Origin of the sequence: Corynebacterium pyruviciproducens ATCC BAA-1742 (assembly GCF_000411375.1) — a bacterium.
Classification (GTDB): Bacteria; Actinomycetota; Actinomycetes; order Mycobacteriales; family Mycobacteriaceae; genus Corynebacterium; species Corynebacterium pyruviciproducens.
This window is the reverse complement of sequence record NZ_KE150446.1, coordinates 1,291,343-1,402,150: the sequence shown is the minus strand read 5'-3', so window position 1 is coordinate 1,402,150 and position 110,808 is coordinate 1,291,343. Positions and strand designations below refer to the sequence as shown.

Genomic DNA, 110,808 nt, shown 5'->3' with positions numbered 1-110,808 from the left:
GTGGCGTAGGAGCCGTCGGCGGGGATGGCGATGAGGGCGACCCCGGAGCCGTCGGCAAGCACCCCCAGCTGCCTGGCCAGATACATGCCGGACTCGTCGGGCCCCCAGCCACCCTTGAACGCGCACCCGGGCAGTGTCCCGAGCCCGTAGCTCTGCTCGGGGGAGACTTCCCCCATGAGCTCAAGGACGGGGGCAGCACCCGCGAGCGAGGGTAGTGCAGCGGCAAACCGTGCTTGGGAATCCACCGACCACTGGGTTTGCCCGAAAACGGTGAATCCGGGGCGGGTGACCTGCGCCGGCACCGCGATGGCCTCGCCCGCCTCGGCGATGATCTGCTGGACTGCACCCGCGGCGGCCTCCCCGCCGCCGAGGGAATCTCACAGGGCCTGCGCGGCGTCGTTATCGGAGACGGTGATCGCCGCGGCTGCCGTGTCCGCCAGGCCGGGATTGGCACGCAGCGCCGCCACCGCCAGTGGCACCTTGGACGTGGACCAGGCAGGAGCCGGGGCAGTGAACCCGGCCGAGACGGTGGACCCGTTGCGTGCAACAGCAACACTGGCGCTGCCGCCACCGACTGCGAGGCCGGCGGCGACCGCCGCGGAAACCTGCTCCTGGGGATACGGGGGCGAGGCCACCGGAGCCGCCTGCGTTTCCGGCGGGTCAGTGGCCTTCGCTGTGGTCTGCGTGTGCGTCACCGTGAGGGTGACGGGATCGAGCTCATCGTGGGCCGTATTCGCGCCGGGTGAGCATGCGCTACACACCGCTCCCACCGCGATGCCCGTGGCGACGGTGGCCGTCACTGACATCCGACGGCGGCTACCACACATACACAATCGCACGGTTGCCACCGATGCAGGTCGCGATGTTATTCGAGACCGTGCACTTCATTGAGTATGTCTTTTTGGTGACGGGGGAGTACACGTGCAGCGATGTGGGCGGTTTCTTCGTCTTGTAGTACTCGTCGCGAAACGCCTCGCCCACGGCCCCCGCGAACGGGGAGCTCGTATGCTCCGAGCCGGTTGCCTGGCTGGTGAACTTGGTGTCGCCCCCGTTTCCCACAGGCGTTGCGTTACCTGGCAGATCGGCGAGCGAGGCCCGCTGGCCGGAGTCGGCGCCCTCGGATGTCGGCGAGGAGGCGCGAGACTTTGTGGATGGCTCCGCCGCCGTCCCCGCGTCCGAGGGAGGCACCACCACGGTCTCCACCACCGTCGGTCGGGTACTGGGAGTGGAGGAGCGGTGGAACACGCTGGAATCGTAGAGAAGCCAGCCGCCAATTGCCGCGAGGAGCACCACGATGGTGCTGAGCAGCGCGATAATTACCCCGTTGCCCCGTTGTCGCTGGGGTGGCTGAGGTTGCGGCTGGTAGTACTGCTGCTCGGGGGGAACGGGGACCGGTTGTGGCCGCCCGTACTGGGTGCCCGCAGCCTGCTGCTGCGACAGGTACTGCGTCTGCGCTTCCTGCAGGCCCTGTGGCTGGAAAGTGGCCGTCGGCGGGTAGGCCTCGTCCCCACGCACCGATTGGAACTGCGTCGTCTCAGGGTCGGGCGAGGAGGGGGTGGAGTGGAGGAGTGAGGAGGATTCGTGTCAGCCATGTCGGTTCCTTAACTAGCCGGTGGACACGTGGTAGAGCATTTTCTTACATCCTAGAACGTGCAGCACACCCCGGTGGGGAGTTCGTGCTAGCACAGGCCCGAGGAGACGGTGAGAGGCGTGGAATGGCTGCTACGTGCCGTCGACAAGCAAAGCTCACTACACTAGACACCATGACCAACCGTTTAGGAGGTGACCGCGCATGAGTATGCCCGCAGCGCCGTTGGCGACCCCCGATGTGGATGTCGAGGTGGAGGTAGCCCCCTCCGAGAACCTGCCGTGGATGTGCATCGTCTGGGATGACCCAGTCAACCTGATGAGCTACGTCACGCACGTGTTCATGACCATGCTGGGATACTCCCGCAAGCGCGCCACCGAACTCATGATGCAGGTGCACACGGAAGGCAAGGCAGTCGTCTCCTCCGGGGAACGCGACAAGGTCGAAGCCGACGTGAAAAAGATGCACACCGCCGGCCTGTGGGCCACCATGCAACAAGGGGGATAGATGGAAGCCTGGAGGAAGAAGAAGCCGCTGCTCAAGGCGGCGCACTACGAAACCGTTCTCGGCCCCATGGAGCGCGAAGTGCTGGGCAACCTCGCATCCGTCGTGGCAGAAAAGCTCATCGAGCGCACCCAATCCGCCCCCAAGGACCCCCTCGAGGAACTCACCGGCATGACCTCCGGCCACAAGGAGGCCCCCACCGACCCGGGGCTCGCCCGGCTGCTGCCCGATTTTCAGCGCGCCGAGGACGAGGAGTTCGAGGGCGATAACGCGCTCATGCGCAGCCTGTACGAGACGGACATTTGCCGCGCCAAACTGGAGAACCTGCAGCTTGTGGGGGAAAAGCTGGGGCCCGACGGCAACGTCGCCGTGCAACTGACCCCTGCTGAGGCCAACCAGTGGCTCGCCGCCGTCAACGATATCCGCCTCTACATCGCCTCCTCCGCGCCGATGAACGGCACGAGCGAGGAGGACCGTCAGCGCCTCGTCGAATGGCTCGCCTACCACCAGGATTCCCTCCTCGAGGCGATGGCATGATCCGCGTCGGCCACGCCACCTTGGGGGATACCGGCTGCACCGTCATCGCCTGCCCCGAAGGCGCGCTTGCCGCCGTCGACGTGCGCGGAGGCGGACCCGGCACCCGCGAGACGGACCTTTTGGAAAGCTACAACACGGTGGAATTGGTCCACGCCATCGTCCTGTCCGGTGGTTCCGCGTTTGGGTTGGCCGCCGCCGACGGCGTCATGCTCGGCCTCGAGGCCCGTGGCATCGGTTTCCCCGTGGTTGAGGGCGGTCCCGTGGTCCCCATTGTCCCCGCCGCCGTCATCTTCGACCTCTTTGTTGGCTCTCCCACCCACCGTCCCACGCTTGTCGACGGTCAATCCGCCCTCGACGCCGCACTCGCCTCCGGCGGATCGGTCGAAGTCGGATCTGTGGGTGCGGGAACCGCCGCCACCGCCGGGCGCATCTCCGGCGGGTTCGGCACAGCCACCGTCACCGCCGACGGCTACGAGGTCACCGCGTACATGGTGGCCAACCCCATGGGGGAGGTCATCGACCCCACCACCCACTGCCTGTGGGATACGGACCTCAAGGTGGACTACGAGCGTTTCCTGCAGCTCACGCCGCCGCGCCCGAAGCTCAACACGACCATCGGCTGTGTGACCACCACCGCGCCGGTCACCCACGGCCAGCTCAAGCGCCTGGCGATGGTTGCTCACGACGGCCTGGCCCGCGCCATCCGGCCCGCCCACTCGCCACTTGATGGCGATACGATCTTCGCGTTGGCGGACCCAGTCGCGGTGTCCGCTGAGGCCACGGCACCTTCACATGTCGAGGCCACGGCACCTTCACATGTCGAGGCCCCCGGCCTCGACATGGTTGCACTGTGCGCCGCGAGCGCGGAGGCGACGCAACAGGCCATCCAATGCGCGATCACTCATGCAGCGGGGACGCACGGCAGGCTATCGTTTTCTGATCTCGCCCTGTAACGAACCGTCGGGGCGGTGGATAGGCTATCGTGTACGGCGAAAGTCTTAACTTAAACGTCTCGTGTTGGAGGAGGACGTTTTCACGTGAACAGTGACCCGATGCCGCCAAATCGGCCGCGTAGCAGCGGACAATACCGCGGCTACACGGCACCTACCCCGCCTACCATGTCCCCGCAATTAGGGGGTGGCCTGAACGCGCCACAGGTGCCCGGCAACCGCGGGGTTACCCCCGCCCCGGCGTGGCGTGGCGGGTTGCGCGTGGGGTTGCGCATCGCCATCGGCTTCGTTGTGGTCATTTGGGCCGTGTTCGCAGCCGAGGTGGTCTCCGGAGGCCGGCTCGCCTACTTCGGCATTCACCCGCTCGATCCGTCGTCGCTGCCGTATATCTTCACCTCCCCGCTGTTGCACGCGGACCTTTCCCACATCATCTCCAACACCACCGTGGGCGCCGTGTTCGCCTTCCTCGTCGGCTGCTCCGGCAAGCGTGTGTTCTGGGAGGTCACGCTCATCTGCACTGTCATCGGCGGCTTTGGCACGTGGGTGTTCGGTGGCATCGGCACCAACCACATTGGTGCCTCCGGGATCATTTACGGCTGGCTTGCTTACCTCATCGTGCGCGGGATCTTTAATAAATCCGTGCGGGAAATCGTCCTCGGCCTGGTGCTTGCCTTCACATACTCCGGGCTCATGTGGGGAGTGTTCCCCACCTCCACGGCTGTGAGCTGGCAGGGGCACCTGTTCGGCGCGTTTGGCGGCATCCTCTGCGGCATCTTCCTCACCTCCGATGACCCGGTGCGGAGGCAGAAACGATGAGAACACGCGTGGCCGTGGGCCTCGCTTTTATTGTTAGCTGCGCCGCCTTCCTTACCTCGTGCCAGGAAACTGCCGGTGAGGTTCCCGCCGTTTCGTTTGCCCAGCTGCCCAACGCGGCCGAGGTGGCCGTCGCCGCGGCCAGGGAGGACGGCTACACAGGCGGGGTGGGAGCCGTGGTCATCGATGCCACGGGCACGTACACGGCCGGAGATCTCACCACCACCAACGCCTGGTCCACCATCAAGGTGCCGATCGTGCTCGCGGCCCTCAAAGAAGACCCGGACCTGGAAGACTCAGACCTTGTCGAGGCGACCCTGCGCTGGTCCGATAACGATACTTCCTGGACGCTATGGAAGCAGCTCGGCTCCACCGCCGCAGAGCGCGAGGCGAAAGTGGAGGCCGTGCTGCGAGCGGCCGGCGATACCCAGACCACCGTGGACGTGACCACCGGCGAGCAGTACGGCATCACCCAGTGGAGCCTCCGCAACCAGGCCACCCTTGCCTCCAACCTGCGCTGCCTGGATAATTCCGGGCCCGTCCTGGACTACATGGGCGATGTGATTGAGGAGCAGCACTGGGGCGTGGGCACCATCGACGGCGCCCTGTTCAAGGGCGGCTGGGGCCCCGACGACGAGGGCGCCTACCAGGCCCGGCAGATGGCGCTCATCCCCGTGAAGTCTGGCGGCGATGTCACCGTCGTGCTCGCCACCAACGTGGAGAGCGAGGAATACCGCGAGGATGCCGAGGATGCCCTCACCCGCGCCGCCGAATCGCTCAAGCCGTACCTGAAGACGGCGCAGGGTCGCGATTGCGCCCTCAACTTCAACCCCTAAGGTAAGCATGGTGAACCGGAAAATTGTAGCAGCTCTGTGCGCGGTGGCGTTGGGTCTTACCCCAGCCACCGCGCAGGCGGTGGAACAGTCAGAACTGGACCGCGTCGCCCGCGAGGTGACGGCCGAAACCGGCATCCCGGTGGGGATCGCCATCCACGATGCCACCGGCACCCGCGCGGCGGGGCAGATCACCGATTTCCCCGCCTACTCCACCGGCAAGGTGCCGCTGGCGATCGCCACACTCCGGGAATCCCCCGCCGCCCTTGCCGATGCCACCGCTGCCGTCACCGTCTCCGATAACGCCGCCGCCGACAGGCTGTGGGCGGGCCTCGGCGGCCGCGCCGCCACGGCGAAGGTGAACACAGTGCTTGCCCAGGGTGGCTCCACCACCACCAACCCCGGGTGGTGGGCCATGCCCTCGTGGAGTGTTGCCGATCAGGCCACCTTCTTCGCGCACATCCCCTGCGTGGACAAGGGCCCGGAGGTGGAAGAGCTTATGGGCAACGTCGTGGGTTACCAGCGCTGGGCGTTCGGGCAGCTTCCCGGCGCCAAGATCAAGGGCGGCTGGCTGCCAGACCACGGCTACTCCCTGCGCCAGGGCGCGATCATCCCCACCGGCGCCGGCTGGGTGGGGGCAGCTGTTGCCGTGCGCACCCCCACGGCGGATTTTTCCAAGGCTGCTGCGGCTGCGGACGTGGCGGCGGCTAAGCTGCGCCCCGTCCTCGAGTCCGCCCAGCCCATCACGTGCGCGGGCCCGGTCACCGAGGCCACGCCCGCGCCAACCGCCCCGGTGGCGTGGCCGATCCCGCACGTTGTTGCCCCAGCCCCGTGGGCGCAGCCGGCCGTGGACTGGCTCAACGGCGTGATCGACCAGGCCAACTTGCAACTGAGGAGGATTATGTAATGGATTCTCGTCCGATCGGCATCTTCGATTCCGGCGTGGGGGGACTCACAGTGGCGCGCGCCATCGCCGATCAGCTTCCCCACGAGTCCATCTACTACCTGGGCGATACCGCCCACGCCCCGTACGGCCCGCGCACCGCCGACGACGTGCGCCAGCTCAGTAAACAGGTGGCGGACCAGCTCGTCTCGCGCGGCATCAAGCTCCTCGTCATCGCCTGCAACACCGCCACGAGCGTGTTCCTGGAGGAGGCCCAGCGCCTCTACGCCGACTCGGTTGTGGGTGGGGTCGTCGGCGTCATCGAACCGGCGGTCAGCCGGGCGGTGCAGGTGACCAAGAACAGCAAGGTCGCGGTGCTGGGGACGGAGGGGACGATCCGTTCCGGCGAATATCAGCGGCAGCTCACGGCCCACGAGGGCATCGAGTGCTTTGCGGAGCCGGCGCCGCTGTTTGTGGAGTTCGCCGAGCGCGGCATCACCACGGGCCGCCAGATCCTCGGCGTGGCGGAGGCCTACGCGTCCCCGCTGCAGCAGGCGGGCGTGGATACCTGCATCCTCGGCTGCACCCACTACCCGCTGCTCACCGGCGTCATCCAGCTGGCGCTGGGCGACCCGGTCACGCTCATCAGCTCCTCGGAGGAGACGGCCAAGCGCGTGGTGCGGTTGCTCATCGAGCAGGACCTCGTAGCCCCCGAGGATAACGTCGCGCAGCGCCGCTACGAGACGACAGGAGACCCGCGCCTGTTCGCCCAGCTTGCCTCCCGGTTCGCGGGCGCGGAAATCAATTGGTTCGACATGTAGCGGTACACTAAACCCTATGAGGCTGACGATACTCGGGTGTACTGGTTCCGTTGGAAGCGCGGTGGGTCCGTCTTCCGGTTATCTCATCGAGGATGCAGACCGCGCGCCGGTGCTCATGGATATCGGCTCCGGCGTCATGGCCGAGCTCGAGCGCCGCATCAACCCGGCGGATGCCCACCTGCTGTTCAGCCACCTCCACTCCGATCACTGCGCCGATTTCCCTAGCCTCGTCGTGTGGCGCCGGTTCCACCCCACCCGCAAGGCTAAGGGCCGCCACCTCCTCTTTGGGCCACCGGAAACGCCGGAGCGCCTCGGCAGGTTCATCGCCGACGATCCGCACGGCGTGGATGACATCACCGATACGTTTGCCTTCGGCCCGTGGCAGGTGGGGGAGAAGGAGATCGTCGAGGGCTTTACCGTCGAGCCGTTCCGCGCCGTCCACCCCATCGATGCGTACGCGCTGCGGCTCACCCACCGCCACATGGGCACCGTCATCGCCTACTCCGGCGATTCCGCCGTCACCGATGACCTGGTGGAATGCGCCCGGGACGCGGACCTGTTCATCTGCGAGGCCACGTGGGGAGCCTCCAGCGAGGGGCAGCCGGCGGACATGCACATGTCGGGCGGGGAGGCCGGCAATATCGCGCGCCGGGCCGGCGTGAAGAAGCTGCTTATCACCCACATTCCGCCGTGGGGCGATGCCCACGCGTCTGTCAGTGCGGCGCAGGCGGAGTTCCCCGGGGAGGTACTCGTGGCTAAGCCCGGGTTAAGCTTGGAGCTATGAGTGAAACCTTTACGCGCGCGGACGGCCGCGCCACCGATGAGCTGAGAAAAGTAACGATCACCCGCAACTTCACCACCAACCCCGCAGGTAGCGTGCTGGTGGAGTTCGGTCGCACCCGCGTCATGTGCACCGCGAGCGTCCAGGAGGGCGTGCCCCGCTTCAAGAAGGATTCCGGCGAGGGCTGGCTCACCGCCGAGTACGCCATGCTGCCGGCCGCCACCAACGAGCGCAACCCGCGCGAGTCTGTGAAGGGCAAGGTGAAGGGCCGCACGCAGGAGATTTCGCGCCTCGTGGGCCGCAGCCTCCGCGCCGCGATCGACCTGACCAAGCTCGGCGAGTACACCATCGCGCTGGATTGCGATGTGCTCCAGGCCGACGGTGGCACCCGCACAGCCTCCATCACCGGTGCCTACGTCGCCCTCGCCGACGCCCTCGCCTCCATCAATAAGACCGATGCCCTCCTTCCGCCCGTCGCCGCTATCTCCGTCGGGCTTATCGACGGCCACCCGTGCCTCGACCTCCCGTACGAGGAGGACTCCCGCGCCGAGGTGGACATGAACGTGGTGATGAAGGAAAACGGCGCCTTCGTGGAGATCCAGGGCACCGGCGAGCACGGGGACTTCACCCGCGACCAGCTCGCCACGCTCCTCGACCTCGGTGAGAAGGGCTGCCGTCAGCTCGTCGAAAAGCAAAAAGAGGTCCTTGCGTGATCCTCCTCGCCAGCCACAACGCGGCTAAAGCCGCAGAATTGAAGAGACTCACCGGCCTCGAGGTGACCACCCCCACCTACCCCGAGCCCGTCGAAGACGGCCTCTCCTTCCGGGAGAACGCACTCATCAAGGCGCGGGCAGGTGCAAAGGCTACCGGGCTTATCGCCCTTGCCGATGATTCCGGCCTCACCGTCCGCGCCCTCAACGGCATGCCCGGCATCCTCTCCGCCCGCTGGTCCGGCACCCACGGCGACGACGAAGCCAACAACAGGCTCCTCCTCGCGCAGCTGACGGATCTCCCCCGCGACGCCGCGTTCGTGTGCTGCGTCGCGCTCGTCACCCCCAGCGGCGAGGAGTACGTGGAGGAGTGCTCGTGGGAGGGCACGATCGCCACCGAGCCACGTGGCGAGGGCGGGTTCGGCTACGACCCGATTTTTCTTCCCCACGACGCAGGCGGAAAAACCTCCGCCGAATTAACAGCGGAGGAAAAGGATGCGCTGTCCCACAGGGGACAGGCGATGCGCAAGATAGCTAAGCGTTTAGCTCAAATTTCTGCGTAACCTCCTTGCGGCGGAAGTGCTCCGCGACAAAGGAAAGGAACGGGATGGTGCCGGCCAGGGCCGTGATGAACGCCTTGGTCAGGTCCCATCGGGCCTGCGTGGTGAGGTTGACGGTGGCCACCAGGTAGAGGATGTAGAAGAAGCCGTGCAGCGGGCCGATCGCCGAGGCCCAGGCGGGAATCTCCATGCCCAGGATGTAGTCGCAGATCATGCGCGTGACAAGGACGAGCAGCCACACGCCGGTGACCCACGCGGCAATGGAGTACAACCGGAGCGCCTTGGCCACGCGTTTCTTGCGTGCCGGGTGGATCTTCGTTGGTGTGGTGTCAGTCATCTCTGCCCTTTCGTCTCCTCGGCGCAAACTCCTCGTTGTACGCCTCCACGTCTGTATTGACTGGGTTCGGCATCCACTCCTGGGATACCGTGGTCACTTTCTTCTTCTTGTCCTTCTTCTCCAGCTGTGCGAGCTCCTCGCCGAACTCGTCGGCGTCTAGTTTGTCGTTTTCGTAGCGCCGGATGCGGAGGTAGAAATAGACGAGGAAGCCGCCGAAAATCGGCCATTGGATGGCGTAGCCCAGGTTTTGGAACGAGCCATCCGGAGAGGTGTACCTCTGCCACTGCCAATACGCCGCCACCAGGGTGAATGCCACCCCGATGGTGAGAAGAACAATGTGGGAGAAGCGAACTTTAAACTTCTTTTTCCCAGTCATACTTTTGGATTATATCCGATTAGGTTTTTATCCCCTAGTCGCGTTACGATATTCAGGCTGATGCGCGCCCGTGGCGGAATTGGCAGACGCGCTGGATTTAGGTTCCAGTGCCTTATGGCGTGAGAGTTCAAGTCTCTCCGGGCGCACAGGTTGTAGAGGCCCCACCGATTCTGGTGGGGCCTTAGCTATACTTATCCGTATGGCACGAGATATTCACGATATTGAGCGGGACATCGCCCGCCACCGCCGCGACCTGGCTAAGACCCTGGATAAGCTTGCGGAGGAGGTTTCCCCCAAGAAGGCCGGCCAGCAGTTTGCCTCACTTGCCCAGGACAAGGTGCAGGAGGAAAGCTTCCAAAAGAAGGTGCTCGCGGGGCTTGCCGCCCTCGGCGTGGTTATCGCTGCCACCGTTATTACCAAGCGTCGCGATAAGAAGCAGGTGGAAAAGCTCAGGTCGCTTATCCGAGCGCGCCGTGAAGCGCTGCAGTGAAAAAGCTCGTTTCCGCTATCGTCATCGCCGCTGTGAGCGTGGCTGGGTGCACGCCGGTGATGCAGGGGCAGGGAAGTCCCTCGGAGGTCGCAGGATTCACCCGTAGTGGCTCTATGCCTGCGGAGGCCAACATGGTTGACGTGTTGTTCCTGGCGCTCATGGTGCCCCACCACCAGCAGGCGGTGGACATGTCGGACATGCTGCTTGCGGACCCGGCGATTAGCCCGGAGACCAAGGACCTTGCGCAACGCATCCGGACGACCCAGGCGGCGGAGATCGAGTACATGGATTCGCTTGCCGAGGACTGGGACCAGGAAGAGATCATGCGTTCCCACGCCGACCACCTGTCCATGGGCATGATCAGCCAGCAGCAGATGGAGGAGCTGAAGAACTCCACCGGTGCCGGTATGGAGAAGTTGTATCTCAGGCTCATGTACCGTCACCACGAGGGTGCCATCAAGGAGCTCGGCAACCTCGTCACTAACGGTGGCTACCAGCCGCTCAAGGATCTCGCCCAGCACATGACGGACCAACAGCTCGCCGAGATGGACGAGATGGTCGGTCTTTTGGGCGAGAAACCTGTGTAAAATAGTCGAACATACATCCCCGCGACGTTGAAGGATTGATAATTTATGGCCCGTTCCCTCGATGATATCCAGGCAGACATCGACCGCACTCGCGCTCACCTGGCCTCCACGCTCGACCAGCTTGCCTCCAAGACGAAGCCCGAGGCGCTTGTCGACGACACCAAGGCGCAACTCACCGCTCGTGTAAAAGACCCGCAGGTGCAAGCCATCCTCGGCGTCGCCGGGGCAGTTGTCGTCGTCGGGATCATCGCTTCGCTCGTGCGCGGTTCCCGCAAGCGCAGCGAGTTGAAACGCCTGACACAGTGGCTGGAAGATAAGTAAAAAATAACCCTCGGAGATGTACTCCGAGGGAATTTTTTTGAGCCTACCGCACGGCCTGGTAGGCCGCCTCCACGATGTCCTCCACCGGCTGGTCGATATCGATGAGCACGCTTGGCTCATCGTCGGCCAGCGGCTCGAGGGTGTCGAACTGGCTGTCTAGCAGGGAGGTGGGCATGAAGTGTCCTTCGCGTCCCTGTACCCGCTCGAGGTGCACCTCGTATGTGCCGTGGAGGTGCACGAAGAACGTGTTCGGCGCTTTCTTTCGGATGATGTCGCGGTAGCTGCGCTTGAGTGCGGAGCAGGCGATGACCCCGTCGTCACGCTCGCTGAGCCACTGGCCCGCGAGCCCCAGCCAGGGCTCGCGGTCCGCGTCCGTCAGGGGCGTGCCGGAGCGCATTTTGTCAATGTTTTCCTTGGGGTGCAGCTCGTCTCCGTCCTTGTACTCGATGCCGAGTCGCTTGGCGAGCTGGCATCCGACGGTGGACTTCCCGCAGCCGGACACACCCATGACGACGATATGCATTACCAGTTATGCACCGTGCCGTCGGCAAGCCTGTTGTAGGGCAGGTATGCCTGCTCGTAGGGGAACTTCTCGGCGATCTCCGGGTGGAATTCCACGCCGAGGCCGGGCTTGTCACCAGGGTGCAGGAACCCGTTCTCAAAGGTCATGGAGGTCTCAAACACCTCGAGGGTGTCCTTGGAGTGGGTCATGTACTCCTGCGCACCGTAGTTGTGGATGTTGATGTCCAGGTGCAGCTCGGCGGCGAAGCCGATGGGGGAGACATCCGTCGGGCCGTGGAAGCCGGACTTGATCTGGTACGGCTCGGCCTGTGCCATGACCTTCTTCAGCGGGGTGATGCCGCCGAAGTGGGTGGTGGCGCAGCGGACGTAATCGATGAGCTGGTCATCGATGAGGTCCTTGATGTCGTACACCGTGTTGAATACCTCGCCGATGGCGAGCGGGGTGGTGGACTGTTGGCGCACGTAGCGGAGGTTCTCTTGGTTTTCGCCCAGGGTGACGTCTTCGAGCCAGAACAGGTTGTACGGCTCGAGCGACTTGGCAAACTGGGCGGCCTCGCGCGGGGTGAGGCGGTTGTGGCCGTCGTGTAGCAGTGGCAGCTCGGGGCCGAACTCGTTGCGCACGGCCTCGAACACGGTGGGCACGTGGCGCATGTAGGCGGCGGAATCCCAGTCCTCCTCCACGGGCCAGTCGCCACGGTTGGCGGGTTCGAAGTCGTAGCGCATGCCGGAGGACTGGTCCTGGGCGGCGACGCCGTACAGCTTGTTGATGCCCGGCACAGAGGTTTGCACGCGGATCATGGTGTAGCCGAGATCCATCTCGTAGCGGATGGAGTCGAACAGGCTCTCCAGGTCGGTGCCGGAGGCGTGGCCGTAGGCGCGGGCGCCCTTGCGGCAGGCGCCGCCGAGCAGCTGGTAGACGGGCATGTTGGCCATCTTGCCCTTGATGTCCCACAGGGCCATGTCGACGGCGGCGATGGCGGCCATGGTCACCGGCCCACGGCGCCAGTACGCAGAGCGGTAGAGGAACTGCCAGGTATCCTCGATGTTGTGGGCATCGCGTCCGACGAGCAGCTGGCACACGTGATCCTTGAGGTAGTGTGCGACGGCGAGTTCACGGCCGTTGAGGGTGGCGTCGCCGACACCGACGACGCCGTCTTCGGTCTCGAGGCGGAGGGTGACAAAGTTGCGGGACGTGGAGAATACGTACACGTCGGCTTTCGTGATCTTCATGCCTCTAGTGTCTCCCGAACGCCCCACTTCCAGCTAGTTGTTGCCAGAAGTTGTTACAGGTCGAGATCGCGGCGGATGCGGTCAACGTGTCCCTTCGCCCGCACGTTGTACCAGGCGTGTTCGATTACGCCGTCAACCACGTAAAACGTGGAGCGGATAACACCCATGACGGTCTTGCCGTAGTTCTTCTTCTCCCCGTACGCCCCGTACGCCTCCGCCACCGCGTGGTCCGGATCCGATAGCAGCGTGAAGTTCAGCCCGTGGTCCGAAATGAACTTTTCCAACTTCTCCGGCTTGTCCGGCGAAATCCCCAGCACCGGCAGCCCCAACGACTCAATGTTGTCCCGGAAATCGCACGCCTCCGTGGTGCACCCCGGCGTGTTCGCCCGCGGGTAAAAGTACACGATAACCTTGCCCTCCTCCGGCAGGCTTACCGAATCCCCAGTTGCCGAAGTCAGCGTAAAACCGGGCGCCTTATCGCCCTTTTCCAAACGTTTCGTCATGCCCCCACTCTACGGCGGGGGTAGCAAGCCCGCACCCCCCCATATCCTGCGGGCCAGTGGAAAGGCTTTTACTGTGCTAGATATGAATCACGACCGGGGGGCTGATTTTCTCGCCCTGTACTCAGACGCGATGGGGAACATTCTGGGGGTTTACCACGGTTCCACCATCAGGCAACTCGTCGCCCGTGGTGCGGATACCACGCTGGCGAGGACGATCAAGAAGCTTTCGTCCATCTATTTTGGTTCGTCGACGGCAGCGAAGAAGCAGCGCGATTGCCGCGCGTCCGCCAGCGCCAACCGGCACACGCTGGGCACGCTCAAGGAGATTGAGACCCAGGTGGGCCACCTCAAGGACAAGCGCAAGGCGTGGCAGGTGCGTTGCGGGTTGACGGCGCTGCCGGCCGATCTTGCGACGATTCGGAAGCGTGGCGCGGAGATTGTCGCGGCTATTAACGGCACCGGGGTGGTAAACCCGTCCAAGGCGGCGTCGGCGCGCCGGGTGAATAACACCACGTACATGGATTTCCATATTCGCACCGAGAGCAACCTTGTCACCCAGGCGTTCACGGCTGCCAAGGCGTACGCGGAGAAGGAGGGCATCCCGGTGTCGGACGCGGCTTGTCTGCTGATGCTCGGCAACGCCACCGGCAAGGTTCCGTTGGTCACTCCGGTGGTTGTGCTTCCTTTGGACGAGCGCGTGCTGGGGGTCACCCCCGCTGAGCGCGCCCACGCCGTCCTCTCGCTGTCCAACGGTGCACGGATGACGGTTCAGGAGTTCACCCAGGCTGCGGTCACTGACCATGGTTTCGCTCTCACGGTTGATCACGTCACCGGTGAGGACCTTGGGCTGTTCACTCTCCGTCACGAGGACCCCGACGCTCGCTTTGCCGACGCTTACCAGAGGCTAGTGCTCAAGGCCAAGAATCCTGTGTGTGTTGCCGACGGGTGCGGTGTCGGCGCCGACTTCTGCCAACCGAACCACGTCAAGGCCTACAAGAACGGCGGTAAGACGGTGACCTCCAACCTGGCGATGCTGTGTGCATACGATAACGGCCGCAACGACGACGACCCGGAAAACCCCATGCATGGCCGGGTGGAAAAGATCGACGGCCTGGAAATGTGGGTTCCCGCCTTCGGCGGCGACCCGAAGCTGAACATGCACCCGACCGCGTTGGGGGGTGCGATTAGGTTGGCAAAGAAAATGGCGGAGCTGTAAAAAGCTCCGCCATAGCCTGGCGCGACTAGTCCCGTTTAGCCTGCGGGTACTTGTCGTAGTACACATCGGCGATGATGTCCACGATCTGATCGTAGGTCACACTCGATGTGTTGAGGACCAGGTCGTAGGACTCATCCGTATTGGGGTCCCACTGGTAGAGTGCGCGTGCCATTTCCGCACGAAGGCGGTCTTCTGCATGGCACTGTTCCTCGGCTTCGGCTGCGCCGAGCCCTGTCTTGAACATGACGCGCTCCACACGCTTGCCCAACGGGGCAACGAGCCGGACGTGAAGTGCGCCCACCACGTGGCGCAGCACGATCGCACCGTTGCGCCCGAGCAGCACGCCGCCGTTGTCCACGGCTTCTAGCACGTAGGCGGTGTTGTTGGCGGCAATCTCTCGGTCGGCGGCGATGCCTGCCGCATCGTTATCTACGGACACGGACCGCATCCAGCGGCTGAAGGCGCTGTCGCTGATGAGCGTGTTGCGGTCTACCTGGGACAGTGTCTTGGAGCTAAACCGCTGCTCCACGTACGGCACGCCGAGTTTCTCGGCGAGCGCCGGCGCGATCTCGGAGGCACCCGAGCCACGCTGCCCGAACACGGTGACGATCGGCGGGACGGCCTCGCCTTCCTTGCGGATCCGCATGGTGCGGCCGTCGCCCACGTTGCCGGTGACGATCCGGTCGGCGGGGACACCCGCGTGCTCTGCCACCGCTTCCTGCGTCCGCCGCTTGTTCAGCTCGGTGACAACCTGTGCGTGCCGGTCAGCGTCGAGCCTATAGAAGAACATAACCACGAGCGCCAGGGCGGCGAGGATGGCCGGCACAGCACCGGTGGCGATGCGGATGCCCTGCAGTGCCTCGGCGGACTGGGTGTCTGCCCTTGCCACGTATCCGAAGGCTGCGACGACGGCACCGCCGACCCAGCCGCCCAGGCCCTGCCCGCTCTTGCGGATGAACGAGAGGATGGAGTACGACCCGCCCTCGGCGCGGGTGTTGGAGACCCATTCGCCGTAGTCCACGGTGTCGGCCTGCATGGAGAACATGAGCGAGTTGGTGCCGCCGGTGCCCACGCCGAGCAGGAACCAGGCGATGATCCCGAGCAGCAGGGAGCCACCGGGCATGAAGAAGATGAGCAGGTATCCGGCGATAGCCACAAGCCCTGCAGCGATATAGCCATTTCGCTTGCCAAACCGGGCGGTGATCTGGGGCACGAAGCTGGCGATGAGGATGGTGCCGACGGTTTGGGCCAGCATGAGGAAGGTGAACCAGCCGGCGTTGCCGAGTACGTAGCGGGCGTAGTACATGCCCACGGCGTTCATGGTGAACATGGCGCCGAGCAGGAAGAACGCGCCGAGGCACAGGGTCAAAAGCGGCTTGTTCCGCTTGATCATTCCCAGCGTGGTGCGCAGGCTGACCTTGTTCTCACTGCGCGGCACGACCTCGCGGGCGTTGGCAAAGCAGATGAGGTACAAGATGATGGCGAGTACGCCGAGGCCCACGCAGGTGAGCGTGAACTTGAGGCGCACGCCGTCGGCGGCGGTGTCTTGGAACTGCGGCGCGATGACGGCGGACAGGGCCACGCCGGTGACGGCGGAGGCGATGGAGCGGGCGCCGGACAGCTTGGAGCGGTCGACGGGGTCCTGCGTCATGGCCGCGGACAGCGAGCCGTAGGGGATGTTGACCAGCGAGTAGCACAGCTGGAAGGCGGCGTCGAAGAGGAAGATCCAGGCGATCGTCGCGGTGGGCCCGAGTCCGGCGGGGACGCTGAACAGCAGGACGAAAACGATGGCTAGCGGCGTGGAGCCGAAGAGGATCCAGGGGCGGAGCCTGCCCCAGCGGGTGTCGAAGCGGTCGACCATTTGTCCGCTGAAGAGGTCGGTGATGCCGGCCCAGACTTTGGTCACGCCGTAGATGGTTCCGGCGACGCCGGCGGAGATACCGGCGATTTCCGTCATGAAGACCATGAGGAACATGGATGTCATCATGAAGGATAGGTTGTTTGCTACGTCGCCCAGCGCGTAGCTTATTACTTTGTTAGTTTTCACGGTGTGTCCACCTATCTCGTAGGTACCGGGCGGCGGCCTTGGGACGGCGGTCGCGTGTGAATGCGCCCTTCTTGTTGCCGTCGACGCGGGCGAAGCCTGGTTTGGTTTGGAAGTCGGCGAAGTTCCACATGTGTTCGCCGATGACGTTGTCGCATTCGTCGAATACCTCGGAGTTGGCTTCCAGGTAGGCCACTTGGTAGTCCTCGGTGAAGAGCGAGTTGTAGAGGGAGTGGAGTCCGGCGACGGTGTCGGCGCCGTATTCGGTGATGATGATGGGTTTGTCGCCGAAGCGGTTGATCCAGCCGTCGAGTTCTTCGCGGAAGTGGATCTTGGCTGTTGGGAGGTCGCCGGCGTCGACGTACCAGCCGTAGTAGCGGTTGATCATCATGACGTCGAATAGGTCGGTGATGTGGCACTTGTCGTACGGGGAGGTCATGACGTTGACGTAGCCGATGGGCCGGGTGGGGTCGCAGTCGCGGGCGAGTTTCGCCAGCGGTTCGAAGTAGGCCCTGGAATCGGGGTCGGTGGTGTCGGGTTCGTTGGCGATGGACCACAGGACCACGCTGGGCCGGTTCTTGTCGCGGGCGATGAGGTCGCGGATGGTGTCGGCGTGGTGGGTCTGGGTGTGCTCGTTGACGGAGTCGGGCCCGTAGGTCTTTTGGACGGCGCTGCCGAGGATGCCGCCGGCGACGGAGGTGTTGAGGCCGACGGCGGGGGTTTCGTCGATGACGACGATGCCGTGCCTATCGCAGTAGTCCATCCATTCCTCGGCGTAGGGGTAGTGGCTGGTGCGCAGCGAGTTGGCGCCGATCCAGTCGAGCAGTTCCATGTCGCGTTGCATGGAGACGTCGTTGTGGGCTTTGCCCAGCGTTTCGTGGTCTTCGTGCATGCCGAAGCCGGTGAAGTAGAAGGGCTTGCCGTTGATGAGGAAGTGGTGGCCTGAGATTTCGACGGTCCGGAAGCCGAACTGCTCGCGGTAGCAGTCGACCACCGAGTCGCCGTCGACAAGCTCAATGAGGAGGGTGTAGAGGTTACCGTCCCCGGGGGCCCACAGTCGTGGCTTGTCGACGCTCAGCGCCCCCTTCTCCCCGGTCCCACTGACCTCGCCCTCGACGACGGTGACACGCACCTCGCCCGGCTCGGACTGCCTGACCTCGTAGTGGCACACGCCATCCATCCCGGCGACGATCCTCACGTCACACACGTGCCGTCTGGGCTTATTTACCAGGTACATCGTGCGGTGAATGCCGGAATAGTTGTAAAAATCGTGCATGTACTCCTGGCGCAGCGTGCCATCCGGCGCCGTCACCACCTTGCCCGGCGGAATGCACGTCATGTCCAGGCGGTTATCCACCTCGACGATGACCTCACAACTCGTCCCGGGGGTGACAAGGTCCGTGATGTCGCACTCGAACGGCAGGTAACCGCCCTTGTGGCGGCCCACCTCCGTGCCGTTGACCTTCACCACCGCGTGGTGCGTCACCGACCCGAAACGCAACGACACAAGCCCCGTGTAGGACTGGGGCACGAACACGTCGCGCTTGTAGTAGTACACGCCCACGTGGTCGCGAACCTCGCAGTCAGCGAACACGTCGTTGACGGAACCGGGGACCGCCATCTCGCGGTCGTATGTCTCACCGTCGAGCGAAAACTGCCAGAAACCATCCAGGGGCTGCAGTTCGCGGGTCTCATTCAGCTGTGGCCTAAGCACTGCGAATCTCCTTTACTGTGGCGCGGATCTGATCATCCGCATCGATGCCCAGCACCCCGCACAGGGCCTGGACGGGGTCAGAATCTTGCTTCGCGGCCGCGATCTCCTCGGCGCGCGTGTCCTTAATCTCGTCAGTGGAAAGGCAATAAACGATCCAGGCTGCGATGGACCATGCCGCGCCGGGCCCGTGGGCGATGCCGTAGATCGGCACGGCCCGGTTCATCTGCTTCGTTGCCCCGTCGATGGCGATCTGGGCCAGGTTGTGGCGGATATTCGGATTCTCAAACCGCTCGATGAGGCTCGCCCGGTAGTCCGTCACGTCCATGGGCAAGCCTTGAGCCGCTTCGTTCCATAGGTTTTCTACTTTTTCGCGCACGGCGGGGTCGGCGATCGCGTCGGCGACGGTTTCGTGCCCCTTGAGCTGGCCGTAGTAGGCCATGAGCGAGTGGGAGCCGTTCAAGAGCCACAGTTTGCGGTGCTCGAAGGGTTCGATGTCATTCACGAACTCCACGCCGGCGTTTTCCCAGGCGGGGCGGCCGGCAGGGAATTCGCCCTCGATGACCCAGCTGGCGAACGGCTCGGTGACCACGGGGGCCTTGTCGGCGAACCCGGTTTCCTTTTCCACCAGCTCGATGAGTTCGTCGGTGGTGGCGGGGGTGATGCGGTCGATGGAGGTGGTGGGGAAGGTGACGTTGTCGTCCATCCAGGCGCGCAGGTCGGCGTCGGCGACGGCGTACACGGCGGCCTTGCACTTGGCGCCGTTGCCGGAGACGTTGTCGCAGCTCATGATTGCGATAGGTCCTGCACTGGCCCGCTGGCGGGCGGCCAAGCCTGTGGCGAGGCGGCGGGGTGCGGAGTTGTCGGAGGTGTCGTCGTAGCCGGCCTCGGTGATGGTGAGGGTAACCACCTTGACGTCGGGGGAGGCCATGAGTTCGGTGAGGCGTTCGACGTTGGAAGCGGGATGGGTTTCGGTGATGGTGTCGATGAGTTCGAAGGAGTCGCCGTCCTTGGAGCGGGTGACGAGGGTGTATTTGTTGCCCTGCGCGGTGAGGAGGTCGCTCATGCGGGCGGAGCGGCCGGTGAAGGAGACGTAGTTCCAGTCGGGGTCGGCGACGTGGGTGTACCAGACTTGGTGGGCGCGGTGGAAGGCGCCGAGTCCGAGGTGAACGAGTGTGCTCATAGGTTGAATACCCTCCTGGGGGAGTTGTCGATGAGGTCTACGATGATGTCTGCTGCGCGGTCCTCGGTGAGGCGGTGCTCGGCGACGAGGCGGGCGAGGTAGCTGGCCTCGACGCGGCGGGACGTGTCGTGGCGGGCGGGGATGGAGCAGTAGGCGCGGGTGTCGTCGATGAAGCCGGAGTAGCGGGAGAACCCGGTGGTGCCGGTGGTGGCTGCGCGGAAGCGCTTCATGGCATCGATTTCGTCGATGAACCACCAGGGGGCGCCCGCGTAGGCGGCGGGGTAGTAGCCGGCGATGGGGGCGATTTCGCGGGAGAAGACTGTTTCGTCCATGGTGAACATGACGAAGTGGAAGTCGGGGTTCTCGCCGAAGTCGGCCAGCAGGGGCTGCAGCCCGTTGATGTAGTCGAGCCCGAAGGGGATGTCGTGTCCGGTGTCGGGGCCGAATTTCTTCAGGGCGGTGGGGGAGCTGTTGCGGTAGACGCCGGGGTGAATGGTCATGACGAGCCCGTCGTCCTGGCTCATCTCTGCGAACCGGTAGGTCATGTTGGCCTCAAAAACGAGGGCTTCGGCGAAGGTGGCTTCGCCGCGCAGGCCCATGTCTAACAGCGCCTGGGCCTCGGCGGGCTCGAGCGGGGTGGTTTGGCAGTTGTGGATGCCGTGGTCGGTGCTCACGGCGCCGTGGTCGATGAAGTACTGGCGGCGGTTGCGCATGGCCTGGAGGTAGCCCTCGTAGCCGGTTTTCCCGTCGCCTGCGGTTTCAATGAGCTTGTCGACGTTCTCCGCGAAGCCTTCGTTGTACATCTTGGTGTAGGCGTCGGGGCGGAACGTGGGCAGGACCCTGGGCGCGAAGCTCGCGTCGGCGTGGAGCGCGGCGTGGGCGGCGAGGTCATCGAGCGGGTCGTCGGTGGTGGCGAGGACATCGAGCTTGAATTTCTCGGCGAGCTCGCGGGGCCGGAAGTCGGGCTGTGCCAGGACGTCAGACAGCGCGTCGTAAAGCGTATCGGCCTGCTCGGCGCAGATGCGGGAGGGGTCGATGCCGAAGACGTGGGCGAACTCCTGCTCCACCCAGTAACCGGTCGCGGTGCCGGCGAAGAGGTCCCAGTTTTCGCAGAACAGCCGCCAGGCGTGGCGGGGGCCCTGGCCCTCGTGGCCTCCGACCTGCAGTTCCTCCATGTCGATGCCGGCGGAGTGGAGGAGCCGGGTGAGGTAGTGGTCCGGGCTGATGAGCAGCTTGGTGGGGTTGGGGAACGGGGTGTTGTCCACGAACATCTGCGGATCGAGGTGGCCGTGCGGGCTCACGATGGGCAGATCCGCCACGTAGCCGTAGAGGCGACGGGCGATGTCGCGCGTCCCCGGATCGGCGGGGAAGAGGCGATCAGGATTGTAAGCGGGGTGGTTGTTCATGCCTTCAACATATCCCGAGGTGAGGCCGAAATAACCGCTGTTGCCAAAGGTTGCTTTGTGGCCCAGGTTACTTTTGAGTGCCGACCTGGGGATATGCACAAAGCGCTATTTTTGTTGTGGGAAAATTGCCCTTATGCCCGTGCATATCTGGGTGATTGCCACCATCGACCCAGGCTTTCTCGTGGTGACGACGGATGCTAGAAACCGGAACAAGCTCTTCGAAAGCTGGGGCCTGTCGCTGTTGGTCTAGCCCGTCGGGCCCGTCGATTCACGCACAATGAGGCGGGTGGGCAGCCGTCGCGGTTTGGACATGGGCACGTTCATGCCCTCGATGAGCGCGATCAAGTTGGCGGCGGCCACGCGCCCGACGGTGCGCAGCGGGCCCGCCACGGTGGTGAGCGTGGGGGAGCTGACCACGGTCATCTCGGTGTTGTCAAAGCCGATCACCTTGACATCGTCGGGAACGCGCATGCCATGCGCCTTGGCGCCCTGGATGAACCCGATGGCGACCAAATCGTTGTAGCAGATGACCGCGTCGGAGGGGCTATCTTTCCAGATCTCAAAGACGCGCCGCCCGCCGGTGACGGTGGGCGCATCCATGCGCAGCTGTCGCACCTGGATCTTGGCCAGCCGTTCCGTTTGGTCCCGGGTAGGTTGCAGGCCGCGGCCGTAGTCGCGGTCGGGGGCGTTGACGGAGTCGATGATGCCTCGCCAGCGCATGGAGTCCGCCCAGGCGCCCTCGGGGCCGGCGAGGTAGGTGACGGTTTTGCAGCCGTGGGCTTGGAGGTGCAGCATCGCCTTGAGGGCGCCGTCGTGGTTATCCACCAGCACGCTGGGCACGCCCTGGACGGGGCGGTTGCACACGACGGTGGGGATGCCGCGGGCGATTTTTTGGATGTCTGCGGCGGCGACGCGGGTGGAGGCGAGGAGGAGGCCGTCGACAAACGGGGTGAGGGCGGTGATGGAGCTGCGGCCGCGGACGTGGGATTCGTTGGTGTTGACGGTGGCCACGATCATTTTGTGGGTGGCGGCGGCATGGCCCGCGCCGCGGGCGAGCTCGAGGAAGAAGGGGTTGGCGATATCCGCCACGATGAGCCCGAGGATGCCCGTTCTACGATTGGTTCCGGCCCGTACTTCGAGGTCTTGGTGGTAGCCGAGTTCTATGGCGGCGCGCCTGATCTTCTCTGCTGTTTTGAAGCTCACCCGGTCCGGGCGGGAGAAGGCGCGGGACACAGTGGAGGCCGCAACTCCGGCGCGCTCTGCAACGTCGTAAATTGTAACGTCCATGTCTCTACTCTAGGCCTGTGGCGTTGTTTACGTTTGGTCTTTCATCCCCTACTCTAGTTAATAGAACTGTCACGATGATTCCTAGTTGAGGTGGGTATGGCGCACAAGAAGACCGTAGCAGTAGTGATGGCGGCGGCGTTGTCTGTCACGGGGGCTGTTTTTGTCCCCTCCCCGGCGTTGGCCGCGTACGCTACGCAGGGAACGGAGAAATCTGGCAAGGATGTGTTTTGGCTGGATTTCGCGGGTCTTCGTGGGCCCGACGGCAAGCTGATCCCCGGCAAAGAGGTCACCGTCCCGGGCCTGGATGGCTACACGGTAACGGTCAAGGTGGGCAAGGATAGCAAGACGGTGGGCGTCGATAAGCGTGCACTGGCCTTCGAGATTCCGGGCGAGCCGACGCTGGTGGGCTCGGACGCGAAAGTGGAGCTCACGGTGACGTTGACCAAGGACGGTAAGCCCGAGCCCCTCACCCTGGTGGTTCCGGATGTGTCCCAGGACGTCAAGGTGACTACGTCGGCCGGTGACTGGCGCGCTCACGCCCTCGACATCAGTGGCAAGCGTCTTGGCTCGAAGAGCTTTTCTGCACTCCCCCGCCCGGCCACCCCCGATACCCCCCTGGTCGCCACGGAGAACAAGGACAATTCCACCACCCTCACCCTCGAGCTGGGCAAGGATAACCAGAAGATGATGGTGGGTGTGCTCAAGGAACGTCCCGCCGATGCCGCCGCGCCGGTGGATCCCATCGCCGAGCTGGGACGTGGCTTCGCCGATCTGAACAAGGCCCTCGAGCCCCTCGTTGTGGCCCCCGCGTCGGTGCCGTCGGCGGTGTCGGCAGCGCCCTCCGCGGCGGCATCGTCCTCGGAGACGACCACGACCACTGCCCCGAGTAGCACGGAGACTACCACGAGCGAGCCGACTCCGACGGAGAGTTCCTCGGCCACCACGTCGTCGTCCGCGACCGTCACGTCGTCCGCCGAGCCGTCGCCCGCGCCCGCTGAGTCGTCGTCCGCGTCCGCTGCTACGCCCGTGCCCGATACGCCGATGAGCGAGGAAACCACCACCACCACCTCCACGACGACAACGACGACAACGACGAAGGAGGTGCCGAGCCCGGCGCCCACGTCAACGCCACGGCCAACGAAGCCCGCCAAGCCCGCGGGGTCGTCCGCCGCGTCCGATTCCGAGGCGATCATCGGCACCGTCGTGGGGCTTCTTGTCACCGGCGGCATGGTCGCAGGTCTTGCCGGAGGCACCCTCAACAAGGCGCTCGCGCCGTCGAAGCCGTCGGGAAATAACGACGGCACCTCGAAGACGGGGCCACAGCAGAAGAAGCCGAAGGTGACGGTGAAGCAGCCGGGTGGCGGCGATTCGCTCACGCTCGCGGAACTGAAGCAGCAGACCTCGGCCACGAAGCCGTTGACAAGCAACACAAAGAAGACGACGACGAAGACCAAGGTCTCCGCCAAGTCAGGGCAGAAGAAGCCGAAGATCTCCGTGGGGAAGTCCTCGTCCAAGAAGAAGTCCACCTCGAAGAAGAAGCTCGCTGATACCGGCGCGCCGGTGGGGCTGCCGGTGGGGATCGCCTCGCTGCTCATCATGAGCGGGCTGATTCTCCTTGGCGTGCGCCAGACCAGGAGGCAGATCTAGCAGCCGACGGGGGTCGGGGGGAACACAACAAAACCCGGTAAGACGAACTTACCGGGTTTTTCTGTGCGCCATCAGGGACTCGAACCCCGAACCCACTGATTAAGAGTCAGTTGCTCTGCCAGTTGAGCTAATGGCGCATGTCTTTAAGGCGTTGCCTTGCGACGAGACTTAAATATAATCTTTGGCCCAAGTATTGTAAAATCGTCTGGTCAAGGTGACATTCGAAGGAGCTTCAGTGAAGGTAAAACGGTATGTAGCAGTGCTTCTAGCTTGCGCAGGTGTGGTTTTTGCAAGCGGGTGCACCATTCCTACCGAGGATTCACACAGTGCGCCGCCGATCGAGAACACGATCGGGATTCCGCCGTCATTCACGGTGGGAGACGGGGCGGTCGTGTCCCCGAGCCAGACCATTGAGGTGCACACGTTCGGCACCGAACTCGTGGCAGCCAAGCTTGTGAACGATGCCGGCGAAGTCGTCGCAGAGCTGGGGGGACAAGGAAAGCTGGAGTCCCAGACGTCGACAAGCTCATGGAGAGTGACCGAACCGCTGGGCTACGGACGGGAGTACACCCTCACCGCCAGGGACTCCGAGGGACAGACCGTGGAATCCACGTTCGAGACGCTCACGCCGAGCTACAAGGCGGAGGTCTACCTCATGCCCAGCGACATGGAAGTGGGCGTGGGGCAGACCGTCAACGTCCAGTTCGACATCTCCATCCCCGATGCCTACAAAGAGGCCGCCGAGCAGACCGTCACGGTCACCGCCGACCCGCCCACCGAGGGCGCGTTTTACTGGGTCAACGAGTCGCAGCTGCGCTGGCGGCCGAAGGACCACTGGCAGCCCGGCACCAAGGTGCACGTGGAGGCCAAGCCGTTTGGCACGCAGCTGGGCAAGGCCACGTGGGGCGGCGACAACGTGGAGGCCGACTTCACCATCGGCGACGAGGTCATCGCCTACGTGGACAACAACACCAAGATCATGACGGTGACCAAGAACGGCGAAACCGTCAAGACGATGCCCGTGTCCATGGGGCGCGACGGTGGACGCTGGTCCACCCCGCCCGGCACGTACATCATCGGCGACAAAAACCCCTCGATGATCATGGATTCCGAAACCTTCGGCCTCTCCCACGAACAGGGCGGCTACCGCACCAAGGTGAACTACGCCACGCAGATGAGCTACTCGGGCATCTACGTGCACGCGGCACCGTGGTCGGTGTGGGCGCAGGGCAACACCAACACCTCACATGGCTGCATCAACGTGTCCACGGACAACGCCAAATGGTTCCAGGACTTTGTCAAACGCGGCGACCTCGTCGTGGTGACCAACACGACGGGCCCCGAGTTCAGCCCCTATGACGGGTTGGGCGACTGGAACTTCGACTGGGACACGATCTCCAAGGATTCCAGCAGCGAGGATTCGTCCGCGTCCTGAATTGAGAGCATGAGCTCGTCGGCGCGGGCGTGCTCGGCAAACTGGTCGAGGTAGGCCGCTACCTCCTCCGGGTTGCCCACGGCATTGTAGTGCAACATCTGGGTGACCTGGTGGCCCGCGAAGCTGTGCACCAGTTGGTCCAGCTGGTCGGTGGTGAGGTCGCGGCCACGCGCCACCATGGCGTGCACGCGGCGGCGGTAAATCTCCTGCAGCTTCGCCTGCGCCTCCTCGGTGGTCTTGGCCGCCGTCACGTTGACCGCCGCGATGACGTACGGCTCGGGGTGCTGCTCGCTCGGCTGGTACGTGCGCCTGTACGTGTCCACCGCCTCCTCGAGGTGCTCGGGCGCGAAGTGGCTAGCAAACGCGTAGGGGAGGCCGAGCTGCGCGGCAAGCGTCGCGCCGAACAGGGACGATCCGAGGATAATGATGGGCACGCGCGTGCCGGCGCCGGGCATGGCGTGCACGCCGGGGATGAGGGGCTGATCGTCGAAGTAACCACGTAGCTCCTCCACGTCCTGGGGGAAGCGGTCGGCGGCACCATGCGGCCGCCTGATGGCGCGCAGGGTGGTCGGGTCCGTGCCGGGGGCGCGCCCGAGCCCCAGCTCGATGCGCCCGGGGAACATCTCCGCGAGTGTTCCGAACTGTTCGGCGACGAGCAGCGGCGCATGGTTGGGTAGCATGACACCCCCGGCACCTAGGCTAATCGACGACGTATGGGCACCCACGTATGCAATGAGCACCGCCGGCTGCGACGACGCAATGGTGGCCATGTTGTGGTGCTCGGCGTACCAGATCCTGTCAAACCCGAGCTTCTCGGCGTGCTGGGCAAACCGCACGGAGCGCTCGAAGGCGGCGCCGGGCTTCTCGCCCGGGTAGATAGTGGCAAAGTCAATGAGTGAATACTTCATGGCTCCGAGCCTACCTATCAACTCCCAGTATCACACGCTCTACCGGCTCGCCGACGATCGGCTCCCACAAACTCGACTCCGCCCCCGACGTGTACACGATGATCCCCGCGCAGCGATCACGCCGGAACGATTCAAAACTCGACGCGTCCGCGTCATCCGGCGACAAGCTAAACTCCCGCAGTTCCAGGCCATCCGTACCGTCCTGCAGCACCTCGGCGAGGCTGCGGAACTCCACACGGAACGTCTGCGGCGTGGACAGCGTGAAGATGACATCCTCCGGGTTGACCGCCGTCGAACTGCTGGGCAGGGCGTAGGCCGTCTGCTTGTACCACGAGGTGGGGATGGTCACGCTCCACACCGGGTCCGTGCCCTGATAGTGGGCGAAGGTGGTGGGTCGCTCGGTGAACCGCTCCATCGCGCGGGCCTGCATCTGACCGAAGTTCGCAATAGTACCCACCCGCCCCGAGGCGTACATGCACGTGACATCCTGCGGGCGGAAATGGCCGGAAATGCCGAGATCGAGAAAGAACACGTCCTCAATCTCGGGGACCTCGAGGTCCACGCCGTCTCGCGGATCGAACCCCTCTGTGCAGTCGTTCAAACCCGCGATGTCATCATCGGGGGTCCTCACATACACGTATTGGGGGTCTACGGAAATCATGACATCAACCTTAGCCCATCGACCAGCGCAAAGTTACATCTTCGGCCGCTGCGGGGATAGTACGGGCATGAAACCGATAGCTTTGTTACTTGCCGGTGCCGTGGGGCTGACAACCGCGGTGTGCGCGACGCCCGCGGGGGCGGAGTCGAATGAGATTTCGGCGCTGCGTCTGGAGATGTGTGAAGTGAAGAACCCGCACTTTAATGGAAAATTCCTGCGCGACGCCATTGCGGATTATGGGTTCGCAAGCTGTGCCGAATACGCCGGCGTGAAGACGTCGACAAGCCTGGAAAGCCAGGCCCGGCGGGCCCTGGGTGGACAGGCGACGGCGGCGGGGACCACGGTGCTGGTGGCGCCGGGGGTGGCGCGGACGACGGCGTTTGGGACCACGTGGAACCTGGAGCAGCTGCCGTACCTGGAGCACGCCAAGGGGCATTCCACCTCGAACTCGGCGGAGCTGCACAACCTGTTGGATCCGGCGCTCACCACGTGGGGCGTGGCGAGCGATTCCCGGGGCACCGCCGCGGTGGCGCAGGGCACGGGGGCGACGCCGAAGCAGGAGAGCCCGCTGTGGGAGGTGCTGCTCGCCCTCCTCGGCCTGGCGGGCGTGCTGGGCACGCTGTTCTTTGTGCTCAAGCCGATTGTGGAGCCGTATTTGAAGTAGTGAAAAACCCCTCGGGAAATTTCCCGAGGGGTTTGCTAGGGGTGGATGACGGGGCTCGAACCCGCGACACCCAGGATCACAACCTGGTGCTCTACCAGCTGAACTACATCCACCATTGGTGCCTAATCGGCAGTGAGGGATATGTTACCCCACACCCTCGCGGAACATCAAAACGCCAGGTAATCCTTGTACCTCTCGTCGGCTTCGCGGGCCGCGGTGGCGGTGTCGCCGGCCTCGGGGCGCAGCATGCAGCGGCGGTAGTAGTCGAGCTCCTTGATGGATTCCACGATGTCTGCCAGCGCCCGGTGTGCGAGGCCCTTCTTGGGCTGGTGCGAGTAGACGGTGGGCATCCACTTGAGGGCGAGCACCTTGAGGGAGCTCACGTCGATCATGCGGTAGTGCAGGCGCGCGTCCAGGGCGGGCATGTATTCGCGGATGAAGCTGCGGTCGGTGGCGATGGAGTTGCCGGCAAGAATCGGCCGGTTTTCGCAGTGCTCGTCGATGTAGGCGATGATCTGCTTCTCCGCCTCGGCGCAGGTGAGGGTGGAGGCTGTGATCTCCTCGACGAGCCCGTTGGAGGTGTGCATCTTGGTCACCACGTCGTCCATCTCGGCGAGTTCCTCGGCGGTGGCGTGGATGACGAGGTCAAGGCCGTCGCCCACGATAGTGAGGTCGTTATCGGTGATGTGGACCGCCGCCTCGACGATGACGTGGCGCTTGGGGTCGAGCCCCGTCATCTCCAGGTCGATCCACACAATGTGATTGTCCTTGTTGCTCATGATTTTCAAGCCTAGGCCATCTTGGAGTAGAACCAACCCATGACCGGGGACAGAACCGAGGCGGGTGCCACCTGGCTGACGGCGTTCATCGCCTTGGATAGCGGGCCGGGCACCACGCGTCGCTTGTTGTGGGCCAGGGCTTCCAGGGATTCTGTGGCGCAGGATTCGTAGGTGGTCCACAGGAAGTCGGGCACCACCTTGTCCACGATGGACTGCTCTTCCTCGGGGATTGTTGCCTCCCGCACGGGGCCGGGGGCGAGCAGGGTGCAGGCCACGCCGGTGCCCTTGAGCTCGTAGTGGAGGGCCTCAGTGAACGTGTTGACCCCGGCCTTGGTGAACACGTACGTGGCGTTGTTGGGGATGGGCATGTTGCCGGCGGCCGATCCCACGTTGAGGATGGCACCCTCCCCGCGGCCGAGCATCCCCGGCAGCACCGCGCGGGTGAGTTCGAACACGGCGGTGGCGTTGAGCTCGAATTGCTTCGTCTCGTAGCCCCAATCCTGGTCCATGAACTTGCCAAAGCTGGCGATCCCCGCGGAGTTGACGATGATGTTGATCTCCCGCTCGCGGATCTCCTCGATGAGCTTTCCTCGCTGCTCAGCGTCGGCGAGGTCGACGGCCCGCACCTCGCACTCGGTGGGCAGCTCGCGGGCCAGTTCTTCAAGTACTGCTTGCCGACGCGCGACCAGGATCAGGTTGTACCCCCGAGCCGCGAGCTCGCGAGCGATGGCCCGGCCGATGCCCTGGCTCGCCCCGGTGACAAGGGCGCGGGCGGTGGGGCTGGGGGCGGGGAGGGAGTTGCGTGAATTCATGGTTACAGCTTAGCGTCTGGCGTTGTACGCTTAGTTGTATGACAACTACCGCCTTTCATGCCCCCTATCTTGTCGATGGCACCATCGGTGGAACGCTGAAGGATGCCTACCTTGTGGTCACCGATGCGACCGTGGCCGAGGTGACAACAACGCCGCCCACCGGGGCCGATGTAGTTGAATGCGGGGACGGGATCCTCGTTCCCGGGTACATCGATATTCACTGCCACGGCGCCAACGCCACCTCGTATGACGTCGGGTCAACGGAATTTGAGGCCGTCAAGCAGGGGCACCTGTCCCACGGCACCACCCGCGGGGTGATGAGTTTTGTCACCGCCTCCGTGCCGCGGCTGGTGGAGCTCATCCACGGGGCGCGCCAGATCGAGGACCCGTGGCTCCTCGGCGTCCACCCCGAGGGGCCGTTCCTCGCGGAATCGCGCAAGGGGGCCCACGATGCCGCCCTCCTCATTGACCCGGAGCCCGCGGTGGTTAACGCGCTTCTCGATGCCGCCGGGGGCTGCATTAAGCAGATCACCATCGCCCCGGAGCGCGCCCACGCCTTGGAAGCCATCGAGAAATTCGCCAACAACGGCGCGGTGCCCGCGGTGGGCCACACCGAGTGCGATTACGAGACGGCGCGGGAGGCCTTTGACCGGGGCGCCAGGATCCTCACGCACGCGTTCAACGCCATGCCGTCCATCCACCACCGCGCGCCGGGGCCGGTCATCGCGGCGCTGCGGGACCCGCGCGTGTGGATCGAGGTGATCAACGACGGCGTCCACGTCCACCCGGCGGTGGTGCGCAGCCTGTTTGAGGAGGCCGCCGACAGGATGGTGCTCGTCACCGACGCGATGGCGGCGACGAACTCGCCCGACGGCCACTACCTGCTCGGCGAGCTCGACGTCACCGTCAAAGACGGCGTGGCCCGGCTGGTGGACGGCGGAAACATCGCGGGCTCCACGCTCACGATGGATCGCGCCGTCGCCCGTGCGGTGACGGAGGTCGGCGTGGACGTGGATGTCGCCGTCGCCGCGGCCACATCCCACCCGGCAGAGGCAATCGGGGTGGAGGATAAGTTTGGCCGGCTAGCCCCTGGCTACCCGGCCGATTTCCTCATCCTTGATCCGCAGACCTACCTGCCGCGCGAGGTGCACACCGGGCGCTGCCAGTCCGGCTTGTTGGCGTAGGCGAACTTGTAGTAATCGGCGTAGGCGAGCCCTGAGGCGGCCGCCTCGTCGATGATCACCGTGGCCGTAGGGTGCATCTGTAGGATCGAGCCTGTGCAAATCGCCGAGACAGGGCCCTCCACCACGCCGCGGATGGCCTCGGCCTTGCCCTCGCCGGAGGCGAGCAGCACGAGGTGGCGGGCTTCCATGATGGTGCCCACGCCCTGCGTCACGCAGTGGTGGGGCACCGCATCGATGTCGCCGCCGAAGAAGCGGGCGTTGTCCTGGCGGGTCTGCTCCATGAGGGACTTGAGGCGGGTGCGGGAGGCAAGGGAGGAGCCGGGTTCGTTGAACGCGATGTGGCCATCGGTTCCTACGCCGAGGATCTGCAGGTCCACGCCTCCGGCATCGCGGATCGCCTGCTCGTAGGCGGCGCAGGCCTGCTCGATGTTGTCGGCGGCGCCGTCGGGGCCGTGGACGTTGTTCGTGGCGATGTCCGTGGCAGCGACAAAGTGGCGCTCGATGAAGGTGCGGTAGCGCTCGGGGTGGTCGGCGGGGAGGCCGACGTACTCATCGAGCATGAAGGCGCTGGCCTGAGAGAGTGAGAGCGTTCCCGCGTCGACGCGCCTGCCCAGCTCGGCGTAGAGGCTTAAGGGGCTGGACCCGGTGGCTACGCCGAGGACCGCGGCGGGCTTGGTGGAGATCAGATTTTCAACGTAGTCTGCGGCGATGGTTCCGATCTGTTGTAGCGATGAGGTGATAATGACTTCCATTTTTCCGTCCTTGTGGCTCGGTATCTGATACTCTTATGATGTCTGATGTTAGCTATTTTTACAAGTAAAAGGAACAAAATGGCAACAGTAATCAGCCTCGACATTGGCGGCACCAAAATCGCCGCCGCCCGCGTCACGGGCGGCACCGCCGAGCGCATCCTCACTATCCCCACCCCCGCCCACGACGGGCCCGAGGCGATCCTCGACGCGGCCGCCGGGCTGGTCTCCCAGCTGGGGACGGCACCCGTCGGTGTCTCGTCGGCGGGCCTCATCGACCCGTTCCGCGGCGTGGTGCAGTTCGCAACGAGCCAACTCACCGGCTGGAAGGGCACTGACGTCGCCGGGGGGCTTACGGCCCGGCTCGGGGTTCCGGTTAGTGTGCTTAACGACGTCCAGTCCCACGCCCTTGGTGAGTACCTCTACGGGGCAGGGAAGGGCCACCCCTCCATGCTGCTCGTCGCCCCCGGCACAGGCATCGGCGGCGGCGTCATCCTCGAGGGAAAACTGTTATTGGGTAAACACTTCGCCGCCGGGCACGTGGGCCACGTCGACGTCCACGGCGCCGAGGGAGTGGAGTGCACGTGTGGGCGCGCCGGGCACGTGGAGGCCATCGCCAGCGGCTACGGCATCGAGCACGAGTATGAGAAGGCGACCGGGGTGCACAAGATGGGGGCGGAGATCTCCACTGACCCCGCCGGGCGTGACGTCCTGGCCACCGCGGGCCACGCGTTCGGCCGGCTCATCGGTGGGCTTGTCAACGTCTTCGACCCGGGGCTCGTGGTCACCGCGGGCTCCGTGCTCAAGGCGGGCCCGGTGTGGGAGGACGCCTTCCACCGCGGGTTTGAGGAGTGCTGCATGGAACTGTTGAGTGACACGCCCATCGTCCACGGAACGTTAGAGAACGCGGCGCTCATCGGTGCTGCCGCGTGGGTTGAAGAAAGGAAACAATATGAAGCACGTTAATCTCGCAGATCTGAAGGGCAAGCTGGTGGTCTCCTGCCAGGCTTACCCCGGCGAGCCGATGCGCCACCCGGAGACGATGGCGCAGGTGGCGCAGGCCGTGGTTGAGGGCGGCGCGGCCGCCGTGCGGCTGCAGGGGCTGGAGGATATTAGGCAGACCTGCAAGGTTGTCGATGTCCCCATCATCGGGCTGGTGAAGGAGGGTCACGAGGGCGTGTACATTACGCCCACCCTGGAACTGTGTATCGCGGTTGCCGACGCCGGGGCGGATGTGGTGGCACTGGACGCGACGACGCGACCGCGACCTGACGGGCTGACCTTTGGGGAGACCGTCGACAAGCTAAAGAAGGAGCGCCCGGACGTGCTCATCATGGCGGACTGTGACTGCATGGAATCGGCGCAGCAGGCCGTGGAGGCGGGAGTGGACGTCATCTCCACCACGCTCGCGGGCTACACGGAGGTGCGGGAGAAGACAGAGGGGCCGGACCTCGAGCTACTGGCGCAGATGCATGAGACGTACCCCGAGGTGCCGCTCATCTGCGAGGGTCGGATTCACTCCGGTGCGGATGCCAAGGCCGCCCTCGACGCCGGCGCGGACACCATCGTGGTGGGCACGGCGATCACGCACCCCACCTCGATCACCTCGTGGTTTGTGGAGGCGATTAAGTAGTCTCCAGCCCGCGCGCCTTGTTCCGCGCCTCGTCGAGGTTGCGGAGCAGGGGAGCGTAGTGGCTGAACACTGCCTCTTTGTACTGCTCGAGGTTGCCGGCCTCGGCGGCGGCGAGGATATCGCCGTGGGCAGAGGCGGTGAGCAGGATGTCCTTGGCGGTGGCCACCTGAAGCATCGGTTGGATGGCGGTGTGCACATCCCAGAACGCCTCGGTGAGCTGCCGAAACAGCTGGTTATCCAGGGGGGAGAGCAGCTTGGTGTGGAAGTACTTGTCCTCCTCGGGGAAGGAATCGCCACGAGCAGCGATCTCCTCCATCTTCTCCACCACCTTGTGCAGGGCCTCGGAGTACTTGCCCTTCCACGCGTGCACAACGGCGGGGGCGAAGGCGAGGTCGAGGGCCTGGCGGACCTCGACAATCTCAATGAGGACGCGGTAATCGGAGCCCGGGTTGAGGAGGCCACGGAAGACAAGGAGTTCCACCATGGGGTCCATGGACGCGTTGGCCACGAACGTGCCGTAGCCGTGCCGGACCTCGACAATGTCCAAGGCGGTGAGGTTGGAGATGGCCTCGCGGACGGACGAGCGGGAGACCCCGAGATCCTCGCAGATGGAGGCCTCGGTGGGCAGCGGGTCGCCGGGCTGCAGGTTGTTTTGGAGGATGTAGTCCTTGATCGCGGCCATTGTTTCGTAGCTGCGCCCGTGCCTGCGGGTGGGGGAGTGGGTGAGCTTTTGCTCCGTGGCGGCGCTTACAGGGCGAAGTGTTGGTCTTCCGCTGGTGGTCTTTCCCTTTGAGGTCATTGCGTACTCCTATCTTCCAAAAGCTCGTTACATCTTACTATAGGACACCGCGTTATCTGATGTCGGGTATTGTGGTGAACTCCGTCATATCCGGGTGTGATGAAAAAAATACCCCCGAACCACAAAACTTCTTGAAGTTAGATGTCTGACATCATATTCTGGGTATAACCATTTCAACGAACTGGCAACAACCGGTTTGATTTAGAGAGGTAAGAATGAAGAATCTCAAGAAGGGCGTTGTGGCGATCGTCGCCTCCCTCGCCCTCACGTTGACCGCCTGCGGCGGTTCCTCTGAAACGTCCTCCTCCTCGGCAGCGGGTGGCGAAACCACCGCCAGCCAGGGTGGGGAGATCAACCTCGGTGTGGCCTACGAGACCACCAACTATGACCCGTCGAGCACGTCTTCGGCCCTGGCGATGGGCACCAACTGGCACGTGGTCGAGGGCCTGTACGAGCTCAACATGAGCGATTACACCACCCGCAACGCGCTGGCCAAGGATGCCCCCGTCAAGGTGAGCGACACCGAGTACGAGGTGACGCTGCGCGACGGCGCGAAGTTCTCCGACGGCACCGATGTTACCTCCGCCGACGTGGTGGAATCCTTCAATCGCGCGACGGCCAAGGGCAACATCTACGAGTCCTTCCTCACCTTCATCGATTCGGTGGAGGCCAAGGATGACACCACCGTCACCATCAAGCTCAAGGCACCGTTCTCCATGGTGGAGAAGCGCCTGGCCACGGTGAAGATCGTGCCCGCCGCATCCACCAAGGATGAGATGACCTCCATGCCGATCGGCTCCGGCCCGTGGAAGTACGAGTCCATCACCGACTCCAAGATCACGGCCGTGCCGAACGAGTACTACAACGGCGACGAGAAGTACGCCGCTAAGGCCGACAAGATGGTGTGGGACGTGATCAAGGACGACACCGCCCGCACCACCGCCGCCCAGTCCGGCACCATCGACATCATGGAGGCAGTCCCCGCGGACAACGCCAGCATGCTCGAGGCCGCCGGCATGGAGGTCAAGGAAGTGGACGGCTTCAACCTCCCGTTCCTCCTGTTCAACACCGCCAAGGCCCCGTTTGATAACGCCAAGGTGCGCCAGGCCTTCCTCTACGCGGTGAACACCGACATGCTTATCCAGAACAATATGAGCGGCAAGGCCAAGGAGGCCACGAGCTTCCTGCCGGAGAGCCACCCGAACTACCACAAGGCGGCCACCCAGTTCAGCTACGATCCCGAGAAGGCCAAGTCCCTCCTCGAGGAAGCTGGAGTGAAGGACCTCTCCGTCACCCTCCTCACCACCGATCACCCGTGGATTTCTGACCTCGCCCCGCAGATCAAGTCCGATCTCGAGGCCGTGGGCATCAAGACCTCCATCCAGTCTGAGGCCTCCGCGTCCCTCTACGCCAACAACCTCGACGTAGAGAACCCCACCTTCGACCTGGCGCTCGCGCCCGGCGATCCGTCCGTGTTCGGTAACGACCCGGCACTGCTCATCAACTGGTGGTACGGCGACAACGTGTGGACCAAGCAGCGCACGTTCTGGCAGAAGTCCGACCCGGCCAAGTTCGCAGAGCTCAAGGCACTCATGGACGAGTCCACGCAGCTCGAGGGCGACGCCCAGCAGGAGAAGTGGAACGAGGCAATGGACCTGATCTCCAACGAGGTCCCGCTCTACCCGCTCTTCCACCGCACCATGATCACCGGCTACAACGCTGACAAGCTCGAGGGCTTTGAGCCCATCGGCACCACGGGCCTGTGGGCCCTGGGAGTCTCCACTAAGTAGCCCACCTAAAAAGCGTCGCTTGTAACTGAACTCGCGGCGCTTTTGTTTTAAAGGAGAAATACAAGGTGAACACATTAATCCGCCTCATAGGTAGGCGACTTGTGGCCCTGCCGCTCATGATCTTGGGCGTCACCTTCCTCGTTTTCGTGCTGATGAGCTTGTCGCCCATTGATCCGGCGTATTCGGCACTGGGGGAGAACGCAACGCCCGCAGCGTTAGAGGCCTACCGTGAAAGCCACGGGCTCAATGATCCGTGGATCGTTCAGTTCGGCAGTTACGTTGCCGGCCTCCTGCAGGGCGACCTTGGCACCTACGGTGTCGGCGAGGATTCCGTCTCCGCCAAGGTCTTCACCGCCCTCCCGATTACGATGCAACTGACCTTCATCGGCCTGTTCATCGCCATCATCTTCTCGTTCCCGCTCGGCGTGCTCGCCGCTCTCTACCGCGACCGCTGGCCCGACCAGGTGATCCGCATCATCTCCATCGCGTGCCTGGCCACCCCCAGCTTCTGGCTGGCGATCCTGCTCATCCTCGTGTTCATGGGGAAGCTGCCCGTCGCCGGCGCGTTGCCCGCCTTTGGGGACGATCCATCCGGCTGGTTCCAGCGCATGCTGTTGCCCTCGTTCGCGCTGGCGGTGCCCGTCATCGGCCAGATGACGCGCATCGTGCGCACCTCGATGGTGGAGGAGCTGGATAACGATTACGTCCGCACGGCGCTCGGCGCGGGGATTCCCAAGCACATCGTCGTTTCCCGCAACGTCCTGCGCAACGCGCTTATCACCCCGGTGACGGTGCTCGGCCTGCGCGTCGGCTACCTCATGGGTGGCGCCGTGGTCATCGAGATCATCTTCAACCTGCCCGGCATGGGCCGCGTGCTCATCGACGGCATTACGCAGAACTGGGTCACCGTGGTCCAGGGCGCAACACTCGTGGTCGCCATCGCGTTCATCGTGGTGAACATCGTGGTTGACCTCCTCTACATCCTCATCAACCCGAGGATCAGGACGGTGTAACAAGAAATGACAAAGCTAGACAAAGTCACAGCCCCTGGCGTGAAGTTCCAGGGCCTCAAACGGATGAGCACGGGTTCCAAGATCGCGCTCGTGATCCTCGCGCTCATCGCCCTCTCGGCGATCTTCGCACCGCTCCTCGCGCCGCACGACCCCACGGCCATCGACCTCAAGGGCCAGCCGCCGTCGGGCGAATTCTGGTTCGGCACCGATAACCTCGGCCGCGACGTGTTCAGCCGCCTCCTCTACGGTGGCCGCTACTCGCTCACGGTGGGGCTCGCCGCCACCGGCCTGGCGCTCGTCGCCGGCGCCATCTTCGGCTCCATTGCCGCCGTCTCCGGCAAGGTGGTCTCCGAGATCATCATGCGCATCATGGACATCATCATGTCCATCCCCGGCATCGCCCTGGCGGCCGTGGCCGTCGTGGTGTTCAAGAACCCCGAGCACCCGGAAAAGATGCTCGGCGTCATCATCGCCGCCATCGGGTTCGTCTACATTCCGCAGCTCACCCGCATCGTTCGCGCCAACGTGCTGAGCGAGTACGGCGAGGATTACGTCAACGCTGTCGTCGTCTCCGGCGCCCGCGCGCCGTGGATCCTGGTCAAGCACGTCGCCCGCAACACTGCGGCACCCGTGCTCGTGTTCGCCACCGTGCTCGTGGCCGACGCTATCATCCTCGAGGCGTCGCTCACCTTCATCGGCGCCGGTCTGCAGGAGCCGACCCCCACGTGGGGCAACATTTTGAGCTCCGCGCAGCAGGGCGTGTTGCGCGGCGAGTGGTGGCAGGCGCTGTTCCCGGGACTGGCCATCATGATCACCGTGCTGTGCCTCAACATCCTCAGCGAGGGCATTACCGACGCCATGGTCGCGGCCCCCACCGGCCCCGTTGTGGCCGAGCACCGCGAAGAGGACCAGCTCCTCGCCGATCCCGTCAGGGCCTACAGCACCCAGCACGACGCCCTCGTGGCCAGGCTCGACCGCCTGCGCGAGGTGGAGCTCACCCGCACAGACCGCTACGCGCCCGCGCCGGGCACCACGCCGCTGCTCGAGGTGCGCGACCTGTGCATCAGGTTCCCCCGCCACGGCGAGGTGAACGTGGTGGACCACGTGAGCTTCTCCGTGGCCGCCGGCGAAACCATGGGGCTTGTGGGCGAGTCCGGTTGTGGCAAGTCCATCACGGCGTTTGCCATCATGGGGCTATTGGATCCCAAGGCCGAGATCAGCGGCGAGGTGTTCTACAAGGGCGAGGATCTGCTCAAGATGGATCCCGAGAAGCGCCGCGGGCTGCTCGGCCACGAGATGGCCATGATCTACCAGGATGCGCTGTCGGCCCTCAACCCGTCCATGCTCATCAAGTCCCAGATGGCGCAGCTGACCAAGCGCGGCGGCACCCGCTCCGCCGAGGAGCTGCTGGAACTTGTGGGGCTCGACCCCAAGCGGACGCTGGAGAGCTACCCGCACGAGCTGTCCGGTGGACAGCGCCAGCGCGTGCTCATCGCCATGGCGCTCACCCGCGACCCCAACCTCATCATCGCCGACGAGCCCACCACCGCCCTCGACGTGACGGTGCAGAAGCAGGTCATCGAGCTGATCAAGAACCTACAGGAGAAGCTCGGGTTCGCCATGGTGTTCGTCTCCCATGACCTGGCGCTCGTGGCGGAGGTGGCATACTCCATCACCGTCATGTACGCCGGCCAGGTCATCGAGCAGGCCTCCACGCGGGAGCTGCTCACCGACCCGCAGCACGAGTACACCCGCGGCCTCTTGGGCGCCGTCCTGTCCATCGAGGCGGGCTCGGGTCGCCTGCACCAGGTCCCCGGTACGGTTCCGAGCCCCCAGGACTTCCCGGTGGGCGACCGGTTCGCGCCGCGCTCGTCTCACCCGTCGGTGGGCCTTACCACCCCGCGGGTCATGCGGACGGTCCCCGGTACATACCACCTCTACGCTTCGCTTCCCGACGAGCTCCTGTGGGCCGCCGAGGAGGAGCGTGCCGGCAGGCTCACCCCGGGGCTTACCGACGATGATTATGCAGAGCTTGGAAAGAAACACGAGGCGACCAAATGAGTGTTCAACCCATCATTCAACTAGATGATATTAAGGTCCACTTCCGCAGCCGTACCGGCCCGCTCCTGCACCCCAACATTGTCAAGGCAGTCGACGGCGTGAGCCTCACACTCATGCCGGGCGAGACGATCGGCATCGTGGGCGAATCCGGCTGCGGCAAGTCCACCACCGCCAACGTCATGTGTGGCTTGCAAAAGCCCACGAGCGGCACGGTGTACTTCCGTGGCGAGGACGTGACCAAGCGGACGGCGGCGAACCGCAAGAAGATGGGCCGCGTCGTGTCCGTCGTGTTCCAGGATCCCTCCACTGCCCTCAACGCCCGCATGGTTGTGCGCGACCAGCTCAAAGACCCGCTCAACGTGCACAACGTGGGAGATAAGGAGGGGCGCGACGCCGAGGTGGAGGAACTCATCTCGCTGGTGGGGCTCCCGCACTCGGCGCTCGATGCCCTGCCGGGGCAGCTCTCCGGCGGCCAGCGCCAGCGCGTGGCTATCGCCCGCGCGCTGGCCTTGAGCCCGGACGCGATCATCGCCGACGAGCCCACCTCGGCACTCGATGTGTCGGTGCGCGCCCAGATCCTCAACCTGCTCACGGACCTGAAGAACAGGCTCGGCCTGGCGATGGTGTTCATCTCTCACGATATCCAAACCGTCCGGTACGTCTCGGACAAGATCGTGGTGATGAACCACGGCAAGATCATCGAGCAAGGCTCCGCCAAGGAGATCTTCTCCAACCCGAAGGATGACTACACGCGGAAGCTCCTGGGTGCCGCGCCGTCCCTTCTCCACCCCGACATGACAAAGATAGAAAGCTAGTACGCAGTCATGACTGAATTTCATGGAGTCATTCCCCCCGTCGTCATCGCCCGCCACGAGGACGGCACCTTTGACGAGGAATCCACCACCAAGAACCTGAACCGCCTGTTGGAAGCCGGGGTGGACGGCTTGTTCATCCTTGGCAGCTCCGGCGAGGGTGCGTTTGTCACCGACACCGAGCGCGACCAGGTGGTGAAAAACGCCATCGCCGTCGCCGGCGGCAAGGTGCCGGTGCTCGTCGGCTGCATCGATACGCAGACCAGTCGCGTGATCGAGCACATCAAGCACGCAGAGGCCGCCGGTGCCGATGGCATCGTGGCCACCGCACCGTTCTACGCTCTCGGCGGCCTGCCCCAGGTGGAGCGCCACTTCCGGCTCCTCCACGAGGCGACGAGCCTGCCCATCTTCGCCTACGACATCCCCGTGTGCGTCCACGTCAAGCTTCCCCCGGAGCTCCTCATCAAGCTGGGCAAGGACGGAGTCCTCGCCGGGGTGAAGGATTCCTCTGGCGACGATGTCTCCTTCCGTTTCCTCACCCAGCTCAACGAGGAGGCCGGCCACCCGCTGCGCCTGTTCACCGGCCACGAGGTGGTCGTGGATGGTGCCTACCTGTCCGGCGCGGACGGCTCCGTGCCGGGCCTAGGCAACGTGGACCCGTGGGGCTATGTCCGCCAGTGGCAGGCCTACCAGAAGGGCGATTGGGAGACAGTTCGCGCAGAGCAGGATCGCCTGGCCCGCCTCATGCGGATCACGAGTGTTGCCACGAGCATTACCGGTTTCGGCGGCGGCGTGGGTGCCTTCAAGCAGGCCCTCAAGTTGCAGGGCATCTTCGCCTCCGCCAGGATGCCGGAGCCGGTGGCGGAGCTCACCGAGGAAGAAGTGGCGAAGATCCGCGAGATCCTCTCCGCCGAGGGAGTCCTGTAACCTCCCATGTACGTTGACCCGGACATTTCCCGCTGGCTTTCCACCCTCACGCCCGTGGACATCGCCGACCTGCCCGCCGCGCGGGTGGCCTCGGCGCAGAACCAGGCTTGCACGCGAGGTGCGAACCGTGAGTACAGGGGCCACTCCGGTGGCCCGTGGAAGGTGATTGGCCACGGGAGCCGGGTCATTGTCAACATTCATGGGGGAGGGTTCGTGCTGGGGAGCACCTCCAGTGACGACCCGGAAAACGAGCTCCTCACCCGCGAGCTCGGCTGCACGGTGGTCTCGCCGGAGTACGGGCTCGCCCCCGAGAATCCGTACCCCGGGCCGCTCACGCAATGCTGTCAGGCACTCACCTGGGTGGTGGACAACCTCGACCCGCGCCCCGTGGTCATGGGCCACTCGGCGGGCGGGGGACTAGCAGCGATGGTGACCCAGTGGGCCGTGGACAAGCGGATGGAACTGGGCGCGCAAGTGCTCATCGAACCGGAAGTGGACCCCAGGTGCGCGTCGGCAAGCATGAAAACCTACGCCGAGGGGCCCGTGTGGACCAAAGCCAACGGCGAGCTCTCGTGGCAGTACCTGCTCCAGGGGGAGAGGGTGGAGGTGCCGGCCAGGCTGGCGCCGCCGACGTACGTCATCGTCAACCAGTCGGACCCGTTACGGGACGAAGGAATTGCCTACGCGCTGCGGCTGGCGGATGCGGGGACTCCCGTCACCCTGAAAATGTACCCGGGCACCGTCCACGGCTCAATGAGTTGCATGGATGCGGCGGTTACAAGGAAAGCATACGAGGAACTGTTAGCGTTTCTAAAAGCTGCCTTTTCGCGGCGCTGATTCCATTCGACCTGGGACAATGGGCGCAAAGATCTGTCCCACCTTAGCCTGCGGTGGTAAACCATGCCGCGCCAATCGGCGAAGCGCACAGTAGCACCCCTAGGGCCCCACGGTGGCTCATAGAGGAGGTGCCAAAGACTAACTAATGAGTGTCCTCCGTTGTGGGGGTCGTCACCGGAATCTCATCTTCGAACACAGGTTCGGAGTCCGATGCCTTGTCCAAGATGAACTTTGTGCCCGCAACAATGAGGCACACTGCGGTGATAGTAAACGCCGGAACGGAGAAGATGGCCTGTGTCAAATTCCACCCATATGCAGTGCAAATGGCAAGTATCCCGAATGTCCAGCAGCCGAAGATGGCCAGTGAACATAAGGACTCCGTTGACGATAGTTTCATATCTACTACCGTAAATGAGTTGCTTCTTATGTGGTGTATCCGTGCTCACTAAATCCCACTAATGGGGGTGGAATTGTGTGGGAAATGTGAAAAATAGGCGCCATTTACTTCCGTCATGGTCACATCGCCACGCTCTCACAGAGCAAACAACGGGGCCCGTCCGTACACTGGGCACCATGCGATCACCTCTGTTTGATGCAGCTAATTTGGAAAACCAGACCCGCGAGCGCTGGACCCTCCAATCCACCAAGATGTTGCGCGTGGTGGTGACGGAGAACGAGCCGGTCATCGCCACCGCCGGGGCGATGGTTGCCTACCAGGGGCAGGTGAAGTTCAACCACCAGTCCTCCGGATCCCTGGGGAAGTTCTTGAAAAAGCAGCTCACCGGCGAAAACACGCCCATGATGCGGGTGACCGGCAATGGCGAGGTGTTCTTCGCCCGCGATGCCGCCACCGTGTTTCTCATGGAGCTGGAAGGTGTCGCCGATGTTCTCTCCGTCAACTCCAGCTCACTGTTGGCCTACGATCCCGCGCTCGATAGCGACATTCGCCGCTTGCGCGGTGCCGGGTCGCTCCTCAGTGGCTCGGGACTGTTTAACGTCACGCTCTCGGGCGCAGGAACCGTCGCCCTGTGCTCCAAGGGAATGCCGCTCGTTCTTGATTGCTCGGAGCAGCCGACCTTTGTGGACCCGCAGGCCGCCGTGTGCTGGTCCGCCAACCTCACCCCGGAGATCACCACGGACATCAATATCAGTACGCTCATCGGCCGTGGCTCCGGCGAGGCGTTCCAGATGCGTTTCTTCGGCCCCGGTTTCGTCGTGGTGCAGCCGTCCGAGGGAATCGGCATTCCGGTGCTCAAAGCGGAGTAGGCCGGCACCGCTGCCACCCGTCGCGCCTAGCGGCGGGCCTCGTTTTCGGTGAGGGTAAAGCTTGCCGCGCCGGTGCCGCAGATGACGCGGTCGGGCTCCACCTTGCAGTAGTTGTCTCCCACCTGGACGCGCTTGCCCTCCGTGAGCCGCAGGTTGCCGCGGGCGGTGGCATCGAGGTGCGTCCAGCCGATGCCGGTCGCGGTGGAGGTCACCGCGTTGAGGCCCGCGTGATTCCCTGCTGCTAAGGGGTGCACCGGCTCCTTCACCGCGGCATCCGCCCTGCACGTTGCGCCCTCGGCCGTCACCTGGCACAGCGCCTGCGCGTGCGGCCCCACCTGGGCGAGGAACCCGGGGCCAAAGAGTGCGGCATCGACGTTGGCGTACCCATCTGCCTGCTGCGTTGCGAACGCCTCGGCGGGGAGGAAACCGGCAGCCGCCTCGTAGGCATCGCCGCACACGGGCGCGCCCGTGGCGATACACGCGGAGGTGAGTGCGGAAACAATGGTGGAGAGAATATTCATACTTTTAACCCTAGCGGCCGGCGATGAGGAAGACGGTGGAATGGGGTGATCTGAGGCGGAGAGCCTTCAATCAATTGTGTGTGTGCGGGATCACCCTGTCCAAGGCACGGCTTGGTTGACACCTGTGAAATGGGGTCAAGTTGGTAATCTCGCTAAATCGATAGCACAGACTCATGAACAGTTCTTCTTCTCCGCGTCCTCCCCAGGTTTACCTTCCACTTTCTGCAGAAGGCACCGTGCATTTCGTTGATGAGGCGGGGGAGCAAGGGAACATTAGGGAAACACTTCGTGGTGGCCGCAGTGCGGACAACCGACCCCGATAGGCTGTCTCCAGCGATTCAAGCTTGTCGAGATCGGAATAGATTTACAAAAGCGGATGAGATTAAGTTCTCCAAGGTCACGCGTAACTCCGAGCCAATCCTTGGCGGAGATCTTTTCTGAGGCGGTGGCCAGCGGATGTACTTTTGGCGCTTTCGTCCTTGATAAGCGGCATTTTGATCCCTGGTCTGGTAGAGATCAGCGGCAGGGACACCTTTTTGCAACGGATCGATTGCTTCGAGGGCTCATTGTCCGTCGCGAGGCGAGTGTGGTCATGATGGATCATATCGATGTTCCTCAGGGAGTTTCTTACGGCGATGAACTCGCTACGTCTCTCAATTCGCGTTTTGGGAACAAACGAGTTGTCGCAGCCGTGAGCCTGGATTCAAGAACGTGCTCCGCTTTGCAGATTGCGGACTTGTTAGCGAGCGCTGTTTTTCATGCTAGGAAAAAAATAGAAGACAATGGTCTTGAAAGTTTCCTGGAGGACAGAACGCCAAAGGCACGACTATCAAAGGATATCGCTGCCATACTAGGTGAAACCTACTTTGTTGATTGCCGGACTAACCTGCTAAAACTGCAGACAAGTCACGAGAAATCTTGGACAGAATTGGCAAGACAAAGTGGCCAAAAACCAGATGCCGAGCCGTAGTCACAGACTAGATTGCCGGCTTCTCACGGGCCGAGTCACAGACTCACAACCCGTGCTAAGCGGATCCCCATTCCGCGTTTGTACCGCACTTACCGCGACGCCCCACCAACATGGTGGGGCGTTTGCTTCTCTTACGAGTTTGAGTTGAAGCTGTTGTGCGTCATCACAAAGTTGACAGTCTGGTTCTGCGGGATTGTTAGTGATAGCTGGCAGGTCAGTCGAGACATCGCTGACACTTTGTATCACCGCCAGGCAGGCGGTGATAGGTGACAGATCAGTCGCGACATAGTCGGCACATTCCATGGCACCATAAGCCATGAACACCTCCACAAACCGCGCGATACGATGCCAGGGCATCACCGTGTCAGACGCATCCCGCTGGTTTCACCGATCCGGCAATGGGGCTACGCACAGCTGGCACGCTAAGGCACAAGTGGCAGCGAGGCTCCCACATGCGCCTCTGGTTTTCGCATTCCGCATCACCACATCCAAGCCGGTACGGCAGATGCTACCAACCCACCACAATCTGGAACACCGCCCCCCACCAACGCAGAAGCCCCACCAGCTGGGAACTGTGTTCTCAACCGATGGGGCCAACTGTCAACCATGTCGCGACTCAAACTGTCAAGTATGTCCGGACTGATCACAACCGCGCCCCAGACAGTGTCCTGTGTCAGTACTTAGTTGACACCTTGGCTCTGCGGTTTTGTACATGACAGTTGACACATCAGTCAGGACATCGTTGACACAATGAGCACCTGTGCAGCACACGGTGATAGTTGACACCTCAGTCGAGACATAGTTGACACCCTGAGCCCATAATTATTCATGAGCTACGACAACCCCAACCTCGCCATCGTCAAAGCAATCACCGAACAACACCTCACCGTCAGCGAAGCCTCCGTTCGATTCAAGAGATCCCGGCAATGGATCTACACCCTGCTAAGGCGATACGAAGAAGGCGGCCCAGAGGCTGTTAAACCGCGATCCACAGCACCGAAAACACACCCCACCAAGGTCAGCGAGGAGGTGATCAAACAGATCATCAAAATCCGCAGAGAACTCGCCTCCAAAGGTGCAGACAACGGACCTGAAACCATCGCCTGGGTACTCGAGCAACGAGGTTTTCATGCGCCTGCAGAATCAACCATCCGGCGAATCCTCACCAAAAACGGCATGGTCACACCACAACCCAAAAAACGCCCGAAAGCCTATCTACGACGCTTTGAAGCAACCCTGCCCAACGAATGCTGGCAAGCAGATGTCACCTCCACCAGACTGCTCAATGGACAGGTTGTGGAGATCCTCGACTTCCTCGATGACCACAGTCGCTTCCTGCTATACCTAGGCGCCTATAAGCGTGTAGCTGGCCCCACCGTGGTCACAGCCGCCGAAACCATCACCAAAAAATACGGCTTCCCCCAATCCACCCTCACCGATAACGGCCTTGTCTTCACCGCCCGACTAGCCGGTGCCAAGGGAGGTAAAAACGGTTTTGAAAAATTCCTTGAAAAACACAGCATCCTGCAGAAAAACGGACGCGCAGGACACCCCCAAACCCAAGGAAAAATTGAACGCTTCCACCAAACACTAAAAAAATGGCTCCGCGCACGACCACCCGCAAAACCGTCAAAGACATGCAAAAACTCCTCGACGAATTCCGCCACTGGTACAACCACGAACGACCCCACAGGGCACTCGGACGACAAACACCCCACCAGGCATACACAACACTACCCAAAGCCAGCCCACAACCACTGGTCACAGAAGACAACCGCGTCAGACACGACAAAGTAGACAAAGCAGGAAGAATCACCCTCCGATTCGCAGGCCACATGCGCTACCTAGGCATAGGACGCGCACACGAAGCAACCCCCACACTCACCGTCATCCACGGCACCCACGCCGTAACCTCCAACGCCGAAACCGGAGAAATCATCGCCGAACACCACATCGACACCGGCCGCCGCTACCAACCCAACCAAATCAAGAACACCCAACAACGAAAAAACAGAAAAAACAAGTAACGCCGCAAAGCGAGAAACTGTTCTCGCCTCACGGCGTCACCTGTCAACCATGTCGCGACTGATAGTGTCAACTATGTCCCGACTGATCACACCGCGCCCCAGACAGGATTCGAACCCGCGACCAGCCGGGTAGAAACCGGATGCTCTAATCCGCTGAGCTACTGGGGCAGCGCATAAGATCGTACCCTTAGTTATCTTAAAACCTGAAAACGGGATAGCCTGGTATGCATGAAAGCTCGGCGTTCGCTTCCCGTCTACATGGTATTTGTGGTGGTGGCTGGCATCATCGGAGTCATCGTCTCCACGGTGTTCCTTGCCCAGTCGCTGGCCGCCATGGGCATCCCGGATCCAGGCCCCGCAACTACGGCGGGTCTGCCATTCTTCCGCTCAGCCGGGCTCATGCTCGCCTGCCTCGGCGTGGGCAGCTACTTGCTGGCGGCGTTCTTCATCCACCCGCAGGACCGGACGCAGCTGTCCACCACGGATCTCACCGTCGACGGTGCCATTGCGGTCCGCACAGGCAGCTGGGCGATGCTCTCCTGGGCGCTCATCGCAGCGTTCATGATCCCTCTCTATCTTTCCGACGTCTCGGGGGAGCCCCTCACCAAAACACTGCAACCAGCCATGTGGCCTGTGGCCATCGACCAGGTGTCCACGTCGTTCGCCTTCGAATGGGTGGCCATTTTCGCGTTCATCACCGGCGCGGCGGGACTTCTGGTGCGCCGCTGGCTGCCCACACCGTTCCTCCTCGTCGGTGCCATCATGACGATCGTGCCACTGGGCCTCGAGGGGCACTCCGCCACCGGCGGCAACCACGATTACGGCACCAACTCCTACCTGTGGCACCTACTGTTCCTCGTGTTGTGGGTCGGCGGCCTCATGGCGCTCATCGCCCACGCCCGCAGGCGCGGCCCCGAGCTCGACCTGGCGGTCAAGCGGTTCTCGCCCATGGCGCTCGTCGCCATCATCGCGATGGCCGCCTCGGGCCTCATCAACGCGGGCATCCGCCTGCACTTTATGGATTGGTTCACCTCCGGCTACGGGCTCGTGCTCGTGGGCAAGACGCTGCTCATGCTCATGTGCGGCGTGCTCGGTTACATCCACCGCGAGCGCACCATGCCGTATCTGAAGGAGAAGCCACAGCTCTTCACCCGCGTAGCCATCGTTGAGGTGATCGTCATGGCAGCGATCACGGGACTCGCGGTGTCGCTGGGGCGCACCCCGCCACCGCCACCGCGCACCGTGGACATCAACTCCATGGACATCCTCATCGGCTACCGGCTTGAGGTGCAAACCACCTTCTGGAACGTGTGGACCATGTGGCGGTTTGACCTCATGTTTGGCACCATCGCCATCGTCCTGGCGGCGATCTACCTGTGGAACGTGCGCAAGCACTCGTACTGGCCGTGGCAGCGCACCATGTGGTACATGATCGGCTGCGCCATGCTACTCCTCACCATGTGCAGTGGCATTGGCATGTACATCCCGGCGAGCTTCTCCATGCACATGGTGGGGCACATGATCCTCTCCATGGGCGTGCCGGTGTTCTGGGTGCTCGGCGGGCCACTCACCCTTATCAAGGAGACCCACAAGGGCGAGGACATTGAGTACATCATTGATGCCCTGGTCAACTGCCGGATCATGAAGGTCATCATGCACCCGGGCTTTAACACCGTGCAGTTCGTTGTTGTGTACTACATCCTCTACCTCACGCCGCTGTACGAGTACCTCGTGTGGGAGCACGCCGGCCACCTCGGCATGAACGTGGTGTTCATTCTCTCCGGCACTTTCTACTACTGGCAACTCATCGGCGTGGACCAACACCCGCACGATCGCAAACCGATGACCAACCTGTGGTGGCTCATGATTTCCCTGCCGTTCCACATGTACTTTGGGGTCTACCTCATGCAGCTCGGTGACGTGTTGGCGCTCCAGTTCTACAACGCCCTCCAGCTGCCGTGGAAACCGGACTTCCTGTGGGATCAGCGCGTCGGCGGTGGCATCGCCTGGGCTGCAGGCCAGTTCCCGCTCATCATCGTCTTCGGTGCCCTGCTGTGGCGGTGGTTCACCGAGGACAAGCGTGAGCAGGCCGAGTACGAGGAGAAGGCGACCATGGACAACGACGCGGAGCTGCGCGCCTACAACGAGTACCTCGATCAGATGCGTCGTGGTCAAATGCCGGATGCGGAGTATTTTAACAAAGAAATAAAAAAGTAGCTGTGGAATTCGCCAGTTATCCACAGCTTTCGGAATAACCGTGCCGGCCCTCGTTGCGGGGGCCGACCTTTCGCTGTTTTCTGGTGGCGCACACCATCCATGCCAACCAGAAAGGCGCAAAAACAATGTCAACAACCATGGTGACCCTCGTGGGGAACCTCTGCTCCGAGCCGGTGAAAAAGGTAAACCCACCGGCGGGCAACAACAAGGAAGAATCCACTCTCGTTACGTTCCGCGTCGCCTGCGACCGGAAGATCTTCACCGGCCAAGAAGATCACGGCAAGCCCATCTTCGATTCCACCGACATTCTCTACATGCCGGTGGAATGCTGGGGCGCCCTTGCCGTCAACGCCGCCGAAACCCTGCACACGGGCTCCCCCGTGGTCATCACAGGCAAGCTCTACACCTCCATGTGGGAGGAGCAGGTGGAGGGGGTAAACCAGCCCGTCAAGCGGTCCATGATCCGCTGCCGGGCCTTCCACATCGGGCCGGACCTGCTCCGCGGCATGTTCATGCCCTACGCTAAGGTGTGTTCCATGGCCGATGAGATGGCCAAGGAAAAGGTGAAGGAGCTGCGGGCGGCCGATCGCGCACAGCGCGAGCAGCAGCCGCAACAGCAAGCGCTCGATCCTCGCATCCGCCGCGAGGAGGTGCGGTCGAACCCCTCAACCAACGCGGCTTAGTGCCACCGCCTGGGTCCCCGCCATAGAGGTGACGGGGGCACCTTGGTAGAGTGGCCCCATGCCAACCGCACTCCTGAGGAGGACACTCCTCATCATCGCCGCGCTGAATTTCGCCTACTTCTTTGTGGAATTCGGCGTGGCGATCGCTATTTCTTCCGTCTCTCTCATCGCCGATTCCGTCGACTTCCTCGAGGATGCGTTTGTCAACACCCTCATCGTTATCGCCCTGGGCTGGAGCCTCAAGTGGCGGGCGCGTGTGGGGAAGATTATGACGGCCATCATCTGCCTTCCGGCGCTGGTAGCGGGAATACAAGCCATCGCCAAAGCGTTGAACCCCATAGTTCCGGATCCGTGGGCGTTGGCACTCACCGCAGGAGGCGCGGCGGTGGTCAACCTCGCTTGCTCCCTCATCCTCATGCGGGTGCGGCACCACGGTGGCTCGATGACCAGGGGCGCGTTTCTCATCGCCCGCAATGACGTGGTGGTCAACGTGCTCATCATTGCCTGCGGTTTCCTCACGTACTGGACGGCCTCCGGCTGGCCAGACATTATCCTCGGCGTGGTCATCATCGTGCTCAATGTGAGTGCGGCGAAGGAAGTGTGGGAGGCTGCCACGGAGGAGGAGCTGGCGGCGAAGGCGAAGGCCGGCGAGTTCGATGAAGATTAACTATCTCGCCGGTTTGCGGTAGCCTAAGCGGAGATATACGAGGGTTAAACGAGAAAGGTTGAAAACCCAGTGGGTGAATTTATTTACACGATGAAGAACGTGCGCAAGGCGCACGGCGACAAGGTGATCTTGGACAACGTCACCATGGCGTTTTACCCCGGGGCGAAGATCGGTGTGGTCGGCCCCAACGGCGCGGGTAAGTCCTCCATCTTGAAGATTATGGCCGGGCTTGACCACCCGTCCAACGGTGAGGCCTTCCTCGATCCGGGTGCCACCGTCGGCATCCTCCTGCAGGAGCCGCCGCTCAACGAGGAGAAGACCGTCCGCGGAAACGTGGAAGAGGGCCTCGGCGAGATTTACGAGAAGCTGCAGCGCTACGAGAAGATCGCCGAGGAAATGGCGACGAATTACACCGACGAGCTCATGGAGGAAATGGGCACGCTGCAGACGGAGCTGGATGCGGCCGACGCGTGGGAGATCGATTCCAAGATCGACCAGGCTATGGATGCGCTGCGCTGTCCGCCCGGCGATGCCCCTGTCACCAACCTTTCCGGTGGTGAGCGCCGCCGCGTGGCACTTGCCAAGCTCCTGCTCTCCGAGCCGGATCTTCTGCTTCTCGACGAGCCCACCAACCACCTCGACGCCGAGAGCGTTCTCTGGTTGGAGCAGCACCTGCAGAAGTACCCGGGTGCCGTCCTTGCCGTCACCCACGACCGCTACTTCCTCGACCACGTAGCCGAGTGGATCTGTGAGGTCGACCGCGGCCAGCTCTACCCCTACAAGGGCAACTACTCCACCTACCTGGAGACGAAGGCCGAGCGCCTCGAGGTCGCCGGCAAGAAGGATGCCAAGCTGCAGAAGCGCCTGAAGGACGAGTTGAAGTGGGTGCGCTCCGGTGCGAAGGCCCGCCAGGCCAAGAACAAGGCTCGTCTGGAGCGCTACGAGGAAATGGCGGCCGAGGCCGAGAAGTACAAGAAGCTCGACTTCGAGGAAATCCAGATCCCGACCCCGCCACGTCTGGGCAACCAGGTTGTGGAGGTCAAGAACCTGTACAAGGGCTTCGACGGTCGCACGCTCATCAAGGACCTCTCCTTCACCCTGCCGCGTAACGGCATCGTCGGTGTTATCGGCCCGAACGGCGTGGGCAAGACCACCCTGTTCAAGACGATCGTCGGCTTGGAGGAGCCGGATTCCGGTGAGGTCAAGGTTGGTCAGACGGTGAAGCTCAGCTACGTCGACCAGAACCGTGAGAACATCGACCCGGAGAAGACGGTGTGGGAGGTTGTGTCCGACGGCCTCGATTACATCCACGTCGGCCAAAACGAGATGCCGTCCCGCGCCTACATTTCCGCCTTCGGTTTCAAGGGTCCGGACCAGCAGAAGCCTGCCGGCGTCCTCTCCGGTGGTGAGCGTAACCGCCTCAACCTCGCGCTGACGCTGAAGAAGGGCGGCAACTTGATCCTCCTGGACGAGCCGACCAACGACCTCGATGTCGAGACCCTGTCCAGCCTGGAAAACGCCCTCACCAAGTTCCCGGGTTGCGCCGTGGTCATCTCCCACGACCGCTGGTTCCTCGACCGCACCTGTACCCACATCCTCGCCTGGGAGGGCAACTTTGAGGAGGGCAAGTGGTTCTGGTTCGAGGGTAACTTCGAGGACTACGAAAAGAACAAGGCCGAGCGCTACGGTGAGGACGCCCTCAAGTCCGGCGGTGTACACCGCAAGCTGAAGCGCTAAACCGTAAAAACGGCTACATAAAACTACCAAGGCTCTGGCCCGACTGTGATCGGGGCCAGAGCCGTTTTAGATTACAAAAGTTTGCACTCACGCGAACCGTTCTGCGCCGAGGAACCAGGGGTAATCCGCAGGATGTGAGGTTAAACCGACGCGTTGAAAAAAATCATCGCAATTGTGACCGCACCAAAACACACGAGGAGCCCCGCCAGCCCAAACACGCCCCACACATTGGGTCCAGCTTCCTCTTCACGGATGGCTTCCACACCGTGTGCATACCTGCTCCGGTGGGTTATAAGGATGGTTGCTGCTGCGGTGAGCAGCAGTGCCACGGCGATAAACACCACCGGGCCATAAGCATCGACGAATTTAATCTGCGTTGCAGAACAGACACATGTGGCCAGCACTGTGCGTGACCACGACAATGTTGTTCGTTCAGGCTGCAGCCCCGGATCGTCATGAGTGGGAAGCGGTGTCATCGAAGGAACAACCAGATAATCACCGCGCAGGCAATAAACGCCGCCACCGACAGTAAAGGAATAACTGCCGGCATGGGGAGTGGCCGTCCGGTGCGCATGGCCCGCTCGACACGCACCCAGCGAAATGCCGCACCGCCGGCGATCACCATTCCCACAGCGGTGACAAAAATGGCCAGCCACATGCGCACCGCCGGCCCCAGGCCAGCAATTGGAAAGGCCTCAATAGCAATACCACCGGCTAAAAACGCCAGTGCCGTTCGCGTCCAGGCAAGAAATGTGCGCTCATTGGCCAGAGTGAAGCGTGGATCTGGTTCCTCACCCTCGGGAAACACCGCCCGAGCCAGTGCTGATCTGTCGCTGGAAGTAGTCACCCCACCATTGTAAGGGGCACAGCCACACAACCGCCCGGACAATCAGATTCCGCGGCCAGGCGCGCTACTGGTTACGCATCGCCGCCGCAGCACGGGTGAAATAAGCTTCCATCTGCGGGCGCACATTCTCCGGTGTCTCCGCTGCGTCCAGCGCGTCCCGCATACAAGAGAGCCAATGCTGCTCAGCTTCTTCACTGACCGCATAAGGCATATGGCGGCGGCGGAGCATTGGGGCCCCACGGTTTTGATTGAATAGCTGGGGGCCGCCGAAATACTGGATGAGAAACCACGTCAGGCGCTCCTGCGCCCCGCTCATATCTTCCTCGGGATACATTGGGAGCAACACCGGATCATTGCGCACGCCATCATAAAAAGCTGCAGCTAAGCGGTGAAAATAAGCTTCACCAAGGAGCTCGTAAACGGTCGCGGACGAATCACCAACCTGTGGGTTACCCAATTCCATGGCAACGATTATACAAACGGGCGCCGCTGGTACTCCTGGATGAGTGAATATCCATCGGGAGCTGCGATAGTGGGAATGTTCTTGGGCAGGGAATTATCGGTTGGAATCATCGTGGACAGCGATCCATGTGAGAGCACATGTTCCCTCTTTGACAGCTGCCGGATTGCAACACCAGCAACCCGCTCCGGATGATCCGTCATCGCTTCCCCATAGATGAGCGGATCATGCTGTCCATCATCGCCGACGAGAATCCACCGAATCTCCGGAAACTCTAACATCAGATTGCGCAGCTGGACCTTTTTATGCTCCTGCCCAGAACGAAACAGTCCTGTTGGGGTAGGGCCCCAGTCTGTCAGCAGCATCGGCCCCACTGGCAGCTTGTGCAAGGTGAGGAAAGTTTCCAACATCTCATAAGTGTTCCACGCCCCCGTCGAAAGATAGAACACCGGTGCATGTGGGTGATCACTGAGTACGTGCTGATAAAAATCGCTCATCCCCGGTACCGGACGGCGCGTATTGGTGTACTTCACCCAGGAATTCCACGCAGCCTGGAGGCTCCGCGGCAGGTTGGTGACCATGATCGTGTCATCGATATCAGAGACCAAACCAACCTCAGTATCAGCGGCAATAATCAGCACCCGACCGGTTACTGTACGTGCACCATCGGCTTCGATTGTCACCTCGTGCCAGCCGGGTTCCAGCTCATGATCAAAAACAGTGACATCGATATAGCCATTGGGATTTGTGCGCGAACTGACTGTTTGAGCACCGCAGGTAACACGCACCGGCAAATCGCCGACCTGAATAGTGAAGAACTGGTGAAAACCTCGCTGTGCTTCTTTGGAGGCGTGATGGGCTCGCTCGAAAACGTCGTCGACAAGCCCCATGACCGTGTGCGCGCCGGGCGGAATGATAGGAGAGTACGAATCATCGAGGGAAGGATCCTCCATGAGGATCCGTCCGAGAATGTGCGCCTTCCTGGTGGAGCCGTAGCCGGAGAACCCGGTGATGGCTGGACACCAGCCTGCCCGAGAGGAACGCAGTGTACCGATCTTATTCAGCGTCGCCTCAACGTGGCGGGCGATATCCGACAAAGCCATGCACTCATGGTACCTAGCCGGAAGCGAGTCAGTGGGGTGAGAAGCAGCGCGGAGCTCGCACAAATCAACTAAAGTCGGATCATACGTCCAACGAAGGGAGAATAACCGTGAACGAGGGGCCTGTACATTCTACAACTATTCCCGTCCGCTGGAGCGATTTTGACCGCTACGGGCACCTGAACAACAATTCTTATATCGAGATCGCACAGGAAGCCCGGGTGAAATTCGCCCAGGACGAATTCGTGGCGCGTGGCTACGATATGCCGACAGTTTTTGTGCGCCGCATCTCCGCTGACTTTCTCCGTCCCATCATGCCGGACACCACCGAAGCGGAAGTACGTACACAGGTAGTGCGTGTGGGGAACACGAGCTTTGACACCCGCCAGGAAGTTCTAGACCATAACGCGAACATCTGCGCTGTTATTGAGGTAGTCAACATCTCCGTCGATGTGAAGACTTCCCGCCCCAAGTCAATTACCGCCCATGAGCTGAAGATTTTGACAAAGTAGAAGCCGATAAGACCGGCCTGATTTGTCGTGCTGGGTAGCGCGGGCGCGTTCCCCTCTGCTACCTCTCCTGCTGCTCACGGTTCATCAGGGAAGAACCGAGTGTGCGGTAACAGGGCCGAGAAAGCGCCTAAATGCGTACAAGTGCTGGATGGTGGTGGCTCGGGCGGTAGGGACTGTTGTGCGCGAGGCAGGAGTATATAGAAAACCGAAATAAAACCTATAAGTATGTGACATTTCTGAGTGTGCCGGATGATCCGTGTAAGCGGCGATCGTGGGTAGGGTAGGATGTTATTGCGTTTTGAAAAACACCAATGTGCTGCCAATGCTAAGGAGATCTGACGGTGTCGCGGAAAACCGGATTTTCATACTTGCCGACGGGTAAAAGGCTAGTTGATGTCTTTTTATCCCTGCTGGTATTGCCGTTTCAGGTCGTCCTATTTGCACCTATCGCAATGATGATCAAACTCGATGATGGTGGCCCTATTTTTCACCTCGCGGCAAGGAGGGGCAAGGATGGGGTTCCATTCACTATGTACAAATATCGATCGATGTATGTAGGGTCTCCTGATTTGCGAAACCCTGATCGTTCCACTGTTACTAAGAAGCAGGATGCGAGGATCACTAAGGTGGGGCGAGTGTTAAGGAAAACCTCGCTAGATGAGCTGCCACAATTTATTAACGTTCTTAAAGGCGATATGAGCATTGTCGGGCCGCGCCCAAATCTTGTAGGTAGGCCACTGGAAGAGTTTTCTGAACTTGAAAAGAAGCGGCTAGCGGTAAAGCCGGGGATTACCGGTTTGGCCCAGGCTACCAGCAGGAACCAAGCACAAACTACTGAGAAATACGAATTGGACTGCGCCTACGTTGATGATGTCTCCTTGTGTAATGATCTCAAGATCATGTTCATGACGGTGGTTTCTGTTTTGAAACAACGCGGCATTTATTCAAAGACGAGGTAACTGTGAGATGGATAAGAAACGAATTGCAATCCTCGGCGCAGGCCGAGGCCAAGTCGGGCTGTACAAAGCCGCGTCGAAGCTTGGTTACGATATTTACGCCGTCACCATGAAAGGGACGAATCTTCCCGGTCTGCAGTATGCAGACAACGTTGTTGAATCCGATATTTCAGATTCTGAGGCCACATACAGTGCACTGGCCGGCATTGAGTTAAGCGGGATAGCGACAAGCTGTTTTGACACTCCACTGGAGACATTGGCCTTTGTTGCGGAAAAAAAGGGTCTCGTAGGCATTTCCGTTGCAGCAGCTCAGCTTTCCCAAAATAAAATTGCGATGAAGCGGGTGCTAGCTGATCACGGTGTGATGACACCGCAGTTTAGGGTAATTCGGACTCTGTCCGAATTAGGCGACGCATGCGCCGAGTTATCCTTCCCCTTGGTTATCAAGGCTCCTGATCTGCAAGGAAGCAATGGGATTTTCATTATTAAAGATGATGAGGAGGCGCAAGCTGCCTTTGTTGGCGCTCAACAAGCGTCCAAGCAGGAAAGCTTGATTGTAGAAGAATTTATCGATGGCACTGAATTTGGTGCGCAAGCTATCGTGCTCGACAACGAGATCCTGTTCGTCCTCTGTCATGGGGACGAGACAGTTAGAGCCAAAACGAATATTCCAATTTCTCACTTTGTACCGGCGAACCTGCCAGAAGAGATTCAGCAACGAGCCACTACGGAGGTCAAAAAGGCGATTCGTGCGCTTGGTCTAAAAAACTGCGCAGTCAACGTCGACCTCATTCTTGACAGTCAAGGCTGTCACATTATTGAACTGACCGGAAGAGTTGGTGCGAATGGGTTACCAGAGGTCGTCGGAAAGTGGTTCGGAATCGATTACTACGAATTGATTTTGCGGGTGGCCACCGGAGACTCCCCGAAACAGTATTGGCAGGAACGGTCAGTCCACGGCGGGGGAGTTGCTTCGCGGATGCTCTTTTCCACCCGGTCTGGCTATCTGAGGGAGTTTTCCCTCGGTGACCGGCCCAGTTTGGTTTCGTCCACAGCTTTTGTAAAACCCGGCGATTATGTTTCGGCCTTCCGGAGTTCGAACGATTGTATTGGGGAAATGCTGGTGGAATCCACCAGCGCCGAGGATGTCCTCAGTGAAGTGGAAGACATCGTTGACAATATGGTGCTGCGAACCGATGAGGGAGAACAGTAAGTGACCCGTTCTCATTTGGTGCTGCTTGCTAATGCCTTTCCGTGGGGCAACTGGGAACCGTATCTTGCTGATGAAATCCCCCATTTGCTTTCCTTCGATCACGTAGATCTTTTTGCACTATCGGTGCGGAAAACCCAAGCGCGAGAGATCCGTGGGGTCAGTGGCGAAAATCTGGCAGTGCATAAAATTAAATACTTGCCTAAATGGCAGTATGCTCTCTTAGGTTTACTCGCCCTGGTAAACGCCGACTTTTACAAGGAGCTACTGAGGCTAGTGCAGCAGCGCGAGCTGCGGCTAGCAAGATTAATAAAAATCCTTGTTTTTGTTTCACGCGCGAACTATGAGCACTGGCAGATAGTCAAAGAGCTAAAAAAGCGGAATGTAGCAGCTAACGGGGAGTCCCTCGTTATCTATTCCTACCGGATGGAATACCAGGCTTATCTAGCGCTGCTGCTTAAGCGCAGCTTTCCTGGAGCAAAAATTGTCCTCCGGGGGCATCGTTCCGATCTATATGAAGAACTTTCTCCGAGCGGTTATATTCCATTCCGCCCAGCGGCTTTTGAAAAAGCCGATCTCCTCGTGCCGATTTCAGAGCACGGAAAACAGTACCTTTTAGAACGCTTTCCTCACTTGCAGGAAAAGATTGAATTGTGGCGGCTAGGAACCCCTGATTATGGCACGTCGGTATTCGAAGCTGAAGAAAAGTTACGAGCCTTTTCCTGTTCAACAATTACTCCAGTGAAGCGATTAGATCGTTTGATAGACGCTCTTTCCCGCATTACATCAATGGACGTAGAGTGGACGCATTTTGGTGATGGACCTCTGAGATCAGAAATTGAGACATTGGCCAAAGGAAAGCTTCCGGAGGCACGCATCTGCTTTACTGGAAACCTCAAACATGAGGATCTAATCAGCGAGCTGAAAGCGAAGCCGTTTGACCTGATTGTAAACACGTCCGATTCTGAGGGTGTGCCTGTTTCCATAATGGAAGCGCTATCGTTGGGCATTCCGACGGTGGCTGTCGATGCCGGGGGAAACAAGGAAATTGTGGACGATCAGGTAAGTGGTTTTCTCATCACTGATCGGGATGACACTCAGGGAATAGCGAATGCCCTGGTGAAAGTGAAAAAAGCGGGTCCAGACTTGCGCGTCTCAGCCCGTAATTTTTGGGAACAGCACTACCAAGCAGACAAGAATTACCTGCGCTTCGTGGAGATGTTAAGAGGCCTATAGAATGACCGAACGGATATTGATAATTGGCGGCTCTGAACTCCAGCTTCCAGCAATTTTGGAAGCTCGCTCCATGGGGCTCGAGGTTGGTGTTGCTGACCAAGACGTACACGCTATTGGCCGCTCATATGCTGACGTATTTTTCCCAATTTCGACGATTGATGAACAAGCTGTAGTGGGAACAGCTCGCTCGTGGCGTCCAAGCGCGATCATTACTATTGCGACTGACTGGCCGATGCGGAGCGTCGCTCGCGCCTGTGAAGCGCTGCAGCTGCCTTCGATCTCGTACCGTACTGCGCGCCTGTGCACCGACAAATTCCTAATGATCCAGGAGTTTCAGCGATGCGACGTTGCAGCTCCGTGGTTTAGGTTAATTCAGGCGGAAGAGGATATTGATAGCATTTCCATTCCGAGTTACCCATGTGTCACCAAACCAGTAGATTCCTCCGGGTCGCGAGGGGTGCAAGTTGTTGAAAACTTCGAGCAGCTCAAAAATGCTATTGACTACAGCAGTAAACAGAGTCGCTCGGGCATGGTTTTGGTGGAAGAATTTCTCGATGGTCCCGAGGTTAGCGTGGAAATGCTCGTTATCGATGGCCACGCCCATGTCTTAGTCATTACTGACAAAGTGACCAGCGGTCCTCCGAATTTTGTTGAGTCGGCTCATTTTCAACCATCGCAATTGGAACCAGAGATCCAGGAGAAAATTGAGCAGCTTTCGAAACAGGCTGTGGAAGCGTTGGAGATCACCACAGGTGCAGTCCACGCTGAGATAATCGTGACTCCACGGGGACCAAAGATGGTTGAAGTGGGCGCGCGAATGGGTGGAGACAGAATTGGCTCGCATATGGTCGAGCTGTCCACTGGAATAAATATGACGCGAGCCGTTATACAGTTAGCTTTTGGCCAAAAACCCGATATTGAACTGAGAACTCCTCGTTACGTCGCCCACCGGTTCCTCCGTGCTAACCCTGGCCAGGTAGTCAGAATTGATGGAGTTATCCAGGCGCGAGAGATTCCTGGGGTCCAAGAAGTTTTTATAAACCGGAGCGTGGGGTCGCGTCAGCCTGAGATCCGATCAAGTGGTGATCGGCCGGGTAGTGTGCTCGTCGCTGGTGAGAACTACGAAGAGGTTGTTGAGGCCACAGAGCGCGCGGCTGGCTTAATTCACTTTGTTGTAGAGTAGCTTCCTCGCCGGGGATCTGGGACGCATTTTTGTTTTTACTTGGTCTGTTCAGCACCATCGCGAGGAAGAAGATCAACACGAGGGAACCAAGCGTTGCTGGATCAATAAGATCGCTGATAAATCCTGTGGCAGAACCGCGCGGTGCCCACAGGAGGGACTGAACAATAAGTAGGCAGAGTATAGCCTTGAAAAGGCCCCTATCTGCGAAGCTATCCACCCAGTGGAGAAGCATTCCATACAGGATAGACAGGAAAAATACGCCCAGGACTCCTCCCTCCATAAAGCCTTCAGCCAAAAAGACGGATCCTGTTCCGATGCCTGAGAGATAGGTATCTGGACCGAGGACCAGGTACGAGAGGGAGTGCGAGAGGGAATTTCCTTCCATTGCCCGCTGAACGGAATTACCCTGGAATACTTCGAGCCCGAGGAGTCGAGGTAGCAGCCCTTGGTGCGTAAATTCCAGCAGGTAATGCTGGTTGGGGAGAAGCTCATGGTAGGAGATAACGTTAGCTAACGTACGCATGCTCACACCCTGGCCATAGATAAAGGACGCGATTGCCTCAAGGCCTCGACCAGTCGCGTTTGAGAGGCCGCGCATTAGCTCGGTGGCAGTGAAGACCACTACCAATACAGGAACGGCAAGCCCGACCCAAAACAGCGAGCGTTTGGTGATCCACGGCTCTTCCGGAGTGATCCGATTTCGTGCCAGTGCGTAGCAGAAAAAGAATAAGAGCAAGAGCGCAACTTCTCTTCTTCTCCCGGTAAGCAAGTACAGGCCAGAATTCAAAACCCACAAGGCAAGGATTAGCCGTGCCTCAGCAAAGGAAGGCAACGTTGCTAGGTAGACGGTAAAAGCCACCATGGCAATGAGGCTGCCGTAGTGAAGAATAAGTTTAAAAAGGCCCCCTGAGCTAATAGCTTCGGCAGTGTAGATAGAGGTGTAGCTTCCGCCGGTCGTGATCGTTAAAAACATCTTTAACAGGGATAGCGGAATGGTTGCGTAGAAAAAGGTTTTGGCCGATTTCTGAACCGCGAGTAGCCAGGTATTATCTACGAATCCTTTGCCCATAGTGCGCTTATCTGATTTAGTACGAAATGTGGAAAGGATAATGTACGTGCCTAAAATTCCAATTAAGCCGACGATATACAGGGTGTGCACTTTCCGCATGGTGTCTTCACTGAGCGTTGCAGAAAGCAGCTGGTTTTGATAGCCGAAAAATCGATCCATGGTGTCCATAGTCATCAGGAAGATGAAGAATGAGACCAGGAAACCGAAAAGAAAAGACCGCGCTTCCACCTTGTGAAACGCATAAAGAATGCCATTAAGCCACAGCCCAAACGCGACACCCCACAAATTGAGGTTGTTGGTGAAGAAAAGGAGAATGAGTAGCAAAAGATTGCTGACTAGATAAACCATGAAACTCCTGTTTCGAGATGCACCGTTGCGGACCGTTTACTAAGCATAACATTGTGGTGGCCAGTTGCTGAAAGGTTCGCATAGATAGTGTGGAGGCTGGTCGGGCGAAGAATAGCAAAAAGAATTGTGCTTGAATGGATTAATAACTACCTATGCGGATAATGAAATGGTGTTCAAGCGAAGACTATTACGGTATTAACGGTTCTAGTGCCTCCTTCTCTCAGGGGGTTAAACGACTGTGCGACCTGGGAGCTTATTTGTCGCCTGTTTGATTATCCAGTCCAAGTTTTGCAAGGGTGTAAGGTGATTGCGGTAAACGGTCAAGCTCGTGGCCATGAATAAGACGACATGTTTGCTCCGCAGGGAGACGTTCATTATTCAAGCTCAAAAGTTTTCGTAGTGAAAGAAGGGACAAAGTGAGTCGAGATCTGAGGAAAATTCCGTTCTCTCCGCCTGATATTAGGGCTGAAGATATTGCAGCGGTAACTGCTTGCCTGGAATCAGGATGGATTACTAGCGGTCCTATCGGTGAGCGTTTTTCCCACGCTATTTCTGAATACTGTGGTACTGAAAAGACGGTCCTCACCAACTCGTGCACAGCAGCGTTGGAACTTGCTCTGCGAATTCTCAATGTCGGTCCGGGAGACGAGGTTATTGTCCCCGCCTACACATACACAGCCTCCGCATCTGTGGTGTGCCACGTCGGCGCACAACTGGTCTTGGTGGATACTGCGCCCGGAGATTATTTCCCAAGCCCGGCCACCATTGCGGAAGCCGTGAGCCCGCGGACGAAGGCAATCATTGTTGTGGACTTTGCCGGAATACCGTATCCGGTGGAGGAATTGCGAGATCTGGTCATCGGCAAAGGCCGAGTCAGTGATTCCGCGTTTGCACCACAGGATAGGCCGGCCATCATCGTTGATGGGGCACACTCCATCGGAGCCTCACGCCGCGGCGCACAGAACGGCAGCCTCGGTGATTTCACAGCCTTCTCATTCCATGCCGTCAAAAATATTACGACGGCAGAGGGTGGGGCATTGACGTGGAATAGCAGAAATCAGTTCGACTCCGAAGAGTGCGCTACTGTGCTGAAGCGGATGACCTTGCACGGTCAAACAAAGGATGCGTTGACCAAGAATAAAGCCGGATCGTGGGAATACGACATCGTCGATACCGCATACAAGATGAATATGCCTGATGTGCTTGCAGCCATCGGATATTCGCAATTTAAACGGGTAGATGAAGTTACAGCTCGCAGGCATGACCTGCTCAGCTTGTATGAGCAACATCTGTCTGAGGCATTCCACCTCTTGAAACACCAGGGCTCAGACTGGCGATCTAGCGCTCACCTCGCGATAGTTGAGTTGGATGAAAGCTATGCCCCGCTGCGCAATGAGATTATTAGCAGGTTGGGGGAGCGAGGGGTGGCCGCCAATGTTCATTACAAGCCATTACCTCTGCTAACTGCATATAGGAAGCTAGGCTTCTCCCCAGAAAACTATCCACACGCAATGGAGAAATACTCACGGGAGCTGACGCTGCCGCTGCATACTCTGCTGTCTGATGATGATGCGATTTATGTCGCGGAAACTCTAAATCACGTTGTCTCTGAACTCGAATCAACTAAGAAATAGGAAAAGCCAGTGGTCCAGCGGAAAAAGGTCCTTTTAGGAGGTCTGACGCAGAACCCGGGAGGGAAAGAGGCGTTTATTTGGCAGGCGTTCCAAGCTTTACGGGATACCTACGAGTGTCACTTCTTGGTGGACAGGCCAAACGTCGCTTTTGAAAAGGAATTTATCGCAGGTGGCGGTGTATTTCACCAGATCCGTGCCCGAGGCGCACACCCTCTTGGGTATCTGTGGGATCTATTTAGGCTGTTTAAAAGCAACCGCTTCGAACTCGTTTGGATGCATCAAACGAGCGTGAACGCCATTGAGCCGCTCGCCCTGGCGCGGCTTTTCAACGTCCCAAAACGGGCTCTCCATAGTCACTCGATCACCAATATGGGATCCAGGCTGACCGAAATTCTTCATCATCTTAACCGCCCATTCGTTCCCTGGATCATAAACTATCCTCTTGCCTGCTCTGACGCAGCTGGGGAGTGGTTCTACAAATCGGGTAAATTTACGTTTGTTCCGAACTTTTTCGACGTTGAAAAGTTTTCGTACTCCAAGCAGAAACGACAAGATTTTAGGGCCGCTCAAGGTATAGATGAGGAAGCCTTCGTGGTCACACATATAGCGCGATTTGGTATTGCAAAAAACCATGAGTTCACCATCAACATCCTGGATGAACTGCGCAAGATCATCCCGAATGTCCTGCTAGTTTATGCAGGCGACGGCCCAAAGATGGAGACAATCAAGGGTGAGCTGGAAAACAGAGGTCTAATCCAAAACGCCAAATTCCTCGGTCTGGTTAAAGATACGAACCCGCTTTATAGCGCCGCCGATGTCTGCATACTGCCGTCGACCTTTGAAGGGCTCCCCTATGTGGCCCTTGAATCCCAAGCAGCACAGCTGCCCATTGTCCTTTCCACGAATGTAGCCGAAAGGGCAGTTCAAACGCCCTATGCACAGATGCTCTCCCTCGGTGTAGGAGCTGCAACCTGGGCTGAGACGCTGTTCAAATTCGCAGCTAGTAGAAAGCGCGAGGAAGGCGACAATCCGCTCAGGGGAAGTAACTTTGACAGCGCTTTAGCCAAAGATTTCTTGGCTGAGCTATTCAGCGGCAAAGCACATTAAGTCTTATGAGAAGTTCGAATTTTTTCCGTAACGTCCTCATCTTCCTCCTGGGCAGTGGTTTTTCCAAGATGATTTCTTTTCTCCTCCTGCCGCTGTACACCGTGGTGTTACCGCCGGAGGATATGGGCTACTTTGATCTGAGTATCACCTACGTTGCCATCGCCTGTGAGGTTCTCTTCCTGGACATTTGGGTTGTGGTGATGCGTTTTATGTACCGCGAGGACGTAACGCATGAAAAATCCCTGTCAGCAGGAATTACCCTGTTTGGGTTTTCAACGATCCTGCTATTAGCAGTAAGCCTGATTTTTTATGTTGCGGTCGGCCCTAAGTATTTCTGGCTGGTTATTGCTTATGGGTGGACCCAGAATATGGCGAATCTTTTCGCCTACGTTGCTAGGGGGAAGGGTCACAATGTCGATTTCGCCCTGTCTGGCTTAGTATGCTCAGCAGTTTTGGCCATCAGCAACCTAATCTTGCTGCTTGGTTTCAGTTTCGATTTCTCGGCCCTATATATCTCGGCTGCTCTCGGATTTACTGTTCAGTGTCTTTTCCTGGAATGGAGAGTCGGCATACTGCGGGAGCTCTCCGTCGCTTCCTTCAAAGCGGTCCAAAAGAAATTCCTGTACAGCATGCTGAAGTTCGGTATCCCCATTGGACTTAACGCCGTAACGTACTGGTTTATCAATTCCTTCAATCGGGTCGCGATTGAACGGGAACTGTCGCTGTCTGAGAACGGAATCTTCGCAATAGGTGTGAAATTCGCCTCGCTCGTTGTATTTGTGACATCCGCGGCCAACTTTGCATGGCAGGATGTCGCATTCCGTCAAACCTCGGAGGATAAGTCAACCTTCAGGAGATATTCCACAGGTTACTTCGTTGTTGTCATGCTGGGCATGGCAGTTCTGCTTCCCGTGGTGAATCTGCTGTTTCCGCTGTTTGTCGGAGAACAATACAGTGCGGCGAAGGGGATCGCTCCATTCGCGCTCATCGCTGCCGGGCTGAGCGGTTACTCGAATTTCCTGGTGAACATCTTCTACGCCCTAGACAAGTCAAAGCAAACCTTCTGGGCAATTGCCATTGCCTGCGTAACTAACTTGAGCTTGGTGTTCCCGGCACTTCGCACCTTTGGGCTGCAGGGGGCGAATATCTCAGCGATCTGCGGGTGGGTGGCTGCGATCGCGTTTATGCACCTCTACTTAGGTGCAAAGTTTCAGATATATCCTCATGTTGCCATGTGTAGTGTGGCTGCGGTTGCACCGATCGCCTCCTGTTTCGTCTACTTCCATGGGGCACCCGTATGGAATATCTGTCTAGGTGCTGTGCTATTCTTTTTGCTCGTTGGGATTCTCCTGAACCAACTTGGAGTTTTACGGAGATTTCCTGGTGTTGAAAAACTGCTGAAATTCAGGAGAAGGTAGGCCTTTGAGTAACTGATGGTTCCGTGTACCAACAGGTTGTTCTGATTTCGGTGGCGATAATCCACGTGGCAAGTCTCGAGAAGCTGCTTATTGCCCATTTGAGACCTAAATGTTTTAGTTAGATTAATAGTTATGGCCGTAGTCGGCTATGTTTATTTGTAGTTGATGACATCATATTAAGGGGTTCAAGGTGACTCTTCGCGATTTATTGGCGCTGATAGGTAGGAATGCTCTGTTTTTCATTGTCATTCCTCTGATTTGCGGTATCGCTGGAGCTGTTTTCAGCTGGGGCTTTCTGCCGGACCAATATAGTGCGTCTACCTCAGTTTATGCTTTGGCTAAAAGCGCCAACCAGAATCAGAGCTCCGTTTCCTCCAGTGACCTGAGCGCATCGCAGATGATTGCTAATGACTTCACGCAGTTGGTGAACAACGAGCAGATTCGCAATAAGACCGCTGAGGCAGTAGGCATGTCTAGCTTGGCGGATTATGATGTGGCGGTCAGCTCGTCAGCTACCACGCGTGTTATGCGGATCACTGTGACGGGGGGAGATCCGGAAAAGGCCGCAGGTGTTGCAAACGAACTGGTCGGGCAGTTACAAACTGTTGCCAAAAGAGTGATGGATATCGAGGCTGTGAACGTCATCAGTCCGGCATATGCACCTCAATCCCCGAGCGGACCTAACCGCGTACTTAATACTCTGGTGGCGTTTGTGATTGGCCTCTTGATCGCCCTAGCGCTTGTTCTGCTGCGTGAGGGCCTGGACAATACAATCCGATCGGACGAAATGGTTACTGAGCTCCTTGGCGTGCCGGTAATTGGTAGAATTCCGCGAGTTAAGACGGGCGAATAAACATGTTTGGACAGAAAAAAGGTTACAAAAACAAGCGACCTGATAGGCGAATTTTTAATAACACGAGGGTGCAAAACGCCGCCTCGAATTTGCTCGCGAACATCCGGTTTTCCAGCGTAGACAAAGAGATTAAAACCATCTCTGTTTCCTCCTCCGTACCCAATGAAGGCAAGACGACTATCGTGATTGCCCTCGCTATCGCGATGGGGGCAAGTGGTAAGTCGTGCGTGATTTTAGAGTGCGATATGCGGAGAAGGAGTCTGACCAAGGCGCTCAGTGCCCGCCCGAAACACGGCATTCACGCCGTCATGGTTGGCGAATGTGATCTGGACTCCGCGGTCATTGAGACCGACTATGAAAATGTGTACCTGTTAGATGCGGAAGCTGGTATTCCCAAGCCGGACAGTATCCTCAATGCCCAAACCTTTACGGACCTGCTGGAAACACTTTCTAGCAAATACGATTACGTCCTGATTGATACACCACCTGCAACTGCATTCGCCGATGCGGCCATCGTGGCCAGTAAAGTCGACGCGGCAATTTTAGTGGTCAAGGAAGGGCTCGTTCGCAAGCCGGACCTCCTTTCAGTGAAGAATCAATTCGACGCCGGTAACGCGAACGTCATTGGAGTTGTTATCAACAGCAAACGTTCGAGTCAGGGTAGGTATGGCTACAGCCACTACTACGAGAATGATTAGATAGTATTATGGTTGCTGCAGTTTCACTCGGTAGATTGGAGGCTAACAATGTTGGACGAACACTGCCACATAGTCTTCGGAGTCGATGATGGGTCACGGACGGCGGATGAGTCGTCAGCGATGTTGCAAAGCGCAAAAGACTCCGGGATTGACAGAATAATTTGTACGCCACATATGCGGTGGTCCGATTTCGATAAGAACAAAGTCGAGCAGCACTTCCAGGAGGTCCGCTTGCGGGGCGAAGAGTACGGCTTGCAGCTCACACTCGGGTATGAAGTTTTTTATGAGACCCTCCTGAAAATCGGACTCGACAAATCAACTCAATTTGTTACCAGCGGGACAAATTCGATTCTCATCGAATTCAATACCGGCGGCCGCGTTCTCGACGGGTGGCAGCATACTTTCTACGAGTTGCAAACAAAACACGGGTTATCGATCACGTTGGCTCATCCGGAGCGCTACTCCTCCGTGTTGGAAGACTTCGATCTCCTTTATCGCATCGTAGATAGCGGTTGCAGGGTGCAGGTAAGTGCCGGTGACTTATTTGGGAATAGACAGGTAGCACGCTGCGCAAAGCGCATCATCAAAGAGGGTCTCTGCGATGCCCTCGTTAGTGATGCCCATCGGCCAGGCCACTACCGTAACTTCCAGAAGGCCATCAAGAAGTACGGAAAATATCTGGATTTTAGTAGCTAGAAGAATCCAGTTTTAACTTTCAGACAGAAAACAGTGCTAAATATGAGTCAAAATGAGAACACAGGTAGTAGAGGGGCCTTGAAAATTAGCAGGGCAACCATTCTGCTATGGGATGTTATTTGCTGGGTTATCGCAGCAATCGTTATTTTCAGCCTTACTCGCAATAGCGATGGTTCTTCTTCTCGGTACACCGGTGCAGCCTTAATCGTTGCTCTTTCTATTATCGTCCAGCTGCTATTTGGGTATGTCTCCAGAGTCTATTTGGGTCGCCATCGCCTGGGTAGCTTCCGGGATGCCGGATCCCTCGCCATCCTCGTTGGGGTTGGTCCCCTTCCTGTCGGTGTGCTGGCAGCTCTCTTTTCTGATACCTACTCCCTGGCTGAGTCCTTCCTCATTCCGCTGCTGGCCCTGTTCTTCATGGAGGCCGGCAGATGGATCATCCGTGTTTTTGAACAAAAGAGCCGCAAGACCTTAATGGAAAGCGGAGTCTCAACCCTCGTTTACGGTGCCGGCGAGGCAGGCCACCAAGTAGCTAAATTGGTGGACAACTCGGAGTCCGCGCCGTACCAGATCGTCGGCTTCCTGGATGATGAACCTTCGAAGAAGTATCTTCGAGTATCCGGATATAAGGTCCTCGGCACAGGTAAGGACCTGGAAGCCCAGGTCAACCGCACCGGAGCAACGACAGTCATCCTGGCAATTTCTGAACCAAGCAGGGAGCTGGTCAATGATCTAGAGGAACGTTGTGACAAACTAGGTGTCAATTTGATCGTGATTCCGTCAGTCACAGAAATGATTGGCGGCCGGGTTACCCTGGAGGGACTACGGTCTCTCAATCTGGTCGATCTGCTCGGACGCCGGGAGATTAAAACCGACCTGTCAGAGGTCTCCAGCTACATCAATGGCAAAGTAGTCTTGGTTACTGGGGCGGGAGGCTCCATCGGTTCCGAACTCTCCAGGCAGTTGGCTAATCTGGGTCCCAGCAAGCTGGTTCTCTTGGACCATGATGAAACGCACCTGCACTCCACTGTCCTTTCTATCTATGGGAACGGATTGTTGGAGAAGGACGGGACAGTACTCGCCGATATTCGCGAACCTGACGTTTTGGAAAAGCTGTTTATGGATCTAAAACCAGACGTTGTCTTCCATACAGCGGCTCTAAAACATCTGCCGATGCTCGAGCGGTTCCCTGAAGAAGGCTGGAAAACCAACGTCCTTGGATCGCTCAATGTTCTCCAAGCGGCCCACAAGGCCGGCGTGTCACACCTTGTGAATATTTCCACCGATAAGGCAGCCGACGCATCCAGTGTTCTGGGTAAGACGAAGCGCTTGGCGGAGCAGCTGACAGCCTGGTTCGCGGATACTTATTCCCTTAGGTACGTGTCTGTTCGCTTTGGCAATGTACTTGGTTCCCGTGGTTCGGTTTTGTACACCTTCAAAAACCAAATCGAAAGCGGTAAACCGATTACGATTACCCACCCCGACGTTTCTCGTTATTTCATGACGATTCCGGAGGCCTGCCAGCTCGTGATTGAAGCAGGCTCGATTGGCAAAGCCGGCAATGTGATGGTTCTAGACATGGGACAGCCCGTTAAAATCCTCAACATCGCGAAACGGCTGATTAAGGAAGCAGGCTCGAACAACGAGATTGTGTTCACTGGCCTGCGTCCTGGCGAGAAGGTCAGCGAGGTTCTCTTCAGCAACTTTGAGTCTGGAGAGCCAACCAGCCACGAGCTAATCAGCCAGGTTGGAGTACCGCCGATTGCTCCGGATAGCATCGGAGAAATTAAGGAATCCATCGTCTCAACTAAGGATTAGCGCGTCACGCCGCCGCCCTCCAGGCTTTCACGCTGCGCTCCCGTCTCTTGTAGGCAGTAGAGTTTCGCAGCCTCCTAGGTTGGTGAATGAGGGGGTTAAGGTGCAAAAGGGGATGCGGACGGAATCTTGGAGGATTCTGGTTTGAATCGTTCGTATACAAGGCAGCAGCGGCGTAGAGCTTTGCAGGTGTATAGGCGTACGCAGTCGGTTACTAAGACGGAGCTGACCCCGTTTGTGTGGACACCCTGAGTCCCGGCTTGTTGGGTCGGGGGAAAGGTAGTCTACTGTCATGCCGCGTAGAAGTTTTTCTTAAGGAGTTCAAGCGCGATGCGGTCGCGATGTATGAGAACGACCCCGGTGTGTCGATGAGCCAGGTCTCCAAGGATTTGGGGATCAATCGAGCCACACTGCGTTATTGGATCGACCAGTTTGGAACTGGTATGTTCGGAACGTGTATTTTGAAGCGGCATGGTGGGGATCGTGAAGCGGTAGTTGTTTAGGGGGTGGGATGCTTTCTACGACTGTGCGATAAAGGGTCGTGCAGTGTGAGTAGAAAGGAATCAACTGTGGTTGACTATCCCAAGGTGATGCGGCTGCTTCTTGAGGGTCGGTCGTATCGTCAGATTGGGGCATTGTTGTCGGTTGCGCCGGCGACTGTGTCGAAGGCCGCGAAGGCGTTGGAAAAGTTGGGGGTTGACAGCCCAGAACAGTTGGACATGATTCCTGCTGATCGCATCGCCGCGGTTGTTGCTGATGGTCGGCGTCGTATGGTTTCCGAATTCGCGCCGATTGATTTCGATGCTGTGCTTCGGGTTCGTACGGGCAGGAAAAAGATCGCGTTGAACGTGTTGTGGATGAACTACGTCGACTCTGTTGCTGCTGGTGGGTTGAAGCCGTATTCGTATGAGCGGTTTCGGCAGCTTGTAGCCGAGGAAGTTGGCATACGGGGTTTGACAGCACGGATTAAGCATTCCCCGGGCAGGACGATGCAGGTGGACTGGTCTGGTACGAAGATCCCGGTCGTAAACCCTGTTACTGGTTGTCTGGCGCTTGTTTAGGGTACTGGGGTTCCGGTATCGGGTACCGGGAGTGTGCGGACTCCCGGGTAGCCCCCAAACTGTTACCCGACCAACCCGCGACCGCTACTCGAAGGCACTCCGTTACACGGCGCCCACACCAGGGCCTTCCAGAGTGTGTCACTCCGGCCACAGCCTGGCACCTTGTTGGGGCTGTGCCACCAAAAGACCCGATCCCACTGGAGGTGCTCAAGCAGAAAGCAGAAAACTACGCGCTTCAACGCCGTAACGCTTACCTCACCTCGGGGCTTATCCGCCAGGATGAAAAACCACCACGTTCGAAACGAAACGGTGGTGTCACAGGCTATTGCCAAGAGCGGTGAGTTGGTACTGGGTTTGTGTTGATGTGGTACTGGGGGGTTGTGCGTTGTTGGTACTGGCCCCTGCCAGTGTGAGGCAGGGGCCAGGGGTGGGTTAGTTTTCGGCGTTTTGGGTGTTGAGGTGTCTTCTCATATCGTATTGGCCAATTTTGATGTGTTGACCATTGTTGAGTCTGCTTACTAGCGAGTCTGCGCCGACTGGGTTGGGGAGGGTTTCTCGCCAGTATGCGGCGGTCGATTGTGAGGAGACGATGATGGGCAGACGCCCGTCTCTTTCGAATACGATGCGGGTTAGGTCTTCTTGTCCGCGTTGGTCTATTCCGATGGTGAGGAAGTCATCGATGATAAGCACATCGATGTTGCACAGTTTTCTCATTTTGTCGATATAGCCTTGGTCTGTCGGCAGGAAGACCGCTAGTTCATCTACAAGCTGGTCAAGCCGGTAGTACGCGACACTGAACCCATTTTGGCAGGCGGCAATGCCTAGGGCACAGGCAATGTAGGTTTTTCCTGTTCCTGTGGGGGCGAGGATATGAATGTTGGTGGGGTTTTCCCGCCAGTTGGTTGCTGCCAGCCTTTTCAATTGCCGCATGTTGATGCCACGTTGATCTGGGTGGATAACTTCGTGGAGGGTGGCATCTGGGTAGCGAAATTTTGCTTGTGTGATCGCTTTGTCGATGTTTCTCGCGGTGCGTTGCGCGAAGGCCTCATCTACTGCGGCTAGGAAGATATCCTCGGGAAGCGCATCGGTGTGTGCTTCATCAGTGACAATGGAAAAGAAGACATCGGCAAAGGTTGATACGCGTAGGGTGCGCATTTTTTGACGTGTTGTTTCGTCGACCTCAAAGCGTGTCATTGCAGGTTTGCTCCTTCCTGGCTTGTGTGTGTGCCGTATGGGAACACATCGTTTACAAGGCCGGTGTCACCGTCGTCTGCGTACTGTTCGATCGGTCGGATGAACACGTCATTGGCACTGAACTGCGTTATGTCCACCGGTGTGGACTGTGGTGTGCGTGCCACATCACAACCGCTGCGGTGCGGGGTGTGGCCGTTTTTCATCTCATGGGCGATCGTTGTTTGCAGTCGCTGCAATACCGTCATGGTGGGGACAAGCTTTTTGTTTAAAGCTTCACGGCAGGCCGGTTCAAGGGTTGTTTTACCGTGCTTTTTGCCCAGCTTGGCAAGAATATTGCGTACCTGGAACAACCCTTTGGGAGTGGCCGCTTGATTCCTGTCAATAATCATTGTGACAACGGTAAGCGTTGCCGGCCCGAACGAGGATGCCCAGGAGATAAGCTCATCCCGGGTAAGCACATTATGGCTGGTGTCCCCATCGGCAGGCCCGTGGGCAGGATCGGTTGAATACCGGTATTTAAAACCCGTAAGCCGCACATGTTCCGCGACGATATGCTCCCCGTCAAACAAGGTCACCAGCCCTGGAGTGATCCGTGCAGTAAGTCGTTTACCGACCAGCGTAAAAGGAACCGAATAGTACTGGTAGTCGCACATGACATGCCAGTTACGATCCACCTTGGGGTGTTTCCACACCACATCAGTAAACGCCGTTGCGGGAAGATCCCGCATCACCGGTGCTTCTTCCTCATCGAACCGCTTACGCCTGGTAGTGCCATCCGGGCGGGCAAGACCACTGTTGATGTCCTCCAGCCGGATAGCGATCTCCTCATTAAGATCATCCAGACTGTAAAACGTCACTCCATCGAAATAGCCCATGATCTTGGTGTAGGCAATCTGCACAGCACGCTCAACAGCTGCCTTATCCTTCGGGCGGGCAGGCCGTGTCGGCACGATTGTCATCTGGTAGTAATCAGCCAATTCCTGATACTTGGGCAACACCAAACGATACGTGGAATGCTTCTTCGGGCGATACGTCGCTGTTGGTGCATTATCCGGCACTACAACAGATGGCACTTTCCCTAAATACTCCAAGGCTTGAACATGGCACTCCAACCACGCTGGCATCTTCTCGTTAGCCTTCGCAGTGACAAACATCAACCCGGAATACGGGCACACCGCCACAAACAACGACGCTTTCATCCCCACCTCGCCGGTTGCAGCATCAACGATCGGGACCTTATCGCCTGCCCAATCCACATACAGTTCCTGGCCTGGTTCATGTTCAACCACCCCATCCAGGTCATTAACCCGCAGATAGTCACGCAACCCCGCACAAAACTGCGAATACTGGTACTTCACCTCCCCATCCGCAGACTCGGCTGCCAAGTAATTCATCCACAATTGATTCCTTGTCAGGTGCCGATTGTTCTTCAGACGCTGTGCCAGAGCTTTGAAATCTGGCTGGTCATACGCCTGACGCCGGTTACTGCGCCCATCGGAAAACCTGGAAACAAACCAACCCGGAGGCAGCAAACGAAACGACTCAGCCGTGATCGACTCCTCCGCGATGATGGCCTTCACCCGCGACACATCACGCCGCGAACAGCCAAGAACAGTAGTAATCCGAGAATACGACGCACCATCAAGACACATCGCCATAATCTCTTTGAAGTTAGCCACAAAGACCAACCCCTTCCATGTTGAAACTAGCCACGATGCCACAAGAACATGACGCCGCCACTAACAACAATGAAGGAAAAACCCACCCAGTACCGACTACGCACACCCCCAGTACCAACTACGCAGACAACCGGTACCAACAACCCCTATTTCGCAGCTATTCGCGTCCCAGTATTGCTGACTCCGATGACAACGGTTTCGATACGGTGACTGTCACTGAAGCTAATCAGATGGTGTTTTTCCAAGGGATGCGTATTGCTGTTCCCCGATCGATGAGAAACAGACGTTTCCATCGAACAGTCACAGAAAGCGAACTTGCCTTTTGGGATGCCGAAGACGGTGAACTCACTTTGTCGATCCCGCTTCCGGTGGTCGCTATTGCAAAGACGAAGGCGTTCATCAACTCCTACAACATAAAAGGGGTGTGGATGAAGGATCCACCCAAACAATGGCGTATCAAACGCGAAAATGCCCAAGAACGTTTCGTCACCATTAGCCCAGACGAACTACTCCACTAAAACACGCAGGACTGTGCACACACCCATAGGACACAGTGTGCACAACCTCCTGACAACCAGTGTGCACAACCTGATGACACTCACTGTGCACGAGGTGCTGACACTTTACAACCCGATACAGGAAACCCGGTACCGAACACCGGCACCCGTCAATCCGGGCTGCAGACCTTACCGTCGTAGCAATCAATCATGACCGACAAGTAGACGCAAACATTGGCTCGATGGTCTTCCGATGAAGGTGTTTGGCACCGGTTCCAATACCCGTGACTATGTGTATGTTGGCGATGTTGCTCGGGCGTTCTACCTGGCCAGTGGAGATAAGGGTGGTGGCATGCGTTTCAACATTGATAAGGGTGCGGAGACCAGTGACCGTGATTTGCATTCGCTTGTCGCCGAGGCTGCCGGTGCGACCGGCGATCCGGAGTTCGGCCCTGCCCGCCTCGGTGATCTTGAGCGCAGTTCTCTTAGCTCGACGCGTGATCGCGAGGTTCTCGGCTGGGAGCCGCAGGTGACGTTGAAGGAGGGCATCGCCAAGACGGTAGAGTACTTCCGCACCGTGAAGTAAACGTCGCCCCCCGCCCGGCAACATCCCCGCTGCCGGGCTTTTCTCCGGGGGATTAATGGGCGAGAGTTCCTGAGATCGGCATAAGGATTGATCATTTACGCGAGTATTCCGAAGCAAATATGATTTAGGGTATGGCTACTTATCTTCCAGAATCTGAAGCGTTTGATCTGCGGAGCTATCTGTTCGTAGACAGGCAACGTGTCGGTAGTCTCCTAGCTCAATTCTCTGATGGTCTGCCTGTAGAGAAAACACACAAAGAAGCCCGATCTAACAAGGTACGCGCGGGAATAAAAAACTTCTTCGAAGGGGAAAAGAACACGCAAGCAGAGGAATCGCAAGTACTAGCTGTTGCGGATCTACATGTTTCCCAGCTAGAAGAAAATGCTGAAGCACTCGGCTACCTGGCGGATATTTCTGAAACCACAAGAAGAAGGAGGGACTGGCTGCGGGGGAAAGTAAGGAAGCAGATTAAACCCGGCATGCTGCTCCGCATAACTGCTCCAACTCAGATAACAGACATTTCTTCAATTATTGAGTCCACTCTGGTTTTAAATAAGGCTATCGACCAGGATCCCGATCAATCATTCCAGTCGCTCTTGGAGTTGATGGGCGCAATGTATGGCAAGTCGATTTCAGTTTCTGTGAGACCGGCTGAAGGAACAGACTCGGAATGCTGTTTTGTAGGAGAGATTCCTTATGATTTTGAATTTGGTCCTATGAGGCGTGAGCTCTTATTGTCTCAGATTGGGGCATCACCTATCGAGGCAACGACTCTGATGCAGGTAGCAGCCGTTCCGACAGAAAGAGATGAAAATCCGATTGAGCGATCGATGAACTCGATTCAGGAACTGGCTCAGAAGATTACTACAGGTGCCACAATTAACCGTCGTTACTTAGATGAGTTGATGTCACGGTTAGGGTTGATACTTGGAGATGCTGGCTTTAAGTCTGCGCCAGCGTGGCCTGCAATCAGCGTAATTCCTTTGGCGATATATCGTTATACTCCGAGTACGGAGAAGCTAAAAAATTTCCTAGAAGAGGAACTCGAGGACTAAGAATACTAGACTTCATCGGTCCCGTTTCCGAAAACGAGGTTGCGTGGCATAGAGAGGTAGAGCCCTTGCAATTCTTGGTATTCGAATTAGGGGACTTGGGCTATGGTCTCACGTACTCTTAATCTATGGATCTTGATTCTCGCATTGCCCTCTTGGAACAAATGTGTATGCAGATGCTGTGTGAGATCCGCGAGATTCGCACCAGCGTTTCTGCTCAAGCTCAGGCCCAGAAGCCCGTGGCCGACCGTCTCACGCTGGTTCCATCTTCGCCGCAACATATACCAGAACAATCTTCCCCGGGTTCAGTTCAACAAAGCCGCACCCGCGATAATAACCTCGACCTGTACATGTCTCTGTTCGCTGGACGTGAAGACGTGTACGCCTACGCGTGGGAGAATGTGGCGAAGGGGACTAAGGGATGGGCGCCAGCACGGGAGTATGCGCCGGGGAAAGATAAAGAGGAAAAGGCTTTCTTGCCTTTGATGCGGGACATCATTAGGCGGCACATGTGGGATGAGAACGCGTCGCACAAGGGGATTTACGTCATGCTGCCGGGGGATAGGTGCAAGCTCTTGGTGTGTGACTTCGATGACGGGGATTGGCGCGCAGATGCCCGGGCGTATGTGGAGGTGGCGCGGGCGAGGGGGCTGGATCCGCTGCTGGAGCTGTCGCGAAGTGGCGATGGTGCGCATGTGTGGTTGTTCTTTGAGAAGCCGGTGTCGGCAGCACTTGCGCGGAGGCTCGGGTACCGCCTGGTGGAGGAGGCTGCGGAGAAGCGTCCTGACCTGCGCCTCCACTCGCTGGATCGTTTCTTTCCCTCGCAAGACACGCTGCCGGTGAAGGCGAAGAAGAAGGCAGCGCGGCTCGGCAACCTCATCGCGCTGCCACTGCATTTGGGTTCGTGGAAGTCGAAGCGGACAACGGTGTTCGTCGACCCGGAAACGTTCTCGGAATACGCGGATCAGTTCGGACGGCTCGCGGAGGTCAGGCGCGTGCCGGTGGAGAAACTGGAGGAACTCACCGATACTGAAGCACCGTCGCAGATAGTGTTTGGTGGTGGGGAAGAGCCACCGAAGCGCGAGCCGTATGCGCGCATCGTGAAGGGTGAGAAAGTGACTCTACGGGTGGGGGAGCGCATTGCGGTAACGGGGGACGTCGACAAGCGTGTGCTTGCTGAGCTGAAGTGGCGGGCGACGATTCCCAACCCAGAGTTCTACCGCAAACAAAACTCGAGGTTGAGTACGTATGGAACACCGCGCATCATTCGCCGCTACACCGAGGATGGGGAGCTGAGCATTCCTCGGGGGCTTGTCGACGTCGCACGTCGCGTCCTCACCACCGCCGGCTACGAGGTCACGGTTTCTCGTCCCCGTCCAGCGCGGAAAATTGACGTGGGATTCACCGGTACGCTTCGCCCCAGGCAGCGAAAAGCGGTGAAGGCGATGGAGAAAGACCCGATCGGTATCCTTCTTGCCGATCCCGGCCAGGGCAAGACCGTCATGGCGTGCGCACTCATCGGGCGCAGGAAAGTGCGTACGGCGATTATCGTGCACCGGCGGGAGCTCAAGACACAGTGGGAGAAGCGGCTTGAAAAATTCCTCAGTACGACAGACGGCATCGATGTCTTTTCGCAACAGAAACTCGCACGTCAGGGTGCGGAGCTTCTGCGAGGTTTTGACCAGATAATCGTCGATGAATGCCATGCCGCTGTCGGCCCGCGTGCGGAGGCTGCGTTCGAAGCTGTAAGAGCACGGTACTGGGTGGGGCTCACGGCTACGAACTACCGCTACGACAGGTTGGACCGGCTCATCACCTTCCAGTTCGGTCCCGTCCGCGCGCAGCTACCTGCGGAGGTGACGGCGCGCCGGGATGTGGTTGTTCACCGCACGTCATTCGACAGCGACGCAGTGGATATCGCAGGGCTGTACAACGAGCTTGCCGTTGATTCGGCCCGGAACCTGCAGGTTGCAGCGGATGTTGTGAAAGCACTTTCTGGAGGACATAGCTGCCTGGTGCTGGTAAACCGCCTTGATGCGCTAAGCAACATTGAGAGCAATATTCGTGAGCTGTGTACGGCAGGCGGGGTTTCGGTGCCGGTGGTGAATCTGTCCGGGGCTTCGTCGCCGGAGGACCGGGAACGTGTGCGCGTCGTAGTAGGACGTGGGCAGGCATGTTTAGTCGCGATGGGGCAATCCGCGGGTGAAGGGGTGGACATGCCGAGCATGGACACGCTGTTTCTTGCAGCACCGTTCCGGTTTAAGGGGCTGGCCATACAGTACACCGGCCGGGTCACGCGTGACCCGAACCGCGACGCAGTGGTCCACGATTACGTCGATGCCAATGTGCCCATGCTTGTTCAGATGATGACGGGGCGGCACTCGTCGCTGAAGAAAACTGGGTGGCAGATAGGAAAAGAGATTTCCACGAAGACAGCTGATTAAAAACTAGGTACCATGACACTATCCCGTGAATTCATTTTTGGGCGATAGGGTCGTTTATGGCAGATGAAGCTGATTGGCGGTTCCTCGTAGAAGATCCTCCGTTTGCGAAGAATGCTGTAAATACATTGGGAAAATACTATTCAGGCAAAAGATCTAGCCCTCCCGATAGCGCTGCCGATATAATCACTTGGTACAGAAATTTGGGGGAGCGAACTAGAGATGCCTTAACAGAATTCCTCCCGCCCAGTTTCGCAGGGTGCTCTCTATTGGCTGCCAATACCCGAGTCAAAACTGGTCTAACCATAGCTGACAAGATTAAACGCCAGCATATCCAGCTTTCGCATATGTTTGATTTTGTTGGAGTCCGTCTGGAATGGGATTGCTATCTGTCGGATTTGATGTCCATGGCGGAGCACATTTGTGATGAACTTGTACCCCTAGGGGTAAAAGTTGAGATTAAAGACTATAGAGAGAAGTCTCAACACGGATACCGGGCGGTGCACTGTGTAATTACTTCCCGTGCTGGTCGCGTTGAAGTCCAACTGCGTACGCTTTTTCAGTCGCGTTGGGCGAACGCTTTTGAAATTCTCGGTGATATTGCTGGTCGATCCATTCGGTATCAGGACGATCCGATAATTCCTGACAAGCGGTTCGAATCCCTGTATCACCGGCTTTTGGATCTATCAGAGGGGTTACATCGTGCGGAGCGGACGACAGAAGAAAGTACTGAATCGATAAATCGGGCCTTACGGCTGTCGATTACTAAACATCATCGGATTTTGATCGAGCCAAAGTTTCACGAGCTCAGATCACAAAGTTTTCGATATTTGGCGGAATCCGAGTTAGCCCAAGCAAAGGCGGCGAGGGCAAATCTTCAGACTCTCGATGCCTTGCAGGGTTTACTTCAATCACTAAATGAGCTAAGAAAAGGAGTAACAAGCCAAGAAGGAAGGGAGTGATCGTATGAAAGACTTTGTTTTAATTTACAACCGTATTTCTGGAGCTCTGCGGCTCTCTGAGTTTGACGATCCAGCAGAGGCAGTGCGTGTTCGCCTGGAACGCGAAAAAGAATACAGGGACGACCCGAACACTGAGGTCGTACTCATCACCGCTGAGAGTCTCGATGACATCAAGAAAACCCACTCCCGCTATTTCATGGACGTAGCGGACAATTTCTCCCTCTCGGGAAATTACGACCTTGTCGGGGTAGAGCAGGCTTAAAGCGTGTCCCGTGCTCAGTCTTTCGCGAGGCGTAAACGGACGGTCGGCGAGGTTGTGACGGGGTTCACAGTCGTGGGGATTGGCGGCGAGGGCATTTTACGGAAGCGTGTATAACTAGGTAGTTCGACGTTCGTTGAGGGAAGTCGAACACGATGAGGGCAATTAGTTTGTGGCGAGGTGGGGCATACCCACTCCACAGGGTTAGTACGTGTCATCTGCCGTTGCTGGTTAGAGGCGTGTGTATCTTCTCCGGTCGCGATGGATCGCTCGTGTTACGACGTAGCGCATACTATCAAGGCACTTTGGTGGGCGAGGAGTCAACGATATGGGCATCGTTGAAGGTCAGGCTCATTCATTGGAAAAAGGACTGACTTGCTGGTGGTTGCAAGAGGAAACGATGATCCTGTCTGGGAAATTGTGAGAGATGCGATTGGCTTTAGGGGGCTATCACAGTTACTCGGGCCCAAATCACTGTGTTAGAGATGTCGGGTCGAGTACCTGGCGGTGACGAAGCTGCCTTACTGGGAAGTGCCGGGGAGTAGAAGCTCTAAGAGATACGAGTGTCATCGCCCTGCGGGAAGCTCTCGATCGCGGTAGCGAGGTCCTGTTGCTTGATGAGCGGGGAATAGGCGCCGAAGTCGTGGTGGGGGAGGCGCTCGGGGATGCAGTCGATGTAGTGGTCGAGCCAGGTGACGATCCTTTGGGAGCTCGGCGGGTAGGCGTGGCAGAAGCGTTCGTGAAGGGTGAGGGCGCGGGTGAGGAGCGGAGTCCAAGAGTCATCATGGGTGGCGAAGTCGCAGCCAAGCTTGACGGCCTGCTCCACGGCGGAGAGGAGATGGGGGCCGCGATCAGGGGTGAGGGCGTTCTCAAGGGTGTCGAGAAGCTCACCAAACGTGGTGGCGAGGGTGGGGGCAGCATCAGGTTCGGAACCACCCAAAGTGTTCATGATGGCGGAGTAAAAATCGTAGGGGAGGTCCGATATGGATGCGTACATGAAGGCCCCGAATTCTGCGGGGGGCCGGCATGGTCCACGGCCCACGCGGTGAGTCCGTCTTCACTGAGGTTGCCGTTCGCGTGCAGTTCTATGAGTGTCTTGCCGAGGTCCTCCAGCGTTGAGTGCGCGAAGAAGCGGGTGAGGGGCATCTCGGTCCAGGCGGGGGACGAACTGGTCAGCGGTGTGCGGGAAGACACGGAGGCCGACGGCGACGAGGTGTGGGCACCAGTCGCGTGGCCCGTCGCTGACTGTGGGGCACGAGCAGGAGAAAGTGATCTGATCCTCGAGCGATTCGATGGTCACGTTGTGCGTGGTGTACTGGTGCCGCTTCCGACGCTGGCTTCGATGCGCTCGGGGGGATCCGCAGGTTTCGCTTGCCGGAAGGCCTCAGGGGAGGAGATGCTCTAGAGGAAGCGGTGGGTGAGGATGCGTGCGAGCGGGATGGGACGCTAGGTGAAGGAGACGCGTGGTGGCCCTGGCCTGATGTGGTTACTCCTCCGCTGTTTCCGAGAGGCGGATGAGTTCCGCGAGCTCGTCGGGGGCGATGGTGACACCTGAGTTCGGGGTTTGAGCCTTAGCAATGATCTCTCGAGCCTTATCAAGCTCGCCGTGCTCACCGTAATTGTTTGCGAGGGCAAACCAGTTGCCACGCTCGGCGAGGAGTGCGCGGTAGGGCTCGGGGTCGTACGCGATAAGCGATAGATAAGCATCGAGGATCTTGTTTTTGGCTTCGATTGCGCGGTTCATAGCGGTGGCAAGATCAAGATGATTGACACACTGGACGTAGGGCGAGAAATCGTAGACGGGGAGGCGGGAGTCAATGGCCTCAATGTTGTTCTCCAACCACGAGACGACGTGGCGTGAATCTATTCCGTACATGCAGCAATACGCCAGGTGAAGATTGATCGTTAGGCCCAGGAAGGTGGTGTAGTGTTCATCCCTATCTGCTAATACGTACAGAGCCTCTATCATCTCCTCAATGGTCGGCAGAAGTCGGGCACCCCGCTCGTCTCCTAGCAGCAGATTGAAGGATCCGATTGTCATCTGCCAATCTTCGTAGAGGTGGTCATCTTCCGGTATTTTGTCTGCCGAATTGTAAACACCGGAAACAGTAAGGAGAGTTCGCACGCTCATCGCTATCACGGCGCTCGTCTCCTCTGGTGTACCAACGCTAAGCACAGCAGGGACGATTAGATTGTTTTCGTTCAGCCCTAGCTCGTGCCGCAAACCATCGAGGACATCCACGAGCTCTTTCCGTGTCGCCTCTTGGAGGAAGCGGTCAAAGATCGCATCCCTATCCAGACCCGGTTTTGAGGAGTTCTTTACCTTCCGGCAAAAAAGAAGCGCGACGGCGATGCTGTGTTTGCACCACGGCTGGTCAAGGTGGCACGTGCAGGAGGATGTGGCCGTAGCTGAGGTACCAGTCATGTCGGAATCGATGGTGACTGTGTACGGCTTACCAGGAATTTCGTACACCGATGCCTCAATATGAGTGGGGGAAGCTTTGTATACTTCGATGTTCTGGACTGCCTGGGCACTCTCGAAACTGCTTTTTTCGGAGACCCACATGAGATAGTCGCGGGTGAGAATTTGTGTAAGTGGTTTATCCATGGGTTCATCCTATGTGGAGGTGGGAAACACTGAGCGCAACATTGTCGAACATCGGTGTGCTTGGTTTTCTATGCAGGTGACGTGGCTGAAGCGTGGTTCTAGGGGCGTTGAGAAGCATCCACATCCTCAGGCCGTGGGGACTGATATGACCGGAGAGGTTGCTTCTCCGATCAGAGGAGTATCTTTTGCAGGTCGTGCGCCTGCTCCAGGAGGTCTGAGTGGTGCTTGTCGTGAGCAGCGAGAATGCGAAGCGCCTCCGTCGCCTTGTCAACCGCTGGTCTAAGGTACTCGTCCCGATCGGAGAGGACCAGTTCCTAAAAGGATTGAAGGAGGTTCTTCCAATCCCCGTAGAATCTGCTGCAACCCAAGGCATCCACAGTTGCGGTTGAGGATGCGACACCCTCCACCGGGGAGAGACCAGACAAGGCGACGAGGTTTCGCACCTCCACCAGCATGATCTTGCCCATCTCCTACGGTGACCCCAACGCTGTGCGCAGCGGTGAGGATCAGGTACTGATCGTCCTGGCCGAGGCTATCTCGAAGCTCGTTAGGCATCTCGACGAGCTCTGCTCGCGCGGCCTTCTCCAGGAAACGCTCAAAGAGGGTGTCCGTGTCTAGCCACGGCTTTGTCGGGTCCTCCGCATCCGGGCAGCACCGCAGTGCTACCGTTACGCTGTGCGAACACCATCGTCGCCCCCACGTGCAGGTGCAGCTCGCTTTGGCTTTTGAACCCACTGATTCGATGGTTACTGTCTGTGTGTTGCCAGCAGAGTCCTGGACCAGACCCTCAACAAGGGTGGGCGACTTTTCGGTGACCCTGGTGACATAGGCGACGTGTGGGTAATGGCCGATTTCGAAGCTGTAGCCGTCGGCAACCCACATGAGGTAGTCGTGCGAGAGGATCTCAGAAAGCGGGGTTGGTCTAGCAGGTGGTGTGGTGGGAAGTGCCATGCCTTTTAACAGTATGTGCTGAGGAGCATTCATGCAGGGGAACGCGGCTTTGGAAGCATGTGCGAAAAACGCTACCGGGGTGTGTGTCGGCCAGTTATACTAAATGGTGTTGGTGTTCGTAGAGACGAACAGCTTCTCGCCCACGGGATGGGGCGAAATCTTCCGGGGAAATCCATTTTTTCATTTGCAGCGCGCCGACGTGGCGACCGCTTACGTGGTCGTTCGCCATTGCGCTCACCAACTGAATAGTCACAACCGACAACCTGGCCGGTGTCGGCCAGTGCTGCGCTGAGGCCCATCTGTCTTTGTTTGCTGTGGGGCCACGGTGCACAAAGAAAGGAAAGATCATGGAAACAAGGATGAGCAGGGAGCAGCTGGAGGAGCTCGTACACATTTTCGTCTCGTGGGTGGGGACGGAAGACCCGCAAGTGCCGGAGCGCGTGCGTGACCGGATGACGATGGTCGCGGAAAAGCAATCGATGCTGTTCGAACTTGGGCCGTCGAACATCCACGACTCGGAGATCGCCGACCAGGTGGCGGCCGTTGTGCCGTTGCACGCCAATGCCGGTGGCGGGTTCATCGTGGTGGGCATCGATCCGGCGACACTGGAGCCACTCGGTACCGCCATTGACTCGAGGTGGCTGACAGCCCGGCTGGAGCGAACCGTCGACGCAGCAGTAGAGATAAAGAAATGGATCGTTTGCGGTGTGGAGATACTGGTGGTGTACGTGCTGCCAGCGATATCGCCCGTCAGTGATGAAAACGGGAATCTTGTGCTGCCATCCGGCACGGTCGATCGGGGCCAGTGGTGGTCGGATGAGGCATCCGATGCGTCGACGAGCGTCGTATCGGCAGAAACGATGGACATCGTGCGCGTGTGGGTGGGGGAGTGCGCCGGCATGTCCGACGAGGAGGTGCTCGTCCACATCGGGGCGGCAACACACGCGGGGAAGCTCACCAACATGGGCTTCTACCTGTTGGCGCCCGTGGGCGTGCCTCGGTTCAGCGTGAATCGGGAGTGGGCCACGGGAAGGAGCCTGCTGGAGGGGCTTGTGAACGTCGAAAAGCTCATCAGTGAGCTGAACAAGCCGGTGGAGTGGGGTGTGGGTGAGCTCAAGGCCGCCTCCCGGCCTGTGCCCGAGCAGACCGTGCGCGACACGCTGGCCTACGTCCTGAGCATGAACAAGCTCAACCACCCCGTGGAGATCACGTGGAGCTCCGACAGAACTCTCACCTTCGAGTACGTGCCCCGCGAGGGCATGAACCGGCAGATGCTGGATCTCCTTCGGGCGGTGGGGTTTGCCAACCCACGCATGCAGGGCCAGTCGAGCTTCCCCATTTCCGGGAAGGCGATGATCATGCTCGGACTGACCCCGCCTCGCTTCGATGACACCCATGTATACCTGTTCGGCGGGGAGCCGGATTGGAATGTCGTCCGCTTTTTGCGGGGCATTCGCCCGCAGCGGATCCTGGAAAATGAGCTGGTGCTGCGCGCGCTTGACCGGCTTTTCCAGGAGCCGTACGTGACGGCGCGGTCCCTAGCGGGGGCGCTGTCCATCGATGAGGGATCGGCGCTGGACGTGCTCATCGTATTGTCGGTGTCTGGTGCCGGTGGCAGCGGGATAATTAGGGGGCACTGCCATGGTTGGGTTCTCGGCGACGGTGCACGGCACCTGCTCGGCCATCGACTGGCGTACCTGCGCCCGGCGAAATACGACGGGTTAACCGGCTTGCGTACCTTCCTCGACCAGTACGGCACGGTAAATGAGGATGACCTTGTTGCCTTGCAGGGCGCGGACGCGGAGGAGGCGGAGGATCTTCTCCTGGAGATGGAAGTCGACGGTGTGCTCGAGGAGCGGACAACCGGTGAGTACGCGGTGAAGGCGCACTAGCGTCGGCGGTGTGCAGCGAAGGTGCTGCAGCCCCTGTTACCCACCTGGAGAGCCCAGCCGTTGACAAGTACGCTGGGCATCATGTGGGACAAAGCTTTATCAACCAGATCCTTTCCGTCCAAGCCGACACGATCTGTGGTGCCGAATATGCCACCGTGTCTGATCAACGGGTAAACACTCGTAGCGGCTACCGGCATCGCCAACTAGATACCCGGGTGGGAAGCATCGCTGTAGCGATCCCGAAACTACGCACTGGAAGCCTCTTTCCCGATTGGCGGCTAGAGCTTAGCTCGGAATGATGCTCGGCGGACCTGTTCGAGCTTTAATCGATTCTGAGTTGCTAGTGTCCCCGCAGCTATGACGGGCCGATAGAGGTGAAAAATTTGAGAATGGTGGAGGTCTTCGACTGAGCGGTCACAGAGATGAAGTTTGGAATCGTAAGTGAATGCACCACGGGCAGGCGACAGGGAATTTTCCACGGGTATCCAACGGTAACGGGACTTTTCGACCAACTGATATTCGATAGCCCTCTTAACGAGTGCGCACACCCAATCTGCGAATTGAATGTTCGAGGACAGCTCGCTGTCGATATGCATTGGGGGCTCGATTATCCGTCGCATTTCGTGAAATTCGGTGGAACGTCCGAAAATGTGGGCGTACATTTCAGGAAGACGCTGCTTGCGTGCCTTTTCGTTGATTTGGTCCATCATGACTAGGACGTTTTCGTTGCACTTATCAGCATGACGAGCGATTCGGTTAAGGGTCTCCTGCATAGAAATGTGCTCTCGCTGTCTGAACTCCTCAGGACCGCAATTCGATTCTTTGGGAGTACCGATTGGTTTCTCCTCTGCGTAATAGAACAGTGAACCATTCAGCTTTCGAAGTCTCGAAATGAGCGAACCTAAAACTCGCAAGTTTTGTGGGCGCTGTTGCGCGGGGGCATCTAGTAACACTGTGGTGACTATCCAGTAACGCAATGGTGAGTATCGAGTAACGCTGTGGGAGAAGGGTCTTCTGACCGCGTGGCAACAGGGCACGTGGCATCATGAGAGGAGTCCGATCGTGACTGATTATCGGGCCGTGATGGATCTTGTCTTTCAAGGCTGGTCCGTCCGCCACATCTGCTCGACTGTGCGATGCTCACACACCACAGTCCAAGAAGCCTGTCACACAATGGCGGCACACAAATCACAACCCGTGAACAACTCGCCGGTATCACCGACGAAGAAATGGCCACATGGTTTGTTGATGGCCGAAGTTTGGTGCTGAGATCATCACCATGGAAGGCCCGAACGTGCGCTTAGAAGCCAACACGGAGTAGCTATTCATGGTCTACGCCCGGGTGTTACTCAATACTCACCCGGGCGTTACTAGTCGCTCACTAGTCGCTCACCACGACGTTACTAAATCTGTAGTCCTAACAGGCGCTCAACATTCGTTCTGGCAAACAATAAATCGGCACCTTTTCTTTCCCACCTCCCAGGATCCTGCCCCTCAGGAATGTCGTTTTTGAAAAGGGTCTTCTTACAGTGGGAAAAGAATGCACCGAATTGTCTCGAGAATTCTTCTGAGATAATAAAGCCACCGTACCCAAACGCCGGGCTATCCGAAAAACGTGGATGAGTCGGGCTCACAAACGCACCAGGTGATCCAATTTCATCAATATAAGCAAGAAGCATGCTGTCGACCCCTCGAATTTAACTAACACGAGGGTCACACGTTAGTGTAACCCTCGGAGTTGCTGCCCGGGGTCTTCTTGCGCGATGCGCTCAACGCCTGGCGTACAGTTCGAAATTTAACACCGTAGCAGAAGCTACTGCAATCCGATCTCTACCCCGCGTGTGCTGCCTGCTGCTATGCTTCGTGAGTTAATAATGCGGAGCGCGTTGCTCGGTTAGAGCATTGGACGATGCAGCTGGTCACGGCGCTCACGGAGTGTAAATCGGCGCTGGCGCTGCGGGGCATAGAGAAAATTTGTACAACGATGAGCCGTATGAGGAGGGTGTAGTCATCGTGGCGCATTACCTGGATGACAGTAAGTAGTCGAATTCCCGCTACTCCATGCACATAGCCAAGAAACCTTTCGCCCTCCGGCGTTTGCGTGTTGGAGGAGCTCCCAGTGGCCTAGAGCAGGGGCTCGATGTCAAGCGTGGTGATGAGGTTCTCGTGGTTGAGCGAGTAGCGCAGGTCGAGGCTGTCGGGGTGCTCCTTGAGGATCGCGGTGACGGCTTCGCGGGCGGCGCGGGAGGCTTCGGGGGAGTGGGCGACCACGCGCTGCAGGGTGGCGAGGAAGCGGGCGGCTTCGTCCAACGAATCCTCCCACACCAGCCGGTTGGCGCCGTCGCGCACCATCTCCACGCAGGTGAGCGGGTGGGTCTGCGGGAGCTGGTCGACGGCGAACCCGGCAACGTACTCGGGGGCGATGTCGGGGCCAAATACGTAGTAAAGCTTCAGGGCCTCATCCACGCGCTTGTGGTGGGCGGCAAGATAGAACCTGACGGTCGCGTCCCTGGGCTCGTACAGCGGAGGCGCATCGAAGGCCCCCGTTGACTCGTCGAGGAGCGCGAGGGCATCGTCGTAGCTGACGAGCGGGTGTTGGAAGTACTCCTGGGCGTAGTGCCAATCACCGCCGGCCGCCTGCTGGCGCAGCCAGCGGACGTAGTCCTCCGCGGGGAGGTAGGAACGGATGAGGATGCCGAGGTCGTCCTCGTCAATCCAGGCGGGAGAGTCCGGATCCCAGGCGTCGCGGATGACGGCGCGCGCCTCGTCGAGGCGGCCGCGATCGGTGTAGAAGCGGACGAGGAGGAGCCACTCCTCTTCGGTGGCGAGGAAGGCGATGAGCGGGGCGTCGTTATGAAGCAGGAGGCTGAGGTGGGCGTGCACGAGGGCATCACCGCGCTCCTCGGCGGCGTCAGCCGCGGCGACGAGGTCCTTCTTCTCCGTCAGTACTGCGTACGGGGTGAAATCGTGGCGCGGCAGCTGGTCGAGAACCTCGGGGAGCGTCCTAGTAAGCCACGTGACGAGGTGCGTGGAGCCGGCATCCACGGCCTGGCAGTGTCGCAGGTGCAGCGCGAGGGCCTTGGACAGCAGGGGGACGAAGCCGCTGATGTGGATCTCCGGCTCGCACAGGGGCAGGAGCGACTCGATGAGCTTCTCGATGACGGGGAGGAGGTACCTGCCACGCCCGTCTTCCTCAAGGGAGTTGAGTGTTTCGATGGTGCCCTCGAAATCGTCGCGGATGTCCGTTAGTTCCCCCGAGTACGGGTAGCTAGATTGTGACTTCTTGGCCTTTGTTACAGCGTGCCGTGCCGTCTCCGCGAGGTTCTTCATCGCCATTCGCATGAGCGCGGCAACCTCCTGCGGGGTTCCCACGGTGAGCACCGCGGGCGTGATGAGTGGGTGGGGATTCCCGGCGCTTTCCTCCGGGTAGTCGCGCAGCACCTGGACGAGCATCTCGCGCGAGGCCTGGGCAAAAAAGCGCTCCTCCACCGCGGTGCAGTCGAGGCCCCAGGTGCCGTAGCTGAGGTCGGCGTCCTCCGGGACCAGCGCCATCCCCACGGCGATGGCGTGCTTGCACCAGTTCCATTCCACCGGACACGTGCACGTGGGCACCACGATATCCCCGTAGGCGGTGAGCGTCACCCGGTAGGGCTCATCGGCGGTGCCTTGGACATCCGCCTCCACCACTCGATCGGACTGGGAGACGATGGTGATGTCTTGGATATTGAGTGCGCGTTCGAAGCTGCCGTCGTCGGAAACCCAGGCGAGGTAGTCGTAGCTGAGGATATCGGTGAGTGCCGGAGAGGTGCTATCCATGGGCCCATCGTAAACCGAACCGGTCACGCCCGCAGCGGTCTTCTCGAACACAGCTGCGGTACCCTAATAACCATGTGGGACAAGATAGTCATCATTTTTAATAACTGGTGGAGTGACCCGGACACGCAGATGTGGCTCATCCAGCGCCCGTTTAGGATTTTGATCACCATCATCGCCGCCTTCATCGGGCAATGGGTGATTACCTGGGCGATCAAGAAGTTCAGCACGTACCAAAAGGAAAAGCCGCTGCATTCCTTCCTCCCGGTGGTAAGCGCCAAGGAGGCGGAGATCGCCGATTACGAGGCCAAGGCTCGCAACGAGCGCAAGCGCGGCCGCATCGATACGCTCGCCTCGGTGGCGCGGTCCACGGCACTCATCGTTATTTGGGCGTGGGCGGCGCTGGAGATTTTGCGTAACTTAGGCGTCAACGTGGCACCCATTATCGCCTCCGCCGGCGTTGTCGGCCTGGCTATCGGCTTTGGTGCGCAGTCTCTGGTGAAGGATTTCCTTGCCGGCATCTTCATGCTCATGGAGGACCAGTACGGCGTGGGTGACACCATCGACGTGGGTGAGGTCGTGGGCGACGTGGAGGACGTCACACTGCGGCTGACCACGCTGCGTGATATCGACGGCACCGTGTGGTTTGTCCGCAACGGCCAGATCGAGCGCGTGGGCAACTTCTCCCAGGGCTACGCGCTGGCGCGCATCGATTTCCCCATCGGCTTGCAAAACGATTTCCACACCGCCCGCGAGGCCATCGAGGAGGCGGCCAAGGCCGCCGTCCAGGCCGAGGACATCAAGAAGATGGTGCTGAACGAGCCCTCCGTCCAAGGCATCGTGAGCGTCAAACCCGATCACGCGAACATCCGCATCACCGTGAAGACCCTGCCGGGCCGCCAGTGGGCCGTGCAGCGCCGCATCTACGCGGAGATCTTCCCCAAGATCCAGGAGTACGGCATCACCCCGCCGAACCCGTTCCTGTACAAGGCGGGCGAAAACTAGTCCATCGAGCGGAAGAATTTCCGCACCGACTGAATGATCGCCAGGATGGTGAGCACCACAAATGCCACCAGGAGGGCGAGCATGACGCTCCCGACGACGATGACGGCGGTCTCGTTGTCCTCGTCCACGATAAGCGCCGCGATGACGCAGAGCACGAGTCCCGCGACGGTCCCGCCCACGCCCTTCCACAGGTTGCGCTGGGTTGGGTTTTCTCGCTTTTCCGCGACCTCCTCGTCCACCTCAGCCACCTCGGAGGGCCGGGTGGGGAAGCTGGGGAGGGTCGCGCTTCGCGCGACCGTAGTAGTAAACGGGGCTGCACTCTGTGCAGCCGCCCAGGCGGAAAACTCCGCGCGGGACACCGTCGGGGTACCGGCGACCGGGAAATCGGAGACGAGAACGTCGACAAGCCCAGGCGTGGGATCGGGAACATAGGTGAGCCCCAGGTCCGCGCACGTGCATGCCAGTGACTGACGATCATCAGTCAGCTCGACCGGCCCGATGAAGCCGACGCGCGCGCCGGGGACGAGACGGGAGGAGGGGGACGGGGAACTCATGGGCGGCCTTTCTGAGGAAACGCTTGGTCACCCGTCATGGTACCGCTAGCGCAGCCGATCAAGGACCGCGTCCACGCCGTCGATGACGTGGGTGGTGCGCGCCTGCACGTCCGCGGGCGACCACGTGAAGCTGAACGACTCATCGGCAACCTCGTGCATGGATAGATCGTTGAAGCTATCGCCAAACGTGTAGAGCTCCACCTCGCTGCGGGGGATACCGAGGTGGTTGGCCAGCCAGTAGAGCCCCGAACCCTTGGTGCAGTCGGCCGGGATGATATCGATGAAGTCCTGGTTCACCACGCACTCCACATCAACATTCGCGCGGATCCAGGTGACAAGCTCCTCGCGCAACGCGTCATCACCCGGCACCCACATGGGGATCCCGATGAACTTGTGGGCCGGGATCTCCTCCTCGGTCATCTCTACAGAATCCTTGAGAATGCTGGTGGCGGAGCCCCCGGGGACGTTGTAGGCAAAGCACGCGTCGCGCCCCGTCAGGCGCGTGGTGTACACGGCGATGCCATCGATGCCCTTCATGTGGGCGATGATCTGCTGCACCGTCTCTGTGGGAAGGTACGTGTTGTGGAGGATGGTGTCCTCCTTATCGGCCACCACCGCGCCGGTGAACAACACCGAGTAATCAAAGGTGAGGTCATAGCCCGTGAGCCCGAACTTCGCCGCCGCCAGCGACTTGCCGGTAGAGGCGACCGCCAGGTGGCCGGCCTCCTGCCAGCGGTGAATCGCGTCGATTGTGTGGGCGGGGATGCCGTCCTCAAAGAGGATGGTGCCGTCAAAATCGAATGCTGCGAGCTTCATACCGTACAGGGTAACTGAGGGCACTGCCTGTTACGTGACAGTGCCCGAAAGCCCTTAGATGTGGCCGCAATCGTTGGGGGAGGCGATGCCCTTGAAACGGTCGAGGAGCCAGTTGATGGATAGTGGCGCGTCGCCGTAGGTGGGGCCGATGTGGTTGAGCACCCACTTGCCCGGCACCAGCGGAGTGAGGTTCGCGTTGAAATCGACGGTGGCGCCGCGCTCGCAGTAGTTGCGTGCCATCTGGCGAACCTGCTCGTTGGGGATCGCGTCATCGGCGTTGCCCGAGTTCACCAGGATCGGCGCCGTGGGGGTGCGTTGTCCCAGGCGCTGCTGCAGGAGCGCGTTGCGGAACTCCGGGGCGCGCATGGCGAGCTCCGGGAAGGATTCGCCCGTGGTGGTCAGCGTCCGCGTATCCGTGAACGCCCACCGCAGGGACAAATCGGCGATGCACGAGGTCTGTGCCTCCCTCAAGAGCTGCTTTCCGCGGGCGTTGAAATTCTCATCCACCACCTTGCGGATCTCCGGGTAACGGTCCATGTACCCGTTGGTGGAATACCCCAACACGCCGGCGATGGCGGAGCCGTCGATGGCCGGCATCACCTTGAGCAGATCCGCCGGCGCCGCGCCCGAGTACGTGCCCTTGACGTTGAGCTCCGGGGCGTAGGTTCCCACCTGCTCGGCCGCGGCCGCGGCGGCGCCACCACCCTGGGAGTAGCCGTGGAAACCGAGCGGCGAGTCGGCCGGCAGTCCACGGAGGCGGAAGGCCGCCCGGGCCGCGTCGATAAGCGCGAAACCCTCCTCATCGCTCACGGTGTAGCCGGGCGCGCCGGGGGTGCCCACGCCGATGTAATCGGTGACCACCACGCGCACACCAGACAAGGAGGCGGCGATGTGCAGCGGCGACTCATAGTTCGTGCCAAGCGCCCCCGTGAGCGGATCGAAGGTGCCGATGATGGAGTTCGAGTTCGCGCACGCGTCCCCGTCGCCGCGGGTGCCCGGCGCAAACGCGATGGTGGGGACGGGGCCGGGGCCGGGCCACGGCGCAGACGGCTCCATGACAACGCCGCCGGCGTAGGCCACCGTGCCGTTATGATCCCGCGTCACGTACACAAACCGGGAGCCGTTACCAAAGCGCAGCGGCGTGGAGCTGACGACGGTGCCGGGGGCGGGCGTCGCAGGCGTTGTGGCGGACGCGGGCGTTGTGGCGGACGCGGGCGCGGTGGCTTCTGCGTTCGCGCTGGATACGATGCCTGCGAGCAGGGTAAAGGAGGCTGTAAGCGAGGCAATAAAACGGTGGCGGAGAGGTTGGTTCATACAAGGTAATGTAGCCCTCTCTCAGGCTTGGTGGGCAGTGAGGTGCGCTGTTAATATGTTGATGAAAGGTTTGGCTTAAGAAAGGGATTTTCTGATGCTCAAAAGAGCCACCCAACTTGCTGCCGTCCTCGTCGTCCTCGTGCTGCTTGTAGCAGCATTCTTCTGGGCTGGGGGCCACTTCGGGCTTCTGCGCAACGGCAAACCGATCGTCGGCTCCACCGCACTCGGGGAGAGCTACAAAGACATCGCCGAGCTATCGGTGGAGGAATACGACTTCACCAACGTGGCCAAGCGTGAGGATCCGGGCAAGGTTCTCGTCGGGTGGGGTGTGCCGTTCACCGGCAACAACATCATGTTCACCTACGACGGCAAGGTGAAGGCCGGGATCAAGGATGCCTCCCAGATCACCGTCGAGGTCAACGATGCCACCCACAAGGTGACCGTCACCAGCCCCAAGGTGGAGATCACCGAATCCAAGATCGACCCGGCCACCATCACCGTGTACGACCAATCCATGAACCCCTTCAACCAGGTCAAGGTGCAAGAAACCATGGAATTTGTGGCCCAAGAAGAACAGAACGCGCGTGACAAAGCGACGGAAGACGGACTGCTTGACCGGGCAGAAAAGCGCACCGAGGAACTCCTCACCGCCCACACCGAAGCGCTGCTCAAAGGTACCGGCCAGGAGGGGTACACCATCGAGGTGAAGTGGAAATAAAACACTGACAGATTGTGGGCATTCTCGGTAGACTGTACCCACGCGTAAAAAGGCGCGTGACAAAAGGAGGAAACGTGAAGGTAGAAGATACCGTTCAGTTTTGGTTCGATGTGAGCTGCCCCTACTGCTGGATTGCATCACGCTGGATTAAGCAGGTGGAAAAGGTTCGCGATATTAAGGTGGACTGGACCCCGATGAGCCTGTCTGTGCTCAACGAAGGCCGTGACGAACTTCCCGAGGATTACAAGGAGAAGATGAAGGCCAACTGGGGCCCCGCCCGCGTTTTCGCCGCCGTTAAGACAAACTACCCCGAAAAGGTGGACGCGCTCTACACCGCCATGGGCAACAAGGTACACATCGGTGGCCGCGTGGCCTCCGGCTTCGGCGGGTACGACGCCGTCATTAAGGAATCCCTCGACGAGGTAGGCCTGCCGGCTTCCCTCGCCGAGATTGCCAACACCGAGGAGTACGACAAGAAGCTCCGCAAGTTCCACGGTGCCGCTATGAAGGCCGTCGGTGACGAGGTGGGTACCCCCGTGATCAAGCTGGGCAAGAGCGGTTTCTTCGGCCCGGTTCTCACCCGTATCCCCGTGGGCGAGGAGGCCGGCGAGCTATTCGACGCTGCCGTCCGCCTCGGCGAATACCCCCACTTCTTCGAGCTCAAGCGCACTCGCACTGAGAAGCCCGAGTTCGATTAGGCACGTGACCGTAGCCTAGATTTTCACATTGCATTCACCCGCTCTCTGCGCTCTCTGAAGCACGGGGGGCGGGCTTTTTGCGTTCAACGTTCGTGGTACAGGCGTGCGCAGATCGGGGTACCGGCCTCCGGTGGCTTTGCCACGAAACGTGCATGCCGTAGTTGGGATGCGTGGCGGAATCCGCGCTCTGGTGGTGTCTGTAGAACGTGCAGGTTAATTCTTGGCCTGCAAGCCGGGTGGGATTCTGTCACAACCCCAGGTCGGGTGATTTTCCGGGCCGGCTTGAGGGCTAAAAATTAGCCTGCAGGTTCGCGGGGGCTGGAAGCTGCAGAAATCTGCACAACGCTGCGGAAAGCTGCAAGACACCGTGAACTCCGGAGAGCAGCGGCAAACACCGCGCTGGCGCAGGTCCCGTACCCGGCACCGTGCTAGTAATCCGCGGGGACTCCCACAATTTCGCCAGTGCGGGAAATCTGGATGCCGGTGCCGTGCTCGGGATGAACGCGGGTGCCGCCGGCGTCGAGCCACGCCTGGGGTACGTAGCAGCACTGATCGTCGGAGGCGCGGACATCGCCGGTAAGCGCGTAGGCGGTGGACCTGGATCCGCCACAGACATCGTGGAAATCGCAGTACGCGCACTTGCCGTGCCAGCCCTCGGGGTGGCGCAGGGATTTGAATACGGGGGATTCGGCGTAGATCTCGTTGATGGATTGTTTTTTCACGTTGCCACAGTGGAAGGGGAGGAACCCGTTGGGGTATACATCCCCGATGTGGTCGATGAAAGCAAAACCAGAGCCGGAGTTGACGGCCATCGGGGCGCGAGGCTTCCGCTTCTTGTAGGGGGCATCGCCGAAGATACGCTCGGTCTCCTCGGTGAGGTAGCGGTAAAGCTCACCTCCTTCGTACGGCGCTAGACCATGTTCACGGCGCAGCTTCTGCTGGATGACAACGCGCCGGTATTGGGGCGCCTCGGTGGTCTTGATGGCAATGCGATCAGAAATGTCATCGAGCCAGACGAGGGTGTCCTCGCGCTCCTTGGGGCTGAGCGCGTTGAGGTCCGCGCCACGGCCAGTGGGCACGAGGAAGAAGACGTACCACATCTTTGCCTGCATCTCGATGACGCGCTTAAGTAGCGCAGGCGCCTCGTGGATATTGCCCTTAGTCAGCGTCGAGTTGATTTGTAGACGGTACCCCTCGGCATTAATGAGCGGTGCCTTCTCCAACGTGGCATCAAAGGTGCCACTGAAACCGCGGAATGCGTCGTGGGTTTCAGGGGTTGCACCGTCAAGCGACATGCTCATCGCCTTGCCGCCTGCTTCGCGGAGTTCGTGCAGCCGTTCGGGGGTCACCTTGGGGGTGACCGAAGGTGAGAGGCTGATAGACAAGCCAAGGTTCGTGCCGTACTGGCAGAGCTCTGCTAGGTCGGAGCGCTCGAAGGGGTCGCCACCGGTGAAGACGACGAGGGGGTAGGGCTTCTCATAGCTGGCCAGCTGGTCTAGCAGGCGCTTCCCCTCCTCGGTGGTGAGCTGATCCGGGTGCGGCTCGTGTTGCGCGTCTGCGCGGCAGTGTTTGCACACGAGCGCGCACGCTCTGGTCACCTCCCAGATAACAATGAAGGGTTTGATTTCAATGTTATGGCGTACCTTGCGTACAACTGGAGCATGGGACATAGGTAACAGTGTACATTTAGGGGTATGCATATTTATTTGGGTGCTGACCACGCAGGATATGAGGCTAAGGAAGCTATCAAGGCCCACCTGATCGAGGCCGGCTATGAGGTGACGGATTGCGGTGCGCACGAATACGACGCGCAGGATGATTACCCGGCTTTCTGCATCGCCGCAGCTGAGGCTGTGGCCAAGGATCCGGGTTCGCTGGGGTTTGTCCTCGGTGGTTCCGGTAATGGTGAGCAGATGGCTGCCAACAAGGTGAAGGGCATTCGCTGTGCGCTGGGTTGGAATGAGGACACCGCACGGCTCGCGCGTGCCCACAACAATGCGCAGGTTCTGTCCATCGGTGGGCGTCAGCACTCCGAGGACGAGGTTTTGACGCTTGTCGACGCTTTCCTTGACGAACCGTGGAGTGAAGAGGAACGGCACCAGCGCCGCATCGATATCCTTGCCAAGTACGAGGAGACAGGTGTAGCCCCTGAGGTGAAGTAGCCTTTTAATTGAAAAAATCCCGGCCGTGAAGCCGGGATTTTTGTGTATTTAGAAGTCAAAGTCGAAGTCGAATCCACCGCCGTCGCCCCCGAAGAGGCCGCCGTCGAAGAATCCTCCACCATCGCCTCCGTCGATACCGCCAGCGTCGATGTCACCGCCGTCGATGGATCCTCCATCGAAATCGCCACCGGCAGCCTCAAAGCCATCGGCGTAGCCGTCGCCGTAGCCCTGCTCAAAGCCCTGGGCGCCGTAGCCCACGCCGGCCATGCCGTTAAACATGGCGGAGAACATCATGACGGAGCTGGCAGTCCACATGCCACTGATCAGGGCGGGTGCCCACCACGGCTCGGAGTACCAGCCGGCAGGAACCGGGCGCCCCGCAACGCGGCCACCCGGGTAGTAGTTCGGTGTGGCATCGCTGGAGTGCGGAGAGGCGGTGATCTGCCGGCCGTCGTAGTTGATGGTGCGTTCCTCGGTCACCTTGCCGGCTGCGCGTTGCCCTTCGAGCGGTGGGATCTCCGGCCCCTCGGGCAACCCCATGATCTCGCGGGCGGCATTAATATAATGCAGCCCCTCAAGAGCCGATTCGCGGGCGAGCTGCGCCTGGCGTACCGTCTGCGCTTGCGCGATCTGCGAGTTGGCCGCCGTGTATCGTTCGGACGCGTCGGCGATCGCCTGGGAGCTGGCCGTATCGGTGCCGGTGAGGTTGAGTACCTGCCCGCCGAGCCTCTCGATCCACCGGCGCGCGTCTGCCTGGGCATCCTCAAAGCTCACTTGCTCCACCTGCCTGCGTCCTCGTGACTGGCGATTGGACGATAATGCCACCAAACCGATGACAACGAGTGCGATGAGCAGCATTCCGAACATGCAGTGAAGCCTTTCTTTCCCTTTTTGTATCTACCGGTTTCAACGGATGAGCGGGGAAAAATGTTCCGCTCACAGAAAAAGGGGCATCTGCCGCTCATTCCCGGCTGACGCCCCCAAAAAGAGGATGTACAAAATTAGTAATTGATTCCGCGGTTTCCCTTCGACCGCTCTTCGGTCCACTGGATGATGTCCTTGGAGTTCCACAGGGTGAGTCCGTGCAGTTTAGCCACGGGTTTAGGAGCTCGTCCGCGACCAGCGTAACTGGTAAAGGTGCCGCGTGCCGTTTGTGAATATTCCGCGCACTCCACCGCGGTCCAGAGAGGCGTACCCGTGTCCTCATCAATAATTACTGGTTTCATGGTCATATAGTATAACCAACCGCTTTGGAATCGAATTATTCCTCGTACCTCTGTACGTTTCCAGGAGGGTGTAAAAAACGGATTCGACTGGTGTTTTGTGGATAATTTCCTGGAAAGTAGCTGAGGTAATAAGTGGGTATCCACATCTAAAGAAAAATGATTTGCCAAATGAAGTAATCAATGCGACTCGTTTTCCGTGCTCCCGGTGGTACAAGGTGGCGCACTTCTGGCAAAAGTGTCTATTTGTAGGTGTAATGCATATTTACGCAGGCGTAACTTTTTGCCATTAAATTATCAGGTGCTACACGTGCCTCACATCCCCCCTTAGGGGGAGAAGCTGGGGTGGATAGTGTCGCGCGAAGAAACGTGAACTGCGAATTTGTCATTGGGTAAGGCAACCAGGTAACCTTTTGGACATTGGGAATGTCGTATAGTGGCTATTACCCCAGCCTTCCAAGCTGGTGACGCGGGTTCGATTCCCGTCATTCCCTCCGTTAGAACGTCACTTTGGATACAAGGTTTCCTGGCTCTGCCGGGAAGTGTTCGGGGTGGCGTTTTCGCTGTTCTGGCACGATTTTTGGGGTGTTGGGCCCGGGCGTGCCCTGAATTGCCCTGGACACCCCACCTTTGCTCTGATGCGGCTATACCACCGGGATTTCCCAGACAGGGGTGCGCATCTGGTCTGTGGCCAGATAACGCTCCACAGTGTTGCGCTGCGCTGTGGCTCGTTGTTTGAGGAATGTTGACTGTGACTGGTTCATTGGTAGGTACTGGTTGATGACCCAGGCTCGTGGTGTAATGCCAGCACGGGCGAGGTCATCAGCGAGTTCCTTGGCTTCCAAGATCGGAGTTGACTCGGGAAGCGTTACCAGGATTGGGAATGTCCGGTTCTGATCTCTCAGACGCATTAGAGCGGTCAGGGTGCCATTACTCCCCTCATCTGCCCCGGATTGGCGCAGGAGCTCTCGGTGATAGGAACCCGTAGCGTCCAAAAGCAGCAGGGTGTGTCCGGTGGGAGCTGTATCGATGATGACCCAGCGGTGGTCGGCTTCTTCTAGGACAGCAGAGAACGCTTTGAAGACAGCAACTTCCTCCGTGCATGGGCTGGCAAGGTCCTCGACAAGCTGTGCTCGGCCATCAGAATCCAGTGTCGCACCCTTTGTGTTGAGCACTTCTCGACGGTACTCTTCCACAACCTTGTGAGGATCGATGCTGACCACATCGAGACCTGGATATTTCTGCGGAAGAGTCACATCCAGGTGTGAGGCCGGGTCAGTGGTCGCCAGAAGCACAGGCAACCCCTTGCTGGCGACAGAGATGGCAAGAGCCTGCGCGACGGTCGTCTTACCTACTCCACCTTTACCCATAGCCAGAACGACTTTGGGGCCGCCTTCTACGATCATTTCTGTTGCCTGAGACAGGGCAGATTGCACCGCCTCGTTAACGTCGACAACTTCGGCGGAGGACAGTTCCTCAAGGCCAGCCACGCTCTCGTGAGACTGCGGGGCAACAGTGGTCAGTCCCTTGATTCCCATGACGGGTTCAGGGTTCATGGGAATCGTGAAGCATGCCAATCCACTGAGCACTGGATGGGTAGTTGCGAGTCCATTTAGGACACTCCGCTCGCCGAGCATAAGCCTACGGTGGAGCGGGTCATTGCCTGCTTCGGGCAAGAGTGCGTTGACAACCAGCGCCTGCGGATTAACCCCGAGTTCCGAGAGCTCGCTGGCTGCACGCTCAGCCTCCTGGAGAGTGGAATCTTGAGCACGTGCCACAAGCACTAAAGTGGTCAGGGCAGGGTCCTTCAGTGTATTGACCGCATCGTCGTAGGTCTGGCGATGCTTATCGAGTCCCGACAACGGACCAAGGCAGGAAGCATCACCAGTTCCCTTCTCAATGAAAGACGACCAGTCACCCGGCAGTGCGAGCAGCCGCAACGTGTGGCCTGTGGGTGCGGTGTCGAAAACAATGTGATCGTAAACATCGACAATGTTCGGGGAAACGAGGAAATCAACAAACCTGTTGAATGAGGCGACCTCCACCGTGCATGAGCCAGAGAGCGTCTCCTCGGACTCGCGCAACACTTCGGGCGGCAGGAGATGACGAACTGGCGCAAGAATCGACTCGCGATACTTTTCTGCCTCCATGTTCGGGTCAATCTCGATCGCATCGAGCTCGACCTCCATCCCCGTGTCCCTGGCAACAACGTCGCCTAGCGCAATAATTTCAGATCCGAAAGGTTGCTCGAAAACCTGTGCAACATTTGATGCCGGATCCGTCGACACCAGCAAGACTTTGCGCCCTTGCGCAGCAAGCGAAAGGGCAGTAGCGCATGACACCGTCGTCTTACCGACCCCACCCTTGCCAGTGAACATCAGAAACTTTGTTGTTGGCGGCCACTGGCTCAACAGCATCCCGAAGCACCTCCACAACACGACGAGCCTGCCACTGGAAGCTCCGATCGGCCGTCACGTGCAACTTGAGAATCGGAGGTGCCTACAGAATCCCGACGCGCCCACGCACGCAATTGTGTCAGGGTGGGATACGCGCCCTTAAGGACGATCTTGCCGTCAATCACCACCACGGGAAGAGAATCCGCCCCTTCAGACTCAAGCAACTCACGCACAACCGGAGTGGACGCAAAGTCCAACGGAGCACTGGCCAAATTGTGCCGCACCACGTCCAGTCCTTCCTTCCGCGCGGCACTCACAGCCGCCGCCGCATCAACGACTTCCTGATTAACGTCCTCTCCGCATACGCCCGATGAACAGCACATCGCCGGATCGAAGATCTCGATCTTGGTCATCTCTTACCTCCACATGTCGTATCGATGATTGTCGATATGACACATACTACACCTACATATCGAAATCTATCAATATGTGGCATGATGGAAGGGTGAACGATAGTTACATGTGCGCTTGCCCTGTGGGTGAGGTGACCTCGCCGTCAACGTCGCTTGAAGCTCGGGTGGAGCAGTTCAAGGCATTGGGTGATATCACCCGGCTGCAGCTAGCTTTGATGGTTAAGCAGGTGGCACCGTCCCCAGTGTGTGCATGCAACTTCCCTGAAGCCTTCGGCATGAGCCAGTCGACGATCTCCCATCATTTAGGCAAGCTGGTCAAAGCAGGGGTTCTCGAAAGACAGAAGCGAGGGAAATGGGCGTACTTCACGCTCCATCCAAGCTTTGATCACAATCTTCTTGAAAACCTTGAGCCAGGAGTCGCCATGAATGTCAGTGGCACAACCTCAGAAACCACAATCTTGTTCGCCTGCCGGCAAAATGCTGGGCGTTCCCAGATTGCCGCAGCGTTAGCTAAGCAGCTTGCGCCAGAAGGTGTGACGATTCTGTCGGCAGGATCCGAGCCTGCTGATGCAGTTCATCCCGTCGTCGTTGAGGCTCTCGCCGAGATTGGCCTCCAACCCGATTCTCAACCCAAACCAGTAGACCCCGCACAGGTGAAAACGTCTGACTGGGTCGTCACCATGGGGTGTGGCGAAGCCTGTCCCTTCTTCCCAGGCGTCCATTATCAGGATTGGAAGATCGACGACCCCAGCGACCGTTCACTCGAAGAAGTCCGGGGTATCATTGACCAGATCAGAACACGCGTCCAGGAACTGCTTGACACAGTCTCCTGAGGGTAATCCCCATGAGCCTCTCTGGTTGCAAAGAGTCTTGGTGTAACTAGGAAAGGTCGCCGGGACCATGTTTATTGCTCTCGCGCAGCTTCCGGAGCTCTAGCAACAGCTGTATTGAGCCAGTGAAAAGCTCCTGGCGGAGCCCCAATGTCGCTTCGACACTCCTTCATTAACAGTTCTGTTCCCTGCATTGCGTCGCCTAACAGTAGCAAAAGCTATAGGCCTTGCCGCCACACTCAGCACCCCGCAATTACCCGCACACCCGAAGCCTCACAAGTCCTCGTCGATCAGGCCACCATTCACCCCGACGACGCTATCGCCATCAGGTTCAACAATGGAGCAACACACTGACTCAACAGGATCCTTCACCCAACGCGCTCCCGTCATATAGTTTCCCTGTCTTCCGGACGACGTGCACCCACAGGCTCGAACTGTGCACCCGGCACGGCTAGATACGCACCCACCGGGCCGCCAACCGCACCCATCCCGAACTTTGTATCCATCGTGACCACCTTTGGTCCAATTGTTCCGGTCTGCCTGGAGGCGGGCCGGATTTAGTCGTTACATAGAAGTGGATTTCGCCTCCTGTGTTCGGCTTGAGCGTGGTGTGTCCATGTCTCTTATGTGATGTGGGGAAGCGGGTATCTTGGCGACGTGATGTAGCCCAGATTGTCACATTTTCGTCCGTTGTGATGGAAATCACTAAGAGGGTTCCAGTAGAAAAGTGGCAATTGCGCTTTGGAAGTCTCCCTGGTGAGCTTTTAATATCAATGAGGAAATATAATTACACACTAATTCCACCAGTGTTTTTAGTAGTTAGAACAACGCTTATATCCAGTTTTTCACTCTAAAAAAGTGAACTAAACATGCAGTATAAGTGGTTTTGTGAAAAAATGTGCAGACAGAATGAAAAAGTGAATAAGGATAAAAAATAATAATTGAAACCGCAAAAGGTGTGTCTATAGTCCTGGGTGTCATCTGAAGTTCCTCAATGTGGCGTTGAAGCTTCCTGGCTATTCGCTCTGATTCTGAGCAACAGCGTCCTGTTGTGCGCGACATTGTCCGAGCCTCAGTGACGAGAAAGCAACAAGAAGTTGGTTTCGACTCGTTTTCCAGAATAAAAGGAAAACTACATGGCTACGTTCGCCTTTGGGTGTCGCCGTCGAGGGGTCAGTCTCGCAGCTGCGGTAACGCTCGCCCTCGTCGCCCTGCTCGTAGCTCCGGTGAACACCGGTGTTGTTCCTGCCGCTGTTGCGCAGGATGCCCCCACCGCGAAGGTGGAAGGAGCAATGTAGTTTCCCGGTAAGTACAAAAATCAAGCTACCATCAACGGCACGGTGTTTGTGGATCGCAGTGGCGCCCGAACGGAGAAAGGACCAGGTAGACGAGCCCCTTGCTGGTGTGAAAGTCTACGTCCAGTACACGGACTACAAGGATAGGAAGCACGGCGGTGCTGTGTCCCCTGCCTACTGGACTACGACGAATCCGGATGGAACGCGCACAATCAAGATCCCCGTCAAGGTGACCTTCCCCGACGGAACGCCGCGCATCGTTAACGCTCCCATCGTTGTCGAATCGGCCACGCCGGAGAACGAGGTATATGATCTGCAGCCTGGGGATCAGACGGTGAAGAATGGGGATCCGGCGGATCCGAAGGCGTCCATTAAGGATGCCGTCGTCATCGTCACCTACCCGGATGGCACCACCGACTAGGTGAAGACCAAGGTGAGTGTGGAGCCTACGCAGGCAGAGGCAAACGACCCCGGGGCCAGCCGCAGACTGTCAAGAAGGGTGACAAGGCAGATCTGAAGGATTCCATTCAGGATGCAAACAAGCTTCCTAAAGGCACCAAGTTCGAATTCCAGCAGCCCGTTAACACCACCGATTCAGGTGTCAAGGATGTCGTTGTGGTTGTCACCTACCCGGATGGCATCACTGACGAAGTCCCCGGTGGTTGTTGACGTCCTGCCCGATCCGCCGTCAGTGACTGAAGGAACGGTAGCAGATACGGTCCATGCTGGCGATCCGACCAAGCTGGATGACAAGGTAACCAACCCGGCCGACGGCATGTCCGGTGTTGTTAAGGGCAAGGACGGAAACGAAGCTCCAGGTGCCGAGGTCACCGTCGACCCGGAGACTAGCGAAATTACTGTGACGGTGCCGAAAGGCACCGATCCCGGCGATTACACCGTCTAGGTCACTGACCAGAATGGCAAGCCGGTTGGTGATCTGCTGAGGATCACGGTTCCGGAGACTACGAAGCCTTCCTACGCTAACCGGGGCAACGCAACCGCTGGTGAGCCTGTCACCATCCCGAATAAGGGTGGTGCGGTTCCTGCCGGTGCAACCCTTGAGATTGTTGAGGGTGCTGGCACTGCTGAGATCGATGCGAACGGCAACCTGGTTGTCACGCCGTCGAAGGACGCTAAGCCTGGTGACAAGATCACGGTTCAGGTGAAGGATAAGGACGGCAACGTCATTTCCACCACCACCGTCACTGTCGCTGGCGAGACATCCGAGGGTTCCATCCCCGGGCTTTCTGACGAGCAGTCAAGGTCTGTGTGGGTGCCTCCGCTGTATCCGCCATCCCGTTGCTGCTCCTCATCCCGTTCGCACTTGGCCTGGCTGCGGATAACCCGCAGGTACGCGAAATTGCTGACGGCATCGGCCAGCGGTTCTAGGACATCAACACTGGTATCCAGAAGACCCTCGGTATCTACAACGAGGATCTGGCCTCCCGGTTCAAGATGAACGTCGCACCGCACTTGCAGAACATCACCCTTGGCGGTGGCTTCACTGCGATCGTCGCTCTGCTTGCTGGTGTTGCTGGCATGCAGTGCACTCCTGGCGGAGTGACTAGCTCGGGCAACCTGTCCAGTAACAAGTAGCCGGTCATCTTGAGAGCTCCTCCTGTCGGGGCTCTCAAGGCGGGCTCTTGTAGTGTCCCACACTTTCGCCTGAGGGTGTGGGGCATCCCCATTGATCGGCACGGAAGTTCCTAACGGGGGGTGAACGCGGAACCGCCGGTTCTGCATACTACAATCAGGTGAGTTGCTTCAGAAAGGGATTTTTGAAGCACGAAAAATAAGGGTGCTTTTGTCCCAGTAAACATGTGTGTTACGTGCAGGTTTAAAACAAATGGGGCCCCGTGCAAAAGTAGTTTTGCGGCGGTTTAGTACAATCCCTTTCAGCAAATTAATTGCACACGGGACATGGCGCAGCTTGGTAGCGCACCTGCTTTGGGAGCAGGGGGTCGCAGGTTCAAATCCTGTTGTCCCGACGGAAAGGGAAGGTTTTACCTTCCCTTTTTGAACCTAATCAACGTAAAAAGATCAGGAGAATGACTCGTGAAGAGTTCCGTCGACAAGTTGAACGACACTCGCGTCAAAATCACGGTTGAGGTTCCCTTCGAGGAGCTCACCCCTGAGATTGACCAGGCCTACAAGGCCCTCGCCCAGCAGGTGACCTTCAAGGGCTTCCGCAAGGGCAAGGCCCCCCGCAAGCTCATCGACGCCCGCTTCGGCCGCGGCCCCGTCCTTGAGCAGGTTGTCAATGACATGCTGCCCTCCCGCTACGGCAAGGCAGTGGAGGATAACGACCTCCGCCCGCTCGGCCAGCCCGCCATCGACATCACCAAGCTGGAGGACGGCAAGCTCGTCGAGTTCACCGCCGAGGTAGATGTCCGCCCGGAGATCACCATCCCGGACTTCTCCACCTACGAGATCGAGGTGCCGGAGCTCAAGGTCACCGACGAGGACGTGGACAAGGCCATCGACAGCCTCCGCGAGCGCTTCGCCGAGCTGAAGACGGTCAACCGCAAGGCTAAGAAGGATGACTTTGTCACCGTCGACCTCACGGTCACCGTGGACGGTGAAGAGGTCGAGGCTGCCTCCACTGAGGGGCTCAACCACCGCATTGGTGCCGACGAGCTTATCGACGGTCTGGACAAGGCCGTCAAGGGCCTCAAGACCGGCGAAGAGGTCACCTTTACCTCCACTGACATCAACGGTGTGGAGGACGGCAAGGAGGCCGAGGTTACCGTCACCGTCAAGGAGGTTAAGGAGCGCAAACTTCCCAAGGTAGACGAAGAGTTCGTCGAAATGGTCTCCGAGTTCGACACGGTGGATGAGTTGCGCGAGGACACCGAAAAGAACCTCAAGGAGCAGCGCAAGGTGGAGCAGGCCTCCGCCATCCGCGATGAGGTGCTCAAGAAGGCCCTCGACGAGGCCAACTTCCCGCTGCCCGAGGCCGTGGTGGAAGAGCAGGTTCAGGGCCAGCTGCAGCAGCTCATCGCCCAGTTCGGTGGCGACGAGTCCATGCTCGATCGCGTCCTTGACATGCAGGGCACGAGCCGCGAGGACTTTGACAAGGAGTCCCGCGAGAATGCAGAGAATGCCGTGCGCACCCAGCTGTTCCTCGATGTCCTGGCCGAGCAGGAGAAGCCGGACGTTACCCAGCAGGAAATCCACGAGCACATCATGTTCACCGCTCAGCGCTACGGCATGAACCCGCAGCAGTTCCTGCAGCAGATCCAGCAGACTGGTCAGACTTACAACCTCGTCTCGGACGTGCGCCGTGGCAAGGCCTTGGCTACCGCCATCTGCCGCGTCTCCGTCAAGGACGATGCTGGCAACACGGTCGACCCGGAAGAGTACTTCGGTGAGGAAGAAGTCGAAGGCGACGACGCTGAGTAATTAGCTTCGTCTGTGGCCACCCCGGTTCAGTCGGGGTGGCCTTTTGCGTTGGTGAAAACGCTTAGAGCGAACAACCTTTATCACCCGGGCATTGTAAAGGTAGGGTGGTGGAGGTAAAAGAAACGAAAGGAAAAATCGTAACTATGGCTGATTCCGCACCTGGAATGAACCTTGGGGATTCCGTGTACGAGCGCCTTCTGCGCGAACGCATCATCTTCCTCGGCTCTGAGGTCAACGACGAGATCGCGAACAAGCTGTGCGCGCAGATCCTCCTCCTGTCCGCGGAGGATCCCACGCGTGACATCTCGCTGTACATCAACTCTCCCGGCGGCTCCGTTACCGCAGGCATGGCTATCTATGACACGATGAAGTACGCGCCGTGCGATGTGGCCACCTACGCCATGGGCCTGGCCGCCTCCATGGGGCAGTTCCTCCTCACCGCAGGTACCAAGGGCAAGCGCTATGCCCTGCCGCACGCCCGCATCCTCATGCACCAGCCGTCGGCTGGCGTCGGCGGCACCGCCTCTGACATTGCCATCCAGGCGCAGCAGTTCGCCCTGACCAAGAAGGAGATGGCGGAGCTCATCGCCGAGCACTCCGGTCAAACCTTCGAGCAGATCTCCAAGGACAGTGACCGCGACCGCTGGTTCACCGCCGAGGAGGCCCGCGATTACGGGCTGTGCGATCACGTTATTTCCCACGCCGCCAACGATCAGGTCGGATCCTAAGGAGCGAGAAGAAACATGGATATGCACAATATGCCTCAGGCACGCTACGTTCTTCCGAGCTTTGTGGAGCACTCCTCCTACGGCGCGAAGGAATCGAACCCGTACAACAAGCTCTTTGAAGAGCGCATTATCTTCCTCGGCTCGCAGGTGGATGACACCTCCGCCAACGACATCATGGCGCAGCTCCTCGTCCTCGAGGGACTGGACCCGGACCGCGATATCACGATGTACATCAACTCGCCCGGCGGCTCGTTTACCTCGCTGATGGCGATTTATGACACGATGCAGTACGTCCGCCCGGATGTCCGCACCGTGTGCCTAGGCCAGGCCGCCTCGGCCGCCGCCGTGTTGCTCGCCGCCGGTGCCAAGGGCAAGCGTGCGGCGCTGCCCAACGCCCGCGTCCTCATCCACCAGCCCGCCACCCAGGGCACGCAGGGGCAGGTTTCGGACCTGGAGATCCAGGCGCGCGAGATCGAGCGCATGCGCAAGCTCATGGAGGATACGCTGGCTCACCACACAGGGCAGACCTCGGAGCAGATCCGCATCGATACGGACCGCGATAAGATCCTCACCGCCCAGGAGGCCGTGGAGTACGGGCTTATCGACGAAGTCTTCGATTACCGCAAGCTCAACAAGTAAAACATTCCCTGACAAGGACAATGTGAGGCGCTAGACGCAACGTGCCACCGGGTAACTCCCGGTGGCACGTTGCGGTTGAGGTGGGTTAGCGCTGGGCCTTCTAGTCCTCGTCGATTTCTTTGAACACCTCGGAGGGGTACTGCTCGTTGTACGTTTGAGATTCGGGAGTGAGCAGGTGGGCGTCGACAAGCTCAAAGTGCCGGGCGAGGAGAGCGGTGACCTCCTCGGCGGCCTCGAGGTTGGACAGGTGGGCGGCGGACTCAATGACGGTGTACTCGGAGTAGGGGATAGCCTCGGCCATCTTGCCCATCACCTCGGGCGTGCAACCACCGTCGTGGGCGCCGGGGACCACGAGGGTGGGCACGGCGATGTCCTTCAGCCCCTCCCAGTTGTCCCACTTAGACAGGGCCTCACAGGCACGGGCGTAGCCCTCGGCGGGCGTGTGATCCATCTGCGAGAGGACGAACGCCAGGCGAGCGGGGTTCTCCTCGCGCCACCCCTGCGTGAACCAGTTGGTGATAGTCGCGGTGTTCGCCTCGTGCAGGCCTCCCTCGCGGACGGACTGGGCCTTCGCGGTCCACGATTCCGGGGTGCCAAACTTCGCGTTGGTGGACAGCAGCGCCAGCTTGCGCACGCGCCCGGAGTGGGCGGCCAGCTGCTGGGCCACGGCTCCGCCGAGGGACAGGCCGACAAGATCGAACGTGTCCACGCCGAGCTCATCGAGGGCAGCGAGGACGAGGTCGGCGAATTCCGGCACGGAGGTGGCATCGGCAACCTCCGAGTCGCCGTGGCCGGGAAGGTCGAAAGCGATGACGCGGCGCTGGGGGGAGAATGCGTCGAGCTGTGGGGTCCAGAACCAGCAGTTTGCGGCGAGGGAGCAGAGGAAGACGATGGGCGTGCCCGCGTTGTCGGAGCCGAATTCTATGGTGTGCAATGTGGAAGTCATACCTCTAATGTACTTCCGGGTGCCATCGACTGCTCGCTACCGCGCTATGGAATACTAGAACGTAGGCACCTGCCTGCACGAAATATTTCCCCACGGGGGCGCGTTGACTGTGTGGGGTAGGCTAAGGCTCCACAATTATTTTGGACACGAGACGCAAAGCTCGAAGGAGTGGTGAAGGCACCAAATGGCACGCATGCAAGAAACCGCTGACCTGCTTAAATGTTCTTTCTGCGGGAAGAGCCAGAAACAGGTTAAGAAGCTCATCGCCGGCGGCGGTGTGTACATCTGCAACGAGTGCATCGACCTGTGCAACGAGATCATCGCCGAGGAGCTCTCCGTTGAGCGCGCAGCGGAGGTGGAAAAGGAGAAGGTCCCCACCCCGCGCGAGATCAAGGAATTCCTCGACGAGTACGTCATCGGCCAGGATGAGGCGAAGAAGATCCTCTCCGTTGCCGTGTACAACCACTACAAGCGGGTGAAGCTGCAAAACGAATTCGGCGCGAACGACGGCGTCGATCTGCAGAAGTCCAACATTCTCTTGCTTGGCCCCACGGGGTGCGGCAAGACGTACCTGGCGCAGACGTTGGCCAAGAAGCTCGATGTGCCGTTCACTATCGCGGACGCCACGAGCCTTACCGAGGCGGGCTACGTGGGCGAGGACGTGGAGAACATCCTCCTGCGCCTTTTGCAGGCCTGCGATTTTGACGTGAAGAAGGCCGAGCACGGCATCGTCTACATCGACGAGATTGACAAGATCACCCGCAAGGGCGAGAACGTCTCCATCACCCGCGATGTCTCGGGCGAAGGCGTGCAGCAGGCGCTGCTCAAGATCCTCGAGGGCACCGTCGCCGCGATTCCGCCGCAGGGCGGGCGCAAGCACCCCAACCAGGAACTCATCCAGGTGGATACCACCAACATCCTGTTCATCGCCTCCGGCGCGTTCGCCGGCCTGGAGAAGGTGATCGAGGAACGGGTGGGCAAGAAGTCCCTGGGATTCGGTGCCGACGTGCGCTCCACCAAGGAGCTCGAGGACGCCAACATCTTGGAGAAGGTGCAGCCGGAGGATCTGGTCAAGTTTGGCCTCATCCCCGAGTTCATTGGCCGTCTCCCCGTCACCGCGACGGTGCAGCAACTGGACAAGAAGGCCCTTGTGTCCGTCCTCACCGAGCCGAAGAACTCGCTGGTGAAGCAGTACCAGAAGATGTTCGGGTTCGACGATACGGAGCTCGTCTTCACCGACGGCGCCCTCGGCGCTATCGCGGAGAAGGCGCTGGCCCGCAAGACGGGCGCCCGTGGCCTGCGCGCGATCATGGAGGAGATCCTCGTCCCCGTCATGTATGACATCCCCTCCCGCGAGGTATCCAAGGTGACCATCGATGCCGGCGTAGTCAACGGCACCGGGCGGCCGAAGATGGTGCCTGCCAAGAAGAAAGCCTCCTAGCCCGGTGGCGCTAACAATCGCCACCGTGTAGCCAGGAGGCACACGCTTTCACGCCTGCGAGCCGTTGGACTCGCGGGCGTTTTTTATTGGTACACGTCAGAGAATCCCTCTTCGGCGGAGTACACGCCGCCTTCGTGGGCGTTGGCGCTGAGGGCCTCGTTCCTTTCGGATCGAAGGTACGTCTCACCGCCGGTGGGGGGCAGTTGTGCGGTGAGGAAGGAGACGATCAGGTCCTGCGCCTGGTGGAGGAGCGCCTCGGTGTTGACCTCCGAATCGAGCTCCGTGTTGTACAGGCTGCTGAAGACGATGTTCCACGAGTACGGCAGCAGGCACATGCCCACGATGGAGGCGTACATGTCCAGCGCGGAAATCCCGGGCCGGAAGGCGCCGGCGTCCTGGCCGAGCATGAGCAGCTTGTTTAGCTGTAGGAACAGGTCGGAATGATCGGCCAGCTGCGCCAGCTCATCGGGGTTGACGTTGTGGAACACGGACTCGCCCACGATCAGCTTGACCGCGTCCGGGTGGCTGTTGAAGTGGTCAAACACCACCGCCACGATTTTTCGGGCGGACTCCACCGGCACCACGGACTCGAGCTCGAGCTCCTCCTGATCGGGCCGCAGCTGTGTCACAGCCAGCTGCAGCGCCGCCAGGTACAGCCCTTTCTTATCGGTGAAGTGGTAGTGGATCATGCGTTTGCTGATCCCGGACTGCGTGGCGATCTGTTCGAGCTTGGTCTGCTTGAACCCCTGGTTAGCGAAGAGCGTGAGTGCGAGTTCAACCACGCCGTCTTTTGGGGACTCCGCGCTGGGGAAAGAATCGTGTGACGTAGTCATCTGCTCTGTAGTCTTCTCTCTAATTTCGGAAAAACGGGACGAGGTTCCAATTGGCTCTAGGACAATTTAACGCCACATCGCCGGCCATCGACGGGGCGGTCCCCCCTTTCTAGGTGGCGTTGCTGCGGTAACTTCTCTCAGAGTATCCTCCCTTGTGAGAATTCTCACAGGTCCATGTGGGTTCGCGCCCCCTGGAGGGGGTAGATAATTTGATGGTGGCCTGTCGGTTTGGAGGGAACCGGGGGGAGCGGGTGGGTAGTTGCGTGAACAAACGCGGTTGATAGTGGAAAACAGGCTGCGCTCCAAAGTCCGACTGCGTAAGGCGGCGGTACCGGGCCGGAAAATGTTTGCCCGACCGGCTAAACCGATGTCGAGTAACCTTGGGTTAAGTGCGGGATGAGTAGCCTCACCAGGACCATCTCAGGAAACCTGGATGGCCTGGAAGGCAACCACACGCTGTACTTCAGTTGAATCAATTGTTTTATGAGAGGACTGAAATGTCGACTAATGAGACCAAGAAGGTAGTTGTTACCGGAGCTGCCGGCCAGATCGCTTACTCCCTGCTGTTCCGCATCGCCAACGGCGATGTGTACGGCAAGGAAACGCCGGTGGAACTCAAGCTCCTCGAGATTCCGCAGGCCGTCAAGGCAACCGAGGGCGTTGCCATGGAGCTGCTGGACTCCGCCTTCCCGCTGCTCAAGAACATTGAGATCACCGACGATGCTAACAAGGCCTTCGACAGTGCCAACATGGGCTTCCTCGTGGGTGCTAAGCCGCGCGGCAAGGGCATGGAGCGCGCCGACCTGCTGGCCGAGAACGGCAAGATCTTCGGGCCCCAGGGCAAGGCCATCAACGACAACGCAGCGGACGATATCCGCATCCTCGTGGTGGGCAACCCGGCCAACACCAACGCCCTCATCGCCCAGCAGCACGCGCAGGATGTTCCGGCCGAACGCTTCACCGCCATGGTGCGCCTTGACCACAACCGTGCGATGAGCCAGCTGGCCACCAAGCTCGGTGTTTCTTCCACAGAGCTGGAGAAGATCGTCGTGTGGGGCAACCACTCGGGCACCCAGTTCCCGGACCTCACCAACGCGACCGTGGGTGGCGAGTCCGTCATGGACAAGATTGACCAGGATTGGTACACCGGCGAGTTCATTCCGAAGGTTGCCGGCCGTGGTGGCGCCATCATTGAGGCGCGCGGTTCTTCGTCTGCGGCTTCCGCAGCCTCTGCCGCCATCGACCACATGCACGACTGGGTCAACGGCACCAACGGCAAGTGGGTGTCCGCTGCTCTTCCGTCCGATGGTTCCTACGGCATCCCCGAGGGCATCGTCTCCGGCTTCCCCGTCACCTCCAACGGTTGCAAGTGGGAGATTGTCCAGGGCCTTGACCTCACGGACTTCCAGAAGGAGCGCATTGCTAAGACCGTCGAGGAGCTCGAAAGCGAGCGCGACACCGTCCGCAAGAACGGCCTGATCGACTAGTTTTTTAGCGTTAAAGAACCTGCCCCAGCCCAGCTGGAGGCAGGTTTTTTGCTGCCCCTGCGCGTGCCTTCCGCCGGTCGTGCAAGAATACACCCGCACCTTGAGCAAGGCGCGGGTGAAAGACCAGACTGGGATTAATTAAATGTGGATGCCGAGCCCTTCGAGGTAGGGGCGGGCGTGGCCGAGGACGTTGCCCAGCAGCCAACCGAAGATGCCTGCGACGGCGATCATGCCGAAGAACCCGCCGACGCCGATCCACACCATGTCCTCGGAGGAGGAGCCTTCTGAGCTTTGGTCATCGTCACCCGGCTTGGGCGTTGGCTTCGGGGTGGGGGTGGACTTCGCCTCCACCGTCACGGTGATGGGGGCTCCCACGTTCTTCCCCGCGCTAGCGAGCTGGATGGTGTACGTGCCGGCCTTCGCATCCTTGGGGAGGGTGACGCTTACGGCGCCAGTTTCCTTATCGACGCTCACCGTCGCCCCCGCGACGCTCGTGCCCGAGGCGTCGGTGACACTTCCGGTCACGGAGGAGAGGTCGCCGGTGACAACGTCATCGAGCACTGCTTTCTTCCCGGGCGTGACCTTTTCCACCGTGGTACCCGGCTTCAACGTCGGTGCCGGAACCGGGGTCGGTTCCTCCGAGGGCTTGTCCGAAGGCTTGGGCTCGCTCGTGGGCTTGTCCGAAGGCTTGGGCTCGCTCGTGGGCTTGTTCGAGGTTGGCTTCGGCTCGCTGGTCGGTTTCTCCGTGGTGGGCTTGGGCTCGCTCGTGGGCTTGTTCG

The 110,808-nt window shown here is 59.4% G+C and carries 111 protein-coding genes, 6 tRNA genes and 6 pseudogenes (1 of these 123 running past the window's edge); 76 read left to right on the top strand and 47 right to left on the bottom strand.

Annotation, left to right across the window (positions count from 1 at the left end):
- The 3 genes from HMPREF1219_RS06135 to HMPREF1219_RS06125 all read right to left on the bottom strand — a co-directional run.
- Positions 1–302 carry the 5' portion of a hypothetical protein gene (locus tag HMPREF1219_RS06135; protein ID WP_016458028.1) on the bottom strand. 55 nt of this gene lie to the left of the window's left edge, so only the first 302 of its 357 coding nucleotides appear in the window; its start codon is at positions 300–302; its stop codon lies beyond the left edge, outside the window.
- Positions 303–377: 75 nt separating this feature from the next.
- Positions 378–806, bottom strand: a complete 429-nt coding sequence (locus HMPREF1219_RS12190; protein WP_051120488.1) for a hypothetical protein — start codon at positions 804–806, stop codon at positions 378–380.
- A 10-nt stretch (positions 807–816) separates the two neighbouring features.
- On the bottom strand, positions 817–1,515 hold the full coding sequence (locus HMPREF1219_RS06125) for a hypothetical protein (RefSeq protein WP_016458026.1): 699 nt from the start codon (positions 1,513–1,515) through the stop codon (positions 817–819).
- Between the two features lie 277 nt (positions 1,516–1,792).
- Between HMPREF1219_RS06125 and clpS the strand changes: the two genes are divergently transcribed.
- The 10 genes from clpS (at position 1,793) to rdgB (ending at position 8,983) form a co-directional block, all read left to right on the top strand.
- Positions 1,793–2,095, top strand: coding sequence for an ATP-dependent Clp protease adapter ClpS (clpS, locus tag HMPREF1219_RS06120; protein ID WP_016458025.1), 303 nt, complete (start codon positions 1,793–1,795; stop codon positions 2,093–2,095).
- The gene (locus tag HMPREF1219_RS06115) at positions 2,096–2,629 is read left to right on the top strand and encodes a DUF2017 domain-containing protein (protein ID WP_016458024.1); all 534 of its coding nucleotides are present in this window, start codon (positions 2,096–2,098) and stop codon (positions 2,627–2,629) included. It abuts the gene before it with no gap.
- A complete protein-coding gene (locus tag HMPREF1219_RS06110) occupies positions 2,626–3,582 on the top strand; it encodes a P1 family peptidase (RefSeq protein ID WP_016458023.1) in 957 nt (318 codons plus the stop codon). Before HMPREF1219_RS06115 ends, HMPREF1219_RS06110 begins: the two co-directional genes overlap by 4 nt.
- 99 nt (positions 3,583–3,681) lie before the next feature.
- The gene (locus HMPREF1219_RS06105) at positions 3,682–4,395 is read left to right on the top strand and encodes a rhomboid family intramembrane serine protease (RefSeq protein ID WP_084594674.1); all 714 of its coding nucleotides are present in this window, start codon (positions 3,682–3,684) and stop codon (positions 4,393–4,395) included.
- Positions 4,392–5,228 carry a hypothetical protein gene (locus HMPREF1219_RS06100; RefSeq protein ID WP_016458021.1) on the top strand — a complete coding sequence of 279 codons (837 nt, stop codon included), beginning with the start codon at positions 4,392–4,394 and terminating at the stop codon, positions 5,226–5,228. The genes HMPREF1219_RS06105 and HMPREF1219_RS06100 overlap by 4 nt, the downstream gene beginning before the upstream one ends.
- Before the next feature lie 7 nt (positions 5,229–5,235).
- Positions 5,236–6,132: a serine hydrolase gene (locus HMPREF1219_RS06095; protein WP_016458020.1), complete on the top strand. Its 897-nt coding sequence runs from the start codon at positions 5,236–5,238 to the stop codon at positions 6,130–6,132.
- Entirely contained in the window at positions 6,132–6,929 is a 798-nt protein-coding gene (gene murI / locus HMPREF1219_RS06090; RefSeq protein WP_016458019.1) for a glutamate racemase, read from the top strand. The genes HMPREF1219_RS06095 and murI overlap by 1 nt, the downstream gene beginning before the upstream one ends.
- Before the next feature lie 16 nt (positions 6,930–6,945).
- Positions 6,946–7,713 (top strand): MBL fold metallo-hydrolase, encoded by a 768-nt coding sequence (locus tag HMPREF1219_RS06085; RefSeq protein WP_016458018.1) that lies wholly within the window; start codon positions 6,946–6,948, stop codon positions 7,711–7,713.
- Entirely contained in the window at positions 7,710–8,423 is a 714-nt protein-coding gene (rph, locus tag HMPREF1219_RS06080) for a ribonuclease PH (protein ID WP_016458017.1), read from the top strand. Before HMPREF1219_RS06085 ends, rph begins: the two co-directional genes overlap by 4 nt.
- Positions 8,420–8,983, top strand: a complete 564-nt coding sequence (gene rdgB / locus HMPREF1219_RS06075; protein WP_016458016.1) for an RdgB/HAM1 family non-canonical purine NTP pyrophosphatase — start codon at positions 8,420–8,422, stop codon at positions 8,981–8,983. Before rph ends, rdgB begins: the two co-directional genes overlap by 4 nt.
- Here the strand turns inward: rdgB and HMPREF1219_RS06070 are convergent.
- Both HMPREF1219_RS06070 and HMPREF1219_RS06065 read right to left on the bottom strand, forming a co-directional pair.
- On the bottom strand, positions 8,955–9,317 hold the full coding sequence (locus tag HMPREF1219_RS06070) for a DUF3817 domain-containing protein (protein WP_016458015.1): 363 nt from the start codon (positions 9,315–9,317) through the stop codon (positions 8,955–8,957). The two genes, rdgB and HMPREF1219_RS06070, sit on opposite strands and share 29 nt — an antisense overlap.
- Positions 9,310–9,693, bottom strand: coding sequence for a hypothetical protein (locus HMPREF1219_RS06065; RefSeq protein WP_016458014.1), 384 nt, complete (start codon positions 9,691–9,693; stop codon positions 9,310–9,312). Before HMPREF1219_RS06065 ends, HMPREF1219_RS06070 begins: the two co-directional genes overlap by 8 nt.
- Positions 9,694–9,757: 64 nt before the next feature.
- Here HMPREF1219_RS06065 and HMPREF1219_RS06060 point away from each other — a divergent pair.
- The 4 genes from HMPREF1219_RS06060 to HMPREF1219_RS06045 all read left to right on the top strand — a co-directional run bounded on the left by HMPREF1219_RS06060 (position 9,758) and on the right by HMPREF1219_RS06045 (position 11,091).
- Positions 9,758–9,839: transfer RNA gene (locus HMPREF1219_RS06060), tRNA-Leu, on the top strand.
- Between the two features lie 53 nt (positions 9,840–9,892).
- Entirely contained in the window at positions 9,893–10,183 is a 291-nt protein-coding gene (locus HMPREF1219_RS06055; RefSeq protein WP_016458013.1) for a DUF3618 domain-containing protein, read from the top strand.
- Entirely contained in the window at positions 10,180–10,770 is a 591-nt protein-coding gene (locus HMPREF1219_RS06050; RefSeq protein WP_016458012.1) for a DUF305 domain-containing protein, read from the top strand. Before HMPREF1219_RS06055 ends, HMPREF1219_RS06050 begins: the two co-directional genes overlap by 4 nt.
- 45 nt (positions 10,771–10,815) lie before the next feature.
- On the top strand, positions 10,816–11,091 hold the full coding sequence (locus tag HMPREF1219_RS06045; protein ID WP_016458011.1) for a DUF3618 domain-containing protein: 276 nt from the start codon (positions 10,816–10,818) through the stop codon (positions 11,089–11,091).
- A gap of 43 nt (positions 11,092–11,134) precedes the next feature.
- Here HMPREF1219_RS06045 and HMPREF1219_RS06040 read toward each other — a convergent pair whose 3' ends face one another.
- From HMPREF1219_RS06040 to bcp, 3 genes are read right to left on the bottom strand one after another with little or no spacing between them, the layout of a single operon-like run.
- On the bottom strand, positions 11,135–11,614 hold the full coding sequence (locus tag HMPREF1219_RS06040; RefSeq protein ID WP_016458010.1) for a gluconokinase: 480 nt from the start codon (positions 11,612–11,614) through the stop codon (positions 11,135–11,137).
- Entirely contained in the window at positions 11,614–12,843 is a 1,230-nt protein-coding gene (gene manD, locus HMPREF1219_RS06035; protein ID WP_016458009.1) for a D-mannonate dehydratase ManD, read from the bottom strand. The genes HMPREF1219_RS06040 and manD overlap by 1 nt, the downstream gene beginning before the upstream one ends.
- Before the next feature lie 53 nt (positions 12,844–12,896).
- Positions 12,897–13,346: a thioredoxin-dependent thiol peroxidase gene (gene bcp, locus HMPREF1219_RS06030; RefSeq protein WP_016458008.1), complete on the bottom strand. Its 450-nt coding sequence runs from the start codon at positions 13,344–13,346 to the stop codon at positions 12,897–12,899.
- Between the two features lie 82 nt (positions 13,347–13,428).
- Between bcp and HMPREF1219_RS06025 the strand changes: the two genes are divergently transcribed.
- The gene (locus tag HMPREF1219_RS06025) at positions 13,429–14,562 is read left to right on the top strand and encodes an HNH endonuclease signature motif containing protein (protein WP_016458007.1); all 1,134 of its coding nucleotides are present in this window, start codon (positions 13,429–13,431) and stop codon (positions 14,560–14,562) included.
- Between the two features lie 25 nt (positions 14,563–14,587).
- Here HMPREF1219_RS06025 and HMPREF1219_RS06020 read toward each other — a convergent pair whose 3' ends face one another.
- The 5 genes from HMPREF1219_RS06020 to HMPREF1219_RS06000 form a co-directional block, all read right to left on the bottom strand.
- A complete protein-coding gene (locus tag HMPREF1219_RS06020) occupies positions 14,588–16,609 on the bottom strand; it encodes a cytidylate kinase family protein (RefSeq protein ID WP_016458006.1) in 2,022 nt (673 codons plus the stop codon).
- Entirely contained in the window at positions 16,599–18,320 is a 1,722-nt protein-coding gene (gene uidA / locus HMPREF1219_RS06015; RefSeq protein ID WP_016458005.1) for a beta-glucuronidase, read from the bottom strand. Before uidA ends, HMPREF1219_RS06020 begins: the two co-directional genes overlap by 11 nt.
- Entirely contained in the window at positions 18,313–19,500 is a 1,188-nt protein-coding gene (locus HMPREF1219_RS06010) for a mannitol dehydrogenase family protein (protein WP_016458004.1), read from the bottom strand. Before HMPREF1219_RS06010 ends, uidA begins: the two co-directional genes overlap by 8 nt.
- Complete coding sequence (uxaC, locus tag HMPREF1219_RS06005; protein ID WP_040426975.1) at positions 19,497–20,906, bottom strand: glucuronate isomerase; 1,410 nt, start codon at positions 20,904–20,906, stop codon at positions 19,497–19,499. The genes HMPREF1219_RS06010 and uxaC overlap by 4 nt, the downstream gene beginning before the upstream one ends.
- Before the next feature lie 246 nt (positions 20,907–21,152).
- A complete protein-coding gene (locus tag HMPREF1219_RS06000; protein WP_016458001.1) occupies positions 21,153–22,193 on the bottom strand; it encodes a LacI family DNA-binding transcriptional regulator in 1,041 nt (346 codons plus the stop codon).
- A 96-nt stretch (positions 22,194–22,289) separates the two neighbouring features.
- Between HMPREF1219_RS06000 and HMPREF1219_RS12795 the strand changes: the two genes are divergently transcribed.
- Positions 22,290–23,840, top strand: coding sequence for a hypothetical protein (locus tag HMPREF1219_RS12795; RefSeq protein ID WP_016458000.1), 1,551 nt, complete (start codon positions 22,290–22,292; stop codon positions 23,838–23,840).
- A 64-nt stretch (positions 23,841–23,904) separates the two neighbouring features.
- Here HMPREF1219_RS12795 and HMPREF1219_RS05990 read toward each other — a convergent pair.
- A tRNA-Lys gene (locus HMPREF1219_RS05990) sits at positions 23,905–23,977 on the bottom strand.
- 98 nt (positions 23,978–24,075) lie between these two features.
- Here HMPREF1219_RS05990 and HMPREF1219_RS05985 point away from each other — a divergent pair.
- On the top strand, positions 24,076–25,275 hold the full coding sequence (locus tag HMPREF1219_RS05985; protein ID WP_016457999.1) for a L,D-transpeptidase: 1,200 nt from the start codon (positions 24,076–24,078) through the stop codon (positions 25,273–25,275).
- Here the strand turns inward: HMPREF1219_RS05985 and HMPREF1219_RS05980 are convergent.
- Both HMPREF1219_RS05980 and HMPREF1219_RS05975 read right to left on the bottom strand, forming a co-directional pair.
- A complete protein-coding gene (locus tag HMPREF1219_RS05980) occupies positions 25,194–26,183 on the bottom strand; it encodes an LLM class flavin-dependent oxidoreductase (protein WP_016457998.1) in 990 nt (329 codons plus the stop codon). The two genes, HMPREF1219_RS05985 and HMPREF1219_RS05980, sit on opposite strands and share 82 nt — an antisense overlap.
- Before the next feature lie 10 nt (positions 26,184–26,193).
- Positions 26,194–26,844 carry a hypothetical protein gene (locus HMPREF1219_RS05975; protein WP_016457997.1) on the bottom strand — a complete coding sequence of 217 codons (651 nt, stop codon included), beginning with the start codon at positions 26,842–26,844 and terminating at the stop codon, positions 26,194–26,196.
- 67 nt (positions 26,845–26,911) lie between these two features.
- Between HMPREF1219_RS05975 and HMPREF1219_RS05970 the strand changes: the two genes are divergently transcribed.
- Positions 26,912–27,508 (top strand): hypothetical protein, encoded by a 597-nt coding sequence (locus tag HMPREF1219_RS05970; protein WP_016457996.1) that lies wholly within the window; start codon positions 26,912–26,914, stop codon positions 27,506–27,508.
- Positions 27,509–27,548: 40 nt separating this feature from the next.
- On the opposite strand, the gene HMPREF1219_RS05965 is transcribed toward HMPREF1219_RS05970, so the two are convergent.
- From HMPREF1219_RS05965 to cmrA, 3 genes are all read right to left on the bottom strand, one after another.
- A tRNA-His gene (locus tag HMPREF1219_RS05965) sits at positions 27,549–27,621 on the bottom strand.
- A gap of 54 nt (positions 27,622–27,675) precedes the next feature.
- Complete coding sequence (gene orn, locus HMPREF1219_RS05960) at positions 27,676–28,287, bottom strand: oligoribonuclease (protein WP_016457995.1); 612 nt, start codon at positions 28,285–28,287, stop codon at positions 27,676–27,678.
- Positions 28,288–28,298: 11 nt separating this feature from the next.
- A complete protein-coding gene (cmrA, locus tag HMPREF1219_RS05955; RefSeq protein ID WP_016457994.1) occupies positions 28,299–29,099 on the bottom strand; it encodes a mycolate reductase in 801 nt (266 codons plus the stop codon).
- A 38-nt stretch (positions 29,100–29,137) separates the two neighbouring features.
- On the opposite strand from cmrA, the gene nagA reads away from it, so the two are divergent.
- Entirely contained in the window at positions 29,138–30,283 is a 1,146-nt protein-coding gene (gene nagA, locus HMPREF1219_RS05950; RefSeq protein WP_016457993.1) for an N-acetylglucosamine-6-phosphate deacetylase, read from the top strand.
- Here nagA and nagB read toward each other — a convergent pair.
- Entirely contained in the window at positions 30,229–31,035 is an 807-nt protein-coding gene (gene nagB / locus HMPREF1219_RS05945) for a glucosamine-6-phosphate deaminase (protein WP_016457992.1), read from the bottom strand. The two genes, nagA and nagB, sit on opposite strands and share 55 nt — an antisense overlap.
- Before the next feature lie 78 nt (positions 31,036–31,113).
- Between nagB and HMPREF1219_RS05940 the strand changes: the two genes are divergently transcribed.
- Entirely contained in the window at positions 31,114–31,998 is an 885-nt protein-coding gene (locus tag HMPREF1219_RS05940; protein ID WP_016457991.1) for an ROK family protein, read from the top strand.
- Positions 31,985–32,665, top strand: a complete 681-nt coding sequence (locus HMPREF1219_RS05935) for an N-acetylmannosamine-6-phosphate 2-epimerase (protein WP_016457990.1) — start codon at positions 31,985–31,987, stop codon at positions 32,663–32,665. The genes HMPREF1219_RS05940 and HMPREF1219_RS05935 overlap by 14 nt, the downstream gene beginning before the upstream one ends.
- Here HMPREF1219_RS05935 and HMPREF1219_RS05930 read toward each other — a convergent pair.
- Positions 32,658–33,464: a FadR/GntR family transcriptional regulator gene (locus HMPREF1219_RS05930; protein ID WP_016457989.1), complete on the bottom strand. Its 807-nt coding sequence runs from the start codon at positions 33,462–33,464 to the stop codon at positions 32,658–32,660. The genes HMPREF1219_RS05935 and HMPREF1219_RS05930 overlap by 8 nt on opposite strands.
- Before the next feature lie 215 nt (positions 33,465–33,679).
- Between HMPREF1219_RS05930 and HMPREF1219_RS05925 the strand changes: the two genes are divergently transcribed.
- The 6 genes from HMPREF1219_RS05925 (at position 33,680) to HMPREF1219_RS05900 (ending at position 40,904) form a co-directional block, all read left to right on the top strand.
- The gene (locus tag HMPREF1219_RS05925; RefSeq protein ID WP_016457988.1) at positions 33,680–35,254 is read left to right on the top strand and encodes an ABC transporter substrate-binding protein; all 1,575 of its coding nucleotides are present in this window, start codon (positions 33,680–33,682) and stop codon (positions 35,252–35,254) included.
- 65 nt (positions 35,255–35,319) lie between these two features.
- A complete protein-coding gene (locus tag HMPREF1219_RS05920) occupies positions 35,320–36,267 on the top strand; it encodes an ABC transporter permease (protein WP_016457987.1) in 948 nt (315 codons plus the stop codon).
- Positions 36,268–36,273: 6 nt separating this feature from the next.
- Positions 36,274–38,328: a dipeptide/oligopeptide/nickel ABC transporter permease/ATP-binding protein gene (locus tag HMPREF1219_RS05915; RefSeq protein WP_016457986.1), complete on the top strand. Its 2,055-nt coding sequence runs from the start codon at positions 36,274–36,276 to the stop codon at positions 38,326–38,328.
- A complete protein-coding gene (locus HMPREF1219_RS05910) occupies positions 38,325–39,143 on the top strand; it encodes an ABC transporter ATP-binding protein (RefSeq protein WP_016457985.1) in 819 nt (272 codons plus the stop codon). The genes HMPREF1219_RS05915 and HMPREF1219_RS05910 overlap by 4 nt, the downstream gene beginning before the upstream one ends.
- Before the next feature lie 9 nt (positions 39,144–39,152).
- Positions 39,153–40,067: a dihydrodipicolinate synthase family protein gene (locus tag HMPREF1219_RS05905; protein WP_016457984.1), complete on the top strand. Its 915-nt coding sequence runs from the start codon at positions 39,153–39,155 to the stop codon at positions 40,065–40,067.
- A gap of 6 nt (positions 40,068–40,073) precedes the next feature.
- Positions 40,074–40,904 carry an alpha/beta hydrolase gene (locus tag HMPREF1219_RS05900; protein WP_016457983.1) on the top strand — a complete coding sequence of 277 codons (831 nt, stop codon included), beginning with the start codon at positions 40,074–40,076 and terminating at the stop codon, positions 40,902–40,904.
- Positions 40,905–41,046: 142 nt separating this feature from the next.
- On the opposite strand, the gene HMPREF1219_RS05895 is transcribed toward HMPREF1219_RS05900, so the two are convergent.
- Positions 41,047–41,301, bottom strand: a complete 255-nt coding sequence (locus HMPREF1219_RS05895) for a hypothetical protein (RefSeq protein WP_016457982.1) — start codon at positions 41,299–41,301, stop codon at positions 41,047–41,049.
- Between the two features lie 176 nt (positions 41,302–41,477).
- Between HMPREF1219_RS05895 and HMPREF1219_RS05890 the strand changes: the two genes are divergently transcribed.
- Positions 41,478–42,170, top strand: a complete 693-nt coding sequence (locus HMPREF1219_RS05890; protein WP_016457981.1) for an AIM24 family protein — start codon at positions 41,478–41,480, stop codon at positions 42,168–42,170.
- Between the two features lie 26 nt (positions 42,171–42,196).
- Here HMPREF1219_RS05890 and HMPREF1219_RS05885 read toward each other — a convergent pair whose 3' ends face one another.
- Positions 42,197–42,691, bottom strand: coding sequence for a hypothetical protein (locus HMPREF1219_RS05885; RefSeq protein WP_016457980.1), 495 nt, complete (start codon positions 42,689–42,691; stop codon positions 42,197–42,199).
- Between the two features lie 592 nt (positions 42,692–43,283).
- Between HMPREF1219_RS05885 and HMPREF1219_RS12500 the strand changes: the two genes are divergently transcribed.
- Together HMPREF1219_RS12500 and HMPREF1219_RS05875 are read left to right on the top strand one after the other, a co-directional pair.
- Positions 43,284–43,661, top strand: coding sequence for a hypothetical protein (locus HMPREF1219_RS12500; protein WP_245554403.1), 378 nt, complete (start codon positions 43,284–43,286; stop codon positions 43,659–43,661).
- A gap of 828 nt (positions 43,662–44,489) precedes the next feature.
- Positions 44,490–45,688 (top strand): annotated as a pseudogene (locus HMPREF1219_RS05875) (IS481 family transposase).
- 94 nt (positions 45,689–45,782) lie between these two features.
- On the opposite strand, the gene HMPREF1219_RS05865 reads toward HMPREF1219_RS05875, so the two are convergent.
- Positions 45,783–45,856, bottom strand: a tRNA-Arg gene (locus HMPREF1219_RS05865).
- Between the two features lie 60 nt (positions 45,857–45,916).
- Here HMPREF1219_RS05865 and HMPREF1219_RS05860 point away from each other — a divergent pair.
- The 4 genes from HMPREF1219_RS05860 to ettA all read left to right on the top strand — a co-directional run bounded on the left by HMPREF1219_RS05860 (position 45,917) and on the right by ettA (position 50,992).
- On the top strand, positions 45,917–47,905 hold the full coding sequence (locus tag HMPREF1219_RS05860; protein ID WP_016457976.1) for a bifunctional copper resistance protein CopD/cytochrome c oxidase assembly protein: 1,989 nt from the start codon (positions 45,917–45,919) through the stop codon (positions 47,903–47,905).
- Positions 47,906–48,030: 125 nt separating this feature from the next.
- Positions 48,031–48,588: a single-stranded DNA-binding protein gene (locus HMPREF1219_RS05855; protein ID WP_016457975.1), complete on the top strand. Its 558-nt coding sequence runs from the start codon at positions 48,031–48,033 to the stop codon at positions 48,586–48,588.
- Between the two features lie 58 nt (positions 48,589–48,646).
- The gene (locus HMPREF1219_RS05850; protein ID WP_016457974.1) at positions 48,647–49,255 is read left to right on the top strand and encodes a cation efflux transmembrane domain-containing protein; all 609 of its coding nucleotides are present in this window, start codon (positions 48,647–48,649) and stop codon (positions 49,253–49,255) included.
- Between the two features lie 69 nt (positions 49,256–49,324).
- Complete coding sequence (ettA, locus tag HMPREF1219_RS05845) at positions 49,325–50,992, top strand: energy-dependent translational throttle protein EttA (RefSeq protein WP_016457973.1); 1,668 nt, start codon at positions 49,325–49,327, stop codon at positions 50,990–50,992.
- Between the two features lie 140 nt (positions 50,993–51,132).
- Here ettA and HMPREF1219_RS05840 read toward each other — a convergent pair whose 3' ends face one another.
- The 4 genes from HMPREF1219_RS05840 to HMPREF1219_RS05825 all read right to left on the bottom strand — a co-directional run bounded on the left by HMPREF1219_RS05840 (position 51,133) and on the right by HMPREF1219_RS05825 (position 53,402).
- The gene (locus HMPREF1219_RS05840; protein WP_016457972.1) at positions 51,133–51,468 is read right to left on the bottom strand and encodes a DUF202 domain-containing protein; all 336 of its coding nucleotides are present in this window, start codon (positions 51,466–51,468) and stop codon (positions 51,133–51,135) included.
- Positions 51,465–51,839 carry a YidH family protein gene (locus HMPREF1219_RS05835; RefSeq protein ID WP_040426973.1) on the bottom strand — a complete coding sequence of 125 codons (375 nt, stop codon included), beginning with the start codon at positions 51,837–51,839 and terminating at the stop codon, positions 51,465–51,467. Before HMPREF1219_RS05835 ends, HMPREF1219_RS05840 begins: the two co-directional genes overlap by 4 nt.
- 64 nt (positions 51,840–51,903) lie before the next feature.
- Positions 51,904–52,302, bottom strand: coding sequence for a globin (locus HMPREF1219_RS05830; protein ID WP_051120486.1), 399 nt, complete (start codon positions 52,300–52,302; stop codon positions 51,904–51,906).
- Between the two features lie 8 nt (positions 52,303–52,310).
- Positions 52,311–53,402 carry an App1 family protein phosphatidate phosphatase gene (locus HMPREF1219_RS05825; protein ID WP_016457969.1) on the bottom strand — a complete coding sequence of 364 codons (1,092 nt, stop codon included), beginning with the start codon at positions 53,400–53,402 and terminating at the stop codon, positions 52,311–52,313.
- Between the two features lie 107 nt (positions 53,403–53,509).
- On the opposite strand from HMPREF1219_RS05825, the gene HMPREF1219_RS05820 reads away from it, so the two are divergent.
- The 5 genes from HMPREF1219_RS05820 (at position 53,510) to HMPREF1219_RS12495 (ending at position 58,496) form a co-directional block, all read left to right on the top strand.
- On the top strand, positions 53,510–53,911 hold the full coding sequence (locus HMPREF1219_RS05820; RefSeq protein WP_016457968.1) for an acyl-CoA thioesterase: 402 nt from the start codon (positions 53,510–53,512) through the stop codon (positions 53,909–53,911).
- Positions 53,912–54,252: 341 nt separating this feature from the next.
- On the top strand, positions 54,253–54,870 hold the full coding sequence (locus HMPREF1219_RS05815; RefSeq protein WP_016457967.1) for a sugar transferase: 618 nt from the start codon (positions 54,253–54,255) through the stop codon (positions 54,868–54,870).
- Between the two features lie 7 nt (positions 54,871–54,877).
- A complete protein-coding gene (locus HMPREF1219_RS05810) occupies positions 54,878–56,080 on the top strand; it encodes an ATP-grasp domain-containing protein (RefSeq protein ID WP_016457966.1) in 1,203 nt (400 codons plus the stop codon).
- Complete coding sequence (locus HMPREF1219_RS05805; protein WP_016457965.1) at positions 56,081–57,313, top strand: glycosyltransferase; 1,233 nt, start codon at positions 56,081–56,083, stop codon at positions 57,311–57,313.
- A 1-nt stretch (position 57,314) separates the two neighbouring features.
- Positions 57,315–58,496, top strand: a complete 1,182-nt coding sequence (locus HMPREF1219_RS12495) for an ATP-grasp domain-containing protein (RefSeq protein WP_016457964.1) — start codon at positions 57,315–57,317, stop codon at positions 58,494–58,496.
- A 61-nt stretch (positions 58,497–58,557) separates the two neighbouring features.
- On the opposite strand, the pseudogene HMPREF1219_RS13210 reads toward HMPREF1219_RS12495, so the two are convergent.
- Positions 58,558–59,913 (bottom strand): annotated as a pseudogene (locus HMPREF1219_RS13210) (O-antigen polysaccharide polymerase Wzy family protein); the annotation flags it as partial.
- A 416-nt stretch (positions 59,914–60,329) separates the two neighbouring features.
- Here HMPREF1219_RS13210 and HMPREF1219_RS05790 point away from each other — a divergent pair.
- From HMPREF1219_RS05790 to HMPREF1219_RS05755, 9 genes and pseudogenes are all read left to right on the top strand, one after another.
- Complete coding sequence (locus tag HMPREF1219_RS05790; protein WP_016457962.1) at positions 60,330–61,547, top strand: DegT/DnrJ/EryC1/StrS family aminotransferase; 1,218 nt, start codon at positions 60,330–60,332, stop codon at positions 61,545–61,547.
- Between the two features lie 9 nt (positions 61,548–61,556).
- Positions 61,557–62,654, top strand: a complete 1,098-nt coding sequence (locus HMPREF1219_RS05785; RefSeq protein ID WP_016457961.1) for a glycosyltransferase — start codon at positions 61,557–61,559, stop codon at positions 62,652–62,654.
- 5 nt (positions 62,655–62,659) lie between these two features.
- Complete coding sequence (locus tag HMPREF1219_RS05780; RefSeq protein ID WP_016457960.1) at positions 62,660–64,072, top strand: lipopolysaccharide biosynthesis protein; 1,413 nt, start codon at positions 62,660–62,662, stop codon at positions 64,070–64,072.
- A 190-nt stretch (positions 64,073–64,262) separates the two neighbouring features.
- Positions 64,263–64,925, top strand: a complete 663-nt coding sequence (locus HMPREF1219_RS05775) for a YveK family protein (RefSeq protein ID WP_016457959.1) — start codon at positions 64,263–64,265, stop codon at positions 64,923–64,925.
- Positions 64,926–64,927: 2 nt separating this feature from the next.
- Complete coding sequence (locus tag HMPREF1219_RS05770) at positions 64,928–65,623, top strand: CpsD/CapB family tyrosine-protein kinase (protein ID WP_016457958.1); 696 nt, start codon at positions 64,928–64,930, stop codon at positions 65,621–65,623.
- Positions 65,624–65,671: 48 nt separating this feature from the next.
- Positions 65,672–66,319: a CpsB/CapC family capsule biosynthesis tyrosine phosphatase gene (locus HMPREF1219_RS05765; RefSeq protein ID WP_016457957.1), complete on the top strand. Its 648-nt coding sequence runs from the start codon at positions 65,672–65,674 to the stop codon at positions 66,317–66,319.
- 42 nt (positions 66,320–66,361) lie between these two features.
- Positions 66,362–68,137 carry a nucleoside-diphosphate sugar epimerase/dehydratase gene (locus HMPREF1219_RS05760; protein ID WP_051120485.1) on the top strand — a complete coding sequence of 592 codons (1,776 nt, stop codon included), beginning with the start codon at positions 66,362–66,364 and terminating at the stop codon, positions 68,135–68,137.
- 284 nt (positions 68,138–68,421) lie between these two features.
- Positions 68,422–68,577: pseudogene (locus HMPREF1219_RS13205) on the top strand (transposase); the annotation flags it as partial.
- Between the two features lie 126 nt (positions 68,578–68,703).
- Positions 68,704–69,195, top strand: a complete 492-nt coding sequence (locus HMPREF1219_RS05755; RefSeq protein WP_016457955.1) for a hypothetical protein — start codon at positions 68,704–68,706, stop codon at positions 69,193–69,195.
- A 432-nt stretch (positions 69,196–69,627) separates the two neighbouring features.
- On the opposite strand, the gene HMPREF1219_RS05750 is transcribed toward HMPREF1219_RS05755, so the two are convergent.
- Both HMPREF1219_RS05750 and istA read right to left on the bottom strand, forming a co-directional pair.
- Entirely contained in the window at positions 69,628–70,389 is a 762-nt protein-coding gene (locus tag HMPREF1219_RS05750; protein ID WP_016457954.1) for an ATP-binding protein, read from the bottom strand.
- Complete coding sequence (gene istA / locus HMPREF1219_RS05745) at positions 70,386–72,068, bottom strand: IS21 family transposase (protein ID WP_016457953.1); 1,683 nt, start codon at positions 72,066–72,068, stop codon at positions 70,386–70,388. Before istA ends, HMPREF1219_RS05750 begins: the two co-directional genes overlap by 4 nt.
- 35 nt (positions 72,069–72,103) lie before the next feature.
- Between istA and HMPREF1219_RS05740 the strand changes: the two genes are divergently transcribed.
- The 6 genes and pseudogenes from HMPREF1219_RS05740 to HMPREF1219_RS05720 all read left to right on the top strand — a co-directional run bounded on the left by HMPREF1219_RS05740 (position 72,104) and on the right by HMPREF1219_RS05720 (position 77,868).
- Positions 72,104–72,586 carry a hypothetical protein gene (locus HMPREF1219_RS05740; protein WP_040426968.1) on the top strand — a complete coding sequence of 161 codons (483 nt, stop codon included), beginning with the start codon at positions 72,104–72,106 and terminating at the stop codon, positions 72,584–72,586.
- A gap of 217 nt (positions 72,587–72,803) precedes the next feature.
- A pseudogene (locus HMPREF1219_RS05735) lies at positions 72,804–73,151 on the top strand (NAD-dependent epimerase/dehydratase family protein); the annotation flags it as partial.
- A gap of 131 nt (positions 73,152–73,282) precedes the next feature.
- Positions 73,283–74,206, top strand: coding sequence for a DUF6414 family protein (locus HMPREF1219_RS05730; protein WP_016457950.1), 924 nt, complete (start codon positions 73,283–73,285; stop codon positions 74,204–74,206).
- Between the two features lie 125 nt (positions 74,207–74,331).
- The gene (locus HMPREF1219_RS05725) at positions 74,332–76,647 is read left to right on the top strand and encodes a TOTE conflict system archaeo-eukaryotic primase domain-containing protein (protein ID WP_016457949.1); all 2,316 of its coding nucleotides are present in this window, start codon (positions 74,332–74,334) and stop codon (positions 76,645–76,647) included.
- A gap of 56 nt (positions 76,648–76,703) precedes the next feature.
- Positions 76,704–77,606 (top strand): nucleotidyltransferase family protein, encoded by a 903-nt coding sequence (locus HMPREF1219_RS12485; protein ID WP_016457948.1) that lies wholly within the window; start codon positions 76,704–76,706, stop codon positions 77,604–77,606.
- Positions 77,607–77,610: 4 nt separating this feature from the next.
- Positions 77,611–77,868: a hypothetical protein gene (locus HMPREF1219_RS05720; RefSeq protein ID WP_016457947.1), complete on the top strand. Its 258-nt coding sequence runs from the start codon at positions 77,611–77,613 to the stop codon at positions 77,866–77,868.
- Positions 77,869–78,415: 547 nt separating this feature from the next.
- Here the strand turns inward: HMPREF1219_RS05720 and HMPREF1219_RS05715 are convergent.
- The gene (locus HMPREF1219_RS05715) at positions 78,416–78,862 is read right to left on the bottom strand and encodes a hypothetical protein (RefSeq protein WP_016457946.1); all 447 of its coding nucleotides are present in this window, start codon (positions 78,860–78,862) and stop codon (positions 78,416–78,418) included.
- A 90-nt stretch (positions 78,863–78,952) separates the two neighbouring features.
- Here HMPREF1219_RS05715 and HMPREF1219_RS05710 point away from each other — a divergent pair, with 90 nt between their 5' ends.
- A complete protein-coding gene (locus tag HMPREF1219_RS05710) occupies positions 78,953–79,270 on the top strand; it encodes a hypothetical protein (protein WP_156823211.1) in 318 nt (105 codons plus the stop codon).
- A gap of 81 nt (positions 79,271–79,351) precedes the next feature.
- On the opposite strand, the gene HMPREF1219_RS05705 is transcribed toward HMPREF1219_RS05710, so the two are convergent.
- Positions 79,352–80,473: an SWIM zinc finger family protein gene (locus HMPREF1219_RS05705; RefSeq protein ID WP_016457945.1), complete on the bottom strand. Its 1,122-nt coding sequence runs from the start codon at positions 80,471–80,473 to the stop codon at positions 79,352–79,354.
- A gap of 453 nt (positions 80,474–80,926) precedes the next feature.
- Here HMPREF1219_RS05705 and HMPREF1219_RS12785 point away from each other — a divergent pair, with 453 nt between their 5' ends.
- The 3 genes and pseudogenes from HMPREF1219_RS12785 to HMPREF1219_RS12475 form a co-directional block, all read left to right on the top strand.
- Complete coding sequence (locus HMPREF1219_RS12785) at positions 80,927–81,091, top strand: hypothetical protein (protein ID WP_156823210.1); 165 nt, start codon at positions 80,927–80,929, stop codon at positions 81,089–81,091.
- Between the two features lie 680 nt (positions 81,092–81,771).
- A complete protein-coding gene (locus HMPREF1219_RS05700) occupies positions 81,772–83,316 on the top strand; it encodes a hypothetical protein (RefSeq protein WP_016457943.1) in 1,545 nt (514 codons plus the stop codon).
- Positions 83,317–83,405: 89 nt separating this feature from the next.
- A pseudogene (locus HMPREF1219_RS12475) lies at positions 83,406–83,600 on the top strand (transposase); the annotation flags it as partial.
- Here the strand turns inward: HMPREF1219_RS12475 and HMPREF1219_RS05695 are convergent.
- From HMPREF1219_RS05695 to HMPREF1219_RS05690, 3 genes are all read right to left on the bottom strand, one after another.
- Entirely contained in the window at positions 83,595–84,269 is a 675-nt protein-coding gene (locus tag HMPREF1219_RS05695) for a DUF3800 domain-containing protein (protein ID WP_281166638.1), read from the bottom strand. The pseudogene HMPREF1219_RS12475 and the gene HMPREF1219_RS05695 sit on opposite strands and share 6 nt — an antisense overlap.
- 450 nt (positions 84,270–84,719) lie before the next feature.
- Positions 84,720–84,995, bottom strand: a complete 276-nt coding sequence (locus HMPREF1219_RS12470; RefSeq protein WP_084594665.1) for a DUF3800 domain-containing protein — start codon at positions 84,993–84,995, stop codon at positions 84,720–84,722.
- A 445-nt stretch (positions 84,996–85,440) separates the two neighbouring features.
- Complete coding sequence (locus HMPREF1219_RS05690; RefSeq protein ID WP_245554402.1) at positions 85,441–87,132, bottom strand: SWIM zinc finger family protein; 1,692 nt, start codon at positions 87,130–87,132, stop codon at positions 85,441–85,443.
- A 72-nt stretch (positions 87,133–87,204) separates the two neighbouring features.
- Between HMPREF1219_RS05690 and HMPREF1219_RS05685 the strand changes: the two genes are divergently transcribed.
- Positions 87,205–88,134 carry a mechanosensitive ion channel family protein gene (locus HMPREF1219_RS05685; RefSeq protein ID WP_016457940.1) on the top strand — a complete coding sequence of 310 codons (930 nt, stop codon included), beginning with the start codon at positions 87,205–87,207 and terminating at the stop codon, positions 88,132–88,134.
- Here HMPREF1219_RS05685 and HMPREF1219_RS05680 read toward each other — a convergent pair.
- From HMPREF1219_RS05680 to HMPREF1219_RS05670, 3 genes are read right to left on the bottom strand one after another with little or no spacing between them, the layout of a single operon-like run.
- On the bottom strand, positions 88,131–88,688 hold the full coding sequence (locus tag HMPREF1219_RS05680) for a hypothetical protein (RefSeq protein WP_016457939.1): 558 nt from the start codon (positions 88,686–88,688) through the stop codon (positions 88,131–88,133). The genes HMPREF1219_RS05685 and HMPREF1219_RS05680 overlap by 4 nt on opposite strands.
- A 45-nt stretch (positions 88,689–88,733) precedes the next feature.
- Positions 88,734–89,504, bottom strand: a complete 771-nt coding sequence (locus HMPREF1219_RS05675; RefSeq protein ID WP_040426964.1) for an HAD-IIB family hydrolase — start codon at positions 89,502–89,504, stop codon at positions 88,734–88,736.
- Positions 89,505–89,558: 54 nt separating this feature from the next.
- Positions 89,559–90,818: a lipase family protein gene (locus HMPREF1219_RS05670; RefSeq protein ID WP_016457937.1), complete on the bottom strand. Its 1,260-nt coding sequence runs from the start codon at positions 90,816–90,818 to the stop codon at positions 89,559–89,561.
- Positions 90,819–90,912: 94 nt separating this feature from the next.
- Between HMPREF1219_RS05670 and HMPREF1219_RS05665 the strand changes: the two genes are divergently transcribed.
- Both HMPREF1219_RS05665 and HMPREF1219_RS05660 read left to right on the top strand, forming a co-directional pair.
- Positions 90,913–91,536, top strand: a complete 624-nt coding sequence (locus tag HMPREF1219_RS05665; protein ID WP_016457936.1) for a DUF4230 domain-containing protein — start codon at positions 90,913–90,915, stop codon at positions 91,534–91,536.
- Between the two features lie 74 nt (positions 91,537–91,610).
- On the top strand, positions 91,611–92,234 hold the full coding sequence (locus tag HMPREF1219_RS05660) for a mycothiol-dependent nitroreductase Rv2466c family protein (protein ID WP_016457935.1): 624 nt from the start codon (positions 91,611–91,613) through the stop codon (positions 92,232–92,234).
- 428 nt (positions 92,235–92,662) lie between these two features.
- On the opposite strand, the gene HMPREF1219_RS05655 is transcribed toward HMPREF1219_RS05660, so the two are convergent.
- Positions 92,663–93,904 carry a TIGR04053 family radical SAM/SPASM domain-containing protein gene (locus tag HMPREF1219_RS05655; RefSeq protein ID WP_016457934.1) on the bottom strand — a complete coding sequence of 414 codons (1,242 nt, stop codon included), beginning with the start codon at positions 93,902–93,904 and terminating at the stop codon, positions 92,663–92,665.
- Between the two features lie 24 nt (positions 93,905–93,928).
- On the opposite strand from HMPREF1219_RS05655, the gene HMPREF1219_RS05650 reads away from it, so the two are divergent.
- Entirely contained in the window at positions 93,929–94,396 is a 468-nt protein-coding gene (locus HMPREF1219_RS05650) for a ribose-5-phosphate isomerase (RefSeq protein WP_016457933.1), read from the top strand.
- Between the two features lie 48 nt (positions 94,397–94,444).
- Here HMPREF1219_RS05650 and HMPREF1219_RS05645 read toward each other — a convergent pair whose 3' ends face one another.
- Entirely contained in the window at positions 94,445–95,263 is an 819-nt protein-coding gene (locus tag HMPREF1219_RS05645) for a hypothetical protein (protein WP_016457932.1), read from the bottom strand.
- A 134-nt stretch (positions 95,264–95,397) separates the two neighbouring features.
- Positions 95,398–95,622, bottom strand: coding sequence for a hypothetical protein (locus tag HMPREF1219_RS05640; RefSeq protein ID WP_040427317.1), 225 nt, complete (start codon positions 95,620–95,622; stop codon positions 95,398–95,400).
- A gap of 419 nt (positions 95,623–96,041) precedes the next feature.
- Between HMPREF1219_RS05640 and HMPREF1219_RS05635 the strand changes: the two genes are divergently transcribed.
- A tRNA-Gly gene (locus tag HMPREF1219_RS05635) sits at positions 96,042–96,113 on the top strand.
- A gap of 150 nt (positions 96,114–96,263) precedes the next feature.
- Here HMPREF1219_RS05635 and arsA read toward each other — a convergent pair.
- Both arsA and arsD read right to left on the bottom strand, forming a co-directional pair.
- The gene (gene arsA / locus HMPREF1219_RS05630) at positions 96,264–98,036 is read right to left on the bottom strand and encodes an arsenical pump-driving ATPase (protein ID WP_016457930.1); all 1,773 of its coding nucleotides are present in this window, start codon (positions 98,034–98,036) and stop codon (positions 96,264–96,266) included.
- Positions 98,027–98,428 (bottom strand): arsenite efflux transporter metallochaperone ArsD, encoded by a 402-nt coding sequence (arsD, locus tag HMPREF1219_RS12465; RefSeq protein ID WP_016457929.1) that lies wholly within the window; start codon positions 98,426–98,428, stop codon positions 98,027–98,029. Before arsD ends, arsA begins: the two co-directional genes overlap by 10 nt.
- Before the next feature lie 122 nt (positions 98,429–98,550).
- Between arsD and HMPREF1219_RS12460 the strand changes: the two genes are divergently transcribed.
- From HMPREF1219_RS12460 to HMPREF1219_RS05590, 11 genes and pseudogenes are all read left to right on the top strand, one after another.
- Positions 98,551–99,261 carry a metalloregulator ArsR/SmtB family transcription factor gene (locus HMPREF1219_RS12460; protein ID WP_211212608.1) on the top strand — a complete coding sequence of 237 codons (711 nt, stop codon included), beginning with the start codon at positions 98,551–98,553 and terminating at the stop codon, positions 99,259–99,261.
- A 1,133-nt stretch (positions 99,262–100,394) separates the two neighbouring features.
- Positions 100,395–100,556, top strand: a complete 162-nt coding sequence (locus HMPREF1219_RS12780) for a hypothetical protein (RefSeq protein WP_016457926.1) — start codon at positions 100,395–100,397, stop codon at positions 100,554–100,556.
- 106 nt (positions 100,557–100,662) lie between these two features.
- Positions 100,663–100,974, top strand: a complete 312-nt coding sequence (locus tag HMPREF1219_RS05620) for a hypothetical protein (RefSeq protein WP_143485501.1) — start codon at positions 100,663–100,665, stop codon at positions 100,972–100,974.
- A 92-nt stretch (positions 100,975–101,066) separates the two neighbouring features.
- Positions 101,067–101,222: a Rib/alpha-like domain-containing protein gene (locus HMPREF1219_RS13415; protein ID WP_084594704.1), complete on the top strand. Its 156-nt coding sequence runs from the start codon at positions 101,067–101,069 to the stop codon at positions 101,220–101,222.
- Positions 101,188–101,457, top strand: coding sequence for a hypothetical protein (locus HMPREF1219_RS05615; protein ID WP_040426960.1), 270 nt, complete (start codon positions 101,188–101,190; stop codon positions 101,455–101,457). The genes HMPREF1219_RS13415 and HMPREF1219_RS05615 overlap by 35 nt, the downstream gene beginning before the upstream one ends.
- 33 nt (positions 101,458–101,490) lie before the next feature.
- Positions 101,491–101,703: pseudogene (locus tag HMPREF1219_RS13395) on the top strand (Rib/alpha-like domain-containing protein); the annotation flags it as partial.
- A gap of 305 nt (positions 101,704–102,008) precedes the next feature.
- Entirely contained in the window at positions 102,009–102,149 is a 141-nt protein-coding gene (locus HMPREF1219_RS12775; RefSeq protein WP_156823209.1) for a hypothetical protein, read from the top strand.
- A 318-nt stretch (positions 102,150–102,467) separates the two neighbouring features.
- Positions 102,468–102,541: transfer RNA gene (locus HMPREF1219_RS05605), tRNA-Pro, on the top strand.
- A gap of 67 nt (positions 102,542–102,608) precedes the next feature.
- Positions 102,609–103,955, top strand: coding sequence for a trigger factor (tig, locus tag HMPREF1219_RS05600; RefSeq protein ID WP_016457922.1), 1,347 nt, complete (start codon positions 102,609–102,611; stop codon positions 103,953–103,955).
- A gap of 143 nt (positions 103,956–104,098) precedes the next feature.
- A complete protein-coding gene (locus HMPREF1219_RS05595; protein WP_016457921.1) occupies positions 104,099–104,683 on the top strand; it encodes an ATP-dependent Clp protease proteolytic subunit in 585 nt (194 codons plus the stop codon).
- A gap of 15 nt (positions 104,684–104,698) precedes the next feature.
- Positions 104,699–105,322 (top strand): ATP-dependent Clp protease proteolytic subunit, encoded by a 624-nt coding sequence (locus HMPREF1219_RS05590; RefSeq protein ID WP_016457920.1) that lies wholly within the window; start codon positions 104,699–104,701, stop codon positions 105,320–105,322.
- A 100-nt stretch (positions 105,323–105,422) separates the two neighbouring features.
- Here the strand turns inward: HMPREF1219_RS05590 and HMPREF1219_RS05585 are convergent, their stop codons facing one another.
- Complete coding sequence (locus tag HMPREF1219_RS05585) at positions 105,423–106,268, bottom strand: alpha/beta fold hydrolase (protein WP_016457919.1); 846 nt, start codon at positions 106,266–106,268, stop codon at positions 105,423–105,425.
- A 184-nt stretch (positions 106,269–106,452) separates the two neighbouring features.
- On the opposite strand from HMPREF1219_RS05585, the gene clpX reads away from it, so the two are divergent.
- Positions 106,453–107,709 carry an ATP-dependent Clp protease ATP-binding subunit ClpX gene (clpX, locus tag HMPREF1219_RS05580; protein WP_016457918.1) on the top strand — a complete coding sequence of 419 codons (1,257 nt, stop codon included), beginning with the start codon at positions 106,453–106,455 and terminating at the stop codon, positions 107,707–107,709.
- An 83-nt stretch (positions 107,710–107,792) separates the two neighbouring features.
- Here clpX and HMPREF1219_RS05575 read toward each other — a convergent pair whose 3' ends face one another.
- Positions 107,793–108,542: a TetR/AcrR family transcriptional regulator gene (locus HMPREF1219_RS05575; protein WP_016457917.1), complete on the bottom strand. Its 750-nt coding sequence runs from the start codon at positions 108,540–108,542 to the stop codon at positions 107,793–107,795.
- A 497-nt stretch (positions 108,543–109,039) separates the two neighbouring features.
- Here HMPREF1219_RS05575 and HMPREF1219_RS05570 point away from each other — a divergent pair, with 497 nt between their 5' ends.
- Entirely contained in the window at positions 109,040–110,029 is a 990-nt protein-coding gene (locus HMPREF1219_RS05570) for a malate dehydrogenase (protein ID WP_016457916.1), read from the top strand.
- A 138-nt stretch (positions 110,030–110,167) separates the two neighbouring features.
- On the opposite strand, the gene HMPREF1219_RS13200 is transcribed toward HMPREF1219_RS05570, so the two are convergent.
- Positions 110,168–110,808, bottom strand: a 641-nt coding sequence (locus HMPREF1219_RS13200; RefSeq protein WP_016457915.1) for a carboxypeptidase-like regulatory domain-containing protein, incomplete at its 5' end; no start/stop codon positions are given.

What these genes read in the sequence shown, in the direction of transcription:
- HMPREF1219_RS12190 (WP_051120488.1), bottom strand. Translation starts at nt 806, where the DNA reads ATGTCAGTGACGGCCACCGTCGCCACGGGCATCGCGGTGGGAGCGGTG.
- clpS (WP_016458025.1), top strand. Translation starts at nt 1,793, where the DNA reads ATGAGTATGCCCGCAGCGCCGTTGGCGACCCCCGATGTGGATGTCGAG.
- HMPREF1219_RS06115 (WP_016458024.1), top strand. Translation starts at nt 2,096, where the DNA reads ATGGAAGCCTGGAGGAAGAAGAAGCCGCTGCTCAAGGCGGCGCACTAC.
- HMPREF1219_RS06110 (WP_016458023.1), top strand. Translation starts at nt 2,626, where the DNA reads ATGATCCGCGTCGGCCACGCCACCTTGGGGGATACCGGCTGCACCGTC.
- HMPREF1219_RS06105 (WP_084594674.1), top strand. Translation starts at nt 3,682, where the DNA reads ATGCCGCCAAATCGGCCGCGTAGCAGCGGACAATACCGCGGCTACACG.
- HMPREF1219_RS06100 (WP_016458021.1), top strand. Translation starts at nt 4,392, where the DNA reads ATGAGAACACGCGTGGCCGTGGGCCTCGCTTTTATTGTTAGCTGCGCC.
- HMPREF1219_RS06095 (WP_016458020.1), top strand. Translation starts at nt 5,236, where the DNA reads ATGGTGAACCGGAAAATTGTAGCAGCTCTGTGCGCGGTGGCGTTGGGT.
- murI (WP_016458019.1), top strand. Translation starts at nt 6,132, where the DNA reads ATGGATTCTCGTCCGATCGGCATCTTCGATTCCGGCGTGGGGGGACTC.
- HMPREF1219_RS06085 (WP_016458018.1), top strand. Translation starts at nt 6,946, where the DNA reads ATGAGGCTGACGATACTCGGGTGTACTGGTTCCGTTGGAAGCGCGGTG.
- rph (WP_016458017.1), top strand. Translation starts at nt 7,710, where the DNA reads ATGAGTGAAACCTTTACGCGCGCGGACGGCCGCGCCACCGATGAGCTG.
- HMPREF1219_RS06070 (WP_016458015.1), bottom strand. Translation starts at nt 9,317, where the DNA reads ATGACTGACACCACACCAACGAAGATCCACCCGGCACGCAAGAAACGC.
- HMPREF1219_RS06065 (WP_016458014.1), bottom strand. Translation starts at nt 9,693, where the DNA reads ATGACTGGGAAAAAGAAGTTTAAAGTTCGCTTCTCCCACATTGTTCTT.
- HMPREF1219_RS06055 (WP_016458013.1), top strand. Translation starts at nt 9,893, where the DNA reads ATGGCACGAGATATTCACGATATTGAGCGGGACATCGCCCGCCACCGC.
- HMPREF1219_RS06045 (WP_016458011.1), top strand. Translation starts at nt 10,816, where the DNA reads ATGGCCCGTTCCCTCGATGATATCCAGGCAGACATCGACCGCACTCGC.
- HMPREF1219_RS06040 (WP_016458010.1), bottom strand. Translation starts at nt 11,614, where the DNA reads ATGCATATCGTCGTCATGGGTGTGTCCGGCTGCGGGAAGTCCACCGTC.
- manD (WP_016458009.1), bottom strand. Translation starts at nt 12,843, where the DNA reads ATGAAGATCACGAAAGCCGACGTGTACGTATTCTCCACGTCCCGCAAC.
- bcp (WP_016458008.1), bottom strand. Translation starts at nt 13,346, where the DNA reads ATGACGAAACGTTTGGAAAAGGGCGATAAGGCGCCCGGTTTTACGCTG.
- HMPREF1219_RS06025 (WP_016458007.1), top strand. Translation starts at nt 13,429, where the DNA reads ATGAATCACGACCGGGGGGCTGATTTTCTCGCCCTGTACTCAGACGCG.
- HMPREF1219_RS06010 (WP_016458004.1), bottom strand. Translation starts at nt 19,500, where the DNA reads ATGAGCACACTCGTTCACCTCGGACTCGGCGCCTTCCACCGCGCCCAC.
- uxaC (WP_040426975.1), bottom strand. Translation starts at nt 20,906, where the DNA reads ATGAACAACCACCCCGCTTACAATCCTGATCGCCTCTTCCCCGCCGAT.
- HMPREF1219_RS06000 (WP_016458001.1), bottom strand. Translation starts at nt 22,193, where the DNA reads ATGGACGTTACAATTTACGACGTTGCAGAGCGCGCCGGAGTTGCGGCC.
- HMPREF1219_RS12795 (WP_016458000.1), top strand. Translation starts at nt 22,290, where the DNA reads ATGGCGCACAAGAAGACCGTAGCAGTAGTGATGGCGGCGGCGTTGTCT.
- HMPREF1219_RS05980 (WP_016457998.1), bottom strand. Translation starts at nt 26,183, where the DNA reads ATGAAGTATTCACTCATTGACTTTGCCACTATCTACCCGGGCGAGAAG.
- HMPREF1219_RS05975 (WP_016457997.1), bottom strand. Translation starts at nt 26,844, where the DNA reads ATGATTTCCGTAGACCCCCAATACGTGTATGTGAGGACCCCCGATGAT.
- HMPREF1219_RS05970 (WP_016457996.1), top strand. Translation starts at nt 26,912, where the DNA reads ATGAAACCGATAGCTTTGTTACTTGCCGGTGCCGTGGGGCTGACAACC.
- orn (WP_016457995.1), bottom strand. Translation starts at nt 28,287, where the DNA reads ATGAGCAACAAGGACAATCACATTGTGTGGATCGACCTGGAGATGACG.
- cmrA (WP_016457994.1), bottom strand. Translation starts at nt 29,099, where the DNA reads ATGAATTCACGCAACTCCCTCCCCGCCCCCAGCCCCACCGCCCGCGCC.
- nagA (WP_016457993.1), top strand. Translation starts at nt 29,138, where the DNA reads ATGACAACTACCGCCTTTCATGCCCCCTATCTTGTCGATGGCACCATC.
- nagB (WP_016457992.1), bottom strand. Translation starts at nt 31,035, where the DNA reads ATGGAAGTCATTATCACCTCATCGCTACAACAGATCGGAACCATCGCC.
- HMPREF1219_RS05940 (WP_016457991.1), top strand. Translation starts at nt 31,114, where the DNA reads ATGGCAACAGTAATCAGCCTCGACATTGGCGGCACCAAAATCGCCGCC.
- HMPREF1219_RS05935 (WP_016457990.1), top strand. Translation starts at nt 31,985, where the DNA reads ATGAAGCACGTTAATCTCGCAGATCTGAAGGGCAAGCTGGTGGTCTCC.
- HMPREF1219_RS05930 (WP_016457989.1), bottom strand. Translation starts at nt 33,464, where the DNA reads ATGACCTCAAAGGGAAAGACCACCAGCGGAAGACCAACACTTCGCCCT.
- HMPREF1219_RS05925 (WP_016457988.1), top strand. Translation starts at nt 33,680, where the DNA reads ATGAAGAATCTCAAGAAGGGCGTTGTGGCGATCGTCGCCTCCCTCGCC.
- HMPREF1219_RS05915 (WP_016457986.1), top strand. Translation starts at nt 36,274, where the DNA reads ATGACAAAGCTAGACAAAGTCACAGCCCCTGGCGTGAAGTTCCAGGGC.
- HMPREF1219_RS05910 (WP_016457985.1), top strand. Translation starts at nt 38,325, where the DNA reads ATGAGTGTTCAACCCATCATTCAACTAGATGATATTAAGGTCCACTTC.
- HMPREF1219_RS05905 (WP_016457984.1), top strand. Translation starts at nt 39,153, where the DNA reads ATGACTGAATTTCATGGAGTCATTCCCCCCGTCGTCATCGCCCGCCAC.
- HMPREF1219_RS05900 (WP_016457983.1), top strand. Translation starts at nt 40,074, where the DNA reads ATGTACGTTGACCCGGACATTTCCCGCTGGCTTTCCACCCTCACGCCC.
- HMPREF1219_RS05895 (WP_016457982.1), bottom strand. Translation starts at nt 41,301, where the DNA reads ATGAAACTATCGTCAACGGAGTCCTTATGTTCACTGGCCATCTTCGGC.
- HMPREF1219_RS05890 (WP_016457981.1), top strand. Translation starts at nt 41,478, where the DNA reads ATGCGATCACCTCTGTTTGATGCAGCTAATTTGGAAAACCAGACCCGC.
- HMPREF1219_RS05885 (WP_016457980.1), bottom strand. Translation starts at nt 42,691, where the DNA reads ATGAATATTCTCTCCACCATTGTTTCCGCACTCACCTCCGCGTGTATC.
- HMPREF1219_RS12500 (WP_245554403.1), top strand. Translation starts at nt 43,284, where the DNA reads ATGATGGATCATATCGATGTTCCTCAGGGAGTTTCTTACGGCGATGAA.
- HMPREF1219_RS05860 (WP_016457976.1), top strand. Translation starts at nt 45,917, where the DNA reads ATGAAAGCTCGGCGTTCGCTTCCCGTCTACATGGTATTTGTGGTGGTG.
- HMPREF1219_RS05855 (WP_016457975.1), top strand. Translation starts at nt 48,031, where the DNA reads ATGTCAACAACCATGGTGACCCTCGTGGGGAACCTCTGCTCCGAGCCG.
- HMPREF1219_RS05850 (WP_016457974.1), top strand. Translation starts at nt 48,647, where the DNA reads ATGCCAACCGCACTCCTGAGGAGGACACTCCTCATCATCGCCGCGCTG.
- HMPREF1219_RS05840 (WP_016457972.1), bottom strand. Translation starts at nt 51,468, where the DNA reads ATGACACCGCTTCCCACTCATGACGATCCGGGGCTGCAGCCTGAACGA.
- HMPREF1219_RS05830 (WP_051120486.1), bottom strand. Translation starts at nt 52,302, where the DNA reads ATGGAATTGGGTAACCCACAGGTTGGTGATTCGTCCGCGACCGTTTAC.
- HMPREF1219_RS05825 (WP_016457969.1), bottom strand. Translation starts at nt 53,402, where the DNA reads ATGGCTTTGTCGGATATCGCCCGCCACGTTGAGGCGACGCTGAATAAG.
- HMPREF1219_RS05810 (WP_016457966.1), top strand. Translation starts at nt 54,878, where the DNA reads ATGGATAAGAAACGAATTGCAATCCTCGGCGCAGGCCGAGGCCAAGTC.
- HMPREF1219_RS12495 (WP_016457964.1), top strand. Translation starts at nt 57,315, where the DNA reads ATGACCGAACGGATATTGATAATTGGCGGCTCTGAACTCCAGCTTCCA.
- HMPREF1219_RS05780 (WP_016457960.1), top strand. Translation starts at nt 62,660, where the DNA reads ATGAGAAGTTCGAATTTTTTCCGTAACGTCCTCATCTTCCTCCTGGGC.
- HMPREF1219_RS05770 (WP_016457958.1), top strand. Translation starts at nt 64,928, where the DNA reads ATGTTTGGACAGAAAAAAGGTTACAAAAACAAGCGACCTGATAGGCGA.
- HMPREF1219_RS05765 (WP_016457957.1), top strand. Translation starts at nt 65,672, where the DNA reads ATGTTGGACGAACACTGCCACATAGTCTTCGGAGTCGATGATGGGTCA.
- HMPREF1219_RS05760 (WP_051120485.1), top strand. Translation starts at nt 66,362, where the DNA reads ATGAGTCAAAATGAGAACACAGGTAGTAGAGGGGCCTTGAAAATTAGC.
- HMPREF1219_RS05750 (WP_016457954.1), bottom strand. Translation starts at nt 70,389, where the DNA reads ATGACACGCTTTGAGGTCGACGAAACAACACGTCAAAAAATGCGCACC.
- HMPREF1219_RS05740 (WP_040426968.1), top strand. Translation starts at nt 72,104, where the DNA reads ATGCCACAAGAACATGACGCCGCCACTAACAACAATGAAGGAAAAACC.
- HMPREF1219_RS05730 (WP_016457950.1), top strand. Translation starts at nt 73,283, where the DNA reads ATGGCTACTTATCTTCCAGAATCTGAAGCGTTTGATCTGCGGAGCTAT.
- HMPREF1219_RS05725 (WP_016457949.1), top strand. Translation starts at nt 74,332, where the DNA reads ATGGATCTTGATTCTCGCATTGCCCTCTTGGAACAAATGTGTATGCAG.
- HMPREF1219_RS12485 (WP_016457948.1), top strand. Translation starts at nt 76,704, where the DNA reads ATGGCAGATGAAGCTGATTGGCGGTTCCTCGTAGAAGATCCTCCGTTT.
- HMPREF1219_RS05720 (WP_016457947.1), top strand. Translation starts at nt 77,611, where the DNA reads ATGAAAGACTTTGTTTTAATTTACAACCGTATTTCTGGAGCTCTGCGG.
- HMPREF1219_RS05715 (WP_016457946.1), bottom strand. Translation starts at nt 78,862, where the DNA reads ATGTACGCATCCATATCGGACCTCCCCTACGATTTTTACTCCGCCATC.
- HMPREF1219_RS05710 (WP_156823211.1), top strand. Translation starts at nt 78,953, where the DNA reads ATGAGTGTCTTGCCGAGGTCCTCCAGCGTTGAGTGCGCGAAGAAGCGG.
- HMPREF1219_RS05705 (WP_016457945.1), bottom strand. Translation starts at nt 80,473, where the DNA reads ATGGATAAACCACTTACACAAATTCTCACCCGCGACTATCTCATGTGG.
- HMPREF1219_RS12785 (WP_156823210.1), top strand. Translation starts at nt 80,927, where the DNA reads ATGATCTTGCCCATCTCCTACGGTGACCCCAACGCTGTGCGCAGCGGT.
- HMPREF1219_RS05700 (WP_016457943.1), top strand. Translation starts at nt 81,772, where the DNA reads ATGGAAACAAGGATGAGCAGGGAGCAGCTGGAGGAGCTCGTACACATT.
- HMPREF1219_RS12470 (WP_084594665.1), bottom strand. Translation starts at nt 84,995, where the DNA reads ATGCTTCTTGCTTATATTGATGAAATTGGATCACCTGGTGCGTTTGTG.
- HMPREF1219_RS05690 (WP_245554402.1), bottom strand. Translation starts at nt 87,132, where the DNA reads ATGGATAGCACCTCTCCGGCACTCACCGATATCCTCAGCTACGACTAC.
- HMPREF1219_RS05685 (WP_016457940.1), top strand. Translation starts at nt 87,205, where the DNA reads ATGTGGGACAAGATAGTCATCATTTTTAATAACTGGTGGAGTGACCCG.
- HMPREF1219_RS05680 (WP_016457939.1), bottom strand. Translation starts at nt 88,688, where the DNA reads ATGAGTTCCCCGTCCCCCTCCTCCCGTCTCGTCCCCGGCGCGCGCGTC.
- HMPREF1219_RS05675 (WP_040426964.1), bottom strand. Translation starts at nt 89,504, where the DNA reads ATGAAGCTCGCAGCATTCGATTTTGACGGCACCATCCTCTTTGAGGAC.
- HMPREF1219_RS05670 (WP_016457937.1), bottom strand. Translation starts at nt 90,818, where the DNA reads ATGAACCAACCTCTCCGCCACCGTTTTATTGCCTCGCTTACAGCCTCC.
- HMPREF1219_RS05665 (WP_016457936.1), top strand. Translation starts at nt 90,913, where the DNA reads ATGCTCAAAAGAGCCACCCAACTTGCTGCCGTCCTCGTCGTCCTCGTG.
- HMPREF1219_RS05655 (WP_016457934.1), bottom strand. Translation starts at nt 93,904, where the DNA reads ATGTCCCATGCTCCAGTTGTACGCAAGGTACGCCATAACATTGAAATC.
- HMPREF1219_RS05650 (WP_016457933.1), top strand. Translation starts at nt 93,929, where the DNA reads ATGCATATTTATTTGGGTGCTGACCACGCAGGATATGAGGCTAAGGAA.
- HMPREF1219_RS05645 (WP_016457932.1), bottom strand. Translation starts at nt 95,263, where the DNA reads ATGTTCGGAATGCTGCTCATCGCACTCGTTGTCATCGGTTTGGTGGCA.
- HMPREF1219_RS05640 (WP_040427317.1), bottom strand. Translation starts at nt 95,622, where the DNA reads ATGAAACCAGTAATTATTGATGAGGACACGGGTACGCCTCTCTGGACC.
- arsA (WP_016457930.1), bottom strand. Translation starts at nt 98,036, where the DNA reads ATGCTGTTGAGCCAGTGGCCGCCAACAACAAAGTTTCTGATGTTCACT.
- arsD (WP_016457929.1), bottom strand. Translation starts at nt 98,428, where the DNA reads ATGACCAAGATCGAGATCTTCGATCCGGCGATGTGCTGTTCATCGGGC.
- HMPREF1219_RS12780 (WP_016457926.1), top strand. Translation starts at nt 100,395, where the DNA reads ATGGCTACGTTCGCCTTTGGGTGTCGCCGTCGAGGGGTCAGTCTCGCA.
- HMPREF1219_RS05615 (WP_040426960.1), top strand. Translation starts at nt 101,188, where the DNA reads ATGGCATCACTGACGAAGTCCCCGGTGGTTGTTGACGTCCTGCCCGAT.
- HMPREF1219_RS12775 (WP_156823209.1), top strand. Translation starts at nt 102,009, where the DNA reads ATGAACGTCGCACCGCACTTGCAGAACATCACCCTTGGCGGTGGCTTC.
- HMPREF1219_RS05595 (WP_016457921.1), top strand. Translation starts at nt 104,099, where the DNA reads ATGGCTGATTCCGCACCTGGAATGAACCTTGGGGATTCCGTGTACGAG.
- HMPREF1219_RS05590 (WP_016457920.1), top strand. Translation starts at nt 104,699, where the DNA reads ATGGATATGCACAATATGCCTCAGGCACGCTACGTTCTTCCGAGCTTT.
- HMPREF1219_RS05585 (WP_016457919.1), bottom strand. Translation starts at nt 106,268, where the DNA reads ATGACTTCCACATTGCACACCATAGAATTCGGCTCCGACAACGCGGGC.
- clpX (WP_016457918.1), top strand. Translation starts at nt 106,453, where the DNA reads ATGGCACGCATGCAAGAAACCGCTGACCTGCTTAAATGTTCTTTCTGC.
- HMPREF1219_RS05575 (WP_016457917.1), bottom strand. Translation starts at nt 108,542, where the DNA reads ATGACTACGTCACACGATTCTTTCCCCAGCGCGGAGTCCCCAAAAGAC.
- HMPREF1219_RS05570 (WP_016457916.1), top strand. Translation starts at nt 109,040, where the DNA reads ATGTCGACTAATGAGACCAAGAAGGTAGTTGTTACCGGAGCTGCCGGC.